The sequence below is a fragment of the Mesorhizobium australicum WSM2073 genome, assembly GCF_000230995.2.
Taxonomy (GTDB): domain Bacteria; phylum Pseudomonadota; class Alphaproteobacteria; order Rhizobiales; family Rhizobiaceae; genus Mesorhizobium; species Mesorhizobium australicum.
Genome location: NC_019973.1, coordinates 4,452,938 through 4,564,447 on the forward strand (window position 1 = coordinate 4,452,938; position 111,510 = coordinate 4,564,447).

114 protein-coding genes and 3 tRNA genes (2 of these 117 only partly in view) are annotated in these 111,510 nt (G+C 62.7%); 56 read left to right on the forward strand and 61 right to left on the reverse strand.

What is annotated here, in order from left to right:
* Positions 1-835, forward strand: the 3' portion of a protein-coding gene (gene purB / locus MESAU_RS21485; protein WP_015318129.1) for an adenylosuccinate lyase. The gene continues 473 nt to the left of window position 1, outside the view; 835 of the gene's 1,308 nt are visible here — the last part of the coding sequence; its start codon lies off the left edge, out of view; its stop codon occupies positions 833-835.
* Between the two features lie 49 nt (positions 836-884).
* Here the strand turns inward: purB and MESAU_RS21490 are convergent, their stop codons facing one another.
* A complete protein-coding gene (locus MESAU_RS21490) occupies positions 885-1,697 on the reverse strand; it encodes a VOC family protein (RefSeq protein ID WP_015318130.1) in 813 nt (270 codons plus the stop codon).
* A gap of 244 nt (positions 1,698-1,941) precedes the next feature.
* On the opposite strand from MESAU_RS21490, the gene MESAU_RS21495 reads away from it, so the two are divergent.
* Together MESAU_RS21495 and MESAU_RS21500 are read left to right on the forward strand one after the other, a co-directional pair.
* On the forward strand, positions 1,942-2,490 hold the full coding sequence (locus MESAU_RS21495; RefSeq protein ID WP_015318131.1) for an RBBP9/YdeN family alpha/beta hydrolase: 549 nt from the start codon (positions 1,942-1,944) through the stop codon (positions 2,488-2,490).
* 173 nt (positions 2,491-2,663) lie between these two features.
* Positions 2,664-3,956 (forward strand): acyltransferase family protein, encoded by a 1,293-nt coding sequence (locus tag MESAU_RS21500; protein ID WP_015318132.1) that lies wholly within the window; start codon positions 2,664-2,666, stop codon positions 3,954-3,956.
* On the opposite strand, the gene MESAU_RS21505 is transcribed toward MESAU_RS21500, so the two are convergent.
* The gene (locus MESAU_RS21505; protein ID WP_015318133.1) at positions 3,863-4,636 is read right to left on the reverse strand and encodes an HpcH/HpaI aldolase family protein; all 774 of its coding nucleotides are present in this window, start codon (positions 4,634-4,636) and stop codon (positions 3,863-3,865) included. The genes MESAU_RS21500 and MESAU_RS21505 overlap by 94 nt on opposite strands.
* 110 nt (positions 4,637-4,746) lie before the next feature.
* Positions 4,747-5,067, reverse strand: coding sequence for a DUF1476 domain-containing protein (locus MESAU_RS21510; protein ID WP_015318134.1), 321 nt, complete (start codon positions 5,065-5,067; stop codon positions 4,747-4,749).
* A gap of 279 nt (positions 5,068-5,346) precedes the next feature.
* On the opposite strand from MESAU_RS21510, the gene purC reads away from it, so the two are divergent.
* From purC to MESAU_RS21545, 7 genes are all read left to right on the forward strand, one after another.
* Positions 5,347-6,141, forward strand: coding sequence for a phosphoribosylaminoimidazolesuccinocarboxamide synthase (gene purC / locus MESAU_RS21515; RefSeq protein ID WP_013532127.1), 795 nt, complete (start codon positions 5,347-5,349; stop codon positions 6,139-6,141).
* 42 nt (positions 6,142-6,183) lie between these two features.
* On the forward strand, positions 6,184-6,426 hold the full coding sequence (gene purS, locus MESAU_RS21520) for a phosphoribosylformylglycinamidine synthase subunit PurS (protein WP_015318135.1): 243 nt from the start codon (positions 6,184-6,186) through the stop codon (positions 6,424-6,426).
* 19 nt (positions 6,427-6,445) lie between these two features.
* On the forward strand, positions 6,446-6,700 hold the full coding sequence (locus MESAU_RS21525; RefSeq protein ID WP_015318136.1) for a hypothetical protein: 255 nt from the start codon (positions 6,446-6,448) through the stop codon (positions 6,698-6,700).
* Positions 6,697-7,365: a phosphoribosylformylglycinamidine synthase subunit PurQ gene (purQ, locus tag MESAU_RS21530; protein ID WP_015318137.1), complete on the forward strand. Its 669-nt coding sequence runs from the start codon at positions 6,697-6,699 to the stop codon at positions 7,363-7,365. Before MESAU_RS21525 ends, purQ begins: the two co-directional genes overlap by 4 nt.
* 64 nt (positions 7,366-7,429) lie before the next feature.
* Complete coding sequence (locus tag MESAU_RS21535) at positions 7,430-8,095, forward strand: glutathione S-transferase family protein (protein WP_015318138.1); 666 nt, start codon at positions 7,430-7,432, stop codon at positions 8,093-8,095.
* Complete coding sequence (locus tag MESAU_RS21540; RefSeq protein ID WP_015318139.1) at positions 8,092-8,499, forward strand: hypothetical protein; 408 nt, start codon at positions 8,092-8,094, stop codon at positions 8,497-8,499. Before MESAU_RS21535 ends, MESAU_RS21540 begins: the two co-directional genes overlap by 4 nt.
* Before the next feature lie 7 nt (positions 8,500-8,506).
* Entirely contained in the window at positions 8,507-9,148 is a 642-nt protein-coding gene (locus MESAU_RS21545) for a Pr6Pr family membrane protein (protein ID WP_015318140.1), read from the forward strand.
* A gap of 8 nt (positions 9,149-9,156) precedes the next feature.
* Here MESAU_RS21545 and MESAU_RS21550 read toward each other — a convergent pair whose 3' ends face one another.
* On the reverse strand, positions 9,157-9,408 hold the full coding sequence (locus MESAU_RS21550; RefSeq protein ID WP_041163466.1) for a DUF1127 domain-containing protein: 252 nt from the start codon (positions 9,406-9,408) through the stop codon (positions 9,157-9,159).
* 93 nt (positions 9,409-9,501) lie between these two features.
* Between MESAU_RS21550 and MESAU_RS21555 the strand changes: the two genes are divergently transcribed.
* Entirely contained in the window at positions 9,502-10,911 is a 1,410-nt protein-coding gene (locus tag MESAU_RS21555; protein WP_015318142.1) for an aminotransferase-like domain-containing protein, read from the forward strand.
* Between the two features lie 75 nt (positions 10,912-10,986).
* Here the strand turns inward: MESAU_RS21555 and MESAU_RS31530 are convergent, their stop codons facing one another.
* A complete protein-coding gene (locus MESAU_RS31530; RefSeq protein ID WP_015318143.1) occupies positions 10,987-11,151 on the reverse strand; it encodes a hypothetical protein in 165 nt (54 codons plus the stop codon).
* Between the two features lie 237 nt (positions 11,152-11,388).
* Here MESAU_RS31530 and purL point away from each other — a divergent pair, with 237 nt between their 5' ends.
* The 5 genes from purL to MESAU_RS21580 all read left to right on the forward strand — a co-directional run bounded on the left by purL (position 11,389) and on the right by MESAU_RS21580 (position 16,492).
* The gene (gene purL, locus MESAU_RS21560; RefSeq protein ID WP_015318144.1) at positions 11,389-13,620 is read left to right on the forward strand and encodes a phosphoribosylformylglycinamidine synthase subunit PurL; all 2,232 of its coding nucleotides are present in this window, start codon (positions 11,389-11,391) and stop codon (positions 13,618-13,620) included.
* Positions 13,621-13,627: 7 nt separating this feature from the next.
* Positions 13,628-14,215, forward strand: coding sequence for a hypothetical protein (locus MESAU_RS21565; protein WP_015318145.1), 588 nt, complete (start codon positions 13,628-13,630; stop codon positions 14,213-14,215).
* A gap of 122 nt (positions 14,216-14,337) precedes the next feature.
* Positions 14,338-14,571 (forward strand): BolA/IbaG family iron-sulfur metabolism protein, encoded by a 234-nt coding sequence (locus MESAU_RS21570; protein WP_015318146.1) that lies wholly within the window; start codon positions 14,338-14,340, stop codon positions 14,569-14,571.
* 151 nt (positions 14,572-14,722) lie between these two features.
* Positions 14,723-15,058: a Grx4 family monothiol glutaredoxin gene (gene grxD / locus MESAU_RS21575; RefSeq protein ID WP_013895877.1), complete on the forward strand. Its 336-nt coding sequence runs from the start codon at positions 14,723-14,725 to the stop codon at positions 15,056-15,058.
* Between the two features lie 204 nt (positions 15,059-15,262).
* Entirely contained in the window at positions 15,263-16,492 is a 1,230-nt protein-coding gene (locus tag MESAU_RS21580) for a multidrug effflux MFS transporter (RefSeq protein ID WP_263488895.1), read from the forward strand.
* A 19-nt stretch (positions 16,493-16,511) separates the two neighbouring features.
* Here the strand turns inward: MESAU_RS21580 and MESAU_RS21585 are convergent, their stop codons facing one another.
* The 4 genes from MESAU_RS21585 to rpsD form a co-directional block, all read right to left on the reverse strand.
* Entirely contained in the window at positions 16,512-16,910 is a 399-nt protein-coding gene (locus tag MESAU_RS21585; RefSeq protein ID WP_015318148.1) for an energy transducer TonB, read from the reverse strand.
* Positions 16,911-16,973: 63 nt separating this feature from the next.
* Positions 16,974-17,801, reverse strand: a complete 828-nt coding sequence (locus MESAU_RS21590) for an inositol monophosphatase family protein (protein ID WP_015318149.1) — start codon at positions 17,799-17,801, stop codon at positions 16,974-16,976.
* The gene (gene ttcA, locus MESAU_RS21595; RefSeq protein ID WP_015318150.1) at positions 17,791-18,678 is read right to left on the reverse strand and encodes a tRNA 2-thiocytidine(32) synthetase TtcA; all 888 of its coding nucleotides are present in this window, start codon (positions 18,676-18,678) and stop codon (positions 17,791-17,793) included. Before ttcA ends, MESAU_RS21590 begins: the two co-directional genes overlap by 11 nt.
* 149 nt (positions 18,679-18,827) lie before the next feature.
* Positions 18,828-19,445, reverse strand: a complete 618-nt coding sequence (gene rpsD, locus MESAU_RS21600; protein ID WP_015318151.1) for a 30S ribosomal protein S4 — start codon at positions 19,443-19,445, stop codon at positions 18,828-18,830.
* A gap of 373 nt (positions 19,446-19,818) precedes the next feature.
* Here rpsD and MESAU_RS21605 point away from each other — a divergent pair, with 373 nt between their 5' ends.
* Positions 19,819-20,013, forward strand: coding sequence for a hypothetical protein (locus MESAU_RS21605; RefSeq protein WP_041163853.1), 195 nt, complete (start codon positions 19,819-19,821; stop codon positions 20,011-20,013).
* An 85-nt stretch (positions 20,014-20,098) separates the two neighbouring features.
* Here the strand turns inward: MESAU_RS21605 and MESAU_RS21610 are convergent, their stop codons facing one another.
* On the reverse strand, positions 20,099-20,281 hold the full coding sequence (locus tag MESAU_RS21610) for a DUF3008 family protein (RefSeq protein ID WP_015318153.1): 183 nt from the start codon (positions 20,279-20,281) through the stop codon (positions 20,099-20,101).
* A gap of 159 nt (positions 20,282-20,440) precedes the next feature.
* Here MESAU_RS21610 and MESAU_RS21615 point away from each other — a divergent pair, with 159 nt between their 5' ends.
* Entirely contained in the window at positions 20,441-21,823 is a 1,383-nt protein-coding gene (locus MESAU_RS21615; protein WP_015318154.1) for an RNB domain-containing ribonuclease, read from the forward strand.
* On the opposite strand, the gene murI is transcribed toward MESAU_RS21615, so the two are convergent.
* Positions 21,773-22,636 carry a glutamate racemase gene (murI, locus tag MESAU_RS21620; RefSeq protein WP_015318155.1) on the reverse strand — a complete coding sequence of 288 codons (864 nt, stop codon included), beginning with the start codon at positions 22,634-22,636 and terminating at the stop codon, positions 21,773-21,775. The genes MESAU_RS21615 and murI overlap by 51 nt on opposite strands.
* Positions 22,629-23,546: an RNA methyltransferase gene (locus MESAU_RS21625; RefSeq protein WP_015318156.1), complete on the reverse strand. Its 918-nt coding sequence runs from the start codon at positions 23,544-23,546 to the stop codon at positions 22,629-22,631. The genes murI and MESAU_RS21625 overlap by 8 nt, the downstream gene beginning before the upstream one ends.
* 212 nt (positions 23,547-23,758) lie before the next feature.
* Between MESAU_RS21625 and MESAU_RS21630 the strand changes: the two genes are divergently transcribed.
* Together MESAU_RS21630 and MESAU_RS21635 are read left to right on the forward strand one after the other, a co-directional pair.
* The gene (locus MESAU_RS21630) at positions 23,759-24,970 is read left to right on the forward strand and encodes an NADP-dependent isocitrate dehydrogenase (protein WP_015318157.1); all 1,212 of its coding nucleotides are present in this window, start codon (positions 23,759-23,761) and stop codon (positions 24,968-24,970) included.
* A gap of 15 nt (positions 24,971-24,985) precedes the next feature.
* Positions 24,986-25,621 (forward strand): glutathione S-transferase family protein, encoded by a 636-nt coding sequence (locus MESAU_RS21635; protein ID WP_015318158.1) that lies wholly within the window; start codon positions 24,986-24,988, stop codon positions 25,619-25,621.
* Between the two features lie 225 nt (positions 25,622-25,846).
* On the opposite strand, the gene alaS is transcribed toward MESAU_RS21635, so the two are convergent.
* Positions 25,847-28,513: an alanine--tRNA ligase gene (alaS, locus tag MESAU_RS21640; protein WP_015318159.1), complete on the reverse strand. Its 2,667-nt coding sequence runs from the start codon at positions 28,511-28,513 to the stop codon at positions 25,847-25,849.
* A 271-nt stretch (positions 28,514-28,784) separates the two neighbouring features.
* Positions 28,785-29,885, reverse strand: a complete 1,101-nt coding sequence (gene recA, locus MESAU_RS21645) for a recombinase RecA (RefSeq protein WP_013895892.1) — start codon at positions 29,883-29,885, stop codon at positions 28,785-28,787.
* Positions 29,886-30,166: 281 nt separating this feature from the next.
* On the opposite strand from recA, the gene MESAU_RS21650 reads away from it, so the two are divergent.
* Positions 30,167-31,111, forward strand: coding sequence for a carbohydrate kinase family protein (locus MESAU_RS21650; protein ID WP_015318160.1), 945 nt, complete (start codon positions 30,167-30,169; stop codon positions 31,109-31,111).
* Between the two features lie 77 nt (positions 31,112-31,188).
* Positions 31,189-32,106, forward strand: a complete 918-nt coding sequence (locus tag MESAU_RS21655; protein ID WP_015318161.1) for a pseudouridine-5'-phosphate glycosidase — start codon at positions 31,189-31,191, stop codon at positions 32,104-32,106.
* 185 nt (positions 32,107-32,291) lie between these two features.
* Here MESAU_RS21655 and MESAU_RS21660 read toward each other — a convergent pair whose 3' ends face one another.
* Positions 32,292-32,615: a TfoX/Sxy family protein gene (locus MESAU_RS21660; RefSeq protein ID WP_015318162.1), complete on the reverse strand. Its 324-nt coding sequence runs from the start codon at positions 32,613-32,615 to the stop codon at positions 32,292-32,294.
* Positions 32,616-32,705: 90 nt separating this feature from the next.
* Here MESAU_RS21660 and MESAU_RS21665 point away from each other — a divergent pair, with 90 nt between their 5' ends.
* Complete coding sequence (locus MESAU_RS21665; RefSeq protein ID WP_015318163.1) at positions 32,706-33,203, forward strand: GFA family protein; 498 nt, start codon at positions 32,706-32,708, stop codon at positions 33,201-33,203.
* A gap of 33 nt (positions 33,204-33,236) precedes the next feature.
* On the opposite strand, the gene sufA is transcribed toward MESAU_RS21665, so the two are convergent.
* From sufA to MESAU_RS21700, 8 genes are all read right to left on the reverse strand, one after another.
* Positions 33,237-33,617, reverse strand: coding sequence for a Fe-S cluster assembly scaffold SufA (sufA, locus tag MESAU_RS21670; RefSeq protein WP_015318164.1), 381 nt, complete (start codon positions 33,615-33,617; stop codon positions 33,237-33,239).
* Positions 33,618-33,718: 101 nt separating this feature from the next.
* A complete protein-coding gene (locus MESAU_RS21675; RefSeq protein WP_015318165.1) occupies positions 33,719-34,108 on the reverse strand; it encodes an SUF system Fe-S cluster assembly protein in 390 nt (129 codons plus the stop codon).
* Between the two features lie 21 nt (positions 34,109-34,129).
* Positions 34,130-35,374, reverse strand: coding sequence for a cysteine desulfurase (locus tag MESAU_RS21680; protein WP_015318166.1), 1,245 nt, complete (start codon positions 35,372-35,374; stop codon positions 34,130-34,132).
* A gap of 5 nt (positions 35,375-35,379) precedes the next feature.
* Positions 35,380-36,648 (reverse strand): Fe-S cluster assembly protein SufD, encoded by a 1,269-nt coding sequence (gene sufD / locus MESAU_RS21685; protein ID WP_041163856.1) that lies wholly within the window; start codon positions 36,646-36,648, stop codon positions 35,380-35,382.
* A 40-nt stretch (positions 36,649-36,688) separates the two neighbouring features.
* Positions 36,689-37,444, reverse strand: a complete 756-nt coding sequence (gene sufC, locus MESAU_RS21690) for a Fe-S cluster assembly ATPase SufC (RefSeq protein ID WP_015318168.1) — start codon at positions 37,442-37,444, stop codon at positions 36,689-36,691.
* A 31-nt stretch (positions 37,445-37,475) separates the two neighbouring features.
* Complete coding sequence (gene sufB / locus MESAU_RS21695; protein WP_015318169.1) at positions 37,476-38,993, reverse strand: Fe-S cluster assembly protein SufB; 1,518 nt, start codon at positions 38,991-38,993, stop codon at positions 37,476-37,478.
* A 46-nt stretch (positions 38,994-39,039) separates the two neighbouring features.
* Complete coding sequence (locus tag MESAU_RS31290; RefSeq protein ID WP_015318170.1) at positions 39,040-39,183, reverse strand: hypothetical protein; 144 nt, start codon at positions 39,181-39,183, stop codon at positions 39,040-39,042.
* Positions 39,184-39,210: 27 nt separating this feature from the next.
* The gene (locus MESAU_RS21700) at positions 39,211-40,371 is read right to left on the reverse strand and encodes a cysteine desulfurase family protein (protein ID WP_015318171.1); all 1,161 of its coding nucleotides are present in this window, start codon (positions 40,369-40,371) and stop codon (positions 39,211-39,213) included.
* Between the two features lie 254 nt (positions 40,372-40,625).
* On the opposite strand from MESAU_RS21700, the gene MESAU_RS21705 reads away from it, so the two are divergent.
* Entirely contained in the window at positions 40,626-41,300 is a 675-nt protein-coding gene (locus MESAU_RS21705; RefSeq protein ID WP_015318172.1) for an alpha/beta hydrolase, read from the forward strand.
* A gap of 83 nt (positions 41,301-41,383) precedes the next feature.
* On the opposite strand, the gene MESAU_RS21710 is transcribed toward MESAU_RS21705, so the two are convergent.
* Both MESAU_RS21710 and MESAU_RS21715 read right to left on the reverse strand, forming a co-directional pair.
* Complete coding sequence (locus MESAU_RS21710; protein ID WP_015318173.1) at positions 41,384-42,205, reverse strand: phosphatase PAP2 family protein; 822 nt, start codon at positions 42,203-42,205, stop codon at positions 41,384-41,386.
* A 31-nt stretch (positions 42,206-42,236) separates the two neighbouring features.
* Positions 42,237-43,880: an ArnT family glycosyltransferase gene (locus MESAU_RS21715; RefSeq protein ID WP_015318174.1), complete on the reverse strand. Its 1,644-nt coding sequence runs from the start codon at positions 43,878-43,880 to the stop codon at positions 42,237-42,239.
* Positions 43,881-44,110: 230 nt separating this feature from the next.
* On the opposite strand from MESAU_RS21715, the gene tyrS reads away from it, so the two are divergent.
* Complete coding sequence (gene tyrS / locus MESAU_RS21720; RefSeq protein WP_015318175.1) at positions 44,111-45,364, forward strand: tyrosine--tRNA ligase; 1,254 nt, start codon at positions 44,111-44,113, stop codon at positions 45,362-45,364.
* 76 nt (positions 45,365-45,440) lie between these two features.
* Here tyrS and MESAU_RS21725 read toward each other — a convergent pair whose 3' ends face one another.
* Positions 45,441-48,821 carry a YhdP family protein gene (locus MESAU_RS21725; protein WP_015318176.1) on the reverse strand — a complete coding sequence of 1,127 codons (3,381 nt, stop codon included), beginning with the start codon at positions 48,819-48,821 and terminating at the stop codon, positions 45,441-45,443.
* 95 nt (positions 48,822-48,916) lie between these two features.
* On the opposite strand from MESAU_RS21725, the gene MESAU_RS21730 reads away from it, so the two are divergent.
* The gene (locus MESAU_RS21730; protein ID WP_015318177.1) at positions 48,917-49,384 is read left to right on the forward strand and encodes a peroxiredoxin; all 468 of its coding nucleotides are present in this window, start codon (positions 48,917-48,919) and stop codon (positions 49,382-49,384) included.
* A 39-nt stretch (positions 49,385-49,423) separates the two neighbouring features.
* Here the strand turns inward: MESAU_RS21730 and MESAU_RS21735 are convergent, their stop codons facing one another.
* Complete coding sequence (locus MESAU_RS21735) at positions 49,424-50,563, reverse strand: GNAT family N-acetyltransferase (RefSeq protein ID WP_015318178.1); 1,140 nt, start codon at positions 50,561-50,563, stop codon at positions 49,424-49,426.
* Positions 50,560-51,561: a sterol desaturase family protein gene (locus tag MESAU_RS21740; RefSeq protein ID WP_015318179.1), complete on the reverse strand. Its 1,002-nt coding sequence runs from the start codon at positions 51,559-51,561 to the stop codon at positions 50,560-50,562. The genes MESAU_RS21735 and MESAU_RS21740 overlap by 4 nt, the downstream gene beginning before the upstream one ends.
* Before the next feature lie 301 nt (positions 51,562-51,862).
* Here MESAU_RS21740 and MESAU_RS21745 point away from each other — a divergent pair, with 301 nt between their 5' ends.
* The 6 genes from MESAU_RS21745 to MESAU_RS21770 all read left to right on the forward strand — a co-directional run bounded on the left by MESAU_RS21745 (position 51,863) and on the right by MESAU_RS21770 (position 58,281).
* Complete coding sequence (locus MESAU_RS21745; RefSeq protein ID WP_015318180.1) at positions 51,863-53,167, forward strand: M23 family metallopeptidase; 1,305 nt, start codon at positions 51,863-51,865, stop codon at positions 53,165-53,167.
* Positions 53,168-53,360: 193 nt separating this feature from the next.
* Positions 53,361-54,527, forward strand: coding sequence for an ROK family transcriptional regulator (locus tag MESAU_RS21750; RefSeq protein WP_015318181.1), 1,167 nt, complete (start codon positions 53,361-53,363; stop codon positions 54,525-54,527).
* Positions 54,524-55,288, forward strand: coding sequence for an ATP-binding cassette domain-containing protein (locus tag MESAU_RS21755; RefSeq protein ID WP_015318182.1), 765 nt, complete (start codon positions 54,524-54,526; stop codon positions 55,286-55,288). Before MESAU_RS21750 ends, MESAU_RS21755 begins: the two co-directional genes overlap by 4 nt.
* Before the next feature lie 39 nt (positions 55,289-55,327).
* Positions 55,328-56,368 (forward strand): sugar ABC transporter substrate-binding protein, encoded by a 1,041-nt coding sequence (locus MESAU_RS21760; protein ID WP_015318183.1) that lies wholly within the window; start codon positions 55,328-55,330, stop codon positions 56,366-56,368.
* A gap of 116 nt (positions 56,369-56,484) precedes the next feature.
* Entirely contained in the window at positions 56,485-57,480 is a 996-nt protein-coding gene (locus tag MESAU_RS21765; RefSeq protein WP_015318184.1) for an ABC transporter permease, read from the forward strand.
* Between the two features lie 30 nt (positions 57,481-57,510).
* Positions 57,511-58,281 (forward strand): SDR family NAD(P)-dependent oxidoreductase, encoded by a 771-nt coding sequence (locus MESAU_RS21770; protein WP_015318185.1) that lies wholly within the window; start codon positions 57,511-57,513, stop codon positions 58,279-58,281.
* Between the two features lie 52 nt (positions 58,282-58,333).
* Here the strand turns inward: MESAU_RS21770 and MESAU_RS21775 are convergent.
* Positions 58,334-58,409: transfer RNA gene (locus MESAU_RS21775), tRNA-Val, on the reverse strand.
* Positions 58,410-58,626: 217 nt separating this feature from the next.
* Between MESAU_RS21775 and MESAU_RS21780 the strand changes: the two genes are divergently transcribed.
* Both MESAU_RS21780 and MESAU_RS21785 read left to right on the forward strand, forming a co-directional pair.
* Positions 58,627-58,703: transfer RNA gene (locus MESAU_RS21780), tRNA-Asp, on the forward strand.
* A 312-nt stretch (positions 58,704-59,015) separates the two neighbouring features.
* Complete coding sequence (locus MESAU_RS21785; RefSeq protein WP_015318186.1) at positions 59,016-59,531, forward strand: hypothetical protein; 516 nt, start codon at positions 59,016-59,018, stop codon at positions 59,529-59,531.
* Positions 59,532-59,601: 70 nt separating this feature from the next.
* Here the strand turns inward: MESAU_RS21785 and rbsK are convergent, their stop codons facing one another.
* From rbsK to MESAU_RS21800, 3 genes are read right to left on the reverse strand one after another with little or no spacing between them, the layout of a single operon-like run.
* Positions 59,602-60,531: a ribokinase gene (gene rbsK, locus MESAU_RS21790; protein ID WP_015318187.1), complete on the reverse strand. Its 930-nt coding sequence runs from the start codon at positions 60,529-60,531 to the stop codon at positions 59,602-59,604.
* A 4-nt stretch (positions 60,532-60,535) separates the two neighbouring features.
* A complete protein-coding gene (locus MESAU_RS21795; protein ID WP_015318188.1) occupies positions 60,536-60,988 on the reverse strand; it encodes an RbsD/FucU family protein in 453 nt (150 codons plus the stop codon).
* 27 nt (positions 60,989-61,015) lie between these two features.
* Positions 61,016-62,065 carry an ABC transporter ATP-binding protein gene (locus MESAU_RS21800; RefSeq protein WP_015318189.1) on the reverse strand — a complete coding sequence of 350 codons (1,050 nt, stop codon included), beginning with the start codon at positions 62,063-62,065 and terminating at the stop codon, positions 61,016-61,018.
* A 276-nt stretch (positions 62,066-62,341) separates the two neighbouring features.
* Here MESAU_RS21800 and MESAU_RS21805 point away from each other — a divergent pair, with 276 nt between their 5' ends.
* The 3 genes from MESAU_RS21805 to MESAU_RS21815 all read left to right on the forward strand — a co-directional run bounded on the left by MESAU_RS21805 (position 62,342) and on the right by MESAU_RS21815 (position 66,120).
* Positions 62,342-64,006 carry an ABC transporter substrate-binding protein gene (locus MESAU_RS21805; RefSeq protein ID WP_015318190.1) on the forward strand — a complete coding sequence of 555 codons (1,665 nt, stop codon included), beginning with the start codon at positions 62,342-62,344 and terminating at the stop codon, positions 64,004-64,006.
* A gap of 68 nt (positions 64,007-64,074) precedes the next feature.
* Entirely contained in the window at positions 64,075-65,196 is a 1,122-nt protein-coding gene (locus MESAU_RS21810) for a carbohydrate ABC transporter permease (protein ID WP_015318191.1), read from the forward strand.
* A gap of 6 nt (positions 65,197-65,202) precedes the next feature.
* Complete coding sequence (locus MESAU_RS21815; protein WP_015318192.1) at positions 65,203-66,120, forward strand: carbohydrate ABC transporter permease; 918 nt, start codon at positions 65,203-65,205, stop codon at positions 66,118-66,120.
* Between the two features lie 45 nt (positions 66,121-66,165).
* Here MESAU_RS21815 and MESAU_RS21820 read toward each other — a convergent pair whose 3' ends face one another.
* Positions 66,166-66,909: a creatininase family protein gene (locus MESAU_RS21820; protein WP_015318193.1), complete on the reverse strand. Its 744-nt coding sequence runs from the start codon at positions 66,907-66,909 to the stop codon at positions 66,166-66,168.
* Between the two features lie 3 nt (positions 66,910-66,912).
* Positions 66,913-67,458, reverse strand: coding sequence for an SIS domain-containing protein (locus MESAU_RS21825; RefSeq protein WP_041163857.1), 546 nt, complete (start codon positions 67,456-67,458; stop codon positions 66,913-66,915).
* Positions 67,459-67,668: 210 nt separating this feature from the next.
* Here MESAU_RS21825 and MESAU_RS21830 point away from each other — a divergent pair, with 210 nt between their 5' ends.
* The gene (locus MESAU_RS21830) at positions 67,669-68,691 is read left to right on the forward strand and encodes an aldo/keto reductase (RefSeq protein WP_015318195.1); all 1,023 of its coding nucleotides are present in this window, start codon (positions 67,669-67,671) and stop codon (positions 68,689-68,691) included.
* Between the two features lie 85 nt (positions 68,692-68,776).
* Here MESAU_RS21830 and MESAU_RS21835 read toward each other — a convergent pair whose 3' ends face one another.
* From MESAU_RS21835 to clpP, 4 genes are all read right to left on the reverse strand, one after another.
* On the reverse strand, positions 68,777-69,049 hold the full coding sequence (locus MESAU_RS21835) for an HU family DNA-binding protein (protein ID WP_015318196.1): 273 nt from the start codon (positions 69,047-69,049) through the stop codon (positions 68,777-68,779).
* A gap of 196 nt (positions 69,050-69,245) precedes the next feature.
* A complete protein-coding gene (gene lon / locus MESAU_RS21840) occupies positions 69,246-71,657 on the reverse strand; it encodes an endopeptidase La (protein ID WP_015318197.1) in 2,412 nt (803 codons plus the stop codon).
* Positions 71,658-71,931: 274 nt separating this feature from the next.
* A complete protein-coding gene (gene clpX, locus MESAU_RS21845; protein WP_013532190.1) occupies positions 71,932-73,206 on the reverse strand; it encodes an ATP-dependent Clp protease ATP-binding subunit ClpX in 1,275 nt (424 codons plus the stop codon).
* Positions 73,207-73,501: 295 nt separating this feature from the next.
* On the reverse strand, positions 73,502-74,131 hold the full coding sequence (gene clpP / locus MESAU_RS21850; RefSeq protein WP_015318198.1) for an ATP-dependent Clp endopeptidase proteolytic subunit ClpP: 630 nt from the start codon (positions 74,129-74,131) through the stop codon (positions 73,502-73,504).
* Positions 74,132-74,465: 334 nt separating this feature from the next.
* Here clpP and MESAU_RS21855 point away from each other — a divergent pair, with 334 nt between their 5' ends.
* Positions 74,466-75,059 carry a hypothetical protein gene (locus MESAU_RS21855; RefSeq protein WP_015318199.1) on the forward strand — a complete coding sequence of 198 codons (594 nt, stop codon included), beginning with the start codon at positions 74,466-74,468 and terminating at the stop codon, positions 75,057-75,059.
* Between the two features lie 2 nt (positions 75,060-75,061).
* Here the strand turns inward: MESAU_RS21855 and MESAU_RS21860 are convergent, their stop codons facing one another.
* Positions 75,062-76,165, reverse strand: a complete 1,104-nt coding sequence (locus MESAU_RS21860; RefSeq protein WP_015318200.1) for an NAD(P)/FAD-dependent oxidoreductase — start codon at positions 76,163-76,165, stop codon at positions 75,062-75,064.
* Between the two features lie 104 nt (positions 76,166-76,269).
* On the opposite strand from MESAU_RS21860, the gene MESAU_RS21865 reads away from it, so the two are divergent.
* Positions 76,270-77,523 (forward strand): cytochrome P450, encoded by a 1,254-nt coding sequence (locus MESAU_RS21865; protein ID WP_015318201.1) that lies wholly within the window; start codon positions 76,270-76,272, stop codon positions 77,521-77,523.
* A gap of 46 nt (positions 77,524-77,569) precedes the next feature.
* Here MESAU_RS21865 and MESAU_RS21870 read toward each other — a convergent pair whose 3' ends face one another.
* The 6 genes from MESAU_RS21870 to MESAU_RS21895 form a co-directional block, all read right to left on the reverse strand.
* Positions 77,570-77,914: a cupin domain-containing protein gene (locus MESAU_RS21870; protein WP_015318202.1), complete on the reverse strand. Its 345-nt coding sequence runs from the start codon at positions 77,912-77,914 to the stop codon at positions 77,570-77,572.
* Positions 77,915-77,920: 6 nt separating this feature from the next.
* On the reverse strand, positions 77,921-79,201 hold the full coding sequence (locus tag MESAU_RS21875; protein ID WP_015318203.1) for an O-acetylhomoserine aminocarboxypropyltransferase: 1,281 nt from the start codon (positions 79,199-79,201) through the stop codon (positions 77,921-77,923).
* Between the two features lie 156 nt (positions 79,202-79,357).
* A complete protein-coding gene (locus MESAU_RS21880) occupies positions 79,358-79,879 on the reverse strand; it encodes a CoA-binding protein (protein WP_015318204.1) in 522 nt (173 codons plus the stop codon).
* Complete coding sequence (locus MESAU_RS21885; protein WP_015318205.1) at positions 79,876-80,658, reverse strand: AAA family ATPase; 783 nt, start codon at positions 80,656-80,658, stop codon at positions 79,876-79,878. Before MESAU_RS21885 ends, MESAU_RS21880 begins: the two co-directional genes overlap by 4 nt.
* On the reverse strand, positions 80,658-81,080 hold the full coding sequence (locus MESAU_RS21890) for a VOC family protein (RefSeq protein WP_015318206.1): 423 nt from the start codon (positions 81,078-81,080) through the stop codon (positions 80,658-80,660). Before MESAU_RS21890 ends, MESAU_RS21885 begins: the two co-directional genes overlap by 1 nt.
* Before the next feature lie 5 nt (positions 81,081-81,085).
* On the reverse strand, positions 81,086-81,910 hold the full coding sequence (locus MESAU_RS21895; RefSeq protein ID WP_015318207.1) for an enoyl-CoA hydratase: 825 nt from the start codon (positions 81,908-81,910) through the stop codon (positions 81,086-81,088).
* A gap of 154 nt (positions 81,911-82,064) precedes the next feature.
* On the opposite strand from MESAU_RS21895, the gene MESAU_RS21900 reads away from it, so the two are divergent.
* From MESAU_RS21900 to rpsI, 3 genes are all read left to right on the forward strand, one after another.
* Entirely contained in the window at positions 82,065-82,529 is a 465-nt protein-coding gene (locus tag MESAU_RS21900) for a PaaI family thioesterase (protein ID WP_015318208.1), read from the forward strand.
* A gap of 215 nt (positions 82,530-82,744) precedes the next feature.
* Positions 82,745-83,209 (forward strand): 50S ribosomal protein L13, encoded by a 465-nt coding sequence (gene rplM, locus MESAU_RS21905; RefSeq protein WP_010915638.1) that lies wholly within the window; start codon positions 82,745-82,747, stop codon positions 83,207-83,209.
* Between the two features lies 1 nt (position 83,210).
* Positions 83,211-83,693, forward strand: coding sequence for a 30S ribosomal protein S9 (gene rpsI / locus MESAU_RS21910; protein ID WP_015318209.1), 483 nt, complete (start codon positions 83,211-83,213; stop codon positions 83,691-83,693).
* Between the two features lie 67 nt (positions 83,694-83,760).
* Here the strand turns inward: rpsI and MESAU_RS21915 are convergent, their stop codons facing one another.
* Together MESAU_RS21915 and MESAU_RS21920 are read right to left on the reverse strand one after the other, a co-directional pair.
* Positions 83,761-84,819, reverse strand: a complete 1,059-nt coding sequence (locus tag MESAU_RS21915; RefSeq protein WP_015318210.1) for a glycerophosphodiester phosphodiesterase family protein — start codon at positions 84,817-84,819, stop codon at positions 83,761-83,763.
* A 95-nt stretch (positions 84,820-84,914) separates the two neighbouring features.
* Positions 84,915-86,123 carry an acyltransferase family protein gene (locus MESAU_RS21920; RefSeq protein ID WP_015318211.1) on the reverse strand — a complete coding sequence of 403 codons (1,209 nt, stop codon included), beginning with the start codon at positions 86,121-86,123 and terminating at the stop codon, positions 84,915-84,917.
* A gap of 123 nt (positions 86,124-86,246) precedes the next feature.
* Between MESAU_RS21920 and speB the strand changes: the two genes are divergently transcribed.
* Positions 86,247-87,254, forward strand: a complete 1,008-nt coding sequence (speB, locus tag MESAU_RS21925) for an agmatinase (RefSeq protein ID WP_015318212.1) — start codon at positions 86,247-86,249, stop codon at positions 87,252-87,254.
* Between the two features lie 30 nt (positions 87,255-87,284).
* Positions 87,285-88,211: an N-acetyl-gamma-glutamyl-phosphate reductase gene (argC, locus tag MESAU_RS21930; protein WP_015318213.1), complete on the forward strand. Its 927-nt coding sequence runs from the start codon at positions 87,285-87,287 to the stop codon at positions 88,209-88,211.
* Positions 88,212-88,519: 308 nt separating this feature from the next.
* Here the strand turns inward: argC and MESAU_RS21940 are convergent, their stop codons facing one another.
* Positions 88,520-89,611: a COX15/CtaA family protein gene (locus MESAU_RS21940; protein ID WP_015318214.1), complete on the reverse strand. Its 1,092-nt coding sequence runs from the start codon at positions 89,609-89,611 to the stop codon at positions 88,520-88,522.
* Between the two features lie 153 nt (positions 89,612-89,764).
* Between MESAU_RS21940 and MESAU_RS21945 the strand changes: the two genes are divergently transcribed.
* The gene (locus MESAU_RS21945; RefSeq protein WP_015318215.1) at positions 89,765-89,980 is read left to right on the forward strand and encodes a DUF2842 domain-containing protein; all 216 of its coding nucleotides are present in this window, start codon (positions 89,765-89,767) and stop codon (positions 89,978-89,980) included.
* A 22-nt stretch (positions 89,981-90,002) separates the two neighbouring features.
* Here the strand turns inward: MESAU_RS21945 and MESAU_RS21950 are convergent, their stop codons facing one another.
* Positions 90,003-91,061, reverse strand: coding sequence for a polysaccharide deacetylase family protein (locus MESAU_RS21950; RefSeq protein ID WP_015318216.1), 1,059 nt, complete (start codon positions 91,059-91,061; stop codon positions 90,003-90,005).
* Positions 91,062-91,150: 89 nt separating this feature from the next.
* Between MESAU_RS21950 and MESAU_RS21955 the strand changes: the two genes are divergently transcribed.
* The gene (locus tag MESAU_RS21955; protein WP_015318217.1) at positions 91,151-92,380 is read left to right on the forward strand and encodes a GNAT family N-acetyltransferase; all 1,230 of its coding nucleotides are present in this window, start codon (positions 91,151-91,153) and stop codon (positions 92,378-92,380) included.
* An 80-nt stretch (positions 92,381-92,460) separates the two neighbouring features.
* Here the strand turns inward: MESAU_RS21955 and MESAU_RS21960 are convergent, their stop codons facing one another.
* The gene (locus MESAU_RS21960) at positions 92,461-94,779 is read right to left on the reverse strand and encodes a GumC family protein (protein ID WP_015318218.1); all 2,319 of its coding nucleotides are present in this window, start codon (positions 94,777-94,779) and stop codon (positions 92,461-92,463) included.
* Positions 94,780-95,032: 253 nt separating this feature from the next.
* Here MESAU_RS21960 and MESAU_RS21965 point away from each other — a divergent pair, with 253 nt between their 5' ends.
* From MESAU_RS21965 to MESAU_RS21985, 5 genes are all read left to right on the forward strand, one after another.
* The gene (locus tag MESAU_RS21965) at positions 95,033-95,596 is read left to right on the forward strand and encodes a polysaccharide biosynthesis/export family protein (protein ID WP_041163468.1); all 564 of its coding nucleotides are present in this window, start codon (positions 95,033-95,035) and stop codon (positions 95,594-95,596) included.
* A 10-nt stretch (positions 95,597-95,606) separates the two neighbouring features.
* Positions 95,607-96,737, forward strand: coding sequence for a glycosyltransferase (locus tag MESAU_RS21970; RefSeq protein ID WP_015318220.1), 1,131 nt, complete (start codon positions 95,607-95,609; stop codon positions 96,735-96,737).
* 86 nt (positions 96,738-96,823) lie between these two features.
* Positions 96,824-98,359 carry an undecaprenyl-phosphate glucose phosphotransferase gene (locus tag MESAU_RS21975; protein WP_015318221.1) on the forward strand — a complete coding sequence of 512 codons (1,536 nt, stop codon included), beginning with the start codon at positions 96,824-96,826 and terminating at the stop codon, positions 98,357-98,359.
* On the forward strand, positions 98,356-99,645 hold the full coding sequence (locus MESAU_RS21980; RefSeq protein ID WP_015318222.1) for an O-antigen ligase family protein: 1,290 nt from the start codon (positions 98,356-98,358) through the stop codon (positions 99,643-99,645). The genes MESAU_RS21975 and MESAU_RS21980 overlap by 4 nt, the downstream gene beginning before the upstream one ends.
* A 36-nt stretch (positions 99,646-99,681) precedes the next feature.
* Positions 99,682-99,758: transfer RNA gene (locus tag MESAU_RS21985), tRNA-Pro, on the forward strand.
* A 99-nt stretch (positions 99,759-99,857) separates the two neighbouring features.
* On the opposite strand, the gene MESAU_RS21990 is transcribed toward MESAU_RS21985, so the two are convergent.
* Positions 99,858-100,319, reverse strand: coding sequence for a YbaK/EbsC family protein (locus MESAU_RS21990; RefSeq protein WP_015318223.1), 462 nt, complete (start codon positions 100,317-100,319; stop codon positions 99,858-99,860).
* Between the two features lie 201 nt (positions 100,320-100,520).
* A complete protein-coding gene (locus MESAU_RS21995) occupies positions 100,521-100,805 on the reverse strand; it encodes a helix-turn-helix domain-containing protein (protein WP_015318224.1) in 285 nt (94 codons plus the stop codon).
* 276 nt (positions 100,806-101,081) lie between these two features.
* On the opposite strand from MESAU_RS21995, the gene MESAU_RS22000 reads away from it, so the two are divergent.
* Complete coding sequence (locus MESAU_RS22000; protein WP_015318225.1) at positions 101,082-101,696, forward strand: hypothetical protein; 615 nt, start codon at positions 101,082-101,084, stop codon at positions 101,694-101,696.
* 273 nt (positions 101,697-101,969) lie between these two features.
* Here MESAU_RS22000 and MESAU_RS31300 read toward each other — a convergent pair whose 3' ends face one another.
* From MESAU_RS31300 to MESAU_RS22035, 8 genes are all read right to left on the reverse strand, one after another.
* A complete protein-coding gene (locus MESAU_RS31300; RefSeq protein ID WP_157163662.1) occupies positions 101,970-102,107 on the reverse strand; it encodes a hypothetical protein in 138 nt (45 codons plus the stop codon).
* A 255-nt stretch (positions 102,108-102,362) separates the two neighbouring features.
* Complete coding sequence (locus MESAU_RS22005) at positions 102,363-102,665, reverse strand: MDR/zinc-dependent alcohol dehydrogenase-like family protein (RefSeq protein WP_015318227.1); 303 nt, start codon at positions 102,663-102,665, stop codon at positions 102,363-102,365.
* Positions 102,666-102,753: 88 nt separating this feature from the next.
* Entirely contained in the window at positions 102,754-103,293 is a 540-nt protein-coding gene (locus tag MESAU_RS22010) for a MerR family transcriptional regulator (protein WP_015318228.1), read from the reverse strand.
* A gap of 215 nt (positions 103,294-103,508) precedes the next feature.
* On the reverse strand, positions 103,509-103,832 hold the full coding sequence (locus tag MESAU_RS22015; protein WP_010915609.1) for an integration host factor subunit alpha: 324 nt from the start codon (positions 103,830-103,832) through the stop codon (positions 103,509-103,511).
* Positions 103,833-103,933: 101 nt separating this feature from the next.
* On the reverse strand, positions 103,934-104,905 hold the full coding sequence (locus MESAU_RS22020) for a beta-ketoacyl-ACP synthase III (RefSeq protein ID WP_015318229.1): 972 nt from the start codon (positions 104,903-104,905) through the stop codon (positions 103,934-103,936).
* Between the two features lie 9 nt (positions 104,906-104,914).
* A complete protein-coding gene (gene plsX / locus MESAU_RS22025; RefSeq protein ID WP_041163469.1) occupies positions 104,915-105,985 on the reverse strand; it encodes a phosphate acyltransferase PlsX in 1,071 nt (356 codons plus the stop codon).
* Between the two features lie 113 nt (positions 105,986-106,098).
* On the reverse strand, positions 106,099-106,647 hold the full coding sequence (locus tag MESAU_RS22030) for a YceD family protein (RefSeq protein WP_015318231.1): 549 nt from the start codon (positions 106,645-106,647) through the stop codon (positions 106,099-106,101).
* 3 nt (positions 106,648-106,650) lie between these two features.
* Positions 106,651-107,193 (reverse strand): ubiquinol-cytochrome C chaperone family protein, encoded by a 543-nt coding sequence (locus MESAU_RS22035; protein WP_015318232.1) that lies wholly within the window; start codon positions 107,191-107,193, stop codon positions 106,651-106,653.
* A gap of 114 nt (positions 107,194-107,307) precedes the next feature.
* Between MESAU_RS22035 and MESAU_RS22040 the strand changes: the two genes are divergently transcribed.
* From MESAU_RS22040 to MESAU_RS22050, 3 genes are all read left to right on the forward strand, one after another.
* Positions 107,308-107,823, forward strand: a complete 516-nt coding sequence (locus MESAU_RS22040; protein ID WP_015318233.1) for an outer membrane protein assembly factor BamE — start codon at positions 107,308-107,310, stop codon at positions 107,821-107,823.
* A 154-nt stretch (positions 107,824-107,977) separates the two neighbouring features.
* A complete protein-coding gene (locus MESAU_RS22045; protein ID WP_015318234.1) occupies positions 107,978-108,523 on the forward strand; it encodes a dTDP-4-dehydrorhamnose 3,5-epimerase family protein in 546 nt (181 codons plus the stop codon).
* Between the two features lie 16 nt (positions 108,524-108,539).
* On the forward strand, positions 108,540-109,523 hold the full coding sequence (locus tag MESAU_RS22050; protein WP_015318235.1) for a glycosyltransferase family 2 protein: 984 nt from the start codon (positions 108,540-108,542) through the stop codon (positions 109,521-109,523).
* A gap of 106 nt (positions 109,524-109,629) precedes the next feature.
* Here MESAU_RS22050 and MESAU_RS22055 read toward each other — a convergent pair whose 3' ends face one another.
* Positions 109,630-111,510: the 3' portion of a sodium-translocating pyrophosphatase gene (locus tag MESAU_RS22055; protein ID WP_015318236.1), read on the reverse strand. Its footprint extends 261 nt past the window's final position; only the last 1,881 of its 2,142 coding nucleotides appear in the window; its start codon lies off the right edge, out of view — the gene reads right to left on this strand; it ends in the stop codon at positions 109,630-109,632.

A 111,510-nucleotide genomic window follows, 5' to 3' on the forward strand; every position in this document is an offset into this window, starting at 1 on the left:
GCAGGCTTATGCCGAATTCTCGCGCTGCCGCGAGCGGCTGGTGCACGCGCGCGAAGACATTGCCACCTGTGCGATTTCGGGCGCGGTCGGCACCTTCGCCAACATCGAGCCCTATGTCGAGGAACATGTGGCGGCAAAGCTCGGACTAAAGCCGGAACCGGTGTCGACTCAGGTGATTCCGCGCGACCGCCACGCCATGTTCTTCGCGACCCTCGGCGTCATCGCCTCCTCGATCGAGCGGCTGGCGATCGAGGTCCGGCATCTGCAGCGCACCGAAGTGCTGGAAGCGGAAGAGTATTTTTCGCCGGGCCAGAAGGGCTCGTCGGCGATGCCGCACAAGCGCAACCCGGTGCTGACCGAAAACCTCACCGGCCTTGCCCGCATGGTGCGTTCCATGGCGCTGCCGGCGATGGAGAACGTGGCGCTCTGGCATGAGCGCGACATCTCGCACTCCTCGGTCGAGCGCATGATCGGCCCGGACGCCACCGTGACGCTCGATTTCGCGCTGTCACGCCTGACCAGCGTCGTCGACAAGCTGGTCGTCTATCCCGACAACATGCTGAACAACATGAACAAGTTTCGCGGCCTTGTGCATTCGCAACGCGTCATGCTGGCGCTGACGCAGGCCGGCCTGTCACGCGAAGATTCCTACCGGTTGGTGCAGCGCAACGCCATGAAGGTGTGGGAACAAGGCGCTGATTTTCTTGAGGAACTTCTGGCCGACAAGGAAGTGACAGCCGCGTTGCCGGAGGCGCAAATCCGCGAGAAATTCGACCTGGGCTACCACACCAAGCACGTCGACACGATCTTCAAGCGGGTGTTCGGAGGAGCATGAGCTTTCCTTCTCCCCGTTTACGGGGAGAAGGTGCCGTGATGACGTCCAATCAAGCCTTACCCGGCACGGTCCTGATCACCGTGCCCCAAGGATCCTCACGGGTCGTTTCGCTGCTCACATTGTCCGAACGCATCTCGACCCAGGCAAGGCCCGAGCGGGAGGGGTCGCGGCGGCCGGCGCCGGCGCTTTGCCAGGCATTGGCGCCGATGTGGTGGTGATAATGCCCCGACGACAGGAACACCGCCTGGCCGCCATATTTGGCGACCGTGTCGAAGCCGAATTCCTGGTTCCACCAGGCTTCGGCCTCTTCCGGTCTGCCGACGCGCAGGTGGACATGGCCGACAATGCTGTTTTCCGGCGCGCCTTGCCATCCCGCATCGCCGGCCGGCACTTCGGCAACGACAGACGGAATGTTCATCCGCTCGGTCGCCATGGCGATCTTGTCGCCGTTCCATTTCCAATCCTGCGGGCGGCGGTCGGCATAGATTTCGATGCCGTTGCCCTCGGGGTCGGTCAGGTAGAGCGCTTCGCTGACCAGATGGTCCGAAGCGCCCTCGATAGCGATCTTGTCTGAGATGGCGTGGTTGATCCAGCGTCCGAGATCGGCACGGCTGGGCAGCAGGAAAGCCGTATGGAACAGGCCGGCGCTGCGCGGATCGTCCGGTTTGGCAGAGCTGTCCGGCTCAAGCACCAGCAGCGGACGGCTGCCGGCGCCGAGCGTGATCGCGCCTTCGGCACGGCTCAATTCCTGCAGTCCGACGACTTTACGATAGTAGGCGGCAAGACTTTCGGCATCACGCGCCTTCAGACCGACGCGGGCGACGCTCACCGGCGTGGTGGCGGCAAATGGCAGTTCGCTCATCATTGTCTCCGTTGCGGCGACGTCTCGCGAAGCTCCCAAAGCCAGGAGGCCAGCGGCGCCGATCACTCTACGTCGTGTCAGCGCCAAAATCCCGGTCCTCCACGGCTGTTTCTCTCCCGACAGAGATCGTCGATCTTCATCGTTCACACAAGACAGCGAAAAGCGAACATGGTGTTCACCGTTACGACCAGAAGCCTGCCCATCAACGGTTGCATGAGGCAATCGCGCTCGCTATCTGAGCGCCATGAAAGTCAAGGACGCAGATATTCTGATCATTCCCGGATACACCAATTCGGGGCCTGAGCATTGGCAGACCCGCTGGCAATCGAAACTGTCCACGGCGCGCCGCGTCGAGCAAGCGGAATGGTCGAAGCCGGTGCGCGAGGACTGGACGGCGAGTGTGGCCAAGGCGGTCAACGAGGCCGAGAGACCTGTCGTTCTCGTCGCTCACTCACTTGGAGTGGCCGCGGCCGTACAAGCCATTCCGCAGTTCCGGAAGCCGGTCGCCGGCGCCTTCTTCGTGGCACCGCCGGACGTCGCGAATCCCAAGATCAAGCCAAGACATCTGATGACTTTCGGCCCTTATCCTCGCGAACCGCTGCCGTTTCCCTCCATCGTGATCGCCAGCCGCAACGACCCCTTCTGCCCTTTCGATGTCGCCGAGGACATCGCCGGCGCCTGGGGCTCGCTGTTCATCGATGCCGGAGAAACCGGCCATATCAGCGAGGATTCAGGCTTTGGCCCCTGGCCCGAGGGATCGATGACCTTCGCCAAGTTCCTGACGGACCTCTGAGGCGCGCCAAAATCAACGCACGATGGCATTCGATCAAACTGCAGGACTCGAATAAATAATAATTTAAGAGGGCCAGCGTTAACTATTCAGAAGCAGTGGAAATTGCTTTCTGGATGATCATCCGTGCTTGAACCGGGCTGCCAATTCTTCGCCCTTGAAACAGAGGTCAATGCTTGCGCAAGGACGCATCACTTGAATTCTTGAGAGGCGCCGCAGCGCTTATCGTTCTCAATTGGCATATCTTGTGTGCTTTTGCGCCGTCCGCGGCGGGCGAAGAGGAGGCTGCGCAATCGCTCAAGACAAGTCTGGCTTTCATCGCCTTCAATGGCGGCTCTGCCGTCTACTTGTTTTTCGTCCTCTCTTCCTATGTGCTTGTGAAGCGTTATTTCCAGTCCCGCGACGCACAAGACCTTCGGCTGGGTGCGATCAAACGTTTGCCTCGTCTGGCTGGACCCGTGCTTGTTGTGGTTCTATCGTCCTGTGTCATCTTCAAGCTCGATCTGTATTTCTTCGAGGATGCAGCGGCGGTCGCTCAATCTGAGTGGCTCGGCAGATTCGGCAATGCTTCAAAGGTACTGTCGCGGGAGACAGCGAGTTTCTCCGACGCATTCCTGCAAGGAGCGTGGCGGACATTCATTTACGGCGACAAATATTACGACAGCAGCCTGTGGACCATGACGATCGAGTTCTGGGGCAGCATGCTGACCTTCGCCCTCGCCCCGATCGTCTTTTTCTTCCAAGGCCGCTGGGCGCTATTGTCCTGGCTTTGCATAGCAACAGGCGTATTCTTGGCGGTGCAAGTCAGCTTCTTTTTTTGTGCCTTTCCGGCCAGCCTCCTACTCTATCCGCTTCTCGCCATGGGATTTCGCCCGAATCGATGGGTGAGAGGGGCCATGGCGATTATTTCGCTGGTGCTGCTGGGTTATGCAGGAGATGCTGTGGGAATATACCGGCCCTTCGCCGTGCTCGATATTGCAGCTTCCGATATCGGTTTGCGGCAAGCTTGCGTGGCCATCCCGGCAAGCATCATGCTGGTTTACGCCGTGCTGAGCATGGATGACCCACCGTCATGGCTCTCCGGCAAGGCCGCACGTTTCCTGGGCGACCTGTCTTTCCCGCTCTACCTCGTGCATGTACCCGTTATCTGCTCGTTGGGATCATGGGCGCTGTTGGCAAGCGACTCCGCCGCACTCGGCGCTGCCGCCGCGATATCTGGGTCGATCCTCGCGGCATTGCCGCTGATGGCTTTCAACAACTGGTGGGTCCAGGCGCTCGGCGCTTTGTTCGACAGGATCAGACGCGGCGGATCGGCCGCCACGGCGCTCGCGGTGCAAAGGCCTGAGCAACACGCTGGCGACAGCAGTCCGCTGGTTCAGGATCCGATCGAGTCCCGCATGTCCTTGAGCAAGGTCCTTGCTCCCAATGAAATCAGCGCGTGCTCGGAACCCGTGGCGAGCAGGCGATAGCCCATCGACACGACGCGGCCGGCGATAGCCGGTTCGACGACATAGATCGCCGCATGCTTGCCGGCCTTGCGGGTGCGCTCGGCAACCGAAGCCACCGTCTCCATCATGCTTTCCAGCGTCGAATTGACCGTGGTGCCGTTGGTCCAGGCGATCGAGAAGTCGGACGGCCCGAGGAAAATGCCGTCGATGCCCGGCGTGTCGAGGATACCGTCAAGCGCATCGAGCGCGGCGCGCGTCTCGACCATGGCAAAAGCCATGGTGCGCTGATTGGTGTCGCGCAGCCATTCGGCATAGTCGCCCTTGCCATAGCGGGGAAAGGCATAGGTCGGACCCCACGAGCGCTCGCCGAGCGGGGGATACTTCATGGCCGCGGCGAACAGCTTTGCATCGGCCACCGAGTTGACCATCGGCGCAATGACTGCTTCGGCGCCAAAATCGAGAGCACGGCTGGCCATGTCGAAACGGCCAACGGGAATGCGCACCAGCGCCGGCTTGCCCAGGGCCAGCACGGGTGCCAGGCCGCGCAGGACGCTGTCCTCGTGATGGCCGCCATGCTGCATGTCGAGTGTCACGGCATCGAAGTCCTGCCTGGCGAGGATCTCCACGGTCAAGGCGTCCGGCACGCCCGACCAGGCGGTTACCAGCGTTTCATCTGCGGCAAGACGGGACTTCAGGGACATCTAATCTCTTTCCTCGTTAACGTCGGCAGTTTCAGCCGGAAACCGCCGCAAAGGCAAAGAAAAACCGCCCGGATCGGCCGGGCGGTCGATTGGGCCAGAAAGCGGCCGGATCAGGTGTTCTTGATCTGCTCGATCGCCTGCGCCATCATTTCGTCCATGGTGCGGCGGATCTGGTGATCGGACTGCTCGACGCCGGCGGCATCGAAATCCTTGCGGATCTTGCGGAACACGTCGTGGTCGCCGGCTTCCTCGATGTCGGAAACAACGACTTCCTTGGCGTAGGCGTCGGCATCGGCGCCGGACTTTCCGAGCTTTTCGGCTGCCCACAGACCAAGCGCCTTGTTGCGCCGCGCCGAAGCCTTGAACCGAAGCTCCTCGTCGAATGCGAATTTGCGCTCGAAGCCCTCTTCGCGGTCTTTCATGCTGCTCATGGCGTCCCTCCGGTCAAATCCGATTCGTTGGCAATGGAATGGATATGTGTGTTGCCGAAGCACAAACCAAAAGGTCGCGGGCCGGTCAATATGCTTCGTCATATGCTGCGCTGCGGCATTTCAGTCCCGAAAGCGGTTGATTGAAAGGATTTGCCGATTGAGCAAACGGTGTGATTGGGATAGACCCGGCATTGAACGTCACCGTCGCCGCATTAATTCAGGCGGACGGACAGGAAGTGGTCGCTTGCCGCCTGTCCGCAAATCCAGAGAAAAATTCAAATGAAAAATCGCCGCCGCATTTATGAAGGCAAGGCCAAGATCCTCTATGAGGGACCCGAGCCGGGCACGCTGATCCAGTTCTTCAAGGACGACGCAACCGCGTTCAACAAGAAGAAGCACGAGGTCATCGACGGCAAGGGTGTACTCAACAACCGCATTTCCGAATACATCTTCAATCATTTGAACCGCATGGGCATCCCGACCCACTTCATCCGCCGGCTCAACATGCGCGAGCAGCTGATCAAGGAAGTCGAGATCATCCCGCTCGAGGTGGTGGTGCGCAATGTCGCCGCCGGTTCGCTGTCCAAGCGGCTCGGCATCGAGGAAGGCACCGTCCTGCCGCGGTCGATCATCGAATTCTATTACAAGGCCGACGCGCTCGACGATCCGATGGTTTCGGAAGAGCACATCACGGCGTTCGGCTGGGCAAGCCCGCAGGAGATCGACGACGTCATGGCGCTGGCCATCCGCGTCAACGATTTCCTCTCCGGCCTGTTCATGGGGGTCGGCATCCAGCTCGTCGACTTCAAGATCGAGTGCGGTCGCCTGTTCGAGGGCGACATGATGCGCATCGTCGTGGCCGACGAGATTTCGCCGGATTCCTGCCGCCTGTGGGACGTGGCGACGCAGGACAAGCTCGATAAGGACCGTTTCCGCCGCGACATGGGCGGCCTCGTCGAGGCCTATCAGGAAGTCGCCCGCCGCCTCGGCATCATGAACGAGAACGAGCCGCCGCGTCCTACCGGTCCGGTGCTTGTCGCCTCGACCGATGGCCTCAAAGGCAAGCCGCACTGACAGCGGCTTGCGCCCAACGTTCAGAACAGGAGCATGTCCAGCGTGATCAAGGCCCGCATTACCGTCACCCTCAAGAATGGTGTGCTCGACCCGCAAGGCAAGGCGATCGAACACGCGCTGTCGGGGCTGGGCTTCGATGGCGTCGGCCAAGTGCGGCAGGGCAAGGTGTTCGACGTCGAGCTTTCGGAAAGCGACAAGGGCAAGGCCGAGGCCGATCTCAAGGCCATGTGCGACAAGCTGCTGGCGAACACTGTAATTGAGAATTATAGTGTGACGCTTACCTGAAGTTGTGCCGGAGGAACTGATGGCCGAGAGCGATGGAAGCTTGATATTTGAAGGCCTCAAGTCCATTCAATCACGGTTGGACAGGATGGATTTGACGCTCGGAGAGGTAAAATCCGAGCTTGGCTCCATCCGCGGTCATCTGATAGCCACCGAGACTGACGTGAAGAACATCTATGGCGTGCTCGCTCGCCGGGATGATTGGCTAGAACATATCGAGCGCCGTCTCGACCCGCGCGAACTTGCCGAAGCACAAAGGCCTTACGAACCAAAATGAAATCAGCCGTCGTCCTTCTCCCTGGCCTCAACCGCGACCGCGACATGATCGCGGCGCTGACCAAGATTTCCGGACAGGCGCCGGCAACCGTCTGGCAGACCGACACCGAAATTCCCGATGTCGACCTGATCGCCATCCCAGGCGGTTTTTCCTTTGGCGACTATCTGCGCTGCGGCGCGATCGCGGCACGCATGCCGGTCATGCGGGCGGTCGCCGAAAAGGCGGCCAAGGGCGTCATGGTCATCGGCGTTTGCAACGGTTTCCAGATTCTCGTCGAGGCCGGTCTGCTGCCAGGTGCGCTGATGCGCAACACCTCGCTGAAATTCGTCTGCCGGCAGGTCAAGCTCGAGATCGCCAACGCCAACACCATGTTCACGCGTCGCTACCAGCCGGGCCAGATCATCCGCTCGCCGGTGGCGCATCACGACGGGAATTACTTTGCCGACGCCGACACACTTGCCCGTCTCGAGGGCGAAGGCCAGGTGGTGTTCCGCTATGCCGAAGGCACCAACCCGAACGGCTCGATCAACGACATTGCCGGCATCGTCAACGAACAAGGCAATGTGCTCGGCCTGATGCCGCATCCCGAGAATCTGATAGAAGCAGCGCATGGCGGCAATGACGGCAGAGCGCTGTTCGAAGGCGCCTTGGGCATTGCCGCTTGAAGTTTGCAACCGCAACCTTAAGAATTGCGGCAATTCAAGATCATAGCGTGAGGGAGAGACGGTCATGAAACTCTATTCGCGGCCGTTGTCGCCCTACTCTTCGATCGTGCGGGCGCTGGCCTATATCAAGGACGTGCCGATCAAGATCATCGCGCCGCCGCCCGGTTTTCCGATCCCCGAGGCGTTTCGCGCTATCTCGCCGATGAACCGGATTCCGGTTCTGATCACCGGCTCGGGCGAAACGATCGTCGAATCGGTGGTGATCGCCGAATATCTCGAGGAACGGTTTCCCGAACCGGCTCTGTTGCCGCCCGATTCGAAGGACCGCGCGCTGGTGCGCATGTTTGCCCGCATCGTCGATCTCGACGTACTCACACCGACGATGAAGCTTTTCGAACTGCATTTCGTGCCGAAGCGCGACACTGCCGAGATCGACGCCCAATTCGCCCGTCTGCACCATGGGCTGGCCGCCATCGAGGCACGCATGGCGCAAGGCCCCTTCGCGCTCGGCAGCGACATCAGTTTCGCCGACGCCTGGCTGACGCCGACGCGGTTCATCTTCAACAATTTCCGCGCCATGACCGGCCGCCACGACCTGCTCGACGCCTATCCCAGATTCGATGCCTATGAGCAGATCGCTTCGCAGCATCCGGCATTGTCCAGGGTATGGGGCGAGATGACCGACGGCCTGAAGATCTCTCTGTCCGAACTCGAAATGGGTGCCGCTTGATCAAGAACAGGACGATCGCCCTGATCGCCGTGTCAGGCTTTGCCTTGGCATCTTGCCAATCGAGCCCCAAGAGCACGCCCGTGCCGTCGGGCAAGAGCGCCGCGCTGCTCTCCATGGAACAGGTGGCGATATCGGCCCACAAATGCTGGATCGCCAGCAAGGATCCGGCCTTCAGGCAGTATCAGATGGCCAATGAACTGAACTCGTTCAGCGGCACGCCGCGCTTCCTTCTGGTGCCGGCCAAGCACTATGGCGGCAAACCGTTGCTGGTCGTGCAGGCACAGGGCAATTCAAGCCGTGTCGACGTCTTCGGACCGTTGATGAACGACCCGCTTGGCGCACGCATCAGCTCCGATGTCGCGCGCTGGCAAGCGGGCAATCCGGCCTGCGCGGCCACGGCCTGAGCCAGCCATGGGCCGGTTCCTGCAGATCGCGGGATTATTTGTTGGCTTGATAGCGCTCGCTTTGCAGTTCTCGATCACCATTCCGGCTTCGATGGTAGCGGGCCGCGGCCTGCTCGGCTCGATCGTGTTCTATTTCAGCTTCTTCACCATCCTGACCAACATTGGCGCCGTGCTGGTCCACGCCTCGCTGTTGTCATCCGGCTTCTATGCGTGGCTGCCGGCCTTTGCCGGACCACGGATGCGCGCGGGCGTCGCGGCTTCGATCACCCTGGTGTTCATCGTCTATGCCACGGTTCTGGCGCGGCTCTGGCAGCCGCAAGGCCTGTTCCTGCTCTGCGACATCCTGCTGCACTACGTGACGCCGGTGCTGTTCGTGCTGTGGTGGCTGATATCGGGCGCCGATGGCAGGACGCGATGGAGCGACATCTCCTGGTGGGTGCTCTATCCCATCGCCTATCTGGCCTATGCGCTGGCGCGCGCGCCGCTGGCGGGCGAAGTGCCCTATCCCTTCCTCGATGTCGCCAGGAACGGCGTTGAGAGCGTCGCCGTGGCCGCGCTCGCCATAACCACACTTTTCCTGGTGATATGCGTCGTCGCCGTTTTCGTCGACCACGCTATCGGGCGCCTCGGGAGCAAAGGCGCACGGTAGACGGGCCGCTATTCCCAGAGCGGCTTGATGCCTTCGCGGTGAGCGTCGCAGCGCGAGATGCCGATGTCCTTGAGTTGATCGTCGGTCATCTCCAGCAGCGCCAGTCGGCCGCGCCGGCGCTCCAGCAGGCGGTCGATCCATTTCGCCAGCGAACTGACCACATGCACAATTCGGCCGGCGAAGCCGCGCTGCCCGGACGGGCGAGCAGGCTGACCGAGCAATTGGGTTTCCGAGTGGCGGAATGTTCCGATTGTATTCATTTTCTTTCTGCCAAATGTCAATTGCACCCTCGGTTGGGTGCATTGCCGGTATGTATTGACTCCCAAAACGGTGCAATATAGAAAATTGTCACCATGACAAATTGGATTCCAGATCTCACCGGTTCAGGCCCGCTGTATCAGCGTCTCGCGGATTCCATCGAGGCGGATATCGATCGAGGAGTGATCGGCGCGGGGGCAAAACTGCCGCCACAGCGCGACCTTGCCTACGACATCGGTGCCACGGTCGGCACCGTCGGGCGGGCCTATCAATTGCTGCGCGAGCGCGGTCTCGTCAGCGGCGAAGTCGGACGCGGGACCTATGTGCTTAGCCAGAACATCGGGGTTACGAAGCCGGAGGCGCCCGACACCAGCGTGGAGGGCACGCGCTATGTCGATGCCCCCAAGGGCAAGTTGCGGTTCGACAGCACGGCAGCCCCTGATATCGGCCAGGGCGCCGTTGTAGCCGACGTCCTGTCGCGCACCGCACAGGACCATCCGCATGAGATCTCAAGTTACACGCGCGACTTCCCGGATCGCTGGTACGAAGCCGGCGCCCGCTGGCTGTCCCGGAATGCCTTCCGGCCAACGATCGATACAATCGTGCCTACCCTCGGTACCCACGCCGCGGTGATGGCCGCGATCGCGGCCCTGACCACGCCCGGCGACTATGTCGCCTTCGAGCACCTCACCTACTCCCAGATTTCCCGCAGCGCCGGCCTGATCGGCCGGCGCACCGCGCTGGTTGCCTCGGACGATGAAGGCCTCGATCCGGCGGATTTCGAACGCGTCTGCGCGCAAAAGCACCCCAAGATGATCTTCCTGATACCGACGGCGCAGAATCCGACCCTGTTGACCTTGTCGTCGGCGCGACGCGAGGCGATCGCGCGTATCGCCCGTGATTACAACGTCATCCTGATCGAGGATGACCTCTACGGCCATTTGACCGACGACCCGACACCGCTGCTTGCCGAATTCGCGCCCGAGCGCACCATCATCGCCGGCGGCCTGTCGAAGTCGGTCGCCGCCGGACTGCGCGGCGGCTGGCTCTCCTGCCCGCCCGCTTATCGCCATCGCATCCGGGTCGCCCACAAGATGATGACGGGCGGCATGCCATTCCTGCTGGCGGAGGTGAATGCCCGGCTGGTGCTTTCCGGCCAGGCCAGCGAAATCCGCAAGCGCAGCATCGCGGAGATCAGCGCCCGCATGTCCATAGTGCGCGAAAGTTTGGCGGGCTTCTCATTCAGATCGCACGACAAGGTGCCGTTCGTCTGGCTCACCCTGCCCGATCCCTGGCTTTCCGGCACGTTCAAGAATGCCTGCCTGGAGCATGGCGTGCTGATCGACGATGAGGATGAATTCAAGGCGGGGCGCTCGGAGCGGGTTTTCCATGGGGTGCGCTTCGGTGTTTCGCAGCCGAGCGGGCGCGAGGGTGTTGCCGGCGGCGTCGCGGTGATCAGGCGGCTGCTGGACGAGGGCCGCGCGGGCTACGACAGTTTTTCCTGAACCGTTCGCGGCCACCCGCCCTGCTGCCTCGAGACGTCGACTTGCGACACTGGACTTGTCAGAACCAGACCCGGATCAACCTTCGGCCTTGAAGTTCTTGGCTTCCTTCTCGGCTTTTTCCTTGCCGTGCTTCTCAGCCAATTCCTTGGCCTGCCGCGGCGAAACGTCGGTGGTCTCCGCGATATGGAGAGCTTCCTTGTCCGAGAGGCGATTGTCGTTCTTGCCTTGCTTGGTAGCCATGATTCTGTCTCCTCGGTGATAGGGACCTAACGACCGGGGCATCGGAGCGTTCCCCATTTTGGTTTTGCGGGGACTTGAAAGCTGGGTGGACGCCTTTCGCTGCTCACCAAAAGGCCTGCCGCGATCTATCGCCCTGTTGCTTTCTGCCTTTTTCCTCAGCCGACGGGTGTATCGACCGCAAGGCTTGCGATAAGAGGAGACTCAAAATCCCTGCTCCATGGACATAAATCGCCGCCCATGACCACTTCCAATTCCGTCCCGATCACATCAGACCTCATCGCCTCGCATGGGCTGAAGCCCGATGAGTATCAGCGCATATTGGACCTGGTCGGTCGCGAGCCGAGCTTCACCGAACTCGGCATCTTCTCGGCGATGTGGAACGAGCACTGCTCCTACAAATCCTCGAAGAAATGGCTGCGCACCTTGCCGACCACCGGCCCGCAAGTCATCCAGGGCCCGGGCGAGAATGCCGGCGTGGTCGACATCGGTGACGGCGACTGCGTCGTCTTCAAGATGGAAAGCCACAACCATCCCTCCTTCATCGAGCCCTACCAGGGTGCGGCGACGGGCGTCGGCGGCATCTTGCGCGACGTCTTCACCATGGGCGCGCGGCCGATCGCGGCGATGAACGCGCTGCGCTTCGGCGCGCCCGACCATCCCAAGACCAGGCATCTGGTCGCGGGCGTGGTTTCCGGCGTCGGCGGCTACGGCAATGCCTTCGGCGTGCCGACGGTCGGCGGCGAGGTCAATTTCGACGCCCGCTACAACGGCAACATCCTGGTCAATGCCTTTGCCGCGGGCCTTGCCAAGACCGATGCCATCTTCCTGTCCGAGGCAAAGGGCGTCGGCCTGCCGGTCGTCTATCTGGGCGCCAAGACCGGCCGCGACGGCGTCGGCGGCGCCACCATGGCCTCGGCCGAATTCGACGACAAGATCGACGAGAAGCGCCCGACCGTGCAGGTCGGCGATCCCTTCACCGAAAAATGCCTGCTGGAGGCCTCTCTCGAACTGATGGCTTCGGGCGCCGTGATCGCCATCCAGGACATGGGTGCTGCCGGCCTCACCTGTTCGGCGGTCGAAATGGGCGCCAAGGGCGACCTCGGCATCGAACTCGACCTCGACAAGGTGCCGGTGCGCGAGGAGCGCATGAGCGCCTACGAGATGATGCTGTCGGAAAGCCAGGAGCGCATGCTGATGGTGCTGCGCCCTGAAAAAGAGAAGGAGGCCGAGGCGATCTTTCACAAATGGGGCCTCGACTTCGCCATCGTCGGCAAGACCACCGACGATCTGCGCTTCCGCGTGCGGCACCAGGGGAACGAGGTCGCCAACCTGCCGATCAAGGATCTCGGCGACAAGGCTCCCGAATACGATCGCCCTTGGGTCGAGCCGAAGAAGCCGGCGCCGCTTGCCGCCAACGATATCCCGCAGGCCGACCTCGCCGATGCGCTGCTGAAGCTGCTTGGCGGACCGGACCTGTCTTCGCGCCGCTGGGTGTGGGAACAGTACGACACGCTGATCCAGGGTAATTCGCTGCAGCTTCCGGGCGGTGATGCCGGCGTGGTGCGGGTCGAGGGCCATCCGACCAAGGCGCTGGCCTTCTCCTCCGATGTGACGCCGCGCTATTGCGAAGCCGACCCCTACGAGGGCGGCAAGCAGGCGGTGGCCGAATGCTGGCGCAACCTGACTGCCACCGGCGCGCTGCCGCTCGCCGCTACCGACAATCTCAATTTCGGCAATCCCGAACGGCCAGAGATCATGGGCCAACTGGTCGGCGCGGTGAAAGGCATCGGCGACGCCTGCCGGGCGCTTGGTTTCCCGATCGTGTCGGGCAATGTCTCGCTCTACAACGAGACCAACGGCCGGGGCATCCTGCCGACACCGACCATCGGCGGCGTCGGCCTGATATCAGACTGGTCGAAGATGGCGCGGATCGGTTTCGCCGCGGAAGGCCAGATGATCCTGCTGGTCGGCGCACCGGCTTCCTGGGGAACGCATCTTGGCCAGTCCGTCTATTTCAGGGATATCCACGGCCGCAGCGACGGCCCGCCGCCGCCGGTCGACCTCGACCACGAGAAGCGCGTCGGCGACCACGTACGCTCGTTGATCGCTGCCGGCATCGTCACGGCCGCGCATGACGTCTCCGATGGCGGCATTGCGGTGGCGCTGGCCGAAATGGCGATGGCGTCGGGCATCGGCGCGACCGTTCCCGGGCTTGTCGGTACCGATCCGATCCCGGTCTGGTTCGGCGAAGACCAGGGCCGCTATCTCCTGACGTTGTCGATCGATCCGCATGGCGATGAATGGGACGCCATCCGCAAGCAGCAGGGCGAACTCGGCATTTTCGCGCCGTGGATCGGCTCGACCGGCGGCGCCGCGTTGAAGCTCGGCGATGCCAGGGCAATCCCGGTCAGCGACTTGACCGCCGCCCATGAAGGCTGGTTCCCGCGCTTCATGGATCAGGCCAGTTGACCAGGGCATGATCCCGAAAGGTGGAAACCGGTTTTCTTGGACAAAGGGAAAACCGTTTTGTCCAGAGATCCTGCTCAATCATAAGAAACTGGCCGTCCGGGCGCTGCTTGCAGTCGTCTTCTGGCCGTCGCTGTTCTTCTTCTGGTGCCTCGGGCCGTTCGTCTTCTTCCTGCTCTCGACGACATCGAGCGAGGTTTGCCCCAGGCTGGAAACGCGCGGAGAATTCCTCGCCGCGGCCAACGGCACGCTTCCCATGCTTGTCCTGCAGAACCTCATCTATGCGGTTCCGATCATCTGCCTGCTGCTTTGGAACCGGCTTCTGCCGGACGAGGCGCGGACGAGACACGTCGTCACCTGCATCAAGCTTTTCGCCGTCTCGGCCGTTTTGGGGGCCTTGTGGGAGTACGGCTCTTCGCTTGTCTGCGATGGTTACGGCCAGCCGTTCTTCTCGCCCGCCTGGCGAATGACCAGCTATCTGCCGATCGCCAACATGGCGATCAACCTCCCGCTCTACGTGCTGGTCTTCAGCCTTGGCCGCGCCTTCTCGATGCGCGAGGATGAGCCGGCGCAGGGGCCGGGTGAACCCATCGCCTGAACACCAACAGAACGGACACCGGACAGAACCGCTTCAATCCGGATTGGAAAGGCTTTAGGCTTGCCCGACTCTCATCACATGGGCCGCCGCGCCGCCGCCCTTCCGAAACAGGAATTTCCGCAATGGCAATGGACGCCCACGACATCGAAAAACTGATCAAGGACGGCATACCGGATGCCCGTGTGACGATTCGCGACCTCGCCGGTGACGGCGACCATTACGCCGCTGAGGTCGTGGCCGAAAGCTTTCGCGGAAAAAGCCGCGTCCAGCAGCATCAGATGGTCTATGACGCGCTGAAGGGCAATATGGGCGGCGTGCTGCACGCGCTGGCGCTGCAGACCAGCGTTCCCGACTGAGGCGTTTCCACCCGACACGCTTGGCCCAAAGCCGCCCATTCTTTGCGCCATTCGGGTGATGGCATGGCTAAAGTCTTGTTTCGGGCAACCTATGGGTTTATTTGAGGGACATGTTTCGAGCCTGACTCCCACAGGCGTGAAAGGATATTCCATGAGCGGCATCAACGACTACATCGACAATGAAGTGAAGGGCAACGACGTCGTCCTTTTCATGAAGGGCACGCCCGGCTTCCCGCAATGCGGATTTTCCGGCCAGGTCGTCCAGATCCTCGACTATATCGGCGCCGACTACAAAGGCGTGAACGTTCTGGACTCCGCCGAACTGCGCCAGGGCATCAAGGACTATTCCAACTGGCCGACGATCCCGCAGCTCTACGTCAAGGGCGAATTCGTCGGCGGCTGCGATATCATCCGCGAAATGTTCCAGGCCGGCGAATTGCAGACCTTTCTGGTCGAGAAGGGCGTGAGCGTCAAAGGCGCCGCCTGACTTCAGTTTTGGGCGTGTCGGTATCGACATGCCCAAGCCACCGGGGCGGCCCCACCTCGGCAATTTTACAAGCCCGGATCCCGGGACCAGGACGAGCCAAATGCGCCGGCCCGCCGGCGCGTTTTCGTTTGAGAGATCGGACTTGCCGTGGACCAGCAGAAATCAGCGCCGCAAGGGGCAAGCACCTCGCCTCGGGCAAGCCAATTGCCGATTCCGCGCTGGGAGTTCATCGCGCTCTGCGCGGCGCTGATGGCGCTCAATTCGCTGGCCATCGACATCATGCTGCCGGCGCTGCAGCAGATCGGTGCCTCGCTCGGGGTCGAGAACGAAAATCATCGGCAATATGTGGTCACCGCCTACATACTGGGTTTCGGCGGCGGCCAACTGTTTTTCGGGCCGATCTCGGACCGGTTCGGGCGCCGCTCGCCGCTCGTCGCCGGCCTTATCATCTATGTGGCGGCAGCCGCCGCGGCCGCTATCGCCCCGAGCTTTGAAACGCTCTTGATATGCCGCGCCGTGCAAGGCCTTGGCGCGGCCGCCACGCGCGTCATAGCGGTCTCGATCGTGCGCGATACATTCGACGGCCGGCGTATGGCCGAAGTCATGTCGCTGATCTTCATGGTGTTCATGGCGATCCCGGTCGTGGCTCCAGGCATCGGCCAGTTCATCATGCTGTTTGCGACCTGGCATTGGATATTCGTCACAATGGCCGTCGGAGCCATGATCGTCTCGGCGTGGTCGCTGCTGCGCCTGCCCGAGACGCTGCATCCCGAATATCGCCGGCCACTGACGGTTTCATCCATCCTCGGCGGCTTCCGCATCGTGCTCACCAACCGCATCGCGCTCTGCTATGCCTTCGCCAGCACCTTCATCTTCGGCGCCATGTTCGGCTTTATCGCCTCGGCGCAGCAGATCTACGTCGGCGTCTTCGACGTCGGCGAGATGTTTCCCGTCATCTTTGCCGGTGTCGCGGGCGTACTCGCCTTCTCCAACTATCTGAACTCGCGCCTTGTCGGCCGCGTCGGCATGCGCCGCCTGTCGCAAAGCGCGCTGTTGCTGTTTCTGGTGATCAGCCTGGCCTGGCTGGTGGTTTCACTGGAAACGAAGATGCCGCTCTGGCTGTTCATCACCTTCTTTGCCAGTGCCATGCTGCCGTTTGGCTGTCTTGGAGCCAATTTCAATGCGTTGGCCATGGAGCCGCTTGGCCAGCTGGCCGGCACGGCGTCATCGATCCTGGGTTTCATGCAGACTTTTCTCGGCGGCATTCTCGGCACGCTGATCGGTCAGGCTTTCAACGGCACGGTGACGCCGCTAGCCGCCGGTTTCTGCAGCGTCTCGGTGGCCGCGCTGCTGATGATCCTGTTTGCGGAACGCGGCAAGATGTTCCAGCCGCAGAACGCCCCCGTTTCAGGCCACGTCACCGACCTGCATTGATTGTCGTCTGCTGGTGGCGTCAGGATGCGCGTTCAAGCGCCGCCGTGAAGCGAGGAGAGAGCATCCGCCCCGCGATCGCTCCGCCCATGCCATTTGAAAAGGGCAATGGAAGAGCGTCGTCGAGCGCCTTGAGAATGGACGCCGCGAAGGCTCGGCTGAGCCGCGGATCGACCCCCAGATCGGAATAGGTGGCGCGAGGCGTCCCGATCAGCGTCCCGTTGCGACGAAGCGAGAACTGCATGGTCAAGGACATGCCCGCGGTTCCGGGTGGCGGCTTCCAACAGGCATAGATAGCGTCCGACATCTCCTTGATGGTGTCGATGGGATCGGGACTGTGACAGGAGCGTTCTTGCGCGATTGCCGCGTTCGCAAACGGCACCACGGCAAGAGCCACAAAAATTGCGAACCGAGGTTTCATTCGAGAGCCTCCGCCAAAACGCCCGACTCGATCATACAACGGTTCAAGCCACAGGAATTGGTCCTATTCCGCCCACAGCTCGCGGCGCAGTTCCTGCCAGCTGTCCTGGTCCGGCGCGACAAGCAGGCCGCCATCGACATGCGAAGGCAGATAGGCGCTGCCGTCGATCCGAGCGGCATGGCCGCCGGCCTCCTGATGGATCAGCACGCCGGGCAGATGATCCCAGGGCATCAGCTTGTTGTAGACGACAAAATGCGCATGCCCGCTCGCCAGCAAGCGATATTCGTGAGCAGCGCAGCGATAGGCGAACTGCGACAGTGCCTTGGTCTGGTTGCGCGCCAGGCGTGAGCGCTCCGGTTCGTCGAGATATTGCCAGGACACCGCGCCGGTCATCTGCGAGATCGGCACTGGCGCCGCCACACGCACTTTCTCCAGGCTGCCATGGGCATGCCTGATATGACTGCCGGCACCCCTGGCGGCGATGAGCCAGTCCTTGCCCACCGGATCATGGATGATGCCCGCGACCGTCTCCCCCCTGACCACGACCGCCAGCATGACGCCGAACAGCGGCACGCCGGACGCGAAATTGAAGGTGCCGTCCACCGGATCGACGGTGAACGCCAGTTCGGCATCTGCCAAGCCGTCGAGCAGCGCCGGATCTTCGGAGCAGGCCTCCTCGCCCACCACCATGGCAGAGGGATAGCGATCGCGCAGCCTGGCGGTGATCAGCCGCTCGGCGTTGACATCGGCCTCCGTCACCAGGTCGGCGGCGGAAGTCTTCTGCCTGATGTCGCCGTCGCCCAGTCGGCGAAAGCGCGGCATGATTTCGGCTTGGGCTGCCTCGGCCAGAATGCCGGCCAGCCAGTCGATCGCGGTGTCGTCAAATGTCATCGGAAATGTATTGCCTGATCGCGAGGGTTTCATTGAGGGCGGCGAAATCGAACAGCTTTCGGTCGAGCAAATGCGACGGCCTGGTGTTGGACAGAGCGCGAATCATGGTGTCCTTGCGGCCGGGCATGCGCTTTTCGATGTCCTCGAGCATCGCTTTCATGGCGTTGCGCTGCAGCCCTTCCTGGCTGCCGCAGAGATCGCAAGGGATGATCGGGAACCGCATCGCGGCAGCGAATTTCTCCAGATCGATTTCGGCACAATAGCTCAGCGGCCGCAACACCATCACATCGCCTTCGTCGTTGAGCAGTTTCGGCGGCATGGCGGCAAGCCGCCCGCCGTGGAACAGGTTCATGAAGAAGGTTTCGAGGATGTCCTCGCGATGATGGCCGAGGACCAGGGCCGAGCAGCCTTCCTCGCGCGCGATCCTGTAGAGATGGCCGCGCCGCAGCCGCGAGCAGAGCGAGCAATAGGTGCTGCCTTCGGGGAGCTTGTCGGTCACGACCGAATAGGTGTCCCGGTATTCGATACGGTGCGCTATGTCGTTGGTGTCGAGATATTCGGGCAGGATATGCTTGGGGAAATTCGGCTGGCCCTGGTCGAGATTGCAGGCCAGCAACTCGACTGGCAGCATCCCGCGCCATTTGAGATCAAGCAACATGGCCAGCAGACCGTAGGAATCCTTGCCGCCCGACAGCGCGACCAGCCAGCGCTCGCCCGGCTTCACCATCGAAAAATCCTCGATCGCCTGGCGGGTCAGCCGCAGCAGTCGCTTGCGCAGCTTGTTGAACTCGACCGACGACGGCACATCGGCGAACAGCGGGTGAGAGCCGCCTTCGGCGGCCGGTTCGAGTGTTTCGATGTCTAGCTGCATGGTCATGGCGCGACGGCCCCGGATGTGACTTCCGCCCGGCTTAGCGCATTGTCTGGAAAATCGAAATTGATTTTAGCGACACGCCGCAAGCGGGTGCCCGAAACAAAAAGGCCGCCTCGAGGGCGGCCTTTCCGGTATCGCAAAAAAGCGTTCGCTTAGCGCGAGTAGAATTCGACGACCAGGTTCGGTTCCATCTGCACGGCGAACGGAACGTCCGCCAGGCCCGGGATGCGCGAGAAGGTCGCGGTCATCTTGTTGTGATCGGCTTCGATGTAGTCGGGCACGTCACGCTCGGCGAGGCCAACCGATTCCAGGACGATCACCAGCTGCTTCGACTTTTCGCGCACTTCGACGACATCGCCCGGCTTGCAGCGATACGAGCCGATGTTGACGCGCTTGCCGTTGACGTTGACGTGGCCGTGGTTGACGAACTGACGGGCGGCGAAAATGGTCGGCACGAACTTGGAGCGGTAGACAACCGCGTCGAGACGCGATTCGAGCAGGCCGATCAGGTTCTCCGAGGTGTCGCCCTTGCGGCGATCGGCCTCTTCATAGACCTTGCGGAACTGCTTTTCCGACACGTCGCCGTAGTGGCCCTTCAGCTTCTGCTTGGCACGGAGCTGCAGGCCGAAGTCGGAAAGCTTGCCCTTGCGGCGCTGGCCATGCTGGCCGGGGCCGTATTCACGCTTGTTGACCGGGGACTTGGGGCGGCCCCAGATATTTTCGCCGAGACGGCGGTCGATCTTGTATTTCGCGGATTCGCGCTTGCTCATCGCATTCCCTTTCAAAGACAACACACCCGGCACCTCTTGGTCCGGGTGAAGGAAACGCGCCCTCCTCTGGCCTCCGTTTTCGAGACCTGACAGGGTTTTCCCACGCAACGCGGCGGAAAACCCACGGGACACGTCAGTTCAAACAAGATCGGAAACGATTGTCGTGACAGATCTTGCGTATACAAAACAAACACCGGACATCGCTGCCCGGCGTTGGCGGCTGGTTAAACCGAGATTTAACCGGTGTCAAGCTTGTGAGTGGCGCGGCGCAACGCAACCGTATAGCGTCCAAGGCGTTGATGCGATGCCGATGTGGCGGGAGGTTTGCGCCAGCGGCACCAGGAAGGGACTGGAGCTAGAGGAGCTTAATTGCATGAAGAAGTTTTTCCTTACCCTGGCAGGGGCCGCGGTGCTTGCCGGGTCGATGGCGGTGGCCCCTGAGCCGGCCATGGCGCGTCATTGGCACGGCCACAAGCAGGTCTGCCGCATCGTCGTGAAGAAGCGAGTGGTGTGGCGGCATGGCCATCGCAGGGTGATCGTCGAGAGAGTACGGCGCTGCCGCTGGTAAGACTGTTCAACGCCATAATTCCCGGGCCAGCGAACGTCGCTGGCCCTTTTTCATTCCAAGGTAGTCTGGCTCGAGCGCTCAATCCTTAGGATTTTTTCTCCGGCAATCCCTTGCGCTTCGTCTCGGCGAATTCCTCGAGCTGCTTTTCATTCATCGATTCATACATGCCCTTGGAGGCGCCCTTGAGTTCGCTTTTCTTGGTCTCGCCGCGTTTGGCGGAGAGTGCGGCGCCGGCGGCTTTCTGCTGGGCTTTCGAAGTGGCTGGCATGGCGGGTCTCCTTTGCTGTCAGGAGAAACGCCACGCTTCGGCGGCGGTTCCAGCGCCAGTGGCGCTGCTCCCCGTCCGCCTGGTGCCAACCCTTGGCCGCGCTCGGCGATTTTCGTCGGCAGCCTTCTCGTGTCCGGAACCCCAGTGTAGGACGGCTGAATGAAATCCCTGACCGATCCCTCACAGGTTCTCTCCGCGGGACTGGCGAAAATCCGCGCCGAATTCCACGTGCCGGACGGATTTCCGGCCGATGTGCTTGCCGCGGCGGAGGCGGCGGCCAAACGTGTGCCCAACCAGCATGCCGATCGAACTGAAATGCCGTTCGTCACGCTCGATCCGGCTGCTTCCACCGATCTCGATCAGGCGTTCTCGATCGAGGCGAGCGGTGGCGATCTTCTGCTGCATTACGCCATCGCCGACGTGGCCTGGTTCGTCGAGGACGGCGACGCGATCGATCGCGAAGCCTGGACGCGGGGCGAGACGCTTTACTTGCCGGACGGCAAGGCCGGGCTCTATCCGCCGGTAATTGCCGAGGGTGCGGCGAGCCTGTTGCCGGATGGACCCCGTCCAGCTGCTATCTTCACGGTTCGGGTTGCGCAGGACGGCGCGACGAAGTTGGACGGCGCGGAGCGGGCAATCATTCAAAGCCGCGCGAAGCTCGCCTATGACAGCGTGAAGGCCTCCGATGTCCCGGCCGGCTTCGCCGAAATGGCGCGGCGCATGGCGGCGAATGAGCGGCGCCGTGGGGCTTCCCGCGTCGACCCACCCGAGCAGGAGGTGGAAAGGCTTGCCGACGGCACATTCCGGCTTTCGTTCAGGCCGCTTCTGCAATCCGAGCAGGACAACGCCGCGCTTTCGCTGGCCGCCAACATGGCGATCGCCGATGCCATGCTTGCGCATCATACCGGCCTTTTTCGGGTGATGTCGGGGCCGGATGCCTTCAAGGTTCAAAGGCTGCGCAACGCGGCACAGGCTCTCGGACTGTCCTGGCCGGCCTCGACCAGCTTGCGGGACTATCAGCGAACCCTCGATCCGACCGATCCGCATCAGGCGGCGCTGATGCTGGAAATCCGCCATGCAAGCCCCGGCGCATCCTATCAACCGTATCAGGACGGCGTTGTCCCATGGCATGAGGCGATGGCCGCGACCTATGCCCATGCAACCGCCCCACTGAGGCGCCTTGCCGATCGTTATGTCGTGCGCTGCGCGCTGGCTATCGCCAACGGCCAGCCCGTGCCCCAGGCTGTTACCGACGCGTTTGCCAGGTTGCCGAAGGCGATGGGACGCGCGGATAGCCGCGCTTCCCAGATCAACCACGCGGCCATCGACCTTGCCGAGGCGGTAATGCTGGAGGGGCGCGAGGGCGAGACGTTCAAAGCCGTCGTCACCGACTTCGTCGACCATGGCGTGCGCATTCAGCTTGCCGACATGGCTGTCGTTGCCACCGTGAAGGCCTCGGGGCTCAGACAGGGTGATGGTCTGACGCTAAGGCTAGTCCTGGCCGATCCGGATCAACGCAGCATCGTCTTCGAACCTGTTTGAGTGGCGGGCGGCTTTGCCGCTGTCCAAGTGAACGGTCAGCCCGAACCCCTGCATCAGGCGGCTGACGGCGAAGTCCGCCTTGCCCGAGGTGAAAACCGCGATATCAGGCTCGGCTTGCGGCAGCGCCCCATTGATCGGCGGCAGCAGCGAAAGGGCGCGCCGTGCGATCGCCTCGGCCGGATCGATCCAGTCGACCGGCCAGGGAGCGGTCTTGCGCATGCGATTGACCAGAAAGGGATAGTGCGTGCAGGCCAGCACGACGATGTCGGTGCGCATGCCGTCGCGCTCGATGAAGCATGGCTCGATCTCGGCGCGCACGGCATCTTCGTCGACGAAGCCCTGGCGCATATAGGCTTCGGACAGGCCAGCCAGCCTGTCGCTGCCGACCAGGCGGACATGGCATTTCTGCGCCCATTTGCTGATCAGGTCGCGCGTGTACTGGCGCTTCACCGTGCCCGGCGTCGCCAGCACCGAGACCAGCCCGGAGCGCGTGCGCTCGGCCGCCGGCTTGACCGCCGGCACCGTGCCGACGAAGGGATGGCCGGGAAATCTTTCGCGCAGCGCGTCGATCACCAGTGTCGAGGCGGTGTTGCAGGCGATAACCGAGATGGCCGGCGCGAAGCGGTCGAGCAGTTTGGCGAATAATCCTAGTATATGCTCTCTTAGGGCCGGCTCCTCCCAGGCGCCAAAAGGAAAAGCGGCATCGTCGGCGACATAGATAAAGCGCCGGTCGGGCATCAGGACGCGTGCCTCGCGCAACACGGTCAGACCGCCGACGCCGGAATCGAACATCAGGATCGGCTGGTCAGTCATTGTCGGTTCCCTTGCCGCCGAGCAGTGGCGTGTCCGTGTCGTCGCCGCTAGCGTCCGGCGCCCGACCAGTCGCCTCCGCCTTGCGGGCGCGCGCCGCCGCCGCGGGCAAACGCCTCGGGTCATCGCCAGGTGACCCATCGCCGCGCGGCATCGCCGGCGAGAACCGGTCAAGCGAAGAGATGATGCCGCGCAGCACCTTGAGCTCCGGCTCGGCAAAGCCTGCCCGCGTCAGCACGGCGCGGAGGTTGTCGACCATTTTCGGCTTCTTCGGCGCCGGCCTGAAATAGCCGCGCGCCTCGAGCGCGCCTTCGAGATAGGTGAACAGGCCGTGCAATTCTTCCTTGCTTGCAGGCTTCATCTCCGGCCCCGAAAAATTGGTCCTGGTCTCGTCCTCCAGGCCCGACTTCATCCACTCGTAGGACATCAGCAAGGCCGCCTGGGCGATGTTGAGCGAGGAGAAATCAGGATCGACCGGGAAAGTGACGATCTCGTCGGCGAGGCCAACCTCGTCATTGTAGAGGCCGAAGCGCTCGCGACCGAACAGGATACCGGTGCGTTGCCCCATTGCGTGACGGGCGCGCAGCATCCTGCCCGCCTCCACCGGTCCACGCACGGATTTGAAACCGTCGCGCTGCCTTGCGGTGGTGGCGAAGACGAAGTTCAGGTCGGCAAGTGCCGAGGCCAGATCGTCGAAAACCTCGACGGCATCGATGACGTGGTCGGCACGGCTGGCGGCGGCACGCGCCTTCTCGCTCGGCCAGCCATCGCGCGGATTGACCAGACGCAGTTCCGACAGTCCGAAATTGGCCATGGCGCGGGCGACCATGCCGATATTCTCGCCGAGCTGCGGCTCGACAAGGATGATCGCCGGGCCGGCTGCGGTGTTATCGGGATCTTTGGTAATGGGCATGATTGTCAATGAACTGCTGTTTGCGGCATTTCAGCGTCCCCTGCCATATTCGGCCGCGAAAATGAAGCATTCGCAAATGACGGCGCCGTGGGCTCACATTCGTGACCGATCGCCGTTTGCGTGGCCAAAAGCGCTTTGATATACGGGCGGCATCCCCGGCCGACGCCACGCGGGCAAGGCCGTCCCATTCCCAGCAACGAGGCATTCTTTCCATGGCGAAGATCAAGGTGGCGAACCCGGTCGTCGAACTCGACGGCGACGAGATGACCCGCATCATCTGGCAGTTCATCAAGGACAAGCTGATCCACCCTTATCTCGACCTCGAGCTCGAATATTACGACCTGGGCATCGAGCATCGCGACGCCACCAACGACCAGGTGACCATCGATTCGGCCAACGCCATCAAGAAATACGGTGTCGGCGTGAAATGCGCGACCATCACCCCCGACGAGCAGCGCGTCGAGGAATTCAAGCTGAAGAAGATGTGGAAATCGCCGAACGGCACCATCCGCAACATTTTGGGCGGAACCATCTTTCGCGAGCCGATCATCATGAAGAACGTGCCGCGCCTGGTGCCCGGCTGGACCAAGCCGATCATCGTCGGCCGCCACGCCTTCGGCGACCAGTATCGCGCCACCGATTTCCGCTTTCCCGGCAAGGGCAAGCTGACGATCAAGTTCGTCGGCGAGGACGGCCAGGTCATCGAGCACGACGTGTTCGACGCGCCCGGCGCCGGTGTCGCCATGGCCATGTACAATCTCGACGAGTCCATCCGCGAATTCGCCCGGGCGTCGCTGAACTACGGCCTGCTGCGCAACTATCCGGTCTACCTGTCGACCAAGAACACCATTCTCAAGGCCTATGACGGCCGCTTCAAGGATATTTTCCAGGAAGTCTACGAGGCTGAATTCGAGGCCGAGTTCAAGTCGAAGAAGCTCTGGTACGAGCACCGCCTGATCGACGACATGGTGGCGTCGAGCCTGAAATGGTCGGGCGGCTATGTCTGGGCCTGCAAGAACTATGACGGCGACGTCCAGTCCGACACGGTGGCGCAAGGGTTCGGTTCGCTCGGCCTGATGACCTCGGTGCTGATGACGCCGGATGGCAAGACCGTCGAAGCGGAAGCCGCGCACGGCACCGTGACCCGCCACTATCGTCAGCATCAGAAGGGCGAGGAAACCTCGACCAATTCGATTGCGTCGATCTTCGCCTGGACGCGAGGCCTCGCGCACCGCGCCAAGCTCGACGACAACGCCGAACTGAAGCGTTTTTCCGAGACGCTGGAAAAGGTCTGCATCCAGACTGTCGAGAGCGGCTTCATGACCAAGGACCTGTCGCTCTTGATCGGCCCCGACCAGCCCTGGCTCTCGACCACCGGCTTCCTCGACAAGATCGACGAGAATTTGCAGAAGGCGATGGCGTAACCGCCTCGCGGACAAATGGGCAAGCCGGTCGTCTACGGCGCGGATTACAGCGTCTATGTACGCATCGTCCGGCTTGCGCTCGAGGAGAAAGGCATCGCCTACGATCTCGTGCCGGTCGACATCTTTGCAGAAGGTGGCGCGCCGGCATGGTACGGCAAGCACCATCCCTTCGGCCGCATCCCAGCCTTCGAGCATGAGGGGTTCCGCCTGTTCGAGGCGAGTGCGATCGCGCGCTATATCGACGACGCTTTCGACGGGCCGGCGCTGCAGCCCGCCGACATACGCGCCCGCGCAAGGATGAACCAGATCATCGGCATGCTCGACGCCTACGCCTACCGTGCGATGGTCTGGGATGTCGCGGTCGAGCGTCTGGAGAGAGAAGTGCCCGACGAGAGCTTGATCGCGGATGGCCTGCGGCAGGCAGAGACGGTGCTGAAGGTGCTGACTTCGCTGAAGCAAGATGGACCCTGGCTGCTCGGCGACCAGCTGACCCTGGCCGATCTGCACGCGGCACCGATCATCGCCTACTTCGTCAAGGTTGCCGAAGGGCGCAACTTGCTGACGCAGTTTGCAGGCATCTGGGATTTGTATTTGCGAATGGCTGGCCGCCCGAGCTTCGTGCGTACCGAAAAAGCGTATAACTCGAGGTGAGCTTCCTCGACGTCGCGCCGCCCCTGCCCTGCCGGGCATTTCTCCCCGTGAACGGGGAGAAAGAGGCTGGTCGCGTTATCGGCGCTCTTCTGCAACGAGGGCGATTGGCGAAGGGCGCGACGAAAGCGCCCTTCTCCCCGTTCTACGGGGAGAAAATGGCGGCAGCCAGATGAGGGGCAGCGCTGCCCCAAGAGAAAGGATCCCGCCTGGCCCCACGCATGGTAGCTACGCTGCTTCGAGCGCCGCCCTCACTGCCGCGATCGCATCATCGGCCTTCGACGCATCCGGGCCGCCGGCCTGCGCCATGTCGGGGCGGCCGCCGCCGCCCTGCCCGCCCAATGCTGCGGAGGCCACGCGAACAAGGTCGACGGCGCTGAAACGGCCGACGAGATCATCGGTGACAGCGACCACGACGCTCGCCTTGTTGTCCTCAGCCGTGCCAACGAACACGACGACGCCAGAGCCCAACGAAGTCTTGCCCGCATCGGCCAGCGGCTTCAAGTCCTTCGGCGAGACACCTGACACCGCCTTGCCGAGAAAGCCGACGCCAGCGACGATCTCGTTGGCGGCAGGAGCATCGGCAGGCGACCCGCCGCCCAGCGCCAATTTCTTGCGCGCTTCGGCCAGATCCTTCTCGAGCTTCTTGCGCTCTTCGAGCAGCGCTTCGACGCGCGCTGGCACATCTGCGGGCGAAATCTTAAGCGTTGCCGCCGTGGTCTTCAGGCGTCGGTCCTGCTCATCGAGATGCCTGCGCGCGGCCTCGCCGGTCAACGCCTCGATGCGGCGCACGCCGGCGGCGACAGCACCATCCGAGACGATGCGCACCAGGCCGATATCGCCGGTCGCCTTGACATGCGTGCCGCCGCAGAGCTCGACCGAATAAGGGCGGTTGGCCTTGGCGCCATGCAGGCCCGTGCCCATCGACACGACGCGCACCTCATCGCCGTATTTCTCGCCGAACAGCGCCATCGCGCCCTCGGCAATGGCGTCATCGACCGACATCAGGCGCGTGGTCACCGGGCCGTTCTGCACGACGATCTCGTTGGCCATGCGCTCGACCTCTTCGAGCTCCTGCGCGGAGATCGGCTTGTTGTGCGAGATGTCGAAGCGCAGACGCTCGGGTGCGACCAGCGAACCCTTCTGCGCGACATGGGTGCCCAGCACCTCGCGCAACGCCTCGTGGATCAGGTGCGTCGCCGAGTGGTTGGCGCGCAGCCGGGAGCGCCTGGCATGATCGACCTTAAGTTCGACCGCGGCACCCGGCCTGACCGTGCCGGCGACCACCTTGCCGAGATGCACGAAGAGGCCATCGGCCTTCTTCTGCGTGTCGGAAATCTCGATCGAGAAGCCCTCGCCCGAGATTATGCCGGTGTCACCCATCTGGCCGCCGGACTCGCCGTAGAACGGCGTCTGGTTGACGACCACGGCGACCGCATCGCCCTTGCCGGCGCTGTCTACGGTCTTGCCGTCCTTGACCAGCGCCTCGATGAGGCCTTCCGCCTGCTCGGTTTCGTAGCCGAGGAATTCGGTGGCGCCGGTCTTTTCACGCACGGAGAACCAAACCGTCTCGGTGGCGGCCTCGCCGGACCCGGCCCAGTGCTTGCGCGCCTCCGCCTTCTGCTGCTCCATCGCATTGGTGAAGCCGGCAAGGTCGACCGAGATGCTGCGCTGCCGCAGCGCGTCCTGCGTCAGGTCGAGCGGGAAGCCATAGGTGTCGTAGAGCTTGAATGCCGTTTCGCCATCGAGCATGTCGCCGGCGCCGAGCTTCTCCGTCGCCTCGGACAGCAGCCCGAGGCCGCGCACCAGCGTCTTGCGGAAACGGGTCTCCTCAAGTTTCAGGGTCTCGGCGATCATCGTTTCGCCGCGTGCCAGTTCGGGATAGGCCTGGCCCATCTCGCGCACCAGCGCCGGCACCAGCTTCCACATCAGCGGCTCGTTCGCCCCCAGCAACTGCGCATGGCGCATGGCGCGGCGCATGATGCGGCGCAACACATAGCCGCGGCCTTCGTTCGACGGCAGCACGCCGTCGGCGACCAGGAAGGAGGACGAGCGCAGATGATCGGCAATGACGCGATAGGACGCAACCGTTTCGGCGTCGGGCGCGCGCCCAAGTGCCGAGGACGCCGCATCGATCAGATGACGGAACAGGTCGGTCTCGAAGACGCTTTCCACTCCTTGCAGGATGGACGCCATGCGCTCCAGGCCCATGCCGGTGTCGATCGACGGGCGCGGCAGGTCGACGCGCTCCTCTTTCGTTACCTGCTCATACTGCATGAACACCAGGTTCCAGAATTCGAGGAAGCGATCGCCGTCTTCCTCGGGACTGCCGGGAGGTCCACCCCAGATGTGCTCGCCACGATCGATGAAGATTTCCGAGCAAGGTCCGCAAGGACCGGTGTCGCCCATCGCCCAGAAATTGTCCGAGGTCGGGATGCGGATGATGCGATCGTCGGAGAAACCGGCGATCTTCTTCCAGAAGCCAGCCGCCTCGTCGTCCGTGTGATAGACGGTGACCAGCAGCTTGTCCTTCTTCAGCCCGAACTCCCTGGTGATGACGTTCCAGGCAAGCTCGATGGCGCGCTCCTTGAAATAGTCGCCGAAGGAGAAATTGCCGAGCATCTCGAAGAAGGTCAGGTGGCGCGCGGTATAGCCGACATTGTCGAGATCGTTGTGCTTGCCGCCGGCGCGGACGCTTTTCTGGGCTGTGGTGGCGCGCGAATAGGGCCGCTTCTCCAAACCGGTGAAGACATTCTTGAACTGCACCATGCCGGCATTGGTGAACATCAATGTCGGATCGTTGCGCGGCACGAGCGGGCTTGAGGCCACGACCTCGTGGCCCTCCTTGCGGAAATAGTCGAGAAAGGTCGACCGGATCTCGTTGACGCCACTCATGGATACTGCCTTTTCAAGAGAGCCGCCGGCCGGACCGGCGGGAGATGGCTCTGTATTTTCTAGAAGATGGAGCTGGCCTTTTAGCCGTAGCTCTTGACCCTGTCCAGAAACACGGAATTGGGCCAATTCGCGCTTTGCACCGGCACTTGCGGGGCCGCCCAAACGAAAACCGCCGGCGCGAAGGCCGGCGGTTTGGAACGCGGTACTACGGAACTCTGTTACTTAAGCATTGACTAATAGTCTGGATTTATGGCCAAATTCTGGCCGTTGCCTACATCGCGCCGGCTTCGTCCTCAAAACCGTCGTCGCCATTGCCCTCGGAGCCACCATTTTCGAGGAACTTTTCGGCGATCAATCCGGCATTCTGCCTGAGCGCCAGTTCGATCTCGCGCGCGGTATCGGGATTGTCGCGCAGGAACAGTTTCGCATTCTCGCGGCCCTGGCCGAGACGCTGCGAATTATAGGAGAACCAGGCGCCCGATTTCTCGACCACGCCGGCCTTGACGCCGAGGTCGACCAGTTCGCCGGTCTTGGAGACGCCCTCGCCATACATGATGTCGAACTCGACCACCTTGAAGGGCGGCGCCAACTTGTTCTTGACCACCTTGACGCGGGTCTGGTTGCCGACGACCTCGTCACGATCCTTGACCGAGCCGATACGGCGGATGTCGAGGCGAACCGAAGCGTAGAATTTCAGCGCGTTGCCGCCGGTCGTGGTTTCGGGCGAACCGAACATGACGCCGATCTTCATGCGGATCTGGTTGATGAAGATGACCATGGTGTTGGAGCGCGAGATCGACGCGGTCAGCTTGCGCAGCGCCTGGCTCATCAGGCGGGCCTGCAGACCCGGCAGCGAATCGCCCATCTCGCCCTCGATCTCGGCACGCGGCGTCAGCGCCGCCACCGAATCGACCACCAGCACGTCGATGGCGCCGGAACGCACCAGCGTGTCGCAAATCTCCAGCGCCTGCTCGCCGGTGTCGGGCTGCGAGATCAGCAGGTTCTCAAGATCGACGCCGAGCTTGCGGGCGTAGACCGGATCGAGCGCGTGTTCGGCATCGACGAAGGCGCAGATGCCGCCCTTCTTCTGGGCTTCAGCCACGGTGTGCAGGGCCAGGGTCGTCTTGCCGGAGCTTTCCGGCCCATAGATCTCGATGATACGGCCGCGCGGCAAGCCACCGACGCCGAGCGCGATGTCGAGGCCGAGCGAGCCGGTCGGCACCGTTTCGATCTCGACGACCTGCTCGTTGGCGCCGAGCCGCATGATCGAGCCCTTGCCGAAAGCCCGCTCGATTTGCGACAGCGCCGCATCCAGAGCCTTTGATTTGTCCACTGCCTTATCCTCTACCAGCCGCAAAGAATTCTGAGCCATGATACATCACCCCTTGGTCGTCAATGAAGGCCGGACAATCCGTGATCCCTGCCATTTTGTACCTTTTTTGTTCTCATTTGGCAAGGGGTGACAACCAACTGAAAAACAAAGGATATCGCGATTTGTTCTTTTTTTGTCTCGCAAACCCTGGCACGAACGGGCTCCGCATTGGGCCAGACGGCTCGATCGTATCGCCCGACCGAATCGCCGACCAGCATGCGAAGCTCTGTCGCGCACTCTAGCGCTTGTGCGGCCGCAACAACAAAGGTCATATCGCCACCATGGTGGAATCCCCGAAGATCCTGGCCGTGGGCGGCGCCCATATCGACCGGCGTGGCCAGGTGTACGGTCCCTATGTGCCGGCAGCCTCCAATCCCGGCACGATGCGCGAGGATGTCGGCGGGGGCGTCTTCAATGCGTTGCGCAGCATGGTGCGGCGCGGCGTGTCGGCCTCCCTGGTGTCGATGCGGGGCGGCGATGCGTCGGCCGATACGGTTTCACGGGCCATCGCCGAGGCAGGCATCGCCGATCTTTCGGCGGTGTTCCTCGACCGTACCACGCCGAGCTACACGGCATTGATCGATCGCGAGGGCGAATTGATCGTCGGCTTTGCCGACATGGCACTGTACGACCTGGCTTTTCCCAAGCAGATCAGGCGTTCCAAGATACGCCAGGAGGTGGCCGCCGCCGATGCCATCCTGTGCGACGCCAATCTGCCGTCGGCCGCCCTGGAGCGGCTGCTGTCGCTCGCCGCCGGTAAACCGGTTTTCGCCATCGCGATTTCGCCGGCGAAGGTAACGCGGCTGATACCGGTTCTCGGCGGGCTGGCCCAGCTCTTCATGAACCGGCGAGAGGCCGTCGTGCTGGCCGGTGTCAATGCAGCGGCCGCCGAGCGGGAAATGGTCGACGGGTTGCGGTGCAGCGGCCTTGCCAGCGGCGTGGTCACGGCCGGCAGCGGCCCTGTGCTGGGTTTCGATGAGACAGGCGCCTTTTCGATCCTGCCGCCTGCCCCCAGAAAAGTCGCCGATGTCACCGGCGCCGGCGACGCGCTGGCAGGTGCAACGGTCGCAGCACTGCTGCGGGGCCAGCCGCTGCGCCACGCCGTGCGTGAGGGCGTCGCCGCGGCAACGCTGGCCATCGAAAGCGCCGACGCGGTGCCCGAATTCACCGCGGCGAGCTTCGCGGAAGCGCTGGCCCTTGTGCCGGATGCCAGGGAAGTGGCATGAGACCCGGCAAGTTCATAACGCGCGGTGAAGCTACGCTTTCCTGATGGACGCGCCGCACTCCGGATTGGAGATCAGAGATGACGCCAGAGACCGCCCGCCCCTTCATCGATGTCCACGCACCGGTGGCGCAGGCCCTGGCCGCCGGGCGCCCGGTGGTGGCGCTCGAAAGCACCATCATCACCCATGGCATGCCCTATCCCGACAATGGCGCCATGGCGGCCAACGTCGAAAAGATCATCGCTGACGGCGGCGCCGTGCCGGCAACCATCGCGGTGGTCAACGGCCGCATCAAGATCGGGCTTTCGGACGGCGAACGCGAATCGCTGGCGATGACCGGTGACGCCATGAAGCTGTCGCGCGCCGATCTCGGCTTCGCCGTCGCGCAGGGCCGCACCGGTGGCACCACGGTCGCCGCCACCATGATCGCGGCTGACATGGTCGGGATAAAGGTGTTCGCCACCGGCGGCATTGGCGGCGTGCACAAGGGGGCGGAAAAGAGCTTCGACATCTCGGCCGACCTCGATGAATTGGCGCGTACACCGGTGATCGTCGTCTCGGCCGGCGCCAAGGCGATCCTCGACATCGAAAAGACGCTGGAAGTGCTGGAGACGCGCGGCGTGCCCGTGGTCGGCCATGGCTGCGAGACGATGCCGGCCTTCTGGTCGCGGCAGTCACCGTTCCGGGCGCCATTGACCTTGCACGGACCGGAAGATATCGCGCATTTCTACCGGACACGCCTGGCTCTGGGCTTGGGCGGCGGCATGCTGATTGCCAATCCCGTGCCGGAATCCCACGAAATCCCCGCTGAAGAAATGGCGGGCTACATCGAAGCCGCGCAAAAGGCGGCCGAAGCCCTCAACGTCACCGGCAAGGCCGTGACGCCGTTCCTGCTGGGAAAAATCCTCGAACTCACCGGCGGCCGCAGCCTGAAGACCAACATCGCGCTGGTCGAGAACAATGCAAGGCTGGCGGCTGAGATCGCCAAGGCGCTGTAGGGACTGCCAAGAGAGTCCCCCTCACCCGGATTACCAAGACCGAATTGCAAAGAGCAATTCGGGGCAATCCGACCTCTCCCCGAGGGGAGAGGAACTTGCGGCCTCAACGCAAACCTCTTCTCCCCGCCGGGGAGAAGGCGGCCGCGAAGCGGCCGGATGAGGGGTGGCCTCGCGCTGGCGGGAGCCTACTTCCCCGCCCGCCGCCCAGCTTCGTAGGCGCGTCGCGCCCACACCGTCATTTCGTCGGGATCGTCGAAAGCGCTGTCGGGAATGCTCCAATAGGGCATGGCGACAAGCTTGCCGTGGCGAGAGCCGGTGTAGGTCCATTGCCGGCAGCCCGCGGCTTCGAACTCCGATGCGCTCTGCGCGTCGGCTTTCAGCAGCAATTCGCCGCGCAGCACGATGGCGACGATGACGCCATCGAAATAGATGCCTTTGCCGCCGAATAGTTTTCGGATGCTGACCGGACCGAGGCCCTCGAACAGTTCCGCGATGCGCTCATTGTCCATGCCGCGATCATGTCACTGGCATTTGGCCTTGTCATCGCCGCAACCAAAATCATGCTGACAGGTTGTGGCTATCCTGTCGGAGTTTTAGCCATGCCTGTGCTGCTCAAGGGGTCCTGTCGCTGCAACGCCGTGCGTTTCGAGGTGGAAAGCCACACGCCCGTGCCGTTCATGCTGTGCTACTGCTCGATCTGCCGTAAGCAGCAGGGCGGCGGCGGTTTCGCCATCAATCTCGGCGCCGCCTACGAGACGCTGAACATCAGGGGCAAGAGCAATCTCGGCGTCTATCGCGCCGAGATCGAGGATGACGAGCATCCCCACTGCGAGATATCGACCGGGGAGCGCAATTTTTGCCGCAAATGCGGGTCGGCGCTCTGGCTCTACGACCCAACCTGGCCGGAGCTGGTGCATCCCTTCGCCTCGGCGATCGACAGCGACCTGCCGAAACCACCCGAAAAAGTGCATCTGATGCTGAAATACAAGGCGAACTGGGTCGAGCCTGAGATCGGCAAAGGCGACAAGACGTTCGACGTCTATCCCGAGGAATCGATCGCGGACTGGCACAAGCGGACGGGTATGTGGGTGGAGTAGCTTTCTTCGCCCCGTTTACGGGGCGAAGGAAGATCAGGCCGTGGCGCGCGCCTCGGCCAGCGCCTTGAGATCGGCCGGCTTCAACTCGACCGACTCGCCGCAGCCGCAGGCCGAACTCTGGTTCGGGTTGTGGAAGGTGAAACCGGTGCGCAGCGTCGTCTGCTCGAAATCCATCTCGGTGCCGAACAGGAACAGGGCGGCTTCCGGCGCGACATAGACATGGGCGCCATCGCGCTCGATATGGTCGTCCTTGGTGTTGGGCTCGGTCACCAGATCGACCGTGTATTCCATGCCGGCGCAGCCGCCCTTCTTAATGCCAAGGCGGATGCCATGCGCGTTTTCGCGCGTGGCGACGATCTCGCGCACCCGGTCAGCGGCCTTTTCGGTCATCGTGATGACGGCAAAGCGTCCCATGTTTTTCCTTCTCCATTCCATGCAGGTTCAAGGCCTGCCGAATGATTCCTCACCTAAAATGGTGAAGTTTTACCACCGGCGCAAGTGTGCCAGGTGCGGCGCTAGTACCAGCCCACCGCCACCTGCGCCTCTTCCGACATGCGGTCGGGCGTCCAGGGTGGGTCGAAAGTCATGTTGACTTCGACGCCGGAGACGCCCTCGACGGCGCCGACGGCATTTTCCACCCAGCCGGGCATTTCGCCGGCCACCGGGCAGCCAGGCGCGGTCAGCGTCATGTCGATCTTGACCGAGCGGTCGTCCTCGACGTCGATCTTGTAGACGAGGCCAAGCTCGTAAATATCGGCCGGGATTTCCGGGTCGTAGACCGTCTTCAGCGCCGAGACGATATCGTCGGTCAGCCGCGCCAGCTCATCAGCGGGAATGGCCGAGGCGGAAACGACGCCGTTACCCGAGTTTTCCGGCGTAGCTTCGGTGGTGGTCACATCATCCATGGTCGTCACCCGAAAAAATCGTCATCCGAAGAATTTGCGCGCTTTTTCAAGCGCCTCGGCCAAAGCGTCGACTTCTGCCCTGGTATTATACATGCCGAACGATGCCCTGCATGTGGAGGTTACGCCGAAACGTTTCAACAGCGGCTGGGCGCAATGGGTGCCGGCACGGACCGCCACGCCTTGCCTGTCTATCACCATCGACACGTCATGGGCATGAATGCCTTGCAGCTCGAAGGAGATGATGGCGCCCTTGCCGGGCGCATCGCCGAAGATGCGCAGCGAGTTGATGGCGCGCAGGCGCTCGTGGGCGTAGGTCTTCAAGTCTTCCTCATGGGCGGCGATGCGCTCACGACCGACAGAGTCCATATAGTCGAGCGCGGCGCCCAGTCCGATCGCCTGGACGATCGGCGGCGTGCCGGCCTCGAAGCGATGCGGCGGCTCGTTGTAGGTGACGATGTCTTCCGTCACCTCCTCGATCATCTCGCCGCCGCCCATGAAAGGCCGCATGCCGGCGAGACTATCCTTCTTGCCGTAGAGGACACCGATGCCCGAGGGACCATAGACCTTGTGGCCGGTGAAGACGAAGAAATCGCAGTCGAGATCCTGCACGTCGATCGGCATGTGCACCGCGCTCTGGCTGCCGTCGACAAGCACCGGAATTCCACGCGAATGCGCGATGCGCACGATCTCCTTGATCGGTGTCACCGTGCCCAGCGCGTTCGACATTTGCGTGATGGCCACGAGTTTAGTGCGATCGGACAGCCGCTTTTCGAATTCCTCGATGTGAAAGACGCCGAGATCGTCGACCGGCACCCAGACCAGCTTGGCGCCCTGCCGCTCGCGGATGAAGTGCCAGGGCACGATGTTGGAGTGGTGCTCCATGATCGACAGCACGATCTCGTCGCCCTCGCCGATATTGGGCATGCCATAGCCATAGGCGACGGTGTTGATGGCCGACGTCGTGTTGGAGGTGAAGACGATGTTGTCGGTGCTTGGCGCGTTGAGGAAACGGCGCACCGTTTCCCGCGCCTTTTCGTAAGCGTCGGTGGCGGCATTGGACAGAAAATGCAGGCCACGATGGACGTTCGCGTATTCCTGGCTGTAGGCGTGCTGGATCGTGTCCAGCACCACCCGCGGCTTCTGCGCCGAGGCACCATTGTCGAGATAGACCAGCGGCTTGCCGTAGACTTCGCGCGACAGGATCGGGAAGTCGCGGCGGATCGCCTCGACGTCGTAGAAATCTCCAATCTTGCCCGGTGCGTTCATCAGCTTCACCCGTGCGTCACAAACCACTCGTCGAGCTTCGCTTCCAGCGCCTCGACAATCGTCTCGTCGTCCAGTTCCTCGATCACCTCGGCGACGAAAGCCTTGACCAGCAGACCGCGCGCGCTCTTTTCGTCGACGCCGCGCGCCATCAGGTAGAATAGATGGTCGTGGTCGATCTCGGTCACCGTCGCGCCGTGGCCGCAGACGACGTCATCGGCGAAGATTTCGAGCTCCGGCTTGGTCGAGAACTCGCCATCGTCGGACAGCAACAGCGTGTTGCAGGCCATCTTGGCGTTGGTCTTCTGCGCATATTGATGGACGTTGATGCGGCCCTGGAAGACGCCACGCGCCTTGCCCGTCACCACGTTGCGGACGATCTCCGTCGAGGTCGTGTGCGGCACGGCGTGGTCGAGCACCATGGTCACGTCAGTGTGGGTGTCGCCGGCGAGCAGGTTGATGCCGCGCAATCGGAAGTCGGCGCCCTCACCTGTCGTCTTGACCATGATCTCCTGGCGCACAAGCTTGCCGCCGGCGTTCATGACGAACAGCGTCAGTTTCGCGTTCTTGCCGATATGGGCCTTGAACTGTGCCAGATGCGTCGCCGTCTCCGGCTGCTCCTGCACGATCAGCCACGTTACCTCAGCACCTTCGCCGAGCACGAGTTGGCTGACCGAACTGGTCAGCGCCGCGCCCTCGCCCGCCTGACGCTCGACGATGACGGCCTTGGCGCCGGCGCCGACGCGAACGGCCAAGCGCACATGGGTCTGGCCGCCGGCCTGCAAATTCTGCAGCTCGATCGGCTTTTCCAGTTCGGCGCCATCGGCGATGTCGACAAAGTAGCCGTCGGCGACGAAAGCCGTGTTCAGCGCACCGATGGCATCGTCATTGCCATAGGGATCGAGGCCCGGCGCGATGCTGCCGTCGGTCAGCTTTTCCGACAGGCGCTGGACGCTGACGCCCTCGACAATTGGCGCCTTGGCGCTCGATGCGCCGTTCAACAGGCTCAGAACCGTCGAACCGTCGACGATTGGCGCGATGGCTTTCGCCGCGGCGGCCGGGTCGAACTCCGGCACCGCGTTCAAAAGACGGCGCAGGTCGGTATAATGCCAGGATTCGATGCGTCGCGTCGGCAAGCCATGCTTGATCGCTTCGATGGCATCGTCGCGCTTCAGCATCACCGCGCCGTCGCCCGGCAACAGCGACAGCCGGTCGCCGAACGCGTCGATCAACGCTGTCTCGGCCGGTGTGCGCTGCGGTTGTGTGTGCATATTCATCAGCTTTGCCCCGTCTTTTGGCACAAAATGACCTGGCATCTCACGCGGCTTCGCCGATCACGCCGGCATAGCCATTGGCTTCGAGGTCGAGCGCCAGGGACTTGTCGCCCGACTTGATGACCTGGCCCTTGTAGAGCACGTGCACGCTGTCGGGCACGATGTGCTCGAGCAGGCGCTGATAGTGGGTGATGACCAGGAATGCCCGGTCCGGCGCGCGCAGCGCGTTGACGCCGTCGGAGACGATCTTCAGCGCATCGATGTCGAGGCCGGAATCGGTCTCGTCGAGCACGCAGAGTTTCGGCTCCAGAAGCTTCATCTGCAGGATCTCGGCACGCTTCTTCTCGCCGCCGGAGAAGCCGACATTGAGCGGCCGCTTCAGCATCGCCATGTCCATGCTGAGCGAGGCGGCGGCTTCCTTCACGCGCTTGAGGAATTCCGGGATTTTCAGCGGCTCTTCACCACGCGCCTTGCGCTGCTCGTTCATGGCCACCTTGAGAAATTCCATGGTCGCGACGCCCGGTATCTCCATCGGATACTGGAAAGCGAGGAAAATTCCTGACGTAGCGCGCTCGGCCGGATCCATTTCGAGGATCGACTGGCCGTTGTAGAGGATGTCGCCCTCGGTCACCTCATAGTCCTCGCGGCCGGCAAGGATGTAGGACAGGGTCGACTTGCCCGAGCCGTTCGGGCCCATGATCGCGGCGACCTCGCCGGCTTTCACCGTCAGGTTCAGGCCGCGGATGATCTCGGTGCCGTCATCGACGATGCGAGCATGCAGGTTCTTGATCTCAAGCATTCTTTGTTTCCTGAATATTTATCTGGGCTGGTCAGCCCACCGAGCCTTCCAACGAGATGCCGATCAGCTTCTGCGCCTCGACGGCGAACTCCATCGGCAGTTGCTGGATGACGTCCTTGACGAAGCCGTTGACGATCAGCGCGATGGCTTCCTCCTCGGGGATGCCGCGCTGCATGACGTAGAATTTCTGGTCCTCGGAAATCTTCGACGTCGTCGCCTCATGCTCGAACTGCGCCGTCGAGTTCTTGGCTTCCATGTAGGGCACGGTGTGGGCGCCGCACTGGTCGCCGATCAGCAGGCTGTCGCAGTTGGTGAAGTTGCGGGCGTTGGTTGCCTTGCGGTGCGCCGAGACCTGGCCGCGATAGGTGTTCTGCGAGAATCCGGCGGCGATGCCCTTGGAGATGATGCGGCTCGACGTGTTCTTGCCGAGATGGATCATCTTGGTGCCGCTATCGACCTGCTGGTAGCCGTTCGACACGGCGATCGAATAAAACTCGCCCGAGGAATCGTCGCCGCGAAGGATGCAGCTTGGATACTTCCAGGTGATCGCCGAGCCGGTTTCGACCTGGGTCCACGAAATCTTCGAACGGTCGCCACGGCAGTCGCCGCGCTTGGTGACGAAGTTGTAGATGCCGCCCTTGCCCTCGGCGTCGCCGGGGTACCAGTTCTGCACGGTCGAATATTTGATCTCGGCATCGTCGAGCGCGACCAGTTCGACCACCGCGGCGTGAAGCTGGTTCTCGTCGCGTTGCGGCGCCGTGCAGCCCTCGAGATAGGAGACGTAGGCCCCCTCCTCGGCGATGATCAGCGTGCGCTCGAACTGTCCGGTGTTCTTCTCGTTCATGCGGAAATAGGTCGACAGCTCCATCGGGCAGCGCACCCCCTTCGGCACGAAGACGAAGGACCCGTCCGTGAATACGGCCGAATTCAGTGTGGCGTAGTAATTGTCGGAGGTCGGCACGACCGAGCCGAGATATTTCTTCACCAGTTCGGGATGCTCGCGGATAGCTTCCGAGATCGAGCAGAAGATGACTCCGGCCTGCGCCAGTTCCTTTTTGAAGGTGGTGACGACGGACACGGAATCGAACACGGCGTCGACGGCGACGCGGCCCGACTTGTAGACGTTGTCGCTGGCTTCCTCGAACTCCGAGGCGTCGGTCTTCTGGACGCCTGCGAGGATCTCCTGCTCCTTCAACGGAATGCCGAGTTTCTCGTAGACTTTCAAGATCTCAGGATCGACGTCGCTGAGCGAAGTCGGTCCGGGCGTGCTCTTGGGCGCCGCGTAATAGTAGATGTCCTGGAAGTCGATCTTGGGGTAGTTGACGCGCGCCCAGGTCGGCTCTTCCAGCGTCAGCCAGCGCCGATAGGCTTCGAGGCGCCATTCCAGCATCCAGGACGGTTCGTCCTTCTTGGCCGAGATGAAACGGATAATGTCTTCGCTCAGGCCCTTGGGAGCCTTGTCGACGGCGATCTCGGTCTGGAATCCGTATTTGTATTGGTCGACGTCGATCTTTCGGACCCGATCGATCGTGTCCTGCACAGCAGGCATAAGCGTTCTCCATCCACGCCGGGGTCAAGGCCCGACAGTTTTCAAACTATGGCACCGCCAAATGGACACCGAGCAGCATCCGCGGCAGCGTAAGTTCAATATAGTGCGCCTCGACCGGAAATTCACCCGGCCAGCATGAAACGCACGGCTCTACCAGGCCGAAAGGCCCAAATCCGTTTTTCTCAAGCATCGGATTCTCCGTCCGATGCTCCAACCGCTAGGCGGCCTTCTCTCTACCCGCCCGACGCGCGGCAATGCTTGCCAGCGCGGTGCGGAACAGTTCGATGTCCTCGGCGGCGGTCGCGGCACCGACCGAGACGCGCAGGGCGCCAAGGCTGTCGCCGTGCCCCATGGCTTTCAGCACATGGCTCGGCCCGACCTTGCCCGACGAGCAGGCGGATCCGGCGGAAAGCGCCACGCCTGCCAGATCGAAGGCGATCTGGGCGGTTTCGGCTTTTACGCCGGGAATAGCGAAGAATGTCGTGTTGGCAAGCCTTGGCGCGCCCGTTCCGAAGATTTCCACGTCCGGCACCAGCGTCTTCAGGATGGCTTCGGCCTCATCGCGACGCTGCCGCACGGCACCGACGGCCTTCAGTCCGGCCAGGGCTTCTCGTGCAGCGGCGCCAAACCCGGCAATGCCAGGCAGGTTCTCGGTGCCGCCACGGTGGCCTTTTTCCTGGCCGCCGCCATTGATCAGCGGCGTCGGCATCATCAGGTCGGCCGCGGCGACGATGGCACCGGCGCCCTTGGGGCCGCCGATCTTGTGTGAGGATAGAATTGCATAGTCGGCGTATCCAGCCGCCATGTCGATCGAGACGCGGCCAGCGGCCTGCACGGCATCGACGACAAGAATGCCGCCCTCCGCCTTGACGATTTCGGCAATGCGATCGATCGGCTGGATGACGCCGGTTTCGTTGTTGGCGGCATGGATCGCCACCAGCGGCAGGCCGTCGGCCTTGTCGTGGCCGGCGAGCGCCGCGGTCAAGGCGTCGAGGTTGACGATGCCATCGGCGTCGACACCGATCCGCGTTACCTGGCTTGCCGGGAAACGTCCGCCATTCAGCAGGCACGGATGGTCGGCCTCGCACACGTAGAGCCGGCTCATGCCAATGGCGCCGCGCCCCATCCGCCAGTCCGGCGTCAGAAGCGCCGAGGCGGCCTCGGTCGCACCCGAAGTGAAGACGACATGTTCGGCCTTGCCGTTGACCAGTGCCGCCACGTCGCGCCTGGCATTGTCGACGAGCCTGCGCGCGGCGCGCCCCTCGGCATGGACCGAAGAAGGGTTGGCCGCATCAAACGCCGCGACCATGGCCTCGCGCGCCGCTGAAAGCAGCGGCGCACTGGCATTATAGTCGAGATAGGCGCGTCTCGCGGCCATTTTTGTCCAGTTCTTCCCGTCAGAAGCCATTCCGCCGACGTATGGCGTTATTTCCTTGAAATTCCAAGGCAAGCCGTCCTATTTACGCGGCTTGCGGCGAGGGCGACCGGGCGATTGCGTTTCGGCCACCCAGTTTTGAACAATTCTAAACTAGCTTCTATGAAGACGCTCGCCCTGCGTCAAGGTCTGTGGAAGCGGGGCCAGAGGAACAGTTTTCCGAGCACCGCGCACTTGTATGTCACGTGGAGTATTTCATGCCTGAGGTCATTTTCACCGGTCCGGCCGGCCGCCTTGAGGGACGCTACCAGCCCTCGCGAGAAAAGAGCGCGCCGATTGCCATCGTGTTGCATCCGCACCCGCAGTTCGGCGGCACGATGAACAACAAGATCGTCTACGACCTCTTCTACATGTTCCAGAAGCGTGATTTCACCACGCTGCGCTTCAATTTTCGCGGCATCGGCCGCAGCCAGGGCGAGTTCGACCATGGCACCGGCGAGTTGTCGGACGCGGCGGCGGCACTCGACTGGGTGCAGTCGCTGCATCCGGATTCCAAGAGCTGCTGGGTCGCCGGCTATTCCTTCGGTTCGTGGATCGGCATGCAGCTGCTGATGCGCCGGCCCGAGATCGAGGGCTTCATCTCGATCGCACCGCAGCCCAACACCTATGATTTTTCCTTCCTGGCGCCCTGCCCGTCTTCGGGCCTGATCATTCATGGCGACGCCGACAAGGTGGCGCCGCCGAAGGATGTGCAGGGCCTGGTCGACAAGCTGCATACGCAGAAGGGCATCACCATCACGCAGAAGACCCTGCCCGGCGCCAACCACTTTTTCGCCAACGACGCCGATCTCTTGATCGAGGAATGCTCCGATTATCTCGATCGACGGCTGGCGGGAGAATTGTCCGATCCGAGGCCGAAGCGGCTGCGTTAAGACATCAGGCCAGGCGTGTTCGCGGGGCTATGGGCGGGCGGGCAATGTCCGCCTCGCCATATGCTGCGGTACGGTCCGGCAGCTTATTTTTCCGGGGCAATAAGCCGGAACGATGATTTGCGGACCGGCAATCCTGAAGCTGCCGGCCGGAAGATGAAACCGAGCCTGGCAAAGACCAGTCCGCACGCCAGCGCGAAGGCACAGCCGAGGCCGAAGCCGGCGACGGTGTCGCTTGGATAGTGCGCGCCGACGAAGACCCTGGTCGAGGCGATGCAGCCCGTCACCACAAGGGCGATATACCAACGCCGCGGAAACAAAAGCAGCAGGATACCGAACACGGCGCCCATCGTCGTGGCGTGGCCGGACGGAAAGCCAGCAAAGCGCGCATCGAAGGCAAAGGGGTGCAGTGCAAGGACGCCAAAATCCTGGAAGTAGAGCGGGCGCGCCCTGCCAATGGCATATTTCAAGACATTGACGGTCAGGCCCGACAGGCCAACGGCGCTCAGCACCAGAAAAGCCAGACAAGTCCAACTGTAGACCAGCATCAGCGCGCGCCGCGAAAGGCTTCGCCAATCCGTCAGATTGGCCGCGACAAGCAGAAGCGCGGACGGGATGAGATACCAGCCGCCCAGTCCGAACTGTGTGAAGAATTCGGCAAGCCTGGCGGCACCCGCCGACCATTGGCCATGGGCTACCCCCGCCGGCGTATCGAGACGAACAAAGGCGGCTGCCGTCAGAAAGACCCAGACCAGTCCCCACGCCCACCATGAGATGTTGGGATAGCGAGCGGGCCGAACGGCGAGGCGCCGCCTTGCGATCCGCAGGGTGTCGCGAAAATTGTCGAGGGACCGGCGTCCTATCCCGAGGAGGGAGCTGGTAACTGGTGGGCGTGATTTCACGAGCATTGGAAACTGGACTCTGTCATCGACCCAGCCGTCATTGGGCCACACGATAAAGGCCGAGCGACAGTTTGTCTCCCGACGAATAGTTGAGGCCATCGATTTCAGCGACGCGGTTCACCGATTTGCCTCGCACCGACAGCATGCCATTCAGCTTCTGCTCATCCCCGATCGGGGCCAGCCCCAAGGCACAGGCAGGATCGGCGAGCAGGTGCTCCGCCACGCCTCCGACATCGGTCAGCACCGTTTTCGTGCCGACCAGAAACACCAGGCTCGGCTCCTGATACCGCGCCGAGGCCAGCACCGTTGTGTCGCATGCCTGGTTGGCAAGCACGGCTTGCCTGATCGCCGGGCTCAGCCACATCGGCTTCAGCGACGGCGCGATGACCCCGAACAGCAAGGCATAGGTGATGCCCGCGCAGGCGGCGGTGGCTCCAATGCGAGGCAGCGGCACCTGCAACTGCCTGGAGAATGCGAGATAACCGGCGCCCAGCGCTGACGCTGCCGCAGGAATGCTCCACCAGGAGAAACTGTGCGTAAGGTAGATCGGTGCCCCGATACAGACCGCCGCCAGCCCGAGGCTGACCACCACCAGACCGAACGCGGTCGACCACCACAACCACTGCTGCCAGCGCTTGAGCGGCGCATTGGCGTCCTGCGGCGACAACGTCAGCAGCCAGCCGATCAGCAGCGCCATGCCGGGATAGGCCGGCAGGACGTAATGCGGCAGTTTGGTCGGGATGAGTTCGAACACCAGCCAGAACGGAATGTACCATGCCAGGCAAAAGCGCAGCCTGAAATCGTCGCGCACACGATTGAGGGCCTGCAGGCCGGCGCCGACCGCGATCAGGCCGAACGGCCACATGAACAGCGAATAGGTCAGCATGTAGAAGCCGGGCGGCAGGCCGTGCGATTCCTCTCCGGACGCGACCTTGTTCAGCATATCCTTGCCGACGGCTTCCTGAAAAAAGGCGCCGCCGCTCTTCCAGCCGATAAAAGCGACCCAGGGCAGCACGATGAGCAAAACGAGCGCGACGCCGCGCACGAGCTTCAGCTTCAAAAGCCAGCGCCAGTCGCGTTCGAAAGCAAACAGCGCGGCCGCCGTCAGCAGTGACAGAAGCGGGGCCACGGGTCCCTTGATGAGGATCCCGACGCCTTGCGCGAACCAGAATATCCACGGCAGATGGCCGGCCACCGGCTCGTTGCGGCGCGACGCCAGGTAGACTTGCGCCAGCGCGCCCTGCGCGGCCACGCAGCAGGCCAGAAGCATGGCGTCGGTTTTGGCGTCGCGTCCCTCGAACGCGGTTGCGAAGATCGCCGCCATCATCAGGCCGGCGGCAAGGCCGGCATTGGCGCCGAACAATTTTGTGCCCGTCCAGCCGATGCCTAGGACAGCGAGCGCGATTCCGAGCATCGAGACAAGGCGGTACACCCAGATCGGTGCGGCCGCGCCCTCGCCGCTCAATGCGACGGCAGCCGATTGCAGCCAGTAGATGCCGATCGGCTTCTTGTAGCGCGAGACATCCTGGAAGCGGATGTCGATATAGTCGCCGGTTTCGACCATCTGCTTGGTCGCCTGGACAAAGCGGGACTCGTCGCGGTCGATCGGCGGAAGGCTCGCCAAGCCGCTGAAACTCATGACCAAGCTGAACAGAAAGAGGAAGAGGTAGTTTCTGTTCATCGCGGGAGCTTTCCGGATCTGATCTGCGGGACGACCCCGTCGCGGCGTGCGGGCGCTGCCCTTGCGCGGCGCCTCATTACGCCAGCGGCATGGATGAGGCAAGGATTCGCAAATGCCATCCGCGCCGGCCGCAAAACCGGATTCCACTTTTGCTGATCGCGCTTGGGTGCTAAACGCGCGCGTTCACATAAGCCCGCGCTGGACGGGCACACGCTTTCGGGAAAGAAACGATGCCTGCCTTCAAATCCGATTTCCTGCGCACGATGAGCGAGCGCGGTTTCATCCACCAGACCTCGGATGATGCCGGTCTCGATCAACTCTTCGCCAAGGAGACGGTGACGGCCTATATCGGCTTCGACGCCACCGCCAGGAGCCTGCATGCCGGCTCGCTGATCCAGATCATGATGCTGCACTGGCTGCAGCAGACCGGCCATCGGCCGATCGCGCTGATGGGCGGCGGCACCTCGATGATCGGCGACCCCTCCTTCAAGGACGAGGCGCGCAAGCTGCTCACGCCGCAAGACATCGACGGCAATCTTGCCGGCATCCGCCGCAACTTCATGCCCTACCTCAAATTCGGCAGTGGTCCGAACGACGCGGTCATGGTCAACAATGCCGACTGGCTGATGGAGATCAACTACGTCAATTTCCTGCGTGATGTCGGCCGGCACTTTTCCGTCAACCGCATGCTTGCGTTCGATTCCGTCAAGTTGCGGCTCGATCGCGAGCAATCGCTTTCGTTCCTCGAATTCAACTACATGATCCTGCAGGCCTATGATTTCGTCGAACTCTACAAGCGCCTCGGCTGCCGCCTGCAGATGGGCGGCTCCGACCAATGGGGCAACATCATCAACGGCATCGATCTCGGCCGCCGTATGGAAGATGCGCAACTCTATGCGCTGACCACGCCGCTGCTCACCACCTCGTCCGGCGCCAAGATGGGCAAGTCGGCGTCGGGTGCGGTCTGGCTCGATCCGCAGATGCTGAGCCCTTACGAGTTCTGGCAGTACTGGCGCAACACCGAGGATGCCGACGTTGCCCGGTTCCTGAAACTCTACACCACATTGCCGCTGGACGAGGTCGCACGGCTCGAGCGGCTGGGCGGCTCCGAGATCAACGAGGCAAAGAAGATTCTCGCGACCGAGATTACCGCCCATCTGCATGGCCGCGCTGCCGCCGAACAGGCCAGCGAGACGGCGCGAAAGACTTTCGAGGAAGGCGCTCTCGCCGACACTTTGCCGGCCGTCGAGGCGGACAAGGCCGCGCTCGAAGCCGGTGTCGGCATCCTGTCGCTATTGGTCAGCGCCGGGCTGGCATCATCCAATGGCGAGGCACGGCGGCACATCCAGGGCGGCGCCGTGCGCCTGAACGACCAGGCGGTCAGCGACGACCGCCGGCTGGTGACGCTTCAGGATTTGAGTCCGGAAAACGTCATAAAGCTTTCATTGGGCAGGAAAAAACACATCCTGGTCAGGCCGGCCTAAGGCCCTTGGAGCCGTTTCCCGGAAACGGCTCCAACTATGTGTCTTGAGGCAATTCCGGGCGGAAAACCGTTTCGCTCTAGCGATACTCGAAGATCGACCTGAATATCCCCGGCGCGATCACCGACAGCGGATTGACGTCGAGCACCGGCTTGTTGGCATTGCCCCTGAGGCGGTAGGTGACGCCGATCAGGCCGCGGTCGCGGCCATTGCCCAGAAGCGCGCCGACGATGGGCAATTCGCCAAAGATGCGGTTGAGACCGTAGGCAGGCATGAAGGTGCCGGTCATATCCATATTGTTGTTCTGGTCGTAGAGGATGCCCTGGAAGGTCGTGCCGATACGCGGGCCGCGCAGCACGCCATTGGTCAGCCGCAGATAGCCGCTGCCCTTGTCGATTTCGGCATATCCGCGCTCGAACTTCACCCGCGACGTGTCGAGCTTGCCCTTCACCGCCTGGTTGAGGCTGCGGCTGTCGCCGGCCGGCGTGGTCGAGACGATGGAGGCGAGCTTGGGTTCGTTGACGATGAAGAAGTTGCTGGTGTCGACCTTGCCCTTCATCGGCCCGTCGCTGGCCCCGGTCAGCGCCAGCGTGATCGATCCGCCTTCCATGTGCTCATAGATGTTGAGGAACCGCAGGATGGCGCCGGCGTCCGCCGACTGCACATTGAGCGAACGCCTGCCGTCGCCGGTGGTGTTGCTGATGGTGATGGCGGCACCCGAACTCGCCGTCGCGCTGAGCTTCAGTCCGTTCACCCGCGAACCGGCCGCACTGTAGTCGAGCTTCAGGTTGGAGAGCTGCTCGTCGTGGAAACCGGTGAGCTGATTGACGTCCGCACTGACTGAAATATTGTCTGTTCCTGTCGTTTTGGTCGCGGTGTCCACATCGGACGTGAACTGCTTGATCAACGAACGAGCATCAAGCGCATTGCCATTGATGCCGACCGCATAGCCCTTGCCCGATCGCTTCACCGACACGGAAACATCATCGCCCCGGTTCAGGGTGACCCTGCTGAACTTGGCCGACGACAGCGCGCCGTTGACCAGCACGATGCCGCCATCGATGGAGAATGTCTTGCCACCGAGGTCGAAGTCGGACAGCGTCGTGGTGTCGCCGGCCTTGGTCATGACGAAGGTGGCGCTGGCGGGAACCCCCGCCCCCTTGCTCCAGCCGGCCCAGGGAATGTCCAGCCTGGCATTGGTCAGGTCGACCGAAACGTTCTGGTTGCCGCTGCCGCTCTTGTCGATCGCGACCTTCACCGTTCCACCAAGCAGCGGCGTCAGGCCGGGCATGGCGGCGGCGCGGATCTTGTCGTCGAGCACCAGGGCGACTTTGCGACTGCGCGCCGGCCCGTCATCCGTCAACGGCTCGACGAGATCGAGTTCGGCCGGAATGCCGTTCAGCGATGCCTTGGCCGAAATGACAGCCTTTTGCGGGTCGACCGTGATCGAGCCGTCCGCGTCCGTCACGGCCTGCCCCTCGAACGGCTTGGCTAGGGACAGGCCGGTGTAGTCGAGCGACACCAGCCAATCGAGCTTCGCCGTATCGACGCCCGACTGCAGCGGAATGTCCGCCTTGACGTGGCCGGTGACGCTGCCGGAAAGATCCTCAGGCAGGATGCCGACATGGCGCATAGCGTTGATCGGTTCGTAGGAGGCAAGCTCGGCGACGGCCGGCGCCTCCCCCTCCACATCGATGTCGAGTGCGCCGATGACCGGCGGACGGTTGGCGGCCTTGACCGTCAGCGTGCCATTGCTGGCCGCCACCGTGCGGCCGCTAGGCATGAAGACGGTGCCCGACGACAAGGAGACGTCGACGTCGTTGCCGTGGAATCCGACCACGCCCACCGCGTCGCGGATCGGCGGGATGCGGCCGGCAGTGTCGAAACGCGCGCCTTCGATCTGGAAGCGGCCGAAGACCTCGTCGGCGGAAAGCGGCACGCCATTGCCGAGGCGATCCGGCACCACCTGGAACTGGAGGCTGGCATCGACCACGCGGCCGCCGAACAGATTGTTCAGCACCCAGAGCCGCGCATTGCGCGCCGAAAACCACGGCCACAGCTGTTTGACGTGCGAGACCGGCATGTCATGGATGTTGAGCGCCAGATTGATCCCGGGAGCCTTGCCCTCGACGAATTCCACAGCCGCGGTGCCAAGCACCTCGCTGCTCCCGGCGGACCGAACCGCGATCTGCTCGGCCACCAGTTTATGGCTTTGCGGCTGGTAGACGCCGGCGATGCGCGCCAGGAACATCAGCGCGGGCTCAGGCGATTCCGATGGCGCCAGGGTCGAACCGTCGCTGGTCAGATCGTAACGGTAGGAGGGTTCCTCACCAGCCACCCCGGTTGCTGGTTTTGGCCCGATCGAGCCGCCGAAATCGAATGAAGACCTGCCGGTTTTCAAGAGCAGCCTGTCCACCTGGATCTTGTTGGAGCCATAGACAAGCGTCGCATTGACATCGGCATCCGCCGGCAGCAGCCCGCGTGTGCCAAGATCCAGCACGGACCCGGTGGACGAAAGGGCGGCGGTCAAGCGTGATGCGGTGGCACCTGACCCCTCCGATCCTGTCAACTTCAGCGCGACGGCACCAAGCTTGCCGGAACCGGCAGCGGTGGCGCCGGCATCCGCCAGATTGATGCTGGCATCCAACGCCGTCACCCGATGCGCCGCGATGTTACGGGTGGCGGAAGCTACAACGGTGACTGTCCTGCCGTCGACGTCCGCGTCGGAGGTGAACTCCATGCCGCCCGGCCCCGACTGAACCACGGTGGCGTCGGCGATCTTGACCAGCTTGATCGATCCAGCGTCGGGCAACACGAACTCGACATTGCTGAGATCGATCCGGCGCATCGAATCTTCCCGCACGGCGTCGAGCGCACGATGGATGTAGCCGAACACCGCGTCCGACAGCTTCTCCGGATCGACGAGGCCGTTCTCGTTGCGCAGTGCCGCCGTCCAGTCGCCGCCGGACGGCATCGCCGCCATGACGATGCGAGCATTGGAGATCCTGGCGCTGGTCAGCCGCACCTCGCCCCACAAAAGCGGCACCAGGCGGATGCCGAAGCGCACACGCCCGGCATCGGCCATGGGTTTGCCGTCCGATGTCTTCAGGCTGACATCGCTCACCTGCAGCGCCACGAAGCTCGAACTGTCGAGCGTGATGCGGGCGGGCCCGACAGCGACATTGACGTCGACGCCCGCCAGCCTCTCGATGGCGCTCTCCGCCTCGACGCGCAGCCGGTCAGAACCAATGCCGGAAAGGCCGATGAGATAGACCGCCGTCGCGGCCAGCAGCATGAACGCGACCACGCCGGCAAACACTCGCGAAAGGATGCGAAAGCCGCGGCCGATCGCCGCCTGGCCAAGAGGCGGGACGCGGCACGCGGACGGCAGGGCCCCCAGGTCGGTGATTTCGTCCCGCCTGAACCGGATCTTCTCGTGCTGCGGTTGCTCCTGATCCACGCAATCTTCCGTTGTACAAACTCGCTCGTGGACGAATCCCCGGTCGACACTATATCGGTGTGGCTTCGCGCGTAACCTCAAACAAGGGCATCGATATGGCTGACCTCGAAGTAGGCGATCCCGCGCCGCAATTCGATCTGCCGCGGGACGGCGGCGGATCGCTCAGCCTGGCCGCATCCGCCGGCAAGCCAGTCGTGCTCTATTTCTATCCTCAGGATGACACGACAAGCTGCACGCAAGAGGCGATCAGCTTCTCGCGGCTGAAGCCGGAATTTGAGAAGGCCGGCGCTGTCGTCATCGGCCTGTCGCCCGACAGCGCCAAGAAACACGACAAGTTCAAATCGAAATACGATCTAACCATCGATCTTGCCGCCGACGAGGAGCGCAAGGTGATCGAGGCCTACCGCCTGTGGGTCGAGAAATCGATGTATGGCCGCAAATACATGGGCGTCGAGCGCGCGACATTCTTGATCGGCCGTGACGGACGGATCGCCAAGATCTGGCGCAAGGTCCGGGTCAAGGGCCATGCCGAGGCCGTTCTGGAAGCCGTTCGCGCGCTTTGAGCGTCGCCAAAGCACACGACGCAAACGACGATCGTGGCGCTATTCGTCAGGCACCGCGTCGGCTTTCGGCTGCCGCCGGGTCTTCCAGGATTTCGAAACATGGTCCACATGATCGGCCAGTGCGGCGAGATGACCGCGCAAGCCGCGCGCACCCATCATCGACGACAGCGCGACTGATTGCGTGGCGAAGCGGCGCTTGAAATCCTCGCCGCCGCAGAGAAAATCAATCGTGGCAAGGCCACGGTCGAGCGACCACTGGATATAGTCCATCATCAGCACCATACCCGGCGAGGCGCGCTCGTGTTCGGGATCGTAGGTGGTGACGAAAGCCATCATCGTGCCGTGCTGCTCGAAGTTGATCGAGACCGCGATGATCGTGTCGTCAAGCTCCAGCACGAAAATGCGCAACAGCCCGAGGTCGGCCAGCACGGAAATAAGCGCGGCGAGAACCGGCGAGCCCTCATCGAACAGATCCGAAGCGCGGCCATGCCGAACGAGCCAGAGCCGCTTCAGCGTCGCGACCCGCTCGAGCACCGGCTCGCGCGGGTCATCCGCATCCAGGAGGCGGAAACGCAATGCGCCGCTCTCTTCCATGAATTTGCGGCCGCGACGATAGTTCTGCCGGCCCTTTTTCGACAACGTCTCGAACCATTCCGCCCCACTCTGCCAGGGACCAGTGACACGATAGCTGATTTCACCGCGGTGGTTGGGCCGAAGCGCTTTGCCATGGGCCGGGTGCAGCAGGGCATGAACCCCGGCATCCGGCAGCAGACGGTTGAGGTAGATCAGGTCGAAGCCGCCCTGATCGAAGACATGCTGCCAAAGGCGGGAGATCGCCTGCGGGTCGCTGTCGGGTGCAACCAGCGCGTCGCCATAGTCACTGTGATCCTTCGCCGCCCATTCGAGCATGCGGATGCCGGAGCGCCTGAAGGTCGCGAGCGCTATCACGCCCTCGAGCCGGTCGCCGTTCCAGGCAAGCCCAATCCTGAGGGCGCGCCGCTCCTGATGCGGGGTGGTGCGCCACCAGGCCGCGATCCAGTCGGGATGCTGGAAGACAAGCCCGCCAGCCCGCTGCCAGAGCGCGCTCCAGGCCGGTGCGATCTCGGCCAGGCGCACCGCCGATGTCACGATTTCGAAGGTGCGTGTCCGCGGGATGGAGAGCGTGACGGGAGCGTTCATGGCCGTGTCCCTTCCGATGGTCGCGCAGTCCGTGGCTGTCGCTTTCCAGGCCGGATGCGCCTGGCAACATGACCCCACATCCGCTTCAGCGGCATGACATAAAGGCCGGCGAGCGACTGGTAGTCGCGCACATCGCGGTCGACCAGTCCGAACTTGAAGTCCTCGTCGGGCCTCGGCACGCACAATGTTCCGAAGAGCCGGTCCCAGAACGAGAAGAGCAGCCCGAAATTCTTGTCGTAGTGGCGCGGATCGACGCTGTGATGCAGCTGGTGCCAATGAGGACACAGGATCAAGTTGTTGAGCGGGCCGAACGAGATCTTGAAATGCGTGTGCCTGACGAAATCCATCATCAGGATGTTCCGCATGACATAGACGTTAACGCCAAAGACGGTCAGTTCGACAAGGTTCAGCGAAATCAGCGACCAGATGCCGAAGCACAGCCCCACGATGAGCCCGTCCCAGGCTCGGTTCATCAACTCGTCGAGCGGATGGACCCGGTCCTTGGTGATCCCGACCAGCACCTCGGCCGAGTGATGCACCTTGTGCAGTTCCCAAAGCAGGGGGTAGCGGTGCTGGGCGACGTGATAGAGATAATAGGAAATGTCGTAGGCGAGCAGCATGCTGATGGTGAAGATCAGCACCGTCACCGGTCCTGCCGGCCCCTCGATCAGAGGCGGCAGGAACTGGAACAGTGTCGAAAACAGCCAGTTGGTCCCGTAGCCCACCGCCGTGACGAAGACAATTCCGGCGGGCAGCATCAGGAAAGGCATCAGGGCCTTCCTGGTGATCCAGAACAGCAGGTCGGCCTTCGCGGAGGGATGGGTGATGACCTCATGGGGGACGACGAACTCGAAAAATTCCTTCCAGCTCTTCTCCTCGACCGTGCGCCAATAGGCCACGAGCGCGCTGACAAGGGCCGTCAGCAGCAAAAGCCCGGTCGCCAACAGACTGGTGCCCGAAATCTTGTCGAGGATCTTGCCAACCAGGTCGTCCAGCATTCCTACCGCCACGGTGAATCCGAAATACCAGCAGGTCTTTACTCGAAAAGAGTCAATTAAATGCAATCGAATACAGTTAAGAAACCTGGAGCTTGCTCAGCGCGTGACTGACCGCTGCTGGCGGAACATTGGTGCTCCTCGCCAACGATTTCGCGACGTAGCGGCCGTAGCTGGCGATTTCCATGCAACCTCTCGCCTGCATTGCGTGCATTCGGCGTCGCGCTGCCGATACGGCAAGCCTTTGTTAACCCTAATAATGTGTAATCAGGCGGTCGTGGTGTCGTAACGAAAGCTTGGTCCCGTGAACGCAACCGGTCAGTCCGCAGTCTTCGGCAGGCGCAAGGAACCGCACACGATCATCATCGCCCGGGGCAACGAGATCAGGCACTTCACGATCCGCCCCTGGCTGGCGGCATTCATCGGTTCAGCACTCGCCGCCATTGTCATCGGCTACCTCCTGGCCACATCCTATCTCGTGCTACGCGACGACCTGATCGGCGCCACCACGGCGCGCCAGGCGCGCATGCAGCAGGCCTACGAGGACCGCATTTCGGCGCTTCGCGCCCAGGTCGACCGCATCACCAGCAGGCAGTTGCTCGACCAGCAACTGATGGAGACCAAAGTCAGCGAACTGCTTGAGCGCCAGACGCAGCTCAGCCAGCGGCATGGCCGTCTCGGCCCACTGCTCGAACGCGCCGAAGGTGATATCGGAACGGTGCCCGCCGAAGATCCGGCCGCGGCCGCCAAGCCGGACAAGCGCGCCGAGGTGACCGGCAGCATCAGCCAGCCAGCGCGGAACTACGCGGTTGCCAGCCTGGGCGCGGACCTCGGCACCGCCGACACAAGGCCCTTCTCCTTGTGGTCGACCCGCACCGATCCGCTGCCCAGCGACTCAGCCGCCGATCGCGCGGACAGGCTGTTCGTCTCGATCAACCAGTCGCTGAAATCCATCGAGAATGAACAGCTCAGCCGCATCAACACGCTCGCGGACAATGCCTACAAAAGCGCCGATGCCATCCAGCAGGCGCTGCAGACGGCCGGACTGCCGGTCGACAGTGATTTCGGCAAGAACGAAAGCGACGTCGGCGGACCGCTGATTCCGCTCGACTCGTCGATGATCTTCGACAGCAAGGTCAAGGAACTGGACGAGGCGCTGGATACGCTCGATCACCTCAAGAAGGAAGCGCGCCGGTTGCCGCTTGCAAACCCTGCCCCTGGCCACTCCGTCACCAGTCCGTTCGGCGTGCGCACCGATCCCATTCTCGGCACGGCCGCGTTGCATTCGGGCATGGATTTCAGGGCGCCGATCGGCATGGCGGCCAAGGTCACCGCGCCCGGCATCGTCACCAAGGCCGGCTGGAATGGCGGCTATGGCCGCATGGTCGAGATCGACCATGGCAATGGCTTTGCCACGCGCTACGGACATCTCAGCGAGATCGACGTGACGGTAGGCGAGAAAGTGGACGCCGGCGCCGTCATTGGCAAGACCGGCAGCAGTGGGCGCTCGACCGGCCCGCATCTGCACTATGAAGTGCGTCACAATGGCGAGGCGATCGATCCGCTGCGCTTCTTGACCGTCGGCAAGAAAGTCGCCCAGTATCTCTAGCAAGATCAGCCGCTCGCTTGCTGAATCCGGAGCCGTCGGTCCCGGTCGAGCACACCTCTCCTCGTCATGCGGTATCCCGCACCCCGTAAACCGCCATAGGATCGCGGCTCCTCAGCTTCCGGATTATTTTTTGAATTCCATTTGACTGAATAAATGTTTGATGCGAACCTTACGTCAAGTGGGGGCGCAAGGCATGGCATTGCGGGGGACCAATCAGGAGTTCGGGCGGCCATACAACCGGCGCATCGTGCTTGAGTCCATCCGCCGTCATGGCCCGATTGCACGCGGCGACATCGCCAGGCACGTCGGGCTCACCGTGCAGACCGTGTCGACCATCGTTCGCGAACTGGAGGAACAGGGCTACATCCTGTCCGTGCGCGAAGAGCCGAAGGGGCGTGGCCTGCCACCGGCGACGCTGCGCATCAACCCGGAAGGCGGCTATGCCGTCGGCATCCACCTGACGCCGCTTGGAATAGACGCCGCGCTGATCAATCTCAGCGGCGACGTTATCGAGAGTTCACGCCGCGAAGCGTCCAACGCGACGCCCGATCACGCGTTCGACCAGATCGGCGCCATGGTCCGCGACCTGACGGGCAAGCGGCCCGGCGGCCGCGTCATCGGCGTCGGCATGGCGCTTCCCGGCCCGTTCGATGTGGACTCCATGAGCTTTGTCGGCCCGACCACGATGACAGGCTGGAAGCATGTGGCGCTGCGTGAGCGGCTGACGGCCGCGACAGGATTGCCGGCGTTCTTCGAGAGCGACATGGCCGCGGCCGCGATGGGCGAGCGGCTCTATGGCATCGGAGCCCGCCATTCCGACTATTACTATCTCTATTTCGGCGTCGGGCTTGGCGGCGCGATGATGCATGACGGCAGCGTTCTGCGCGGCGCCTGGGGCAACGCGGGCGAGATCGGCCACATTCCCGTGGTCCCCGATGGCGAGCTTTGCCCCTGCGGCAACCGAGGCTGCCTCGAGCGCTATCTCTCGCTCGAGGCGCGGGGCCGCCGGGCCGGCAGCGACGCCGATTGGGTGGCGCAAGTCGGCCCGATCTTCCGCAACACCATCGCCATCATCGAAAACCTCTTCGATCCAGAGACGGTCGTGCTCGGCGGCCTGGCGGCATCGGAACTGCTCGAGCGCCTGGCGGACGCGGCCGAACCGCTGCACAATTCGGTTTCGGCCCGCGCGGACCGCAAGACGCCGCGCGTCATCGTCGCCAGCGGCGGCCAGCATGCCGTGCTGCGCGGCGCGGCGGCGCTCGCCGTTTCAGGGGTGTTGTCGCCACGCTTCGGGCAGATGTTCGCCGCCGAACGCGAGCGCGGCCGCGACATACTTTCGGCCAGGGAGATTGCCGCATGAGCGAACCCCTGCTGGTGCTCGACAACGTGACCAAGAACTACGGCGCGATCGAAGCGCTGAAGGGGATCAGCTTTTCCATCGGCAAGGGCGAAGTGGTGGCGCTGCTCGGCGACAACGGCGCCGGCAAGTCGACGCTGGTCAAGATCATAGCTGGCGGTCTCGAACCGACCTCCGGCCGCATGCTGTTCGAGGGCAAGGAATTCCTGGCCCGGTCCCCGGCGGAAGCCAAGGCGGCAGGCATCGAGACCGTCTACCAGGACCTGTCGCTGTGCACCAATGTCGATGTGGTGGCCAATTTCTTCATGGGCCGCGAGATCACCAGAAAGGTGCTCGGCATTCCGGTGCTCGACGAGCGCGCCATGGAAGCCGTCGTCGGCAAGGCGCTGGCCAGCGCCGGGACCCGCATTCCTTCACTGCGCACCAATGTCGAGCATCTCTCGGGCGGCCAGCGGCAGGCCATCGAGCTGAACCGCTTCGTGCATTGGGGCGGCAAGCTGGTGCTTCTCGACGAGCCGTTCGCCGCACTTGGCGTCGAGCAAACCCGGCGCGGTCTCGAAATGATCCGCCAGGTGGCGAGCCAGGGCATCGGCGTCGTCATCATCACTCATATCATGCAGCAGGCTTTTCAGGTCGCCGACCGGATCGTGGTCATCCGGCAAGGCGTCGTGGCGGGCGATGTCGCCCGCAACAAGACAAGTCCCGATGCGGTGATCAACATGATCACCGGAGAGACGCTTGCCGGTGCCGGACCGGCGGGCTGAGGGACAAAGAGGGGTCCGGCTTAACAGGGAGCCAACGACATGAAGCGAATACTTCTTGCTGTCTTCGGTATCCTGGCACTGGCCTTTGCCACGCTTACGCCGGCATTCGCCCAGTCCAAGGGTATCGTCTACTACATGGTGCCGACATTGCTCGACGAATTCCAGACCGGCTCGGTGAGCGCGCTGGAGCTGTTCCTGAAACAGACCGGCTACGAGATGAAGACGCTGAACGCCGACAACAAGACCGACGCGCAGCAATCGCAGATGAACGACGTCATCGCGCTGAAGCCGGCGGCGATCATCCTGGCCGCAGTCGATTTCAATGCGCTGAAACCATCGATCGAGGCAGCGCGCGCGGCCGGCATTCCGGTGGTCGAGTTCGACCGCCAGATCACGTCGACACCGTCCGACTTCACGTCGGTCGCGGGCACCGTCGAGATCGGCTACGTCGCCGCCGAGCAGGCCGAAAAGCTTCTGAAAGCCAAGAACGGCTCGGTGAAGGGCAAGGTCCTGCAGGTGCTTGGCGATCCCGGCGATCCCTACACGCTGGACATCCAGAAGGGTTTCGAGGAGAAGATGAAGGCGTTCCCAGACGTCAAGATCATCTCGCTGCCGGCCATGCAGTGGGAGGCCAGCAACGCCGGCACCATCGTTGCCGACCAGATGCTGGCCAACCCCGACATCGACCTGATCTTCAGCCATGCCGCACACCTGTCGGTCGCCGCCGTCGCCTCGCTCGAGGCCGCCGGCAAGAAGCCGGGCGACGTCATGCTGATGAGCTCGAACGGCGCACCGGTCGGCCTCGACCTGATCCGCAAGGGCTGGCTCAACGTCGAAGTCGAGCAGCCGCTTTACGCACAGGCCGCCGCCGTCGCCATGTTCATGGACAAGGTCGTCAAGAAGGAAGAGATCAAGCCCGGCGAATACGATGTGCTTGGCCTGAAATCGACCCTCACCAAGGAAGCCTGGGGCCCCAACATCAAGATCCCGGGTGCCGCCATCACCAAGGAAAACGTCGACAACCCGGCTTTCTGGGGCAACCAGAAGCCGCCGACGGATACCGTCAAGCCGGTCGAATAGACAGACGGCCCGACCGCTCCGGGCCATACCAGGCCCGGAGCCCTGCCCTGCCCGCATGAAACGAGACGCAGGCAACCTGCCGCGGCCTTGATCCCGCACGCCAACCGGATCGACACATGAACCCTCGCACACGCCACGCCCTGGAGTTCGTCCTCGACAACCTCGTCTGGTTCATGCTGCTTTTTGTCCTGGTCGTCTTCTCGCTGTTCATCCCGAACTATTTCCAGCTCGGCATCTTCGCCAACATCATCGAAGCGTCGAGCGTGCTCGGCGTGATGTCGATCGGCCTGGCGCTGGTCATCATTGCCGGGCACATGGACCTGTCGGTCGAATCCGTCGCCGCGCTCAGCGCCATGGCGGTGGGCATCCTGTTTTGTTCCTCGGGCATTGGCCTCGGCGTGCAGTTGCACCCGGAATGGCTGATGGTTCCGGTCTCGCTGCTGCTGGCGCTGGCCGTCGGCGGCCTCATCGGCGCCTTCAACGGCTATCTCGTGGTCAAGGTCAAGATGAGCGCCTTTATCATCACGCTCGCCTCCTACATCTGGGTGCGCGGCCTGGTGCTGGTCATTTCGGGCGGCCGCTCGGCGCAGGATCTGGCACCCGCCATCCGCTGGTTCGGCATCCAGCGCCTGGTCGGCCTGCCGCTTACCGCCTGGATCGCGGTGGCCTGTTTCGTCGTGTTCTCGCTGATCATGGCCAAGACCCCGTTCGGCAGGCACCTGGTGATGATCGGCGGCAATGAAACCGCGACCTTCCGTGCCGGCATCCGCGTGAACCGCAACCTGATCATCGCCTTCGTACTCGCCGGCGCCATCGCAGGGCTGGCCGGCTGGCTGCTGGCGATCCGCACCTCGGGCGCCACCGCCAATCTGGGCGTCGGCCTTCTGTTCAACGCCTTCGCGGCCGTGGTTATCGGCGGCGTCAGCCTGAAGGGCGGCGTCGGCACCTTGCCCGGCGTTTACGCCGGCGTGCTCCTGCTTTCGGCCATCAACACGGCGATTAACCTGATGGGCCTGCCCGCCAACTTCACCCAGGTCATCCATGGCCTGCTGGTGCTGGCGGCCGTGCTGCTCGATGCATTCAAGCAAACCATTCGCCAACGATTGGCGTGAGACGGGGATTGGCGTGACAGGACGGCTCGCATGACAGGACGACTGGAAGGCAAGGTGGCGCTGATCGTCGGCGGCGCGCGCGGCATCGGCAAGGGCATCGCGCTGCGCTTCGCCGAGGAAGGTGCAAGGCTGGTGCTCGCCGACTCCGAGACCGAGGCCGGGCTGGCAAGTGCGGATGAGCTTGGCGTTCCCTTCATCCGCACCGACATCTCGCAAATGAGCGACGCCGAGGCCGCCGTGGCGCTTTCGCTGAAACACCATGGCCGCCTCGACATCATCGTCCAGAATGCCGGCATCTATCCCTGGCAGTTGATCGAGAACACCAGCGCCGACGACTGGGACCGCGTCATGGCGGTCAATTTGCGCGGCACCTTCAACGCCAGCCGCGCGGCCCTGGTGCCGATGAAGGCGCAGCGCTTTGGCCGCATGCTCTACACCTCCTCGATCACCGGCCCGCACGTCACCAGCCCTGGCCACGGCCACTATTCGGCGACGAAAGCAGGCATCAACGGCTTCATTCGCGCCGCGGCGCTTGAATTCTCCGGCTACGGCATCACCGTCAACGGCGTCGAACCCGGCAATATCCTCACCGAAGCCATCCAGGAACATCGCGGCGCCGCCTATATCAAGAACATGGAAGATTCGATCCCGCTCGGCCGGCTCGGCAGCCCACGCGACGTGGCCAACGCCTTCCTGTTCCTCGCCTCGGACGACGCCAGCTACATCACCGGCACGACCATCGTCGTCGACGGCGGGCAATTGCTGCCCGAGGGGAAGGATTTCCGTATGGTGCCGCCGTGATACCCGACGCGCCGGCGGCCGGGTCTCAGCTGATTTGAAATGTGGGTTTGAATGGTGGGCGATGACGGGCTCGAACCGCCGACATCTTCGGTGTAAACGAAGCGCTCTACCAACTGAGCTAATCGCCCGCTCCGGGCCGGACCTTTAAGCGGTCGGGACCTGCTTCGCAAGGCCAAATGAGTGCGGGATGCCCTGTTCGCAGGCCGGATTTGCGAACAAAATGCCGGCTGTCAAAAAACCTTCTCCTGTTTGGCGTTATGATGGTTTGGTGCGCTTGACACCCGGTAGCGAACCCCTTATCCAGCGCCCCAACGACGAACACGGCTGACACGTGCTCGTCAATGCGCGGGTGTAGCTCAGTTGGTTAGAGTGCCGGCCTGTCACGCCGGAGGTCGCGGGTTCGAGCCCCGTCACTCGCGCCATTTCCCCTCAAGGACGATGATCCTTGGCTCCGGGGAAATGCCGACAAAATTGTCAAAGACCTCTCCAGGAACAGCGTCCGAAGACCTTCTTCGGCCCCGTTCTTCTCGGCTCCAAAATCGCCCTTGCATGAGCGATGCCTTGGAATCCACGACGCGTTTCGTGTGGGTCGCCAAGCAACGGACGAAGAGGCCCTGCGGACAGCGGACGACTTGGTCGTTGCGAATCTGCTTGCGCAACCGCCCACAAAACGCTCGATTCATGCCGCAGGCAGCCACATTGCAGTATGCTGCCGGAATGGCATGGAGGACGTAATGTCAATTGCACCGAACATTTCCACGCGCACGATATTCACGCTGATTTGCCTGGGTGGCGCGACGACGGCCGCATCCGTCCTTTTTCCCGCCGCCGCGTCGGCCGACCGGCTGCAGCGATGCGCTCGCGAGGGTGAGATCTGCCGCCTGCCCTATCCCGCCGAGGTCGTCTACGGCGCCAGGGGCCGCACGACCTCGCGTTACATCGAGCGCAACGCGGTACCCTGTTCGAACCGCGTTTTCGGCGATCCCGCGCCGGGCAAGGAAAAGTTCTGCTTCATCGTGAAGCGCGACCGTGACGAGTCGAACGACGACTACGATCAGCCACGCCGCGAGAAGTGGGCGGTCTGCGCCGAGGAAGGCGAATTCTGCGATTTCTATGGCCGCAAGGTGGTCAGGTATGGCGCCCGCGGCCGGTTCACGCAGGACGTGTTCCGCAATGGCGTCCAATGCGACAACGATGCATTCGGCGATCCCGCTCCCGACCAGGGAAAGCGCTGCTACGTCATGCAGTAGCTTCTCAACGCCCACTGACCCGGAGGCCAGAACGGTCTGGGCTCCGGGACCCCGCGAACCCTGAGCAGCCTCAGCGCTTGGCCAGCAACGCCTCGACCTCCTGCGATGTCGGCATAGACGGTGCCGTGCCTGGACGGGTCACCGAAATGCCGGCCACGGCGCAGGCGAAGCGCACCGCCTCCAGCGGCTCCACGCCGCGCGAAAGTGCTGCGGCCAAGCCGCCGTTGAAGGCGTCCCCCGCGCCGGTGGTTTCGACGACAGGGCCGGCACTGATGGCGGAAACATGCTCGGAGCGATCCTTCGTGTGCAGGAGCGCGCCCTTTTCGCCCAGCGTGACGATGACCGTGCCGACGCCCTTTTCGAGCAGCTTGCCGGCGGCGGCGCGAGCCTCCTCGACCGAAGAAACTTTCAGCCCGGTCAACTCCTCCGTCTCTGTCTCGTTCGGTGTAAGATAGTCGCAGAGCGCGTAGATGCGGTCGGGTAGCTTTGCCGCCGGTGCCGGGTTGAGGATGGTCGTCACCCCGGCCCCGCGTGCGATCTCCAATGCCCGCAGCGCGGCATCGATCGGCTGTTCGAGCTGCGTCACGAAAACACCGGCACCCCTGATAAGGTCGGCATTGGCTTCGATGTCCTCGGGCGTGATCAGCATGGCAGCGCCGGGGCTGACGATGATGGCATTGTTGCCGCTCCCCTCCTCGACGAAGATGTAGGCGGCACCGGTGTAGCTGTCCGGCGTGTCGATGGCAGCACTCTTCACGCCGGCATCCTTCCAGGTCCGCTTGGCCATGTCGGCGAAGGCATCGACACCGAGGCGGGTCAGGAACGCGACATCGGCCCCCAGCTTGCCAGCGGCCACGGCCTGGTTCGACCCCTTGCCGCCCGGCCCCAGCTTGAAGGAATTGCCAAGGATCGTTTCGCCCATGCGCGGCTGGCGCTGGGCCCTGTAGGCCGTGTCGGCGACAAACACACCGAGGATGACGACCGGCTTGCCCGAGGCCATGCCGCTACTCCGCATCCGGCGGCACGACGCCCTTGCGGAAGGCAAAGCAGCCGTAGAAGCGGCGTTCGCCGGTCTGGATGACGCAATAGGCCTGCTTGGCGCGCTCGTAGAAGGCGTAACGCTCGACCGGCACCATCGGCCAGGACTTGCCCTCCGCGGCGTCGATCTCTTTCTGCACTTCCTTCTGCACGGCTGGGATCTCGTCCGGCTTTCCGACGATCTCCATTCGGGCGGCGGAATCATCGACGAACGTGTCCAGCGGGTAGAGCGACAGAACCGCCTTGACCACTCGCGCCGCCGGCGCATCGATGCGGAGCACCCGACCGAGTGCCGTCTGGCGCGCCACCGAATCGGACGGGAAGTTGGTGTCGGCGATGATCAGGTCGTCGCCATGCCCCATCGCCCGCAATGCCTGGAGCACGTCGGCATTGAGCAACGGATCGATCCCTTTGAGCATGATGGTCCTCGTGAAGTGCGTTTGAGATCAGAGACGCTTGCCGGCCTCGGCGTCGAACAGATGGATATGGTCGAGCCTTGGCCGGAGCTTCAGCGTATCGCCGGGCTTGAAGTCATGGCGCTCGCGAAACAGCGCCACCATCTCGCCGTCGCCGAAGCGGAGGAACACCAGGGTTTCCGAGCCGGTCGGCTCGACCACGGAAATCTTCGCCGGCACGCCTTCGGGATGGATTTCGAGATGTTCAGGGCGCACACCATAGACGACGGAGCGCCCTTCCTCGACGGTGTTGTTCGGAGCGACCGGGAATAGCGTTCCGGCAATCTCGACGCCGCCCTTGCGCCCGGTACCCTTGAGCAGGTTCATCGACGGCGAGCCGATGAAGCCGGCAACGAAAAGGTTCGCCGGCCGGTCGAAAAGCTCCAGCGGCGCGCCGACCTGTTCGATGCGGCCATCGCGCATGACGACGATCTTGTCGGCCATCGTCATGGCTTCGATCTGGTCGTGGGTGACATAGATGGTGGTGGTCTTCAGCCGCTGGTGCAGTTCCTTTATCTCGGTTCGCATCTGCACGCGCAGCTTGGCGTCGAGGTTCGAAAGCGGCTCGTCGAACAGGAATACCTGCGGATTGCGCACGATGGCGCGCCCCATGGCGACGCGCTGACGCTGGCCGCCGGAAAGCTGGCGCGGGTAGCGCTTCAGATAGGGGCTGAGGTCGAGGATGTCGGCGGCGCGCTTGACCCGCTCGGCAACCACGGCCGGATCGGTCTTGCGCAGCTTGAGGGCGAAGGCCATGTTCTGCTCGACCGTCTTGTGCGGGTAGAGCGCATAGTTCTGGAACACCATGGCGATGTCGCGTTTTGCGGGCGGCAGGTGATTGACGACACGGTCACCGATGGCGATGGTGCCGCCGGAGACGGTCTCCAGCCCCGCCACCATCCTGAGCAGCGTGGACTTTCCGCAACCGGACGGGCCGACAAGCACGACGAACTGGCCATCGGCAATGTCGACGCTGACTTCGTGCAGAACCTTGACGGTTCCAAACGCCTTGGCCACATTGCTGATCGCGACTTGAGCCATCGTTCCCCCATCGGCTCCACTGGCCGCAGGCGCAGAAGCTAACCAACGCGACCGGTCAGGGCAAGTCGGTCTCTTATAGATAAAAACCCGTCCTCGTTGACACGGCGTTTGGTTGTGAGAATAGTGACGAGCGCCAATCCGAACGCCGGTACTCTACCCGAAAAAACGGAACGCGAAGCGACGCAGGCCGGGGTCCTGATTTCGCTTCTAAAAGGCCAGCGCCCGGCACGATTGGCACTTTCGATTCACGACTAACGTTCTGGGAGGAAATAGTCCATGCGAGTAGGTCTTTACGACAAACTGGTACGTGCCGGCGCCACAAGGCGCGACATATTGAAGGGCGCGGCCTCGATGGCCGCGATCGCCGCCGCATCCGGCGCCGGACTTGGCGCGCTGACGCGCCCGGCTTCCGCCGCAAGCGAACTGCGCTCGAAAATCCTGCAGATCCCCGGGGTTGGCAAAGGCCAGCCGACAGACGCCGACTTTCAGAAGGTCGGCGAGCTTTGCCTGGAGGCGACCAAGGCCAATGTCAAGGAAGGCGAGTTCGCCGGCGTCGAGCTCACCTTCATGGGCCTCAACAACCAGAACCTGCACAATGTGCTGTTCCGTGGTTTCCTGAAGCCATGGGAGACCTATACCGGCGCCAAGATCAGCTGGATCGACCTGGCGCAGGCCGACTACAACGCCCGCCTGCAGCAGTCGATCGCCACCGGCACCGTCGACTTCGACATCATCGAGATGGGCGCGCCGTTCGAGGGCGACGTCTGCGGCAAGGGTCTGACTTCGGAGATGCCCGACTGGGTCAAGAAGCAGATCGACTTCGACGATCTCGTCAACTACCTCAAGCCGCCCGTCGGCACATGGGATGGCAAGCAGTACCGGGTCACCATCGACGGCGACGCGCACAATTTCAACTACCGCACCGACGTGTTTGCCGATGCCGACCTCGCCAAGCAGTGGAAGGATGGCGGGGCGACGAGCGAATGGGGCGTGCCTAAGACCTGGCAAGAGGTTCAGGCCGTGACCAAGTTCCTCAAGGGCAAGAAGTTCAAGGGCCAGGATGTCTACGGCTACCTCGACGCGCCCAAGCCCTGGGGCGGGTTCGGCTTCTACTTCCTAGGCAGCCGTGCCACCGCCTACGCCAAGCATCCCGACGACAAGGCCTGGCTGTTCGACGCCGACACGATGAAGCCACGCATCAACAATCCGGCCTGGGTACGCGCCATCCAGGACGTCATCGACGCCCTGCCGTCGGAGCCGGCCGACCAGATCAATGCCGACCCGAACACCACCGCCTTCCAGCAGTTCCTGGCCGGCACCGGCTCGATGATCCCCTGGTGGGGCGACGTCGGCTCGAACGTCAAGACCAATGACAGCTCGGTCATCGGCGATGTCACCGGCTTCTCGATCCTGCCGGGCTCCGACGATGTCTACAACTCCAAGACCGGCAAGTGGGAGAAGCTCGCCAGCGGCCCGAACTATTCGCCCAACTGCGCCTATCTCGGCTGGGGCGTCTATGTCATGGCCCGCGTCGATAGCGACGAAAAGAAGAAGAAGGCGGCATGGTCGGCTGCCGCCCATCTCGGCGGCAAGGACCTGTCGATCTGGACGGCGATGTATCCGTCGGGCTTCCAGCCCTACCGCAATTCGCACTTCGACATTCCGGAGTGGGTGGCGGCCGGCTACGACGAGGCGTTCATCACCTCATACCTGAAGTCGGAAGGCGACAGCTACAACCATCCCAACGCGGCGATCGAGCCGCGCATCCCCGGCATCTTCCAGTATTACAGCGCCGCCGAGGATATCCTGGCCAACACCTTCGCCGGCAAGATGAAGGCGCAGGAAGGCGCCGATGCCATCGCAGCCGCCTGGGAGAAGCTGACCGACCAGATCGGCCGCGACAAGCAGATCAAGCTCTACAAGGCCTCGCTCGGCATGTAGGCTGCCCTATAAACCGTGGTCCGGCGGCAACGCCGGGCCACAGCTTCCCTTCCAAACGGGCGAGATTTGTGACTGACCAGACTTCGACCGCGACCCAGTGGCCGGCAGACGCCGCCCCCTATGATCTGATCCCGCCGGGCCGCAGGCGTCTGGGCTGGGCGCTGATGGCGATTGCCACGCTCGGCCTGCTGGCGACGATCGTGGTGCAGATCCTCTACAAGACCGAGGTCGATACGATCGGCTTCGAGACATGGCGGCCCGTGGTCTACGCCTATGTGCTGTGGGGTGTGGCGATCGGCATCGGCCAGGTTCTGACACGCGGCGAGGACGGCCAGCGCGCGCTGTTCCTGCTGCCGGCCCTTTTGTTCACCATTGCGATGGTGATCTTCCCGACCCTGTTCGGCTTCTACATCGCGCTGACCGATTGGAACCTCTCCTCCTTCAGCGGCCGCAGGTTCAACGGGCTCGACAACTTCTGGCAGATGCTCGCCGACCCCTACTACCGCAACGCCCTGTTCAACATGGTGCTCTATGTGCTGGCGGTGCTGGTCGAATATGTCATCGCCTTTGGCCTGGCACTGCTCCTCAACGCGCAGATCCGGGCTCGAAAGTTCTTCCGGGTGGTGTTCCTGATGCCGCTCATGCTGTCGCCGGTCGCGGTGTCGTGGATGATCGGCAAGTCGCTGATGGAATACCGCTTTGGACCGGCAGCCACGCTGGCGCGCCATCTCGGCTGGGAAGACCCGGCCTTCTTCTCGAACCCGATCACCGCCCGCATCTCGATCATGCTGCTGGACGCCTGGACCTTCATCCCGTTCATGATGATCATGCTGCTGGCGGGACTGCAGGCGATGTCGCGCGAGGTGCTGGAGGCGGCACGGGTCGACGGCGCCACGGCCTGGCAAACCTTCTGGCAGGTCACTTTCCCGCTGATGCTGCCGGTGTCGGTGACGGCGGTGATCCTGCGCATCATCTTCAAGCTGAAGCTTGCCGACATCATCATCACGGTTACCTCGGGCGGTCCGGGCGGCGCCACCGATTCGGTCTCGAGCTTCATCTACCGCGAATACCGCGACCGCTCGAATGTTGGCTATGGCACCATGCTGGCGATGGTCTATCTCGTCATCATCGTGGTGTTCGTGACCTGGCTGTTGAAGTTCGCCAGCCGTTTCGTGCGCAATGTGAATTAGGTAGAGATGAGCGTTCAGACCACCGACTACGTCGCATCCGAAATCCGCTCGCCGGCGAGCTTCCTCGCCAGCCGCGTCTTCATCTATGGTGCGCTCGCCTGCTGGGGCTTCATCTGCCTGTTTCCGATCTATTGGACCATCACCACATCCTTCAAGACGGCGGTGGATGTCACCCAGGGCCACCTGATCCCGTTCGTCGACTTCCAGCCGGATTGGAAAGGCTGGCGATCGCTCGGCCTGTCGCCGGACTCGATCTTGCAGACATCGACGGTGCGCGACGAATTCCTCAAGCGCTTCATGAATTCCGTCATCACCTCGGTTGGCGCGTCGAGCCTGGCGATCATCATCGGCAGCCTCGCCGCCTATGGCCTGACCCGCTACCGCTACCATTTCGCCTGGTTCAAGAACGAGGACATCTCCTTCTTCTTCCTGTCGCAGCTCATCCTGCCGCCGGTGGTGCTGGCCCTGCCCTTCCTGGTGCTCTACCGTGAAGTCGGATTGCTCGATACCCGCGTCGGGCTGATCCTGCTCTACACGCTGATGGTGCTGCCGATCGTCATCTGGATCATGCGCGACCAGTTCAATTCCATCCCCGTCGAACTCGAGGAAGCAGCCCTCGTCGACGGCCTGTCGATCTGGGGCGCCTTTTTCCGTATCGTCATGCCGATCGCGCTGCCGGGCATGGTGGCCGCCTTCATCCTGGCGATGGTGCTGTGCTGGAACGAGTACTTCTTCGCCGCCCTTTTGACCTCGACGGACGCCAAGACTATTCCCGTCATGGTCGCCAGCCAGACGGGCTCGCAAGGCATCAACTGGTGGTCGATGGCGGCGCTTGCCACGGCCGCGATCGCGCCGCTTGCCGTCATCGGCATCGCCCTGGAGCGCTACCTGATCATGGGCATGACCGCTGGCGCGGTGAAGTGACCGGGCGTCTTCACCTCCCCTCGGTCGGAGAAAGGTCGCGCTAATCTAAGCCTTCAGGATCGCGCGCAGATGATCCATGATCATGGCGACGCCCTTCTGTCCAAGTGCTGCCGAGGCTTCCGCCGCAGTTGCCGTATACCAGCTTTTGTTGTCCGCGAAATGCGCGGCGTCCACCGCTTCCGGGCATAGCGCCAGCATCAGCGATGTCTCGCCGATGCCGGCATGGTCGAACGGATATTTGCCGTTCATGGCGGCCGGCATCAGCGGATGCACCTGCACCCAGTTGAAGAAGTTTTCGCCCTCGGCATGTCCGGCGTAGTAGTCGGCCATTGTCTCGGAGCCCCACCAGCCCTCGCCGCGCTGCTTCTCGAGGAAGCGGAAGATCGCCTGTCTGCCTGCTGTCTTGAAGGCGAGATCCGTCGGCATGCCGGCAGCGAAATTCTCGGTCTGGTGATGAATGATGGCGTGGATGTTGCGGAACCCAATGCGCAGCAGGCTGTAGAACAGCGCCTCGCCGAATGGCGCCAGTTGATTGCCGCCGACCTGGACGGAGCCGCTGCCTTCCGGCGGTGCCACCGCGTAACTCGCCGCGCCATAGTAGAAGGGCGGCAGGATGACGACATCGCTCTCTTTTTCGAACAGCTCCAGCGTCTTGATGACTGCCAGCGTATCCATGCCGACGGCCATGTGCTCGCCATGGTATTCCAGCACGCCGAGCGGCAGCGCGACCGGCCAATTCTGGGCGATTGCCTTTCGGATCTGGTGCGGCAGCATCAGTTCATAGCGCATGATCTATTCCATGTTGGTGTGGCGCGCGCGCATGGCTTCCGGCGACGCCGCGGTCATCTCCCTGAGTTTCAGCACCATGATCTCGAACAGCACGAACAACGCGCCCTCGAACACCGAGCCCATCGGCAGCACCGACGTCTTTTGCGGCCCCTGGTCGTCGGCCATGGTCTGCGCCGGGATCAGCAGCGTCAAATCGGCCAGCCCTGCGGCGCTGCCGCCTGCCTGGGCGGTCAGGAGCAGTACGGTGGCGCCTGCCTCGCGCGCGATGCGCATCAGGGTGAGTACGGTCGAGGTTTCGCCGGGTCCGGAACTGACAAGCAGGACATTGCCCTGCCCTACAGGCGGGGTGGTCATGTCGCCGACGACCGAAACCGGCAGGCCCAGATGATAGAGCCGCATGGCGAAGCCCTTCACCTGCAAGGCCTCGCGGCCGCAGCCAAAGACGACGATCTGTCTGGCACCGACCAGCATCCCACAGGCGGCGTCGATCCGATCGCCATCGACGCGCGCCAGCACCGCGCCAAGCTCGTCGAGCGCGGTCTTGAACATCTCCGAGCTGGAGTTGCTCACGGCCGCGCCGCCTGCGCGCCGGCAATCCAATTGAATTGGCAATTCCTGATCACGCTTTTCCCCGGAACAGCTTGATTTCGTTCATGCTAGCAACCGGGAAAATGCGTGTCCAACGCTCAGCGGCGCTTTTGCCAAGCCACGAGCGTGATAGTGTCATGTCAGACAAATCAATCCGGGAAATTTCAGGACATGAAGACACGGCATTTCGACCGCATCGGCAATGGCGGCATCACCTTCACGGAGCTGGGCTTTGGTACGGCGCCGCTCGGCAATCTTTACCGCGCCGTCTCCGACGAGGATGCCAATGCGACGCTGGAGGCCGCCTGGGCGACCGGCTGCCGCTATTATGACACCGCGCCCCTCTATGGGCTCGGACTGTCGGAAACGCGCCTCAACCCGTTCCTGCGGTCCAGGAAGCGCGATGACTACGTGCTGTCGAGCAAGGTCGGCCGCATCATGCGCGCCTGCCCGCCAGAAGAGCGCACCGGCATCGGCAAGTTCTTCGACACGCCGTCGCGCAAGGAGGTCTACGATTACAGCTATGACGGCGTCATGCGCTCGTTCGAGGCCTCGCTGGAGCGGCTTGGCGTCGACCGCATCGATATCCTGTTCGTGCACGATGTCGATATCTTCACCCACGGCAGCAAGGAGGCGTCCGACCGGCGCATCGAAGAGTTCATGCGCTCGGGCTATTATGGCCTGCTCGCCTTGCGCGACCAGGGCGTCATCAAGGCGTTCGGTGGCGGCATCAACGAATGGCAGGTGGCCCAGACCCTGGCCGAGCGCGGCGATTTCGACCTGTTCCTGCTTGCCGGGCGCTATACGCTGCTGGAACAGGAGGCGCTGACATCGTTCCTGCCTCTTTGCCAGAAACGCGGCATCGGCATCGTTCTCGGCGGCCCGTACAATTCCGGCATCCTGGCCACCGGACCGAAGCCCGGCGCTTACTACAATTATTCCGAGGCGCCGCAGGATGTGCTCGATCGTGTGGCGCGCATCGAGGCCGTCTGCAAGCGCCATGGGGTCAGGTTGATCGAAGCCGCCCTGCAGTTCCCGCTGTTGCACCCGTCGGTGGTTTCGGTCATCCCCGGCGGTCAGCGGCCTGAAGAGGTCGAGAGCAACCGCTCGCTCCTGGACGCGAAACTCCCTGCAGCGCTCTGGGCTGACCTCAAGAACGAAGGCCTCATGCGCGCCGACGCCCCGACAGCTTGAGGAGCTACCGTCCGGCCCAATACGCCGAAAAAGAAAAGCCGGGCAAGCCCGGCTTTTCTGGTTTTTTTCAAAAATAAAAACGCGCTTAGTTGACGGCGTCCTTGAGACCTTTGCCGGCCGAGAACTTCGGCACGGTGCGCGCCGGGATCTTCACTTCGGCGCCGGTCTGCGGGTTGCGGCCGGTGGATGCGGCGCGCTTTGACACGGTGAAATTGCCAAAGCCGACAAGCCGGACATCGCCGCCCTTCTTCAGTTCGCCGGAGATGACAGAAAACACTGCATCGACCGCAGACTGCGCGTCACCCTTCGAAATGCTCGCGGCGTCGGCGACAGCGGACACCAGTTCGTTCTTGTTCATAAAAATTCCCTTCCATGAGAACACCGGAACTCACGACTCATCCGGCAGGAAACGGACTTTAGAAAGAAGCGTTCCCGCAACCAAGTCGAAAAGGCAGGAAAAAAGCGGAAAAAGCCCGGAATTCCGGGGTTTTTCACATGAAAAAGCCGGGCGCGAGGCCCGGCTTTCTGTTTGTGCGCTGCAACCTTAGAAAAAACTAATGCGCAAGCGACTTTCCAGCGTCATCGCTGGTGTCCGTGGAAGCCGGCGGATTGACCGGTTCGACCCATTCGATCGGCTCCGGCATCCGCACCAGCGCGTGGCGCAACACCTCACCGACGCGTGAGACCGGAATGATTTCCATGCCGTTCTTCACGTTGTCCGGGATCTCCGCCAGATCCTTGGCGTTGTCTTCCGGGATCAGCACCTTCTTGATGCCGCCGCGCAGTGCGGCGAGCAGCTTCTCCTTGAGGCCGCCGATCGGCAAGATGCGGCCGCGAAGCGTTATCTCGCCAGTCATCGCCACATCCGCCCGCACCGGAATACCCGTCAGCACCGACACGATGGCCGTGGCCATGGCGGCACCCGCGGACGGACCGTCCTTCGGCGTGGCGCCTTCCGGCAAGTGCACGTGGATGTCGCGCTTGTCGAACAGCGGCGGCTCGATGCCGAAATCGATGGCGCGCGAGCGGACATAGGAGGCCGCCGCCGAGATCGATTCCTTCATGACGTCGCGCAGATTGCCGGTCACCGTCATACGGCCCTTGCCGGGCATCATGACGCCTTCGACCGTCAGCAGCTCGCCGCCGACTTCCGTCCAGGCAAGACCGGTGACGACACCGACCTGATCGTCAGCCTCGACCTGGCCGAAGCGGTAGCGCTGAACACCGAGATAGTCGGCGAGGTTCGCCGCTGTGATGCTCACCGTCTTCTTCTTCGTCTTCAGGATCTCGGTCACCGCCTTGCGCCCGAGCTTCATCAGCTCGCGCTCCAGGCTTCTGACGCCCGCTTCACGGGTGTAGGTCTGGATGATGGCGCGGATCGCGTCCTCACCGACGGAGAACTCCTTGGGCTGCAGCGCGTGATCGCGGATCACCTTCGGCATCAGGTGCCGCTTGGCGATTTCGATCTTCTCATCCTCGGTGTAGCCGGCGATACGGATGATCTCCATGCGGTCCATCAGGGGCGCAGGGATGTTCAGCGTGTTCGCCGTCGTCACGAACATCACGCTCGACAGGTCGTATTCGACCTCGAGGTAATGGTCCATGAACGTCGAGTTCTGTTCGGGGTCGAGCACCTCGAGCAGCGCGGACGACGGATCGCCACGGAAGTCCTGGCCCATCTTGTCGATCTCGTCGAGCAGGAAAAGCGGGTTGGACTTCTTGGCCTTCTTCATCGACTGGATGACCTTGCCGGGCATCGAGCCGATATAGGTGCGCCGGTGGCCACGGATCTCGGCCTCGTCACGCACGCCGCCAAGCGCCATGCGGATGAATTCGCGACCGGTCGCCTTGGCGATCGACTTGCCGAGCGAGGTCTTGCCGACGCCGGGAGGGCCGACGAGGCACAGGATCGGCCCCTTCAGCTTCTTCTGGCGGCTCTGCACGGCAAGATACTCGACGATGCGGTCCTTGACCTTGTCGAGGCCGAAATGATCGGTGTCGAGCACGTTCTGCGCGTAGGCCAGGTCCTGCTTGACCTTGGAGTTCTTGCCCCACGGGATCGACAGCAGCCAATCGAGATAGTTGCGCACGACAGTCGATTCGGCCGACATCGGCGACATCGTCCTGAGCTTCTTCAATTCGGCATCCGCCTTTTCGCGGGCCTCCTTGGAGAGCTTGGTCTTCTTGATGCGAGCCTCGATCTCGGCGGCCTCGTCGCGGCCGTCCTCGCCCTCGCCGAGCTCCTTCTGGATCGCCTTCATCTGCTCGTTGAGGTAGTATTCGCGCTGCGTCTTCTCCATCTGGCGCTTGACGCGCGAGCGGATGCGCTTCTCCACCTGCAGGACGGAGATTTCGGCTTCCATGAAGCCCATCGCCTTTTCCAGCCGCTCCTTGACGGAAAGCGTGGCCAGCATTTCCTGCTTTTCAGGGATCTTGATGGCAAGATGCGAGGCAACCGTGTCGGCGAGCTTGGAATAGTCGTCGATCTGGCTGGCGGCACCCACCACTTCGGGCGAGATCTTCTTGTTCAGCTTGACGTAGTTCTCGAAGTCGGTGACGACCGAGCGGGCCAGGGCCTCGACCTCCACCTCCTCCTCTTCCGGCTCGACCAGAGCCGTGGCCTTGGCCTCGTGGAAGTCGGGACGGTCGGTGAAGGAGACGATTTTCGCGCGCGAGGCGCCCTCGACCAGGACCTTGACGGTGCCGTCGGGCAGCTTCAGCAATTGCAGCACATTGGCGAGCGTGCCGATGTCGAAGATCGCATCGGGCTCGGGATCGTCATCGGCGGCATTCATCTGGGTGGCAAGCAGGATCTGCTTTTCCTGACCCATCACCTCTTCCAGCGCCTTGATCGACTTTTCGCGCCCAACGAAGAGCGGAACGATCATATGCGGGAACACCACGATGTCGCGCAGTGGGAGGACCGCGAAGACGCCGTCGCTGGGAGCCTTGGATATTTTGGCCATTGTCCAACCTTTCATGTCGCGGCCACCATCAGGCCAACCGCGAATCTCATATTAACGACCGGGGATCGTTCCGCCTACCACCGTTTATGACGGGAGTTTTACAGCACAGAAATCGGGCACCTCGGCCTTCTCGTGTTAGGTGGAGGCAGGCAGGGCAAAGATCAAGAGTTAACATCGTCCCCAATCCACTCCATCGCGACGCTGTGCGGGTTCCTCACAGCAAAACGGCGCCGCAGGGGCGCCGTTCCATAAAAATATAGGGCCAAGTGCCATATCAGGCGCTGACATTGCCCTTCTTTTCCTTCTGTTCGGAATAGATGTAGAGCGGCCGGGCGCTGCCGGTCACCACCTCTTCCGAAATCACAACCTCGCGCACGCCTTCGAGCGCCGGCAGTTCGAACATCGTGTCGAGCAGGATCGCTTCCATGATCGAACGCAGGCCGCGCGCACCGGTCTTGCGCTCGATGGCGCGCTTGGCGATCGCCGAAAGCGCGTTCTCGTGGAAGGTCAGATCGACATTTTCCATCTCGAACAGGCGCTGGTACTGCTTGACCAGCGCATTCTTCGGCTCGGTCAGGATCTGGATCAGTGCCGGCTCGTCGAGATCCTCCAGCGTCGCCAGGACCGGCAGACGGCCGACGAACTCCGGAATGAGGCCGAACTTCAACAGATCCTCGGGCTCGACCAGGCGGAAAACATCACCCGTGCGGCGATCCTCCGGCGAGGCGACGACAGCTCCGAAGCCGATCGAGGTTTTCCTGCCGCGATCCGAAATAATCTTGTCCAGCCCGGCGAAGGCGCCGCCGCAGATGAACAGGATGTTGGCGGTGTCGACCTGCAGGAACTCCTGCTGCGGGTGCTTGCGGCCGCCCTGCGGCGGCACGGAGGCGACCGTGCCTTCCATGATCTTGAGCAGCGCCTGCTGAACGCCCTCGCCCGACACGTCGCGGGTGATCGAGGGATTGTCGGACTTGCGTGAAATCTTGTCGATCTCGTCGATGTAGACGATGCCGCGCTGGGCGCGCTCGACATTGTAGTCGGCCGACTGCAACAGCTTCAGGATGATGTTCTCGACGTCCTCGCCGACGTAACCGGCCTCGGTCAGCGTCGTGGCGTCGGCCATGGTGAAGGGTACGTCGATGATGCGGGCCAGCGTCTGTGCCAGCAGCGTCTTGCCGCAGCCGGTCGGGCCGATCAGCAGGATGTTGGACTTGGCCAGCTCGACATCGTTGTTCTTGCCGGCGTGCGCGAGGCGCTTGTAGTGGTTGTGGACGGCCACCGACAGCACGCGCTTGGCGTAGGGCTGGCCGATGACATAGTCGTCGAGAACCTTGAGGATCTCCTGCGGGGTTGGCACGCCCTCGCGCGACTTCACCATCGAGGTCTTGTTCTCCTCGCGGATGATATCCATGCACAGCTCGACGCACTCGTCGCAGATGAACACCGTCGGACCGGCGATCAGCTTGCGCACCTCGTGCTGGCTCTTGCCGCAAAACGAGCAATAAAGCGTGTTCTTGGAATCACCGCTGTTGTTGCCGACCTTGCTCATTTTCATGTCCTTTCATGGCCGCCCGCCGATGGTCTGGCTGAAAGGGCGCATACTCTATTTATCGCGGGAATCCGCCGCCGCCAGTCTTCCGGCTCCCGCAACGTATTCCGTACGAAACACAAATCAGAAAACGTGGCAATGATTCGCAGCTTCCCCACGCAAAGCTAAGCCGTCGAAAATCAACATAGCCTTAACGTAGGCAATCCCGACCTCCGAGGGAACAGCCAATTGTGGCCGAAATGACGCAAGACACGCCAAAAGCGCGTGATGGTGCCATCCAACTGCCAACTAGCCTTTATGCCAACGCTCCCTCGGCCGCCTCGCGCGACGAAATGACCTTGTCGATCAGGCCAAAATCCTTGGCCTCGTCGGCGGTCATGAAATGGTCGCGGTCGAGCGTCTTCTCGATGTCCTCATAGCTCTTGCCGGTGTGCTTGACATAGACCTCGTTGAGGCGACGCTTCAGCTTGATGATGTCCTGGGCGTGACGCTCGATATCGGACGCCTGCCCCTGGAAGCCGCCGGACGGCTGGTGAACCATGATACGGGCGTTGGGCGTGGCGAAACGCATGTCCTTGTGGCCGGCGGTCAGCAGCAGCGAGCCCATCGAGGCCGCCTGGCCGATGCACAGCGTCGACACGGCCGGTTTGATGAACTGCATGGTGTCGTAGATCGCCATGCCCGAGGTGACGACGCCGCCCGGCGAATTGATGTAGAGGTTGATTTCCTTCTTCGGGTTCTCCGCTTCGAGGAACAGGAGCTGCGCGCAGACCAGCGTCGCCATGCCGTCCTCGACCGGACCGGTGATGAAAATGATGCGCTCCTTGAGGAGGCGCGAGAAAATGTCGTAGGCCCGCTCGCCGCGATTGGTCTGTTCGACCACCATCGGAACGAGGTTCATGTAGGTTTCGACGGGATTCTTCATCAGTTATCTCTTGTCTCGCGGTGGGATTCCGGCGCCGGACAGGCTGGCAGCTCGGGCAGAATCGGTTCTGGATCGTTAAGATGTAAATAGGATGCCGGCTCATCCTTGTGCAAGGCCGACCCGTCCTAGCCATCTGGGTAAGTCGAATCAAGCTTCCGGGCAAGAATTAGCAGCAGCTGATGCCACGCCGACCTCAAATACCGACCGGCCCCGCCAGGGTAGCAGTTTCTTAACCTCGTCACTTAACGAAATGCGCCAAAACCGCTTTTCTCCGCAACGGCTTCCCCTACAATTCAACGTTGAACTTGTGCCTACAGTTCAGACGGGGAGTGCCATGTCCGGGAAAACCGCATGCTTCACCATTGCAGGGATGACCATGCTCGGCTCGATTTCGCAAACGGCGGCCGGTGGTCGCGCCGTCGAATGCTACGAGCCCGTCCACACACCGGCCGTTTACGACACGGTCTACGAAGACGTCATGGTCAGCCCTCCCGGCCAGCAGATCGTCGACTATGATCCGCCGATCTATGGCACGCGCGAGCGAGTGGTGGTGACTGTGCCGGCCCAGGTTCGGTATGAGGTGGTGCCTGCGGCCACCAGGACCGTCTACCACACCGTCAGGGTCGATGGCGGCGGCTATTCCTGGGAATGGCGCGTCATCCACGGCCGCCGCGTGCTGTGCAAGGTTTGGCGCAGGGCACGCTTTGAACGCGTCGCCGAGACGGTGGTGATCCAGCCCGAGCGCACGCGGCGCGTCGTCATTCCGGCGCAATATGACAGTATCGCCGAGGAGGTGCTGGTGCGGCCCGAGCAAAGGCGCGTCATCGATATTCCCGCCGCGTACCAGACCGTCCCGCGCCGCGTGCTGGTGCGCGAAGGCTCATCCGGCTGGCGGCGGGTGCATATTCCAAGGCACTGCCAGGACTAGGCTTAGGCCACCTCGGCCCGCAGCCAGGCCCTAAGACCGACGACATCGCCATCGCCAATGGCTTTGGCCACACGACGCCCGACCGCCGCGCCGAACTTGTAGCCGTGACCCGAGCACGCCGAGACGACCAGGCACTTGCCGGTCTCATGCGCCAGGAATTTCTCGTCATCGGTGAACGTGTAGGCGCAGGTGACCACTTCGGTCACCTTGTACTCCTCGATGCGGGCGATCGGCGGCGAAAACAGGTTGCGGATCGCCTCGCCCTCGCCGGGCACCGGCTCGCGGTTCCAGTCGGCGTCGCTGGTCGGCACCTTGTGCAGGCCCGAGCCGAATTTCATGCCGGCGCCCCGCGTAAGCGGGATCATATAGCCGTCGGTCGTGCCGCCGACATCGAGAATGACGGGCGCCGCCTCCCAAGCGGCCTTGAGATCGGCCGGCGGCTCGACATAGGCGAGCGCGGTGCGAAAGGTCTTCAATTCGCCGCCGAGTTCGGGGAATAGTTTCAGCACCCAGGCGCCAGCGGCACCGACGATGCGGTCGGCCTGCATCGTCTCGCCGGATTCGAGCACGATATGGCCGGCCTCGGCATCGATCTCCGTCACCTTGCTGTGCTCGTAGACGTTGGCTCCATTGGCACGCAGCCATTTGGCCAGCCCGGCCGCTATTTTGCGGCAATGCAGCGCGCCGCCCTCGGGCGAAAAATAGGCGTAGCGGAACGAGCCGGCCTCAAGGAACGGCCAGCGCTCGACGGCTGCCTCCGGTCCCAGCAATTCGAAAGGGAATTTTCCCTCTTCCAGGCCCTCGCGGTATTCCTCGGCCTCGTCGCCGGGCTCGCGCGAAACGCAGACGAAGCCCCGCGCGTCGAGGTGGTTCTCGCCGAGATCGGCCCACATCTCGTCCCAGGCCTCGTAGGCTTCGGTGATCAGCAGCCCATAGCCGGTTCCAGCGCGGTAGGCGCGGCGGATGATGCGGTGATGGTCGCCCGATGCCGCCAGCGGATTGGGGATCGGCCCCTGCTCGACAATCGACACGGCGTGGCCCGCCTTGACCAGCGACCACGCCGTGGACAGACCGGCGATACCCGCGCCGACAACGATCACATTCATCCGTTCAGACTTTCCGCAACCCTACTGCCTGGCTCAATGCATCGGGCTGTCGGACGCAACATACGGTCTGGAACCGGGCTGGCAAGCCGCGCTATGGGTCTGGCATGACCAAATCGACGCTCTCCTATCTGGCCTTTGATCCAGCCACTCGCCAGCTCAGACTCGACCCGCGCGAACCGGCTTTCTTCCTGAACCCTTACGAGGCCTACGGCTTCCTGCACGAAGCCTCGAATGCGTTTTTCTGGGAAGAGTTCGGCTTCTGGTGCTTTGGCGGCTTCGGCGACGTCAACCGGCTGTTGCGCGACCGCCGTTTCGGCCGCCAGAACCCGGCCGGCATCCCCGACAGCCGCGGTGTCGGACAAGACAGGACCCATCTCAAGGCATTCGACGGCATCGAAGCCAATTCGATGCTCGAGCTGGAGCCACCGGTCCATACGCGGCTGAGAACACTGGTCAACCGGGCTTTCGTCTCCCGTCAGGTCGAACGGTTACGGCCGCGCGTCGAGGCGCTCGCCAACGAATTGATCGATCGTTTCGAACCTGGCAAGGCCGTCGACCTCCTGCCGGCCTTCGCCTCCCCGCTGCCAATCACCATCATCGCCGAAATGCTTGGCGTGCCGGTGGAGATGGGGCCGCGACTGCTCGACTGGTCGCATCAAATGGTCGCCATGTATATCCACGGCCGCACCCGTGAGACCGAGGAGACGGCCAACCGTGCCGCGGGCGAATTTTCCGATTTCCTGCGCGGCTACGTGACCGAACGGCGCAAGAAGCCGGGCGATGACCTGCTGTCGCTGCTGATCTCGGCCCAGGAGGACGGCCAGAAACTGTCAGAGGACGAGCTGGTCTCCTCGGCCATCCTGCTGCTCAACGCCGGCCACGAAGCAACCGTGCACCAGACCGGCAATGCCGTCCATTCCATCCTGGCACAAGGCGGCGACCCGCGCCGCTTCTTTACCTCGCCAGAGGCGACGGCGGCGACGGTCGAGGAATGCCTGCGTTTCGATGCGCCGCTGCACATGTTCATGCGCTATGCCTATGAGAAAATCCAAATCGCGCCCGGCATCGTCGTGCGGCCGGGCCAGACGATCGGACTTCTGCTTGGCATGGCCAATCATGATCCGCATGCCTTCGCCGAACCGCAGACCTTCCGGCCGGAGCGCACCGACCAGAAGAATGTATCATTCGGCGCCGGCATCCATTTCTGCATCGGTGCGCCGCTGGCCCGCCTCGAACTGCAGGTTTCGCTGAGGACCTTGTTCGAGCGGCACCCGCAACTGCATCTCGCCGAACAGCCGCGCTTCCGCGACACATACCACTTCCATGGACTGGAGCGACTTGCCGTCGTTTTTAGCTAGCGAGTTGCCCGGAAATCCGATCGGATTCTCGATATGTGATCAAGCTTCAAAGCTTGATCACATACTCCTTGCGAGTCGTTTCAAGCACTTCCCAGCTTCCCTTGAAGCCCGGCCGCAGCACGAAGCTGTCACCGGCTTTGACGGTGCGCGCTTGGCCGCCCTCTTCGGCGATTACCGAAACACCTGAGAGAATGTGGCAGAACTCCCATTCTTCATAGACGATGCGCCACTTGCCCGGGGTCGATTCCCAGATGCCGGCATAGAGGCCGCCGTCGCGCTCCTCGACATTCCAGGTGCGGAATTTCGGATCGCCCGAGATCAGGCGATCCGGCGCCGGCGCGCCGGATTGGGGTTCGACGCCTTTGGTGTCGACGGAAAGAAACGCGGTCATATCAGGTCAGACCTTGGCGAGCGCCTGTTCGAGGTCGGCGACGATGTCGGTGACATCCTCGATGCCGATGGACAGCCGCACCGTGTCCGGCCCGGCACCAGCCTTGACCTTCTGTTCGTCGGAAAGCTGGCGGTGCGTGGTCGATGCCGGATGGATGACCAGCGACTTGGTGTCGCCGACATTGGCCAGGTGCGAGAACAGTTCGAGTGCCTCGACGAATTTGATGCCCGCCTCGTAGCCGCCCTTGAGGCCGAAGGTGAACACGGCGCCGGACCCCAGCGGCGAATATTTCTTCTGCAGCGCGTTGTTCTTGTCGCTGGGCAGGCCGGGATAATTCACCCAGGCGACCTTGGGGTGGTTGGACAGCCAGCCGGCGACCGTGATCGCATTGTCGCAATGACGCTGCATGCGCAGCGGCAAGGTTTCGAGGCCGGTCAGGATAAGGAAGGCATTGAACGGCGAGATCGCCGGGCCGAGATCGCGCAGACCGAGCACGCGCGCGGCGATGGCAAAAGCGAAATTGCCGAAGGTCTCGTGCAGCACGAGGCCGCCATATTCGGGGCGCGGTTCCGACAGCATCGGGTATTTGCCCGACTTCGACCAGTCGAAGGTGCCGCCATCGACAATGACGCCGCCAATCGAATTGCCATGGCCGCCCATGAACTTGGTCAGCGAGTGGACGACGATGTCGGCGCCATGCTCGATCGGCCGGATCAGATAGGGCGAGGCCAGCGTGTTGTCGACGATCAGCGGCAGGCCGTGCTTGCGGGCGATGTCGCCGATCTTCTCGATATCGACGAAGGTGCCGCCCGGATTGGCCAGGCTCTCGATGAAGATCGCCTTCGTCCTGTCGTCGATCTGGCTCTCGAAGGTCGAGATGTCGTTGGTTTCGGCCCAGCGCACCTCCCAGCCATAATTCTTGAAGGCATGGCCGAACTGGTTGATCGAACCACCGTAAAGTTTGTTGGCGGCGACGAAATTGTCACCGGGCTGCATCAGATTGTGGAACACGATGACCTGCGCGGCATGGCCGGAAGCGACCGCAAGGGCGGCCGTGCCGCCCTCGAGGGCCGCGACGCGCTCTTCGAGCACTGCCTGGGTCGGGTTCATGATGCGGGTGTAGATGTTGCCGAAAGCTTTTAGCCCGAACAGCGAAGCGGCGTGGTCGGTGTCATCGAAAACAAAGGAGGTCGTCTGGTAGATCGGCGTGGCGCGCGCGCCGGTGGCCGGATCGGGCTTGGCGCCGGCATGGACGGCGAGCGTGTTGAAACCTGGCGAACGGGTCACTGAAACCTCCCTTTGAACTTCCTAAATTGGCCGCGCATTCTTGGCGAAGGCGACGTGCGAATGCAAAGAAGAAAATACCTTTCGGCGCCGATCCTTCGATCACACCGCAGGATAATGCGGCGTTCCGCGGAATAATTTTGCGCCTCTGCGCCGCGCCTATTTCTGGCGCACGCCGAAACTCTGAAAACCCTGGCGCATCAGCGGCTTCTTGGACGACAGCACGCCGGAATTGACGCCGGTCCAGCCGATCTCGCCGGAGAGCTTGCCATACTCGATCTTGGGGCAGCGGTTCATCACCACCTTGATGCCGGCCGCTTCGGCACGGGCGGCTGCCTCGTCATGGCGCACGGCAAGCTGCATCCAGATGACTTTCGGCAAGGGATCGAGTTGCAACACCTCGTCGACGATGCCGGGGACCGCCGCGGCATTGCGGAAAATATCGACCATGTCGATCGGCTCCGGTATGTCGGCCAGCCTGGCATAGGTCATTCGGCCGAGGATTTCCTTGCCGGCCTGGCCAGGATTGATCGGGAACACCGAAAACCCCTTGGCCAGCAGGTATTTCAGGACGAAATAGCTCGGCCTGACATCATTGGCCGACGCCCCGACCATGGCGATCGACTTCACCGAATTGAGGATGCCGCCGATATAGGCGTTGTCGTAGCTATCGTGATTCATGCCTCGTCCTCATACAACGCCTCGGCGAGAAAACCATCCGGGTCATTGCTGAAATCGCGCAGCATCCGGAAGTGGTCCGTATCGCGAAAGTCGGCAAGCTCGAGCCCAAAGCGGCTGATGCGGAACAGCTGCGCGCCGGGACAGGCCATCAACAGCGGCGAATGGGTCGCCATGATCACCTGCGCGGTGCCCGATTGGTCCATGCGCCGCAGCATCTTCAGCAATTCGATCTGGCGCGTCGGCGAAAGCGCGCTCTCGGGCTCGTCGAGGATATAGATGCCTTGCCTGCGGCAGCGCTCCTCGAAGAAGCGGATGAAGCCTTCGCCATGCGACCAGGACAGGAAATCCGGCGGCGGTGGCTTGAACGGATCTTCCAGCGCTGCCTGGTCGAGGTAGCGGGCCACCGAGTAGAAGGATTCGGCGCGAAAGAACCAGCCGGCGGTGACTTTTGGCAACCAGTGGCCACGGAATGTGTTGGCCAGTGCGGCGCCACTCTCGTCGATGGCGCCGGAATGGTCGACCGGCCGGTAGCCCTTGCCGCCGCCCGCTTCGTCATAGCCGGCCAGCGCGCCGATCGCCTCGAGCAGCGTGGATTTACCGATGCCGTTCTCGCCGACGATGATGGTGATGGGCGTGGTGAATTCGAGCTCGAACGCGTGGCCGCGAAACAGCGGCAGGTTCCACGGATACTTCTCCCAGTCCGTGACCCGCTCCCGGTCGAGCAAAATCCGTTTGAGGTACGGTGCCTTGAGCCGTGTCAGTTGCTTGCGGTAGGCCATCAATCAGGCAGCGAAATCGTGCCGTCATCCGCGATCGGAAAGGCCGGGTTATGAGCCACCTCCCAAACATGCCCGTCGGCATCGGCGAAGTACCCATACCAGCCGCCCCAGAAGGCGCGGCCGGCCGGCTTGATGATGCGCCCGCCGGCCTTTTCCGCCTGCGCCAGCACTTCGTCGACCTCGGCGTCGGAGCGGGTGTTGTAGGCGAGATAGACGGCCGAGGGCGCCTGGGCGAAGGTGATACCGGAGTCCTCCTCGGCGCTGGGGCGCGGGAACAGGCCGAGGATGGCGCCGCCCATCTGGAAGAAGGCGACACCGTCGGTGATCCCCGCGTGGCGCTTCAGACCCATCGCCTCGTAGAAGCGCACGGCGCGCTCCAGATCGTCGGTGGCGATGGTGATGATGGAGACGCGCGGTTCCATGATCCCTATTCGTCCGTCCATTCCGGCTTGCGCTTGCCGATGAAGGCGCCGATGCCCTCTTCCGCGTCCCGCGCCAGCATGTTCTCGACCATGACTCGGCCGGTATAGGCATAGGCATCGGCCAAGCCCATCTCGGCCTGCGCGTAAAAAGCTTCCTTGCCGGTCTTGATCACCAAAGAGGATTTGCAAGCAATGGTTTGCGCGTATTTGGTGACAATCTGATTCAGGTACTCGCGCGGCACGACCCGGTTCACGAGGCCAAACTCCTTGGCGGTCGCGGCGTCGATCGTCTCGCCGGTCAAGAGCATCTCCATCGCCTGCTTGCGCGAGACGTTGCGCGACAGCGCAACCATCGGCGTCGAGCAGAACAGGCCGATGTTGACGCCCGGCGTGCAGAAGGTCGCCTCGTGCGAGGCGATCGCCAGGTCGCAGCTGGCGACCAATTGCAGGCCGGCGGCTGTCGCCAGGCCGTCCACCTCGGCGATGACAGGCAAGGGATGGCGCACGATCGTCTGCATCAGCATGGCGCAAGCGGCAAAGGTCTCTTCGAAGAAGGCCTTGCCGCGATCGGCATCGGCACGCCGCGAGGTCATTTCCTTGAGGTCGTGGCCGGCGCAGAACACCTTGCCGGCCGCCGACAGCACAATAACGCGAACGGCCTTGTCCGCCTTGGCGTGTTCCAACTCCGCCACGAGCGCCGCCATCACCGAAAGCGACAGGGCATTGGCGGGCGGATTGGCGAGCGTCAGGCGCAGCACGCCCTTCTCCCGTCTTGTCGTGACCGGGCCCTCGTCGGCGGCAGCAGGCTTGATGGCAAGGATTTCGGCCATGGCTAAGATCTCCGCGATTCCGGTCGTGCAGGCAGAGTATCTAATATCGGATCGGGTTTCGTCCAACACCCATCGCTTGCGCCAGCATGATGTATATGTTGCCAGAAACACCCGGCTGCGCCCATACAGGCTTGGCGCAGAACGAGAGACCGAGATGCCCGCCCAGACCAACCTCAAGCCGGTGCTGACCGCAGCGCAGATCAATTTGTTGATGGAAACCGTCTTTCCCCAACTCAACGAGAGTGCCGCCGCCTACGAGGCGATCGACGTGTTTCCAGGCGGCTGCATCGTACGGCTCAATGCCGGTGAACGGCATTTGCGTCCCGGCGGCACGGTGTCCGGCCCTGCCCTGTTCACGCTGGCCGACATTGGCGGCTATGTCTGCGTGCTCAGCCATGCCGGGCCGGATGCGCTCTCGGTCACCACCAACCTCAACATCAACTTCGTGCGCAAGGCCGAAGCCGGGCCGATCGATGGCCATTGCCGTATCCTGAAGCTCGGCAAGAGCCTGATGGTGTTCGATATTGACATCGTTGCCGGCCCGGAAGGACACACGATCGCGCATGCCACGGGCACCTACTCGATCCCGCCGCAGAGCGCCGCCAATGTGGTAAAATAATACCTTTAATCCAACATGCTGTTTCTACAGCCTTTTCTGCGCTACAGGACTTTTCCGCTACCTTGACGCTGTTACTCCGCTCGCCTATAAGCCTTCACGAAGCAGCGGCCCGCAAAGGCCGCCGTTTTGTTATTGGCTGATGACAAGCGTCTTTCGCCAATCCAAGCAACAAGAAACGCCTTCACTCCCGAAGGTCAGAACCGAGAGCAGAAAACATGACAACCTTTTCGCAGAAGCCTGCGGATGTGGTGAAGAAGTGGATCCTGATCGACGCCGAGGGTCTCGTCGTCGGCCGTCTCGCCACTGTCATCGCCAATCATCTTCGCGGCAAGCACAAGCCGACCTTCACCCCGCATGTCGACGACGGCGACAATGTCATCGTCATCAATGCCGACAAGGTGGTATTCACCGGCAAGAAGTTCACCGACAAGGTCTATTACTGGCACACCGGCCACCCCGGCGGCATCAAGGAGCGCACCGCGCGTCAGCTGCTCGAGGGCCGTTTCCCCGAGCGTGTCGTCGAGAAGGCCGTTGAGCGCATGGTTCCGCGTGGCCCGCTCGGCCGCCGCCAGATGAAGAACCTGCGCGTCTATGCAGGTGCCGAGCATCCGCATGTCGCCCAGCAGCCAGAAGTCCTCGACGTGGCCAAGCTGAATTCCAAGAACAAGAAGGTCGCATAAGATGGCTGAGCTTTCCTCGCTCGCAGAACTGGGCGCCGCCACCGGCAACACCAACACGCAGGCCGCCGCCCCCGTCCACGTCCAGAAGCTCGACAAGTCGGGCCGCGCCTACGCCACCGGCAAGCGCAAGAACGCCATCGCGCGCGTCTGGGTGAAGCCGGGTTCCGGCAAGATCGTTGTCAACGACAAGGAATTCGCGACCTATTTCGCGCGTCCGGTCCTGCAGATGATCCTCAACCAGCCGATCATCGCGTCCAACCGCTCGGGCCAATACGACATCATCGCCACCGTCGTCGGCGGCGGACTTTCCGGCCAGGCCGGCGCGGTGCGTCACGGCATCTCGAAGGCGCTGACCTATTACGAGCCGGCGCTGCGCGCCGTGCTCAAGAAGGGCGGCTTCCTGACCCGCGACAGCCGCGTCGTCGAGCGTAAGAAGTACGGCAAGGCGAAGGCCCGCCGTTCCTTCCAGTTCTCGAAGCGCTAACCGTTTCGAATTTTCGGACAATCGAAAAGGCCGCCTCCGTGCGGCCTTTTTGCTTGAACGCGGCGGATCAATTGATGCTGGCGGTCGCGGCTGGCTCGATGCGTTCGCCCGTGCCGGCATAGGGCACCCGATAACCATTCGCCGCCAGCCAGCCGATCGCCGCTTTCGGCTCGTCGGTCTGGATGATGGTGGCGCCACGATCGGCCCAGAAGCCCCAGGCTTCGCGCGGCAGGCTGGCCTGGACCGCCAGTTCGTCGCCACGGCCGCCGGCGAGGAAGCCGCCTGGTTTGTTGACGATGGCATAGGTGTCGGCCCAGATATGCCAGTCGCCCCTTACCGCCTCAGCGCGCATGCGCGTGCTGAACAGCGGCCCGCCGGTTTCGGTCAGCGTCTCGGCGCCCGCCCGCCAGTTGATCAGTTCGATCGCGCGCGGCGCGAAGACGTGGTCGACCGTCGAGGCGAAGCCCGCATCATGGACCGCGTCATCGGCGATGATCGGCATGAACTGGAAGCCCCCGCCTGCGGCAGTCATGGCGGCTTTCACGGTGCTGATCCTGTTCTGGTTCCAAAGGTTTTCCTTGACGATGACTTGCTCGGCCATGCCGAGGTCGCGCGCCACCGCGATCATGCCCGGGAGGTCGCCGACTTCGAGCTTGTTGTCGAGATTGATGAGGATTCTGTCCCGTGTCGCCATCAGCATCTCGCGCAACGTCGAGACGGTCTCGTTGGTGACGGCATGGGTGCCCTCGATCACCAGCCGGCATCTCTTCAGCTCGGCCAGCGTGTGGTGGATGACTTCGCCCTTGCAGGTGGTCGTGCGGTCGAGCCAGCTGTCATGCATGACGATGAACGCGCCGTCCTTCGAGCGCCGGATGTCGACCTCGACGATTTCAGCGCCGATCGCGATCGAGCCTTCCACGGCGGCAAGCGAATTCTCCGCATAGAGCGTCTTACCGGCCTGCATGCTGCCGGCGCGATGGGCGGCCACCATGACATGGTCGCGCCACTGGTTGGCATGTTCGAAGCGGTCGAGGATTTGCCTGGCGCGGGTTTCGCCGGCCATTGACTGGCTGGCGGAAGCCGTCAGCGTGACGGAAAGCAGAAGGCTCGGCCAGAAGGTCTGCATCGAGAATCGCTCCATTCCGGATCGAGCCGGGAATAGGCGATGCCCGTGACATCTGGGTGAACGAAGCCGGCTAGCGGTTGCCGCGATATCTCGCCTCAGATGCGTTTCGACAGCCGGCGGAACCAGGCCATCGCAGGCATCTCGACGAAACGCCAGGTGATCCAGGAGACACCTATGGTGGTAAGAAGCATGACGATGATCGCCACGGTCCCCGTCCAGCCGGCGCCAAAGCCGGTCGCGGGCTCGCCACGCAGTACGATGTCGCCAACCAGGCCGAGGCCGAGTTTGCGCTCGACCAGCCCGGCGACATTGATCAGGCGCGCCTGAACGAAGATGTGGACCATGTAGATCGAATAGGACAGCGCGCCGAGCGTCAGCATGAACGGCGTCCTCAGCAACGCGCTGATCCAGCCGCCTTCATGGGCGAAGAGAAACAGTGCCAAGGCGAACACCAGGGGCGCGGCAATGCCGGCGTTATTGTCGCCCGCCAGCGAGACAAAGAGAGCGATGACGGCCACCATGACGATTTCGGCAACAGTCCAGCTCATCCTCGGGCCGTTTGCGGCCAGAACCTGTCGCGCTCCTGCAATGGAATCATGCTGAAACCAGGCCAGCAGAGCACCCAGCGAGAAGCCGTAGAGGCAGCGGATGAAGCCGAAATCATAGGACACATCCATATGATGCGTGGAGAAGCCAAGCAGGAACAGCGGCGCGGTGACGGCGGCGGCGACCAACCATATCCAGGCGCGCGCGCCGGCGACGAAGACCGCCCCGGCAAACAGGAGATAGGCAAAGAACTCGGCCGAGATGCTCCAGCTCGGGGCGTTCCAGGTCAACCGATCCTCGAAGCCGACACCTTGCAGCAAAAGGAGATTGGCAGCCAAGCTCTTGAGGTCGAAGCCACCGGTGAAAGGAGCAGCACCCGTGCCATGCAGCTGCGGTAGCACGAGCCGCAGCAGCTCGAAGGCGGCAAAGGCGGCAATCATGACCAGATGCAGCGGATAGATGCGGCCGAAACGGACCAGCGCGAAGCGGCAGACCTCCTGAGTGCGGCCGAGCCGATCGGCATAGCTGGAGGCGATGACGAAGCCGGAAAGGACGAAGAAGAAGTCGACGAAGAGATAGGACGAACCGATAAAGCTGCTCTGCGAGATCGTCGAGGCGGTCGGGAAATGAAACAGCGCCACCAGCAGCGCGCAGATGCCGCGCCACGAATCGAGAACCCGGAACCGATCGCCGGCGATCGTACCGGTGTGGGTCGACACCACGGCATCCGACGGATTAAGAAACGCGGTCTGCGTCATGATGATACAAGTCCTGTCTTGCCGTGGCACCCGGGCGGCGCGCTTTCGTCTCCCCAAGCCGTGACTGGCATCTTCCATGCCGGTTCTGTAGTTGTTGCACCCCGATGAAAACGAGGACCCGTAATGGCGACCAACACCATCGACCATGCCTTCACCGCCCGCTCCAAAACGGGTGGCGCCCTCGAGCCGACCTACTCCGGCGCGCTGTCTTTCATGCGGCGCAAATACACCAAGGACGTGAAGGGCGCGGATGCGGTGGTGTGGGGCATTCCCTTCGACGCCGCCGTCACCAACCGACCGGGCGCCCGGTTTGGGCCGCAGGCGATCCGCCGCGCCTCCGCGATCCTCGACAACGACCCGCAATATCCGTTCTCGCGCGATCTGTTCGAACACCTTGCCGTGGTCGATTATGGCGATTGCCTGCTCGATTCGGGCAACCATCAGAAGACGCCCGGCACGATCGAGCGCGAGGCGGCCAAGATCCTGAAATCGGGCGCCTTCCTGCTGACGCTCGGCGGCGACCATTTCGTCACCTGGCCACTGCTCAAGGCGCACGCCGCCATCCACGGACCGCTGGCCTTGGTGCAGTTCGACGCCCATCAGGACACATGGCCCGATGACGGCAAGCGCATCGACCATGGTTCCTTCGTCGGCCGCGCGGTCAAGGAAGGCATCATCGATCCCGATCGCTCGATCCAGATCGGCATTCGCACCCATGCGCCCGACACATTCGGCATCAAGATTCTCCATGGCCATGAAATCGAGGAAATGCGCGCCTCCGACATCGCCTACGCGATCGTCGATCGCACCGGTGGCAAGAAGACCTATCTGACCTTCGACATCGACTGCCTGGATCCGGCCTATGCGCCGGGAACCGGCACGCCGGTTTCGGGTGGCCCGTCGTCGGCGAAGATCCTGTCGACGCTGCGCCAGCTGAACCAGGTCGATATTGTCGGGGCCGATGTCGTGGAGGTTGCGCCGGCCTACGATCACGCCGATATAACGGCGATCGCCGGTTCGATGGTGGCCATGCAATATCTCGGTCTGCTGGCCGAGCGAAAGGCCCGGCTCGAGGAGCTGAACAACGGCAACCACAATGGCGCCACGGTCAATCATGGCAACGGCATATAGTTTCGAGATATCAGGGAATTTGATCAGGCAATGAAACCGAAAATCTTCATCGATGGCGAGCACGGCACCACCGGCCTCCAGATCCGGGCGCTGCTTGCCGAGCGCGGCGATCTGGAGATCATTTCCATCCCGGTCGAGCGCCGCAAGGAAACGGCCGCCCGCGCCGAATTCCTCAACGCCGCCGATATCGCGATCCTATGCCTGCCCGACGATGCGGCCAAGGAAAGCGTCTCGCTGATCGCCAACGAAACCACCAAGGTCATCGATGCGTCGACCGCGCATCGCGTGGCCGAAGGCTGGGAATATGGCTTCGCCGAACTGGACAAGGAGCAGGCGAAAAAGATCGCCACGGCCAAGCGCGTCGCCAATCCCGGCTGCTGGCCGCAGGGGCCGATCGCAACGCTCAGGCCACTGGTCACCGCAGGCCTGCTGCCGGCCAGTTTCCCGATCGCGGTCAACGGCATTACGGGCTATTCGGGCGGTGGGCGCCCGATGATCGAGGATTATGTCGCCAAGGGCGAGGACGCTTCGGAATTCCTGCCCTATGGCCTGACCCTGCAGCACAAGCACGTGCCGGAATTGAAGGCCTATGCGAAGCTGTCGCATGATCCGATCATGCAGCCGGCGGTGGGCAATTTCGCGCAAGGCATGATTACGGTGGTGCCGTTGCAGCTCGGTGGCCTCGACCGCGTGCCGACGGGTGCCGAACTTCACGCCGCCATTGCGGACCATTTCGCCGCGATCCAGGGCGGCGTGGTCGAGGTGGCGTCCTATGCACATCTGGAACGCGTGCCTGACATCGATCCGGAGATCTACAACGGCACCAACCGCATGAAGGTCTATGTCTTTGCCAACGACAGCAGAGCCCAGGCGCTGCTGCTGGCGGTCTACGACAATCTCGGCAAGGGCGCTTCGGGTGCGGCCGTCCAGAACATGGACCTGATGCTCGGTCTCTGATGGATGCACCAGCCTTTCCAGCGCGCTGGAAGGTCAGCGAACCGGAACTCATGGCCGAGACCTTTTCGAGCGGCATCTGGAAGGTGCGGCTCGAGGACGGCTCCCCAGACCGCCAGGTGCATATCGCCGTCGCCCAGGCCAGGCTCGATGCGCTCAAGGCCGCTGACAGGGTTGCCAAGGCAAATCAGGACCAGGCGGCCAGGCCGACCAGGACAAATCGGCACCATCCGCCGCCGCACTGCGTCAGGCTGAATTCGACGGCGAGAAGACGACCCAGTCGAACGAATTCTGGATGTGATCGGCTGCACTCAACGTCCGACGGCAATCTCGTTGGGTAAGGGATAGGCGCCCTTGGTGCCGCGCCAATGCGCGGCGGCAAAGCCCAGCACGACGAGCGCGAAAGCCTGATGGGTCAGCGCCATGTGCAGTGGCACCTGCATCAGCAGCGTACCAATACCGATCGAAGCCTGCACCAGCACCAGCACGAACAACAGTGTCGCGCGTCGCGCATGCGTTGAGCCGGGCAGACGCAGACGCGTGGCGATCATGTGCCAGAGCGCGACGGCGAAGACCGTATAGGCGCCAAGCCGATGGATGAACTGCACCGTTTTCGGACTTTCGAAGAAATTGCGCCACGCCGGCTCGAGGACGAGCAGATCGCCGGGGATGATCCGGCCGTCCATCAGCGGCCAGGTGTTGTAGCTCATGCCGGCGTCGAGACCGGCAACCAGGCCGCCGAGATAGATCTGGACCAGCGCCAGAAGCACAACGAAACCAGCCAGACGCTGCGTCGAGCGATCGGCAGCGGGTTCGGAATGCGGCGCCAGGCCACGCGCGACGACCATGGTCGCGGTAAAGATAAGTGCCGCCAGCGTGAGATGCGTCGCCAGCCTGTACTGGCTCACCGACACGCGGTCGACCAGGCCGGACGCCACCATCCACCAGCCGATGGCCCCCTGCAGGCCGCCGAGAAGCAGGATGCCGACCAGTTTCGGCCCGAGGCCGCGCTCGATGCGACGCGTCGCCCAGAAGACCAGCAGCGGCAAGGCAAAGACCAGGCCGACGCTGCGCGCCAGCAGGCGATGCGCCCATTCGCACCAGAAGATCGACTTGAACGCCTCGACGCTCATGCCCTTGTTGAGTTCGGCGTATTGCGGGATCTGTTGATAGCGCTTGAATTCCTCCTGCCACTCGGCGTCGTTGAGCGGCGGGACGACGCCATGGATCGGCTGCCATTCGGTGATCGAAAGGCCGGATTCGGTCAACCGCGTGGCGCCGCCAACCAGCACCAGCGCGAACAGCACCAGGAGCACGACGTAGAGCCAGCCGCGCACGAGTGCCCGGTTGTGCAGGTCGCGGTCGCGGGCCTGATAAGGCGCGGCGGCGGTGATGGCGGCCATGGATATGTCCCGGCAGGTTGAATGTCGCGGATTGGTGAACCATCGCACTCCTGCTGGCAAGGCCGTGCAGCGCGGCACGCCGTCGCGCCCGGTGTCGTGGGTTGCGCGTGCCTTGCGTTCGGCCTAAGCGGTAGCCATCAACGAGGCCAAGACATGCCCATTCGCCTGAAAAAACTGATCGGAATGTTCCTGCTGTTGGCGCTGGTCATCATCTACGCGCTGGTCGCCTCGATCTTCGCCGTTGCCCGCCTGTCGGAATCGGGCGCACTGGTGCAATTCCTGTTCTTCCTCGTCAGCGGCCTGCTCTGGGTGCTGCCGGCAATGGGCATCATCAAATGGCTGATGCTGGAGCCGCGGACTAAGCGCTGAGCCCTGCGCGGCCGGCCGTACGTCAGATAGTAACGAGCATCTTGCCGGCATTGGCGAGCGGGGTCGTCACGCCCGACAGCATGGTGCGGATGTGGGCGAGGCTCTGGTAGCGGCCATTGACCGAAATGCGCGGCAAGGCATGCAGGAAGCCGGCATGTTCGGCGCGCAGCACGCCGTGGCGGGTGGTCACGGCGGAGGCATAGCAGGCGTCGCGCGCAAAGCCCACTTCGCGGCAGCCGACGGCGCTCGCATAGCCATAGGGATAGGCGAAATGGCGCGGCTCCTCGCCAAGTCCGGTCCGCAGCATGTCCTTGACGGCGCCGATCTCGCGCCGCGCATCGGCCTCGGAAAGCCGCTTCAGATTGCTGTGGCTGATCGTGTGGGCGCCTATCGTCACCAGAGGGTGCGCGGCGACGGCGCGGATCTCATCCCAGTTCATCAGCGTGCGCAGGCGCGGGGCGTCGGCGTCGACACCATGCGACGCGGCGAGACCGCGCAGCACGGTCCGCAGGTCTTCCTCGCGGACCTCGGTGGTGAAATAGGCATGCAAGCGGGCAATGGCCTGATGTTTCCTGGCGGGGGTCCCGCAATCGATCACCGCAGGGCCGTTCGATGTGGCCAAAGTCAGGCGGTCGCATGCATTGACGATATCCTCCACCACATCCCACCAAAGGTGGGCGGAGCCATCGATCAGCCCGGGCGCCACATAGATGGTGAGCGGCGTGCCATGCTTTTCCAGCACCGGCAGGGCCTCGGTCATGTTGTCGCGATAGGCATCGTCGGCGGTGATGGTGGCGAACCGGCCGCCCTTGCCGCCTGCCTTGATACGCTCGACCGCTTCATCCATCGAAACGAAGGCATAGCCGCCCGCTTTCATGTCAGCTATCACGGCATCGAGGAAACTGGGCGCGATGTTGAGGTGCCGGTTGACGCTGTCGGGCTTTTCGGGCGTCGCCGTCACGCGATGCAGCATCAGGATGGCGCCGATGCCGCCGACAAACGGCCTGGCCAGCGGTGCGAGGCCGGTATAACGGGCGACGTTGAGCGCCAGTTTCCGGATTGCCTCCCCACCGTCGATCATTCATTCACCTTTTGCGCCTAGGCTAACCAAGCACGGAATACGCCCGAGCGCCCCCCAAATCGGGATCAATACGCCTTAAGGATTGAGGTATGGTTGACGCAACCGCGTCATTTGATGGCAAGCGGCTCGCGGCGAGCCAGGCCTCGCCACGCACACTACCCAGAAATGCCGCGGGGCCGTCGGTTTCCATTGCCGCCGCCGAGGGGCTCGCGGCATATGCGACGTTCTGTCGTTCGGCGCTCTATGCTCCAGCGCAAAGTGCGGCATGGGTGTTGAACTGGGCCGCCGAGGTCAGGCCCGATCTGCTCATTGCCATGCTGGAATTGGAGGGCAAGCCGGCCTTCGCACTGGCGTTGGAGGTGGTCAAGCGCGGCCCGTTGCGGGTCGCCCAGTTCATGGGCGGCCGCCACGCCAATGGCAATTTCTGCGCCGCCGAACCGCAATGGCTGGCCAGCGGCGACCTCACAGCCATCCAGTCGATGCTCGCGGCGATCGCCAGATTCCGGCCCGATATCGATCTCATCGCGCTGGAAAGATTGCTGCCCGATCTCGACGGCACCGCCAATCCGCTGGCATCGCTCGATCACTTCGCCAGCCCCAATCTTTCACTGGCCGTCGATCTCAGCGGCGGATTCGATGCGCTGCTGCTGCGCGCCAGCGGCAAGCGCAAACGCAAGAAGCATCGTTCGCAGACGCGCAAGTTCGAGGCTGTCGGTAGCTACCGGCGCGTCGAGGCGAGCAGCGACGGCGATGTGGAGAGGCTGCTCGACGCGTTCTTCGAGATGAAGGAACAGCGCTTCCGCAAGATGGGCATCGCCAACGTCTTCGGTGACGACCGGACACGCGCCTTCTTCCGCGGGCTGTTCAAGCAAGCACTTGCCGAGGACAAGCCTTGCTTCGTGCTGCACGGGCTGGAAGTAGCCGGCAAGCTGCGCGCCGTCACCGGAGCGAGCCGCTCGGGCGGGCGGCTGATCTGCGAGTTCGGAGCGATCAGCGAGGATGATCTTGCCCACACCAGCCCGGGCGACTTCCTGTTCTTCGACAACATCCAGGATGCCTGCCGGAGCGGGTTCGCGGTTTATGATTTCTCCGTCGGAGACGAGCCTTACAAACGGTTATGGTGCGATATCGAAACCCGGCATTTCGAAGTCCTCGTCCCGCTGACGCTCAAGGGCCGTGCGCTGGGACAGGCGCTTCGGCAGGGCGCGCGGCTGAAGGCCTTTGTCAAGAACAGCCCGACAATCTGGAAGCTCACCAAGCTGCTGCGCCGCAAGGCCGTTGGACAGACAGCGCCCGTGCCCACGGAAGACGAAAACTAGCCCCAATACGCCAACAGGATATTCGATGTGACGACGCTGGAACTCGAATAGACCTGATGGGCCTCTGAACAGCTGTTATCTCAAGCAGCCGAACGCCGCCCCGGCACCGGATTGCCTGGCGGCTCGTGGCCGAGCGGCGTCACCAGTGTCAGGTCGGGATAGCCGCTCTCGATCAGCTTGACCGCGGCCTGCGTCACCTCGTCGTCGGCCTCCAGCATGGACAAGAACACCTCGGTGGCCTCGCCGCCCAAACGGCTGATGCCTTGTGCATCGGCCGGCCCGCACTCGACCACCACCAGATCGTAGGCTGTTGTCAACGACTGCATTATGATCGGCAGCCGATCGGCGGCACGCATGGCACGGACCGGATCGGCGGTGCCGACGGGGATGACATGGCAGTCGGAATAGAGGTCGCCATGGATCACGTCGCTGAACTGCGCCTGCGACGCCAGCAGATTGGTGATGCCCGGGAAAAGCCCGCTGTCCAGCATCGGGCGCGAGGCAGCCCCTGAGGCAGTGAGGTCGAGCAGCAGGACGCGCAGTCCGGCGTCGGAAACCTCGCGCGCCACCAGGATCGCCGACGCCGCCGCTTCATCGCCCTCGGGGGAAACGAATATGGCGCGCGCGGCCCCGCTGGCGATCAGCTTCTCGGCTGCCTTCTCGACGTTGATCTCGCCGAGCACGGAGCGCGGCCGCCGAACCTCCACGGGTTCCGGCTCAGCCATGGGCTCAGGCTCTGCCACGGGTCCAGATTTGGTCAAGGATTCGGATTTGGCCAACGGTTCAGGCTCGGCGATAGGCTCCGCTTTGGCGACGGGCTCGAACTCGGCGGCAGACCGCGGCTGCGCCGGAGTTTCCGTGACCGTTTCGGGCCATGATACGTCGGCGGTGCGAGTGGCGCGCTCAGTGGCGACAGCCGGTTCGAGGCGGGTGGACGGCTCCTGATAGGCGGCCGGCGGCATCGTCACCTCGTCGATCGGCTCAAATCGCGCGCCCCTGGCTGGGCGCATGGCACGGCCCGAGAAAAGCTCCCGCAGCAGCGTGAACACGGCCGCCAGCAGAAGGGAAGCCGCGGCGGCAGCACCGACGATCGGCCCGACCTTGGGGAAGTATGGCTCTGCGGGGACCGAAGCCGGTGAGGCGATGCGGGCGTCGACCGGGATATAGTTGCGATCCTGACGCGACGCCGCCTCGCGATAATTGGTCAGGTAGAGTTCGAGCTGCTGGCGCTTGGCGGCGGCATCGCGCTGCAGCGCGTCGAGACCGACCTGCTGCTCACCGGCCTGCGCCGAAGCAGCCTTGAGTGTGTTGACGTCGGCGACGAGCTGGCTTTCGCGCGCCTTGGCGGCATCGGCCTGCATCGCCAGGCCCTTCATGATCTTCTGGGCTTCGCTGCGGATCTGCGCGTCGAGATCGGTCAGTTGCGATTTGGCCGCGCGAACACGCGGATGATTGTCGAGCAGCGTCGTCGACAGATCGGCGATGTTGGCGCGCAGCTCGACCTGGCGCTCCCGCAAGCGCTGGATCAGATCGGAAGACAGCACTTCCGGCAGCGAATCCAGCGATCCGCCGTTCTGCAGCGCCTTGCGCACGCTCTCGGCCGTGCCTTCGGCCGCGGCCCGGTTGGCCCGCACCCGCGACAACTCGGTCGACAGCTCGGCCAATTGCTGGGTGGCCAGGGTGGAATTGTTGCCGCCCATCAGGAGGTCGGACTGCGAGCGGTAAGCCGCGACCTTGGCTTCGGCATCCCTGACCTGCTTGGACAGGTCGGCGATCTCGGGCGCCAGGAAGTCGGCGGCGGCGGTGTTCGATTCGCTCTTGGCCGCGCCCTGCCCCGCAATGTAAGTGGCGGCAATGGCATCGGGGATGGCGGCCGCGAGCTTCGGATCTTCCGAGGAGAACTCGATGGCAATGATGCGAGTCTTTTCAACGCCGTAGACGTTGAGCTTCTCGCGCATCTTCTTCAGGACACGTTCGTCGGCCGGAACATCCATCGGGTCGTTCTTCAGGCCAAGCAGGATCAGCACGCGGCTCAGCGACGACATGTTGATCGTCTCGTCGAACTCGGCCAGTCGCGACAGGCCGAGCTTCTGCGCGACCTCCTTGAGGATCTCGTTGGACGAAATTATCTGGACCTGGGTGGCAACGCCCTGCTCGTCGAGGATCGGCTTGTCGCTGTCCGGATTGCTGCTGGCGGGCCGCGTGTAGACCGATTCTCGCGGGGCGATCTCCACCTGCGTCTGGGCCTTGTAATGGCGGGTCGCGAACGACGCAGCCACGAAGGCAAGCCCCGTCACCACCAGAACGAAGACCAGAATCCGCAGCCAGTTGCGTCCCAGGCTGGCGAAGAGCTGCCTAAGATCAACGTCGACGTCTGCGGCCGCGGATTGAACGGACATGCATCCCACTCCGAAACTGGATCAGCATGCACCGTAAACAACTATGGTAACCCAGCCGTTAAGATCACGGTAAGCTTCCGTTAGGATTTTGCCGGGGCCGACAAAAAAATCGATAAAATAGCAAAACCTTGCCTGCTAAAACGCTATTGGCGCGCTCCTTTACCGGCCATTAACCCTAACAGGATGATAACGGACCCGATCCCAGATGTTTGCTGCGACATCGCAGCGGCCAGTCGAAGGTACCTGTCCGGTCATGAAAAGCACTGCTTCCCTGTTTCGCGCACTGCTTGCCGTTTCGATGCTCGCCGGCTGTTCCAGCTACCGGCCGACGCCGGCCGCCTTCCACGAGGTCCTCGAACAGCCCTATCGCCTCGGCGCAGGCGACCGGGTCCGCGTCACTGTGTTCGAACAGGAGGGCCTGACCAACAGCTACAGCGTCGACCAGTCCGGTTATATCTCCTTCCCGCTCGTCGGCGCCATACCGGCACGGGGCCATACCGCGCAGCAGATGGAAAAGGAGATCGCCGACAAATTGCGGCAGGGCTATCTGCGCGACCCCGACGTCTCGGTCGAGATCGATCGTTACCGGCCGATCTTCGTCATGGGCGAAGTGGGCGCCGCCGGCCAGTATTCCTACGTGCCCGGCCTGACGGTGCAGAAGGCCATCGCCATTGCCGGGGGCTTCACGCCACGCGCCAACCAGGAGAGCGTCGACATCACCCGCGATATCAACGGCAAGGTGATAACTGGCCGTGTAGTCACCTCCGATCCCCTGCTGCCGGGAGATACCGTCTACGTCCGCGAACGTCTGTTCTGACAGACACCTCGTGGCGGACAAGCTCAGGATCGTCCACTGCTTTCGCTCACCCGTGGGAGGAATTTTCCGGCACGTGCGCGACCTGGCGGAAGCGCAGGTCGCCGCCGGCCACATGGTCGGCATCGTCTGCGACTCGACCACCGGCGGTGAATTCGAGGAGCGTCTCTTCGGGCAGATGGAGGACGTGCTGGCGCTAGGCATCCATCGTACGCCAATGCAGCGTCACGTCGGCCCGGGCGACCTCGCCTCGGCCCGGCGCACCTACAGGATCATCAAGGAATTGCGGCCGGACGTGCTGCACGGACATGGCGCCAAGGGTGGCGCCTATGCCCGTCTGTTCGGCTCATTGTTGCGGGTATCAAGGTCTCGCGTAGCCCGCCTCTATTCGCCGCATGGCGGCTCTCTCCACTATGACGAGAACACAGCCACCGGAAAGCTGTTCTTCGCGCTCGAGTATCTCATGGCGCGCTTCACCGATTGCCTGCTGTTCGTCTCCGACTACGAGCGGCGGACCTACCGCAGGAAGGTGGGTGAACCGCCGATCCCGAACACGCTGGTCTACAATGGACTTCGCACCACCGAATTCGAGCCGGTAGCCGCCAGGGCCGATGCGGCTGATTTGCTCTATATTGGCATGATGCGGGACCTCAAGGGCCCGGATATCTTCATCGATGCCCTGGCCGCCGCCGCTCCCCGGCTCGGCCGCGCACCGAGTGCGGTGATGGTCGGCGACGGCGACGACCTGCCCCGCTACCGCGCGCAGGTGAAACGCCTCGGGCTTGAAGACAATGTCCGTTTCCTGCCGCCAATGCCGGCCCGGGAGGCCTTTGTGCTGGGGGCGCTCGTCGTCGTTCCTTCGCGCGCGGAAGCCATGCCCTATACCGTGCTGGAGGCACTTGCCGCGGCAAGACCTGTTATCGCGACCTCGGTCGGCGGCATACCGGAGATTTTCGGTTCAAGCTCCCCCGCCCTGATTCGCCCGGATCCGGCCGAGCTCGCCGACAAAATGAGCCAGGCGCTGGGCGACCTTGCCACCTATCGCCGATTGATGCCTGACGAATCCACGCTCAGGGCGCGCTTCGGCGCCGACGTCATGGCCGCCGAAATCGAGAAGGCCTACTTCGCCGCGCTCGAAAGTTAGCTCGGGCCCGTCCAAAGCCACAGGTTGTTTCAAGGGTTTCTTAGCTCTCTTTTGCTAATCACCCTGGGAAGCTTGCGGACTGTTCCATGAACGAGATCGACCCCGCGCACCGCTTTTCATCAGAAGCGGTGCGTCACTTCGACGGGCCTGCCGATGGCGATAAGCCCGGCGGCATGAACGACGTTGCCCGGCAGGTCGCGTCGCAATACCGGCGCGATACGATGTCGCCGATCATGGTCAGCGGCGTGCTGCGCATGGTCGAATTCGCGGTGCTGTTCGTCTCGGGGCTCGGCGTCTATTTCTACTATGTCGGATTCTTCAATTATCTCGCCTGGCAATATCCGCTGACGATCGCCGCCGCATCGTTCCTCGCCGTGGTGCTGCTCGATGTCACCGACTGCTACCAGGTGGTGTCCCTGATGCGGCCGCTCGCCAATTTTGGGCGCATCCTGCTGGTCTGGGCCGGCACCTTCGCGCTGATGGCGCTGACGGCATTCGCCATGAAGATGTCGCAAGACTATTCGCGCCTGCTGTTCGGCACCTGGTTCGTCGTCGCCTTCATCTGCCTCTACGGTCTCAGGCTGGTGATGTCGAGGCTGATCCGGCGCTGGGCGCGCGATGGCAGCATGGAACGGCGCGCCGTCATCGTCGGCGGCGGCAAGGCGGCGGAAGTGCTCATCCGCTCGGTGGAAAAGCAGCCTTACAACGACATCCGCATCTGCGGCATCTTCGACGATCGCAACGACAAGCGTTCGCCATCCCTCGTCGCCGGTTATCCCAAGCTCGGCACGATTTCGGAACTGATCGAATTCGCCCGCATTGCCCGCATCGACATGCTGATCGTGTCGTTGCCGCTGACCGCCGAATCGCGCGTGCTGCAATTGCTGAAGAAACTGTGGGTGCTGCCGGTCGACATCCGGCTGTCGGCGCATTCCAACGCGCTGCAATTCCGTCCGCGCGCCTACTCCTACATCGGTTCAGTACCGATGCTCGACATCTTCGACAAGCCGATCAACGATTGGGATTCGGTCGCCAAGCGCGCCTTCGACATCATCTTCAGCCTCATCGGCATCGTCGTGTTCTCGCCTGTCATGCTGGCCGCCGCGATCGCCATTAAGCTCGACAGCAAGGGACCGGTGCTGTTCAAGCAGAAGCGGCATGGCTTCAACAACGAGATCATCGAGGTCTACAAGTTCCGCTCCATGTACACCGACCGGTCGGATCCGACCGCCAAGCAGACGGTGACCAAGAACGATCCGCGCGTCACCCGTGTCGGCCGCTTCATCCGCAAGACCTCTGTCGACGAACTGCCGCAGTTCTTCAACTCGCTGCTGGGCTCGCTGTCGCTCATCGGTCCGCGCCCGCACGCCATTGCCGCGCAGTCGCACAACCTGCTCTACAACGAGGTGGTCGACGGTTATTTCGCGCGCCACAAGGTCAAGCCCGGGGTCACCGGCTGGGCGCAGATCAATGGCTGGCGCGGCGAGATGGACACCAATGAAAAGATCCGCATGCGGACGGAATACGACCTCTACTACATCGAGAACTGGTCCCTGCTTTTCGACCTGCGGATCCTGTTCCTGACGCCGATCCGGCTCTTGAACACGGAAAACGCCTATTGAGCGCGATCAGCCATGATCTGCCGCATGCGGCGGTCAACGCCAAGCTGATCACGCTGATCTCCTCGAGCGCGGTCGTGCTCGGCATTCTTCTGTCGGGCTTCGTCATCAGCGAGCCGGCGCCTTACGAAATCTACATGGCCGCGCTGATCGCCATCTGGGCGCTGTTCGGCCTGAGGATATCGCGCGCGGCCATGCCGCTTCTGGTGCTGCTGGTGACGATGAACATCGGCGGCATGATTTCCATGACGCAGATGGCGGATCTCGCCAACACCCCGCTTTATCTTGCCGTGTCGCTGTTTCTCGCTTTCAGCGCGGTGTTTTTCGCATCGGTTACGGCCACGCAGCCGAACCTCTACCGGCTGATCTTCAATGCCTATGTCGTTTCGGCGGTGGCGACGTCGCTGCTTGGCATAGCGGGCTATTTCCACGCCTTCCCCGGTGCCGAAATTTTCACCAAATACGACCGCGCCGCCGGCGCCTTCCAGGACCCGAATGTGTTCGGGCCGTTCCTGGTGCTGCCCGGCATCTATCTGCTTTATTTGCTGCTGACGGGCCCAGTCACGCGTATGCCGCTGCTGGCTGTGCCGCTGCTGATCATCAGCGCCGGCATTTTCTTCTCCTTCTCGCGTGGTGCCTGGGGCATGTTCGCGGTCTCGGCCATCCTGCTCACCGGCTGCCTGTTCCTGCAGAGCGCCAGCGGCATGTTCCGGCTCCGGGTGGTGATCATGACGATCGCCGCGCTGTCGCTGCTGGCCATCGCAATCATCATCATCTTGCAACTGCCCGGTGTGTCGGAGATGTTCTCCAGCCGCGCGCATCTGGAACAGAGCTACGACACCGCACGCCTGGGCCGCTTCGCCCGCTACACGCTCGGTTTTCAGATGGCGATGGAGCACCCATTCGGCATCGGGCCGCTGGTCTTCGGCACGATCTTCGGCGAGGACACACACGACATCTGGCTGAAGATGCTGATGGACTATGGCTGGCTCGGCTTCGTCTCGTTCCTGACGCTGGTCATCTGGACGATCTCAGCCGGATTCCGCATCCTGCTGCGCGACCGGCCGTGGCAGCCTTACCTCCTATGCGCCTACGTCGCCTTCATCGGCAATGTCGGGCTCGGCACCTTCATCGACATCGACCACTGGCGCCATATGTATCTGCTGCTCGGCTTGATCTGGGGCGCCATAGCGCTCGAATACCGCCATCAGCGGCTATTGCGGCCGGTATTGCCGGGTCCACCAGCCATCACATCGGCACCGGTACGATTAACGCCGAATTTCGGTTGACCCGAGCCGGGTTATCACGATACATCGCGACCGGTCCGGAGTGTAGCGCAGCCCGGTAGCGCACTTGACTGGGGGTCAAGGGGTCGTCGGTTCGAATCCGGCCACTCCGACCATTTTGAAGCAGGACTTGCCCCCAAAAGTCCGCCCTGCCGCATCACCCAATTTTCGAATCGCGTGTTCCTTTGCCCGCCGGCTCTGGATTGGATCCGGCGCTACGCTTGGCACACATCGACCCACTCGGCATCGGTAAGATCGGCCATGCGCTGTGGTACAATCCGGACAGCGGCATTGGTGGCGCCGGCGGCGGGGACGACTTCGTCGAATTGGCGCAGCGAGACGTCGCAATAAACCGGCAGCGGCGACGGCAGGCCGAACGGGCAGACACCGCCGACCGGATGGCTCGTGGCAGCGACAACCTCTTGCGCGTCCAGCATGCGTGGCTTGCCGCCAAACTGGTCCTTGAACTTGCGGTTGTCGAGCCTGGCGATGCCGCTGGTCACGACCAGCATGGTGCGCTCGCCGACGCGAAGGCAGATCGTCTTGGCGATCTGCGCCGGCAACACACCATGCGCCTCTGCCGCCAGCGCCACCGTCGCCGAACTTGATTGCGTGACGACGACCTCGATATCAGGCGCGCGAGCCGCGAAGAAGGCACCGACGGAATCCAGGCTCATGTCGAAAAACTCACGGTTCAGACCCGCTGCACGGCGGATGCGATTGGCGCGGATGGGTGCCGCGCATATGGACACGTGCAATCTGCAAATCGGCAAGTTCTGCAAATCGGCAAGCCCGGCCTGCAGGCGAACGCCATGGCATCCACAAGAAGCCCGCCAAGCGGACCTTGGCGGGTTTCTCGCGCATGCCTGGCGCCGATTCTATGCCTGAGGCCGGCCTTGTGCGGCCAGCGTCGGTACGGCGGAAGCAATAGGAGCTTCCTGCGGCAGACGAAGCGCGGACGCAATACGACGCAGCTTCGCCGGGTCGGCCGCCCGGCCGCTCTCGATATCCTCGATTTCTTCGACCGAGAGGCCGCAGGTCAGCGAAAGCGCTTCGAGGCTGTACCCGCGCGTTTCCCGCATTGCCCTGAGGGCGTTGTAGTCCGGTCCGATCTCGTTGGCTAATGGTTCGGAGGGGGCGTGGCTTTTTGCATTGTTGGGCATTGGCAACTCCGTTGGCTGAAAGCGTTTGATCAAAATGGGATGTTGCCTGAGACGAGCAGGAAGATGCCCTCTCGCCAGCGATTTGCCAAGCGCCAATCTGGCCGTCACGGCATCGTGACCCGGATGCCCATGGGGCTGCCACGCCCTGTCCCGATCAAGTTGTTTTGAACGCGCGAGCGGGTTTTGCCCGGCAGTTTCGCCCCACCCGTTCGTTATCTCGACGTCGCTGGCGTGAAACCATTCCTTCCGGCCAGCCTTTCCCAAAAGGATACTCCAATGAACCTCAAGACACCTCTCCTCGTGCTCGGCACCATTTCCATGCTTTCCGGCATCGGTGTAGCCAGCGCGCACGCGGCGGACACATTGCGCGTGCGCGGCACGGTGGTCAGTTTCGAGCCGTCGCTGCTGACCGTGAAAACCCGTCAAGGCGACACGGCCGCGATCAAGCTGAAAGACGGCTGGAAGCTTTCAGGCGTCGCCAACGCATCGGTAAAAGACATCAAGCAGGGCGATTTCGTCGGCATCGCCTCCGTCTCCAAGGCTGACGGCGGCAGCGGCGCGCTGGAAGTGGTGGTCTTTCCAGCGGCCTTGAAAGGCACTGGAGAGGGTGATCGCCCCTGGGACCTGGAGCCGAACAGCCGCATGACCAACGGCACCGTCGCGGACGTCACCGACATAAACGGGCGTGCCGTGACGCTGACCTATGACAATGGGCAGACGAAGAATATCTCGATCCCCGACGGCACGCCTGTCGTGACTTTCGCGCCGGCCGCCCCGACCGATCTCAAACCAAGTGCGACGGTCTTCGTTACCGCTCAGCGCGAGGCGGACGGCACGCTGAGTTCCAGCCGCGTCGTGGTCGGAAACAATGGTGTGATCCCGCCCATGTAAGCCAAAGCAGCCGGCTTCGGCCCTGGCGATCATGGGGCAGGAAGCCGGTTCCTGGGAAACAGTTCAGAAACAAGATTCTACAATCGGGAAATACTGACGAAAAAATTCAGGAGCGTAATTCCGTTCGCGGCGGTCGGGATATCGGCCCGATCGATACCTGCTTGCGAAAAAGGAAACGATCCAATGAAGAAATCCCTCCTCTCGGCCCTCGGGCTTGCAGCTGCAATCGCTTTCGCGGTGCCGGTGGTCGGCACGACAAGCGCGGACGCGGCCTCAATGGCAAAGCATCATCACCATCGTCACCACCATCATCACCGTCACCATCATCGCCACCACCATCATCACATGAAGAAGATGGGCAACAAGGCCTAAGCACCGCAACGAGAAGACCAGCCCTGGCTTCTTGTCCAAGGCTGGTTTTCTCCTGGTCACAATGCCAGGCCGGGACTACTGGACAAACCCGGCCATCGCCGCGGAATCGAGCGGCTGTGGCGGATCGATCGATCCGCCTTTCTGCACCGGCAGCACAGCGGTGCCGTGCGCCTCTACGCCGACGCGCTTCGGCCAGATTCCGGAGCGGTATCGCAAACCGCTGACGTCAATGGGAATAGCGGCCGCGCCGGAGGGCGAGCCGCCATTTTCTCTCTGGAAATTCTTGGGTAGCAGTCAGCGCCGGCTGAACAGCAGGCTGGCGACCAGACCGAGTACGACAAGACCGACCGCTGCGGCCGCCGCCGGATGTTCGCGTGCCGATTTCTCGATCACCCTGCCCTGTTTGCGGATTGCCGGCATGGCATCGCGCAGACGCTCCGCAAGATCCGAATACGTATCAAGAGCAGCATCACGGCCGTCTTCATAGTAAGCGCCACCCCGCTTCGACACTGCCTTGCGCAACGCGGCGAGTTCCCTCGAGAGAGCCGCGACCTGCTTTTCGAGGTCGATGTCCGAAAGGGTCGAAAATGATGCCATCATGCGTTTCCTTGTCTTGCAGAAGGAAACCTAACGCCTCACCCCAAAGCGAGTTCCAGTTTCGAGGCTTTAAAGCGCTTCGCGGCGGTCAGCGCACCTGGTCGAGCAGGCGCTTGCATTCCAGGAGGTCAAACAGCGCTTCCTGCAGCAGCGCGCGGTTGTCACGCGAGAGCTTCGACGCGTCCGGCGCAACCGGACCTTCCTCGTCGCCCTTGCCCAGGCCGAAAAAGCGGCGGCTGGGCTTGACCCTTGGCTGGCCAACCAGTTCGTCATCTCCGCCGCGCGGCTGGGCTGCCGGCGTCAACGGCACCTGATCGGCCTGCTTGCGCTGCGAGATCGCCTCGACGGCGGCCATGTCGCCATTGCCGATGGCGACCAGGAAATGATTGCCGTTTTCCCGCAGCAGCTTTTGCACGCCCTTGATGGTGTAGCCCTGGTCATAGAGCATATGGCGGATGCCCTTGATCAGTTCGACATCCTGCGGTCGGTAGTAGCGGCGGCCGCCGCCACGCTTCATCGGCTTGATCTGGTTGAAGCGCGTCTCCCAGAAACGCAGCACATGCTGTGGCAGGTCGAGATCTTCAGCGACCTCGCTGATGGTGCGGAAGGCGTCAGGGCTCTTGTCCATGGGCGAAATCCTCACGCTGGCGTGTAGCCCGGAACGGTGCTCCGACGAGATCCCGCTCAACAATGAGAAGAGCTTGTTCCGCAGGTGCGGAATCGATCACAAGCCAGAACACCCATCCGGCCATGCTGCCGAATCGGGTCTTATTTCAGCGGTTTGTGAAGCAATATTCAAGTCCGCCGTTGTCGCGGAGCCGGTTTTCAACCGTGCAATGGAGGCTATTTGCCGCCCTTGGCCTTGCTGTTCTGGTGGGAACGCAGGATGCGGTTCTTCAGGACGTTGGACGATTTGAAGGTCATCACCCGGCGCGGCAGGATCGGTACTTCCTCCCCGGTCTTGGGATTGCGCCCGATCCGCTCATTCTTGGAGCGGACATGAAATGTCGCGAAGGACGACAGCTTCACCGTCTCGCCGCGCACGATCGCTTCGCAGATTTCATCCAGCACCGCCTCGACGAGTTCGGCGGATTCAGTGCGCGACAGACCGACCTTTCGGTAGACGGCCTCGGCAAGGTCGGCGCGCGTAAGTGTCTTTCCCCCCATGCGACCGTCCCATCAGCTCAAACATAAAATCGGCACAACAACGGCAGAGCCTAAGTAATTGATCCGGCAAGGTCAAGGACCGAAACCGGACCGTTCTGCACTTACCAGCGAACCAGAACGGCGCCCCAGGTGAAGCCGCCGCCCATCGCCTCCAGGAGCACCAGATCTCCCTTCTTGATGCGGCCGTCGGCGACGGCCACCGACAGCGCCAGCGGTACGGAAGCAGCCGACGTGTTACCGTGCAAATCGACGGTCACCACCACCTTTTGCTCAGCTATCCCGAGCTTTTTGGCTGAAGCGTCAATAATCCGTTTATTGGCCTGGTGAGGCACGAACCAGTCGAGATCGTCGGCGGTAATACCGGCGGCCGAGAAGGTCGCCTCGATGACATCGGTGATCATGCCGACCGCGTGCTTGAAGACCTCGCGTCCCTCCATGCGCAGATGACCGACAGTGCCCGTCGTCGACGGTCCGCCGTCGACGAAAAGCTTTTCCTTGTGCGAGCCGTCGGAACGCAGGCTGGCCGCCAGGACGCCGCGATCGGCGATCGTGCCGGCCCCCTCACCGGCTTCCAGAACGACCGCACCGGCGCCATCGCCGAACAGCACGCAGGTCGAGCGATCGCTCCAGTCGAGGATGCGTGAGAAGGTCTCCGAGCCTATCACCAGCACGCGCTTTGCAAGGCCACCGCGGATGTAGAGATCGGCTGTCGTCACCGCATAGACGAAACCCGAGCATACCGCCTGCATGTCGAAGGCAAAACCGTGCTGCATGCCGAGCCGGTTCTGGATCTCGACCGCGGTAGCCGGGAACGTGTTGTTGGGGGTCGAGGTCGCCAGTACGACCAGATCGATATCGCCCGGGGTCAATCCCGCATCGGCAAGGGCGGCACGCGCCGCGGCCTCGCCCAGCGAAGCCGTCGTCTCGTCATCAGCCGCGATATGGCGCTGGCGGATGCCGGTGCGCTGAGCGATCCACTCGTCGGAGGTCTCGACCATACCTTCAAAATCGGCATTCTTCATGATGCGGCGGGGCAGCGCGGCGCCCGTGCCGCGCACAACTGATCTGATCAAAATTCTTTCCTATTCCCTTGCGTCGGTAACGACGTCGGATTTCCTTGATGTCAGGGCATGCGGGTTGCGCGCATGAAACAGGTCGAGGTCGGCCTCGATGCGATCAAGCAGATTGTTGCGCACCATGTCATAGCCGAGTTCGATCGCCGCGGCGAAACCGTCCGAGTCGGCACCGCCATGGCTTTTGACGACGATGCCGTTCAGCCCCAGGAAGACGCCGCCATTGGAGCGGCCGACATCCATCTTTTCGCGCAGGCGGTCGAAGGCGCCCTTGGCGAAGACATAGCCGATCTTGGCCATCAGGGTGCGGCTCATCGCGGCGCGCAGATAGCCAGCTATCTGGCGCGCGGTGCCTTCCGCCGTCTTGAGAGCAATATTGCCGGCAAAGCCTTCCGTCACGACGACGTCGACCGTGCCCTTGCCGATATCGTCGCCTTCGACAAAGCCATGGTAATTCATCGAGGCCATATTGGCTTCGCGCAACATGCGTCCCGCCTCTTTGACCTCTTCCTGGCCCTTGATCTCCTCCACACCGACATTGAGCAGGCCAACCGTGGGTCGGGCGATGCCGAACACAGAACGCGCCATGCCGGTGCCGAGAATGGCAAAATCAATGAGCTGGTGCGCGTCGGCGCCGATGGTGGCGCCGACGTCCAGAACCACGCTTTCGCCGCGCAATGTCGGCCATAATGCCGCGATCGCCGGGCGGTCGATGGTCGCCATGGTGCGCAGGCAGAATTTGGACATCGCCATCAGCGCACCGGTATTGCCGGCGGAGATGCATGCATCCGCAGCGCCCGACTTTACCGCCTCGACCGCCTTCCACATCGACGATTTCCAGCGGCCATGGCGCAGCGCCTGGCTCGGCTTGTCATCCATCCTGACCGCGATCTCGCAGTGGAAGAACTCGCTGACCTCGGCCAATTTGGGGAATTTGGCGAGTTCCGGGCGCACCAGTTCCTCACGTCCGTAGATGACGAAGCGGATGTCGGGACGGCGGGTCGCGACCGTCATGAGCGCCGGAATGACCACGGCTGGTCCGTGATCGCCGCCCATGGCATCGATGGAAATCCTGATCACGCGGTATTCATCTCACGGTTAGGCGGCAAGTCGTTTTAGTGATCGCAAAGGTTCGGCGAAAATAGCGGTTTTAGGCTGTCGCACAACCGACTTTTCCGTCGCGAGCGAGGTTTTCAGGATTTTCGCAGCAAGGATCGCAGTTTTTGCTGAAATTCATTCTCGGCCGGTCCGGTGTCGTCATCGGTGCCAATCGAGGCGCCGGGCTTGCGCGGATACGGATCGATGGCCAAGCCGAAGAACTGTTCGGCAAGTGCCCCGACATCGATGGTGTCGCCCGAAAATGTCTCGGGACTGTCGGGGCCGTCGGCATCGAGCAGGATTTCGCCGCCACCTTCGAATCCCTGCCGTCCGAGTTTGGAGTCCTCGGGCAAGAGCAGCGCCTCGAACGGCTCTTCAACATGCGCTTCGATGGGGTCGAGCGTGACGATGCAGGCCTGGGTAATGTCCGCCTCGACACGGCCGCTGACCTTAACGCCGTTGCGCTTCCATGACGTAACCAGCAGTTCGGCGCGATAGGCTTCGACCGACAGCAGCCCATGGGTCTCGGCAAGTGCCGCGCGCTGCGCGGCATCGGCCTCGATCACAACCGGCAGCCCTTTGTGCGGCAGACGCGCGACATTGGCGAAAAAGGATACCGGACTTTGCATATCCACGTGTTTCATCGATCAGCCTCCGTTGGCTACGGGAAACGCCACAGTGCCGGCAACGATCGATTCGGTCGGCTGCGCACTCAGTTGCCGGCTGGCGTCGGCGACATACCCGGCCAAACGTGACGCTTCCGGCCAGCCGCCGGCGTCGGGACGGACATTGCGGGCAAGTGCCGCGGTCAGACCGTCATGGTCGTTTCGTTCCAGCGCATCATCATAGGCGGCGGTGCGGCCATAGAACATCTTCGCCAGCTTCTTCATGCGTTTTGGCACACCCACGTCACCAATGCCCAGTTCCCGCAGCGAATGATCGACGTCGAGAAAGAATTCGTCGATCAGCACCTGCGCGATCTCCTGCGCCACACCGTCCTCGCCGCGCAAGCGGTGCTGGACCAGGAACATGTGCAGCGAAAGCATCTCGAAACGGCCAAGCGGCGTGTCCGGCACATTCCAGTGGGAATAAAAAACGGTCTGCCGCGCCGCCGCCACGATTTGTGCGTAAAGCGCGTCGGTGATGGCGCGGTTGGCGTGGCGTTCGCGGCCAAAAAGGCGCTGGAACATGGGGATGGTCTCCGGGGACCGTTTGTTGAATTGGCCTTGTTGCATCGGCAAGCAAGCTGGTTTACCGGTTTTGCGGCCCAGCGCAAGTTGCGGCGATATAATGGAGAATTGTTGTTGCGCGCGCTGAATTTCAAGTCGGGTTTCAATTCCAGGGCTGCCGGCGCGATCTCGCTGCTGGCTATCGTAGCGGCGCTGTCGGCATGCCACACCAACAAGATGATCGGCGACCTCAGTCCGAGCGAGACGTTCACGCAAGGCTATGTCCTCGATCAGCAGGCGATCGATTCCGTGCCGGTCGGTTCCAGCCGCGAGCAGGTGCTCCTTGCACTCGGCACGCCGTCGACCACGGCGACTTTCGACAATGAGGCGTTTTACTATATTTCGCAGACGCGCAAGCGCTACGTCGCGTTCGACAAGCCGAGGCTGGTCGACCAGAAAGTGCTGGCGGTCTATTTCGGCCCGGACAGCCGCGTCACCCAGATCGCCAATTACGGCTTGAAGGACGGCAAGATCTTCGACTTCATTTCGCGCACCACGCCAACCGGCGGCAAGGACCAGAACTTCCTCAGCCAGATCATCAACGGCGCCAGCAAGCTGGCGCCCGGCATTCCCGGCGGCGGCACCCCCTGATCCCTAGAATCCTGCTTCCCTGACTTTGGGGAACAGAAATGTCTCAGGCGACCAAAAACCCGTGGGAGCGATCCCACGGGTTTTTGTTAACGGGGCCCGGCTTGCCAGTGATGGGGCAAACCCATATCAAACCGTCAGGCTGGGGGATTTGGACATGAGCAGTGACGACCATGCGATGCCGGTTGGCTGGATGGCGACCGGGACACCCGACCGGCAGACGGTGACATCAGACTGGCTTGCCATCGATCCGCCGTCGATCGATGGCGTCACAATCAAGGAAATCAGGCCGGTCGCTACATCCAACGGCTATCTGACCGAGGTCTTTCGGGATGAGTGGGGACTTGATCCATCGCCTGTCGGCCAGGTGTTTCAACGCACGATGTATCCAGGCGCGGTAACCGGCTGGCATGCGCACAGGGTGACGCTGGATCGGCTCTTCTGCTGTGCCGGCAGCGTCCGCATATCGCTCTATGACGGCCGGAAGGCTTCGCCCAGTTTCGGCACGGTGTGGCACAAGATACTCGGCGCGTTGCGGCCGGCGATCGTCATAATCCCGCCAGGCGTGTGGCACGGCGTGACGGCGCTCGGGCCGGAGATCGCCCTGCTGCTCAATCTCGTCGACAAGGCCTATGCCTACGACGCGCCCGACCATTGGCGCCTGCCACCGGACACCGAACAAATCCCCTACAAGCTGGTGTAGCGTGGAAGGATCGCGCTTGTTCGATGCAACAGGGCAGCGCGTGCCGCTCGTCTCGGTGGTGATCGCCACCCACAATCGTCCCGCAGCCTTGCGACAGACGCTGTTCAGCGTCTTGCGCCAGACCCTGCAGGATTTTGAAATTCTGGTGATCGGCGACGACTGTCGCCCTGAGACACCGGCGATCATCGCCGAATTCGGCGATCCGCGCATCTTCTATATCGACCTGCCCGTCAATTTCGGCGAGCAATCCGGCCCCAATAATATCGGTTTTGCCAGGGCGCGCGGCCGGCTTGTCGCCGTGCTCAATCACGACGACCTCTGGTTTCCGGATCATCTGGCGGCAACCACGGGATGGATCGATGCGACCGGCGCGGATGTCGTCATCGCTCGTGGCGCCATCATCGAACCGGTGCGGACGAGAGACGATGCTCTCAAGACCTCGATTTACGGAATGGGCAAAGACGGTTTTTACGATCCCGTCGTCACGGCCGGATACGGATCGGCACAGGTGGTCAGGCGGGCGTCGCTGGACTGGCTCGGCCCCTGGCGGCCTGCCAGCGAATGCTCATGCGAAAGTTCGCAGGACTGGCTCTTCCGGGCCTGGCGAAAGGGAGCCGTGATCGCGACCATGCCGCACCTGACGGTGCTGAGTATCTTCTCCGGCCAGCGCAGCGGCAGTTATCTTGATGACACGGCAATGGAGCAGGAGGAACTCATCGACCGCATGCGCATACCGGACGACCTGCGTGTCAAGGTTCTTGCCGCAGCGGCGGTGCCGTCTCGCCTGAAGAAATCCAGTTATCTGAAACGAAGAGTTTGGGCTGCATGCGGCATTCATCCGAGATCCGTCGAGTTTCGCCGCAAATACCAACGCGGTGCTTTTGTCTCCATGCTTCGAAAGGTACGCGGCCTGCCGCCCATGCCTGAACGGGAGCCGACCGTGGATGATCTGTTGGCTATGTACCGCAGAGGCAGCAAGCGGGAAGAAACCGGAGAATAGCGGCTGTCGCGCACGCGGCGCCCAGATGCCGGACCAAGCGACCAGTCAGCTGACATGAAAAAACCCGCGGGGATCGCTCCCCGCGGGTTTTTTCAACTGCTCCCGCTCAGCCGTGCGCGAGCACGGCCAGCAACAGGAGCGCTACGATGTTGGTGATCTTGATCGCCGGGTTGACCGCCGGGCCGGCGGTGTCCTTGTAGGGATCACCGACGGTGTCGCCGGTCACCGAAGCCTTGTGTGCCTCGGAGCCCTTGAGGTGCTTGACGCCGTCCTTGTCGGTGAACCCGTCCTCGAATGACTTCTTGGCGTTGTCCCAGGCGCCGCCGCCCGAGGTCATCGAGATGGCGACAAACAGGCCATTGACGATGACGCCGAGCAGCGAGGCGCCGAGCGCTGCGAAGGCGGACGCCTTCGAGCCCGAGATCAGCAGCACGCCGAAATAGACGACGAGCGGCGCCAGCACAGGCAGCAGCGACGGGATGATCATCTCCCGGATCGCCGCCTTGGTCAGGAGATCGACCGCGCGCGCATAGTTCGGCTTCGAGGTGCCGGCCATGATGCCCGGATCCTCGCGGAACTGCTTGCGCACCTCCTCGACGATGGCGCCCGCCGCGCGGCCGACCGCCGTCATGGCGATGCCGCCGAACAGATACGGGATCAGGCCACCGAAGATCAGGCCGGCGACGACGTAAGGGTTGGAGAGATCGAAGGAGATTTCGCCCATGCCCTGGAAGTAGGGATATTTGTCGCCATTGGCGGCAAAGAACTTCAGGTCGTTCGAGTAGGCTGCGAACAGCACCAGCGCGCCGAGGCCGGCCGAACCGATGGCGTAGCCCTTGGTCACCGCCTTGGTGGTGTTGCCGACGGCGTCGAGCGCATCGGTGGAGTGGCGCACTTCCTTGGGAAGGCCCGCCATTTCGGCAATGCCGCCGGCATTGTCGGTGACCGGACCGAAGGCGTCGAGCGCCACGATCATGCCGGCGAGGCCGAGCATGGTGGTGACGGCGATCGCCGTGCCGAACAAGCCGCCGAGCTGGTAGGTGGCGATGATGCCGCCGACGATGACGATTGCCGGCAGTGCCGTCGATTCCAGCGAGACCGCGAGGCCCTGGATGACGTTGGTGCCGTGGCCGGTCACCGACGCCTGGGCGATGGAGTTGACCGGGCGCTTGTTGGTGCCGGTGTAGTACTCGGTGATCACCACGATCAACCCGGTCACCACGAGGCCGATCAGGCCACAGATGAACAGGTTCTTGCCGGTGATCGTCATGCCGGCGACGGTGCCGACCTCGCCCCAGCCGAGCGTGGCCGAGGTGGCGACGCCGAGGCCGACGATCGACAGCAGACCGGTCACGATCAGGCCCTTGTAGAGCGCGCCCATGATCGAGCCGTTGGAGCCGAGCTTGACGAAGAAGGTGCCGACGATCGAGGTCAGGATGCAGGCGCCGCAGATGGCGAGCGGATACAGCATCGCCGCACCGAGGACAGCGGTGCCACCGAAGAAAATGGCGGCGAGAACCATGGTGGCGACAACCGTCACCGCATAGGTTTCGAACAGGTCGGCGGCCATGCCGGCGCAATCGCCGACATTGTCGCCGACATTGTCGGCGATGGTGGCCGGGTTGCGCGGATCATCCTCCGGAATACCGGCTTCGACCTTGCCGACCAGATCGCCGCCGACATCGGCACCCTTGGTGAAGATGCCGCCGCCGAGACGGGCGAAGATCGAGATCAGCGAGGCGCCGAAGCCGAGCGAGACCAACGAATCGATGACGATACGATCGTTGGGCTGAAGACCCATGAAATGGGTCAGGACGAGATAATAGATGGAGACGCCCAGCAGAGCGAGGCCGGCCACCAGCATGCCGGTGATGGCACCCGACTTGAAAGCGATGTCGAGGCCGGCGGCGAGGCTGTTGGAAGCCGCTTGCGCGGTGCGTACATTGGCCCGCACCGAAACATGCATGCCAATGAAGCCGGCGGCACC

Excerpts from the sequence above, each read along its gene's own strand:
- MESAU_RS21490 (WP_015318130.1), bottom strand. The coding sequence starts at position 1,697 with ATGAGCGAACTGCCATTTGCCGCCACCACGCCGGTGAGCGTCGCCCGC.
- MESAU_RS21495 (WP_015318131.1), top strand. The coding sequence starts at position 1,942 with ATGAAAGTCAAGGACGCAGATATTCTGATCATTCCCGGATACACCAAT.
- MESAU_RS21505 (WP_015318133.1), bottom strand. The coding sequence starts at position 4,636 with ATGTCCCTGAAGTCCCGTCTTGCCGCAGATGAAACGCTGGTAACCGCC.
- MESAU_RS21510 (WP_015318134.1), bottom strand. The coding sequence starts at position 5,067 with ATGAGCAGCATGAAAGACCGCGAAGAGGGCTTCGAGCGCAAATTCGCA.
- purC (WP_013532127.1), top strand. The coding sequence starts at position 5,347 with ATGAAAAATCGCCGCCGCATTTATGAAGGCAAGGCCAAGATCCTCTAT.
- MESAU_RS21525 (WP_015318136.1), top strand. The coding sequence starts at position 6,446 with ATGGCCGAGAGCGATGGAAGCTTGATATTTGAAGGCCTCAAGTCCATT.
- purQ (WP_015318137.1), top strand. The coding sequence starts at position 6,697 with ATGAAATCAGCCGTCGTCCTTCTCCCTGGCCTCAACCGCGACCGCGAC.
- MESAU_RS21535 (WP_015318138.1), top strand. The coding sequence starts at position 7,430 with ATGAAACTCTATTCGCGGCCGTTGTCGCCCTACTCTTCGATCGTGCGG.
- MESAU_RS21545 (WP_015318140.1), top strand. The coding sequence starts at position 8,507 with ATGGGCCGGTTCCTGCAGATCGCGGGATTATTTGTTGGCTTGATAGCG.
- MESAU_RS21550 (WP_041163466.1), bottom strand. The coding sequence starts at position 9,408 with ATGAATACAATCGGAACATTCCGCCACTCGGAAACCCAATTGCTCGGT.
- MESAU_RS21555 (WP_015318142.1), top strand. The coding sequence starts at position 9,502 with ATGACAAATTGGATTCCAGATCTCACCGGTTCAGGCCCGCTGTATCAG.
- MESAU_RS31530 (WP_015318143.1), bottom strand. The coding sequence starts at position 11,151 with ATGGCTACCAAGCAAGGCAAGAACGACAATCGCCTCTCGGACAAGGAA.
- purL (WP_015318144.1), top strand. The coding sequence starts at position 11,389 with ATGACCACTTCCAATTCCGTCCCGATCACATCAGACCTCATCGCCTCG.
- MESAU_RS21565 (WP_015318145.1), top strand. The coding sequence starts at position 13,628 with ATGATCCCGAAAGGTGGAAACCGGTTTTCTTGGACAAAGGGAAAACCG.
- MESAU_RS21570 (WP_015318146.1), top strand. The coding sequence starts at position 14,338 with ATGGCAATGGACGCCCACGACATCGAAAAACTGATCAAGGACGGCATA.
- grxD (WP_013895877.1), top strand. The coding sequence starts at position 14,723 with ATGAGCGGCATCAACGACTACATCGACAATGAAGTGAAGGGCAACGAC.
- MESAU_RS21585 (WP_015318148.1), bottom strand. The coding sequence starts at position 16,910 with ATGAAACCTCGGTTCGCAATTTTTGTGGCTCTTGCCGTGGTGCCGTTT.
- MESAU_RS21590 (WP_015318149.1), bottom strand. The coding sequence starts at position 17,801 with ATGACATTTGACGACACCGCGATCGACTGGCTGGCCGGCATTCTGGCC.
- ttcA (WP_015318150.1), bottom strand. The coding sequence starts at position 18,678 with ATGACCATGCAGCTAGACATCGAAACACTCGAACCGGCCGCCGAAGGC.
- rpsD (WP_015318151.1), bottom strand. The coding sequence starts at position 19,445 with ATGAGCAAGCGCGAATCCGCGAAATACAAGATCGACCGCCGTCTCGGC.
- MESAU_RS21605 (WP_041163853.1), top strand. The coding sequence starts at position 19,819 with ATGAAGAAGTTTTTCCTTACCCTGGCAGGGGCCGCGGTGCTTGCCGGG.
- MESAU_RS21610 (WP_015318153.1), bottom strand. The coding sequence starts at position 20,281 with ATGCCAGCCACTTCGAAAGCCCAGCAGAAAGCCGCCGGCGCCGCACTC.
- MESAU_RS21615 (WP_015318154.1), top strand. The coding sequence starts at position 20,441 with ATGAAATCCCTGACCGATCCCTCACAGGTTCTCTCCGCGGGACTGGCG.
- murI (WP_015318155.1), bottom strand. The coding sequence starts at position 22,636 with ATGACTGACCAGCCGATCCTGATGTTCGATTCCGGCGTCGGCGGTCTG.
- MESAU_RS21625 (WP_015318156.1), bottom strand. The coding sequence starts at position 23,546 with ATGCCCATTACCAAAGATCCCGATAACACCGCAGCCGGCCCGGCGATC.
- MESAU_RS21630 (WP_015318157.1), top strand. The coding sequence starts at position 23,759 with ATGGCGAAGATCAAGGTGGCGAACCCGGTCGTCGAACTCGACGGCGAC.
- MESAU_RS21635 (WP_015318158.1), top strand. The coding sequence starts at position 24,986 with ATGGGCAAGCCGGTCGTCTACGGCGCGGATTACAGCGTCTATGTACGC.
- alaS (WP_015318159.1), bottom strand. The coding sequence starts at position 28,513 with ATGAGTGGCGTCAACGAGATCCGGTCGACCTTTCTCGACTATTTCCGC.
- recA (WP_013895892.1), bottom strand. The coding sequence starts at position 29,885 with ATGGCTCAGAATTCTTTGCGGCTGGTAGAGGATAAGGCAGTGGACAAA.
- MESAU_RS21650 (WP_015318160.1), top strand. The coding sequence starts at position 30,167 with ATGGTGGAATCCCCGAAGATCCTGGCCGTGGGCGGCGCCCATATCGAC.
- MESAU_RS21655 (WP_015318161.1), top strand. The coding sequence starts at position 31,189 with ATGACGCCAGAGACCGCCCGCCCCTTCATCGATGTCCACGCACCGGTG.
- MESAU_RS21660 (WP_015318162.1), bottom strand. The coding sequence starts at position 32,615 with ATGGACAATGAGCGCATCGCGGAACTGTTCGAGGGCCTCGGTCCGGTC.
- MESAU_RS21665 (WP_015318163.1), top strand. The coding sequence starts at position 32,706 with ATGCCTGTGCTGCTCAAGGGGTCCTGTCGCTGCAACGCCGTGCGTTTC.
- sufA (WP_015318164.1), bottom strand. The coding sequence starts at position 33,617 with ATGGGACGCTTTGCCGTCATCACGATGACCGAAAAGGCCGCTGACCGG.
- MESAU_RS21675 (WP_015318165.1), bottom strand. The coding sequence starts at position 34,108 with ATGGATGATGTGACCACCACCGAAGCTACGCCGGAAAACTCGGGTAAC.
- MESAU_RS21680 (WP_015318166.1), bottom strand. The coding sequence starts at position 35,374 with ATGAACGCACCGGGCAAGATTGGAGATTTCTACGACGTCGAGGCGATC.
- sufD (WP_041163856.1), bottom strand. The coding sequence starts at position 36,648 with ATGAATATGCACACACAACCGCAGCGCACACCGGCCGAGACAGCGTTG.
- sufC (WP_015318168.1), bottom strand. The coding sequence starts at position 37,444 with ATGCTTGAGATCAAGAACCTGCATGCTCGCATCGTCGATGACGGCACC.
- sufB (WP_015318169.1), bottom strand. The coding sequence starts at position 38,993 with ATGCCTGCTGTGCAGGACACGATCGATCGGGTCCGAAAGATCGACGTC.
- MESAU_RS31290 (WP_015318170.1), bottom strand. The coding sequence starts at position 39,183 with ATGCTTGAGAAAAACGGATTTGGGCCTTTCGGCCTGGTAGAGCCGTGC.
- MESAU_RS21700 (WP_015318171.1), bottom strand. The coding sequence starts at position 40,371 with ATGGCCGCGAGACGCGCCTATCTCGACTATAATGCCAGTGCGCCGCTG.
- MESAU_RS21705 (WP_015318172.1), top strand. The coding sequence starts at position 40,626 with ATGCCTGAGGTCATTTTCACCGGTCCGGCCGGCCGCCTTGAGGGACGC.
- MESAU_RS21710 (WP_015318173.1), bottom strand. The coding sequence starts at position 42,205 with ATGCTCGTGAAATCACGCCCACCAGTTACCAGCTCCCTCCTCGGGATA.
- MESAU_RS21715 (WP_015318174.1), bottom strand. The coding sequence starts at position 43,880 with ATGAACAGAAACTACCTCTTCCTCTTTCTGTTCAGCTTGGTCATGAGT.
- tyrS (WP_015318175.1), top strand. The coding sequence starts at position 44,111 with ATGCCTGCCTTCAAATCCGATTTCCTGCGCACGATGAGCGAGCGCGGT.
- MESAU_RS21730 (WP_015318177.1), top strand. The coding sequence starts at position 48,917 with ATGGCTGACCTCGAAGTAGGCGATCCCGCGCCGCAATTCGATCTGCCG.
- MESAU_RS21735 (WP_015318178.1), bottom strand. The coding sequence starts at position 50,563 with ATGAACGCTCCCGTCACGCTCTCCATCCCGCGGACACGCACCTTCGAA.
- MESAU_RS21740 (WP_015318179.1), bottom strand. The coding sequence starts at position 51,561 with ATGCTGGACGACCTGGTTGGCAAGATCCTCGACAAGATTTCGGGCACC.
- MESAU_RS21750 (WP_015318181.1), top strand. The coding sequence starts at position 53,361 with ATGGCATTGCGGGGGACCAATCAGGAGTTCGGGCGGCCATACAACCGG.
- MESAU_RS21755 (WP_015318182.1), top strand. The coding sequence starts at position 54,524 with ATGAGCGAACCCCTGCTGGTGCTCGACAACGTGACCAAGAACTACGGC.
- MESAU_RS21760 (WP_015318183.1), top strand. The coding sequence starts at position 55,328 with ATGAAGCGAATACTTCTTGCTGTCTTCGGTATCCTGGCACTGGCCTTT.
- MESAU_RS21765 (WP_015318184.1), top strand. The coding sequence starts at position 56,485 with ATGAACCCTCGCACACGCCACGCCCTGGAGTTCGTCCTCGACAACCTC.
- MESAU_RS21770 (WP_015318185.1), top strand. The coding sequence starts at position 57,511 with ATGACAGGACGACTGGAAGGCAAGGTGGCGCTGATCGTCGGCGGCGCG.
- MESAU_RS21785 (WP_015318186.1), top strand. The coding sequence starts at position 59,016 with ATGTCAATTGCACCGAACATTTCCACGCGCACGATATTCACGCTGATT.
- rbsK (WP_015318187.1), bottom strand. The coding sequence starts at position 60,531 with ATGGCCTCGGGCAAGCCGGTCGTCATCCTCGGTGTGTTTGTCGCCGAC.
- MESAU_RS21795 (WP_015318188.1), bottom strand. The coding sequence starts at position 60,988 with ATGCTCAAAGGGATCGATCCGTTGCTCAATGCCGACGTGCTCCAGGCA.
- MESAU_RS21800 (WP_015318189.1), bottom strand. The coding sequence starts at position 62,065 with ATGGCTCAAGTCGCGATCAGCAATGTGGCCAAGGCGTTTGGAACCGTC.
- MESAU_RS21805 (WP_015318190.1), top strand. The coding sequence starts at position 62,342 with ATGCGAGTAGGTCTTTACGACAAACTGGTACGTGCCGGCGCCACAAGG.
- MESAU_RS21815 (WP_015318192.1), top strand. The coding sequence starts at position 65,203 with ATGAGCGTTCAGACCACCGACTACGTCGCATCCGAAATCCGCTCGCCG.
- MESAU_RS21820 (WP_015318193.1), bottom strand. The coding sequence starts at position 66,909 with ATGCGCTATGAACTGATGCTGCCGCACCAGATCCGAAAGGCAATCGCC.
- MESAU_RS21825 (WP_041163857.1), bottom strand. The coding sequence starts at position 67,458 with ATGTTCAAGACCGCGCTCGACGAGCTTGGCGCGGTGCTGGCGCGCGTC.
- MESAU_RS21830 (WP_015318195.1), top strand. The coding sequence starts at position 67,669 with ATGAAGACACGGCATTTCGACCGCATCGGCAATGGCGGCATCACCTTC.
- MESAU_RS21835 (WP_015318196.1), bottom strand. The coding sequence starts at position 69,049 with ATGAACAAGAACGAACTGGTGTCCGCTGTCGCCGACGCCGCGAGCATT.
- lon (WP_015318197.1), bottom strand. The coding sequence starts at position 71,657 with ATGGCCAAAATATCCAAGGCTCCCAGCGACGGCGTCTTCGCGGTCCTC.
- clpX (WP_013532190.1), bottom strand. The coding sequence starts at position 73,206 with ATGAGCAAGGTCGGCAACAACAGCGGTGATTCCAAGAACACGCTTTAT.
- clpP (WP_015318198.1), bottom strand. The coding sequence starts at position 74,131 with ATGAAGAATCCCGTCGAAACCTACATGAACCTCGTTCCGATGGTGGTC.
- MESAU_RS21855 (WP_015318199.1), top strand. The coding sequence starts at position 74,466 with ATGTCCGGGAAAACCGCATGCTTCACCATTGCAGGGATGACCATGCTC.
- MESAU_RS21860 (WP_015318200.1), bottom strand. The coding sequence starts at position 76,165 with ATGAATGTGATCGTTGTCGGCGCGGGTATCGCCGGTCTGTCCACGGCG.
- MESAU_RS21865 (WP_015318201.1), top strand. The coding sequence starts at position 76,270 with ATGACCAAATCGACGCTCTCCTATCTGGCCTTTGATCCAGCCACTCGC.
- MESAU_RS21870 (WP_015318202.1), bottom strand. The coding sequence starts at position 77,914 with ATGACCGCGTTTCTTTCCGTCGACACCAAAGGCGTCGAACCCCAATCC.
- MESAU_RS21880 (WP_015318204.1), bottom strand. The coding sequence starts at position 79,879 with ATGAATCACGATAGCTACGACAACGCCTATATCGGCGGCATCCTCAAT.
- MESAU_RS21885 (WP_015318205.1), bottom strand. The coding sequence starts at position 80,658 with ATGGCCTACCGCAAGCAACTGACACGGCTCAAGGCACCGTACCTCAAA.
- MESAU_RS21890 (WP_015318206.1), bottom strand. The coding sequence starts at position 81,080 with ATGGAACCGCGCGTCTCCATCATCACCATCGCCACCGACGATCTGGAG.
- MESAU_RS21895 (WP_015318207.1), bottom strand. The coding sequence starts at position 81,910 with ATGGCCGAAATCCTTGCCATCAAGCCTGCTGCCGCCGACGAGGGCCCG.
- MESAU_RS21900 (WP_015318208.1), top strand. The coding sequence starts at position 82,065 with ATGCCCGCCCAGACCAACCTCAAGCCGGTGCTGACCGCAGCGCAGATC.
- rplM (WP_010915638.1), top strand. The coding sequence starts at position 82,745 with ATGACAACCTTTTCGCAGAAGCCTGCGGATGTGGTGAAGAAGTGGATC.
- rpsI (WP_015318209.1), top strand. The coding sequence starts at position 83,211 with ATGGCTGAGCTTTCCTCGCTCGCAGAACTGGGCGCCGCCACCGGCAAC.
- MESAU_RS21915 (WP_015318210.1), bottom strand. The coding sequence starts at position 84,819 with ATGCAGACCTTCTGGCCGAGCCTTCTGCTTTCCGTCACGCTGACGGCT.
- MESAU_RS21920 (WP_015318211.1), bottom strand. The coding sequence starts at position 86,123 with ATGACGCAGACCGCGTTTCTTAATCCGTCGGATGCCGTGGTGTCGACC.
- speB (WP_015318212.1), top strand. The coding sequence starts at position 86,247 with ATGGCGACCAACACCATCGACCATGCCTTCACCGCCCGCTCCAAAACG.
- argC (WP_015318213.1), top strand. The coding sequence starts at position 87,285 with ATGAAACCGAAAATCTTCATCGATGGCGAGCACGGCACCACCGGCCTC.
- MESAU_RS21940 (WP_015318214.1), bottom strand. The coding sequence starts at position 89,611 with ATGGCCGCCATCACCGCCGCCGCGCCTTATCAGGCCCGCGACCGCGAC.
- MESAU_RS21945 (WP_015318215.1), top strand. The coding sequence starts at position 89,765 with ATGCCCATTCGCCTGAAAAAACTGATCGGAATGTTCCTGCTGTTGGCG.
- MESAU_RS21950 (WP_015318216.1), bottom strand. The coding sequence starts at position 91,061 with ATGATCGACGGTGGGGAGGCAATCCGGAAACTGGCGCTCAACGTCGCC.
- MESAU_RS21955 (WP_015318217.1), top strand. The coding sequence starts at position 91,151 with ATGGTTGACGCAACCGCGTCATTTGATGGCAAGCGGCTCGCGGCGAGC.
- MESAU_RS21960 (WP_015318218.1), bottom strand. The coding sequence starts at position 94,779 with ATGTCCGTTCAATCCGCGGCCGCAGACGTCGACGTTGATCTTAGGCAG.
- MESAU_RS21965 (WP_041163468.1), top strand. The coding sequence starts at position 95,033 with ATGAAAAGCACTGCTTCCCTGTTTCGCGCACTGCTTGCCGTTTCGATG.
- MESAU_RS21975 (WP_015318221.1), top strand. The coding sequence starts at position 96,824 with ATGAACGAGATCGACCCCGCGCACCGCTTTTCATCAGAAGCGGTGCGT.
- MESAU_RS21990 (WP_015318223.1), bottom strand. The coding sequence starts at position 100,319 with ATGAGCCTGGATTCCGTCGGTGCCTTCTTCGCGGCTCGCGCGCCTGAT.
- MESAU_RS21995 (WP_015318224.1), bottom strand. The coding sequence starts at position 100,805 with ATGCCCAACAATGCAAAAAGCCACGCCCCCTCCGAACCATTAGCCAAC.
- MESAU_RS22000 (WP_015318225.1), top strand. The coding sequence starts at position 101,082 with ATGAACCTCAAGACACCTCTCCTCGTGCTCGGCACCATTTCCATGCTT.
- MESAU_RS22005 (WP_015318227.1), bottom strand. The coding sequence starts at position 102,665 with ATGGCATCATTTTCGACCCTTTCGGACATCGACCTCGAAAAGCAGGTC.
- MESAU_RS22010 (WP_015318228.1), bottom strand. The coding sequence starts at position 103,293 with ATGGACAAGAGCCCTGACGCCTTCCGCACCATCAGCGAGGTCGCTGAA.
- MESAU_RS22015 (WP_010915609.1), bottom strand. The coding sequence starts at position 103,832 with ATGGGGGGAAAGACACTTACGCGCGCCGACCTTGCCGAGGCCGTCTAC.
- MESAU_RS22030 (WP_015318231.1), bottom strand. The coding sequence starts at position 106,647 with ATGAAACACGTGGATATGCAAAGTCCGGTATCCTTTTTCGCCAATGTC.
- MESAU_RS22035 (WP_015318232.1), bottom strand. The coding sequence starts at position 107,193 with ATGTTCCAGCGCCTTTTTGGCCGCGAACGCCACGCCAACCGCGCCATC.
- MESAU_RS22045 (WP_015318234.1), top strand. The coding sequence starts at position 107,978 with ATGAGCAGTGACGACCATGCGATGCCGGTTGGCTGGATGGCGACCGGG.